Annotated in this window: 88 protein-coding genes and 1 other annotated feature (2 of these 89 cut by a window edge); of the genes, 31 read left to right on the forward strand and 57 right to left on the reverse strand. The window is 33.4% G+C overall.

The window, feature by feature from the left end; genetic code table 11:
• Both J5E45_RS04510 and J5E45_RS04515 read right to left on the reverse strand, forming a co-directional pair.
• Nucleotides 1-42: the beginning of a Bug family tripartite tricarboxylate transporter substrate binding protein gene (locus tag J5E45_RS04510; RefSeq protein ID WP_069792958.1), read on the reverse strand. It extends 957 nt beyond the left edge of the window; 42 of the gene's 999 nt are visible here — the first part of the coding sequence; the start codon lies at nt 40-42; its stop codon lies beyond the left edge, outside the window.
• 4 nt (nt 43-46) lie between these two features.
• Nucleotides 47-1,201: a PrpF domain-containing protein gene (locus J5E45_RS04515; protein ID WP_069792959.1), complete on the reverse strand. Its 1,155-nt coding sequence runs from the start codon at nt 1,199-1,201 to the stop codon at nt 47-49.
• 145 nt (nt 1,202-1,346) lie between these two features.
• On the opposite strand from J5E45_RS04515, the gene J5E45_RS04520 reads away from it, so the two are divergent.
• Entirely contained in the window at nt 1,347-2,213 is an 867-nt protein-coding gene (locus J5E45_RS04520) for a LysR family transcriptional regulator (protein ID WP_069792960.1), read from the forward strand.
• A gap of 260 nt (nt 2,214-2,473) precedes the next feature.
• Nucleotides 2,474-2,986: a hypothetical protein gene (locus J5E45_RS04525; protein ID WP_141714635.1), complete on the forward strand. Its 513-nt coding sequence runs from the start codon at nt 2,474-2,476 to the stop codon at nt 2,984-2,986.
• Nucleotides 2,987-3,062: 76 nt separating this feature from the next.
• On the opposite strand, the gene J5E45_RS04530 is transcribed toward J5E45_RS04525, so the two are convergent.
• The 5 genes from J5E45_RS04530 to J5E45_RS04550 all read right to left on the reverse strand — a co-directional run bounded on the left by J5E45_RS04530 (nt 3,063) and on the right by J5E45_RS04550 (nt 6,879).
• Nucleotides 3,063-4,370 (reverse strand): peptidoglycan recognition protein family protein, encoded by a 1,308-nt coding sequence (locus J5E45_RS04530; RefSeq protein WP_039069226.1) that lies wholly within the window; start codon nt 4,368-4,370, stop codon nt 3,063-3,065.
• A gap of 307 nt (nt 4,371-4,677) precedes the next feature.
• Complete coding sequence (locus J5E45_RS04535) at nt 4,678-4,866, reverse strand: hypothetical protein (protein ID WP_039069225.1); 189 nt, start codon at nt 4,864-4,866, stop codon at nt 4,678-4,680.
• Nucleotides 4,867-5,170: 304 nt separating this feature from the next.
• A complete protein-coding gene (locus J5E45_RS04540) occupies nt 5,171-5,413 on the reverse strand; it encodes a hypothetical protein (RefSeq protein WP_017723381.1) in 243 nt (80 codons plus the stop codon).
• Between the two features lie 470 nt (nt 5,414-5,883).
• Nucleotides 5,884-6,294, reverse strand: coding sequence for a GNAT family N-acetyltransferase (locus J5E45_RS04545; RefSeq protein WP_107548669.1), 411 nt, complete (start codon nt 6,292-6,294; stop codon nt 5,884-5,886).
• Nucleotides 6,295-6,348: 54 nt separating this feature from the next.
• Nucleotides 6,349-6,879 carry a hypothetical protein gene (locus J5E45_RS04550; protein ID WP_208181673.1) on the reverse strand — a complete coding sequence of 177 codons (531 nt, stop codon included), beginning with the start codon at nt 6,877-6,879 and terminating at the stop codon, nt 6,349-6,351.
• 323 nt (nt 6,880-7,202) lie between these two features.
• Here J5E45_RS04550 and J5E45_RS04555 point away from each other — a divergent pair, with 323 nt between their 5' ends.
• Nucleotides 7,203-7,643: a hypothetical protein gene (locus J5E45_RS04555; protein ID WP_208181674.1), complete on the forward strand. Its 441-nt coding sequence runs from the start codon at nt 7,203-7,205 to the stop codon at nt 7,641-7,643.
• Nucleotides 7,644-7,762: 119 nt separating this feature from the next.
• On the opposite strand, the gene rpsR is transcribed toward J5E45_RS04555, so the two are convergent.
• The 6 genes from rpsR to rpsF all read right to left on the reverse strand — a co-directional run bounded on the left by rpsR (nt 7,763) and on the right by rpsF (nt 27,806).
• Entirely contained in the window at nt 7,763-8,005 is a 243-nt protein-coding gene (rpsR, locus tag J5E45_RS04560; protein ID WP_002484306.1) for a 30S ribosomal protein S18, read from the reverse strand.
• Between the two features lie 241 nt (nt 8,006-8,246).
• Nucleotides 8,247-8,942 carry a thioesterase II family protein gene (locus tag J5E45_RS04565; protein WP_039069221.1) on the reverse strand — a complete coding sequence of 232 codons (696 nt, stop codon included), beginning with the start codon at nt 8,940-8,942 and terminating at the stop codon, nt 8,247-8,249.
• An 11-nt stretch (nt 8,943-8,953) separates the two neighbouring features.
• Nucleotides 8,954-9,586 (reverse strand): 4'-phosphopantetheinyl transferase family protein, encoded by a 633-nt coding sequence (locus J5E45_RS14480; RefSeq protein ID WP_069792965.1) that lies wholly within the window; start codon nt 9,584-9,586, stop codon nt 8,954-8,956.
• Between the two features lie 77 nt (nt 9,587-9,663).
• Nucleotides 9,664-26,460: a non-ribosomal peptide synthase/polyketide synthase gene (locus J5E45_RS04575; RefSeq protein WP_208181675.1), complete on the reverse strand. Its 16,797-nt coding sequence runs from the start codon at nt 26,458-26,460 to the stop codon at nt 9,664-9,666.
• Between the two features lie 506 nt (nt 26,461-26,966).
• Complete coding sequence (ssb, locus tag J5E45_RS04580) at nt 26,967-27,482, reverse strand: single-stranded DNA-binding protein (RefSeq protein ID WP_039069219.1); 516 nt, start codon at nt 27,480-27,482, stop codon at nt 26,967-26,969.
• A gap of 18 nt (nt 27,483-27,500) precedes the next feature.
• Nucleotides 27,501-27,806, reverse strand: a complete 306-nt coding sequence (gene rpsF, locus J5E45_RS04585; protein WP_017723387.1) for a 30S ribosomal protein S6 — start codon at nt 27,804-27,806, stop codon at nt 27,501-27,503.
• Between the two features lie 402 nt (nt 27,807-28,208).
• Between rpsF and J5E45_RS04590 the strand changes: the two genes are divergently transcribed.
• A complete protein-coding gene (locus J5E45_RS04590) occupies nt 28,209-29,015 on the forward strand; it encodes a GH25 family lysozyme (protein ID WP_039069217.1) in 807 nt (268 codons plus the stop codon).
• Nucleotides 29,016-29,163: 148 nt separating this feature from the next.
• Here J5E45_RS04590 and ychF read toward each other — a convergent pair whose 3' ends face one another.
• The 6 genes from ychF to J5E45_RS04620 all read right to left on the reverse strand — a co-directional run bounded on the left by ychF (nt 29,164) and on the right by J5E45_RS04620 (nt 37,195).
• Complete coding sequence (gene ychF / locus J5E45_RS04595) at nt 29,164-30,261, reverse strand: redox-regulated ATPase YchF (RefSeq protein WP_208181679.1); 1,098 nt, start codon at nt 30,259-30,261, stop codon at nt 29,164-29,166.
• Complete coding sequence (locus J5E45_RS04600; protein WP_017723390.1) at nt 30,261-30,476, reverse strand: DUF951 domain-containing protein; 216 nt, start codon at nt 30,474-30,476, stop codon at nt 30,261-30,263. The genes ychF and J5E45_RS04600 overlap by 1 nt, the downstream gene beginning before the upstream one ends.
• 21 nt (nt 30,477-30,497) lie before the next feature.
• On the reverse strand, nt 30,498-31,382 hold the full coding sequence (locus J5E45_RS04605; RefSeq protein ID WP_039069215.1) for a mechanosensitive ion channel family protein: 885 nt from the start codon (nt 31,380-31,382) through the stop codon (nt 30,498-30,500).
• Between the two features lie 1,090 nt (nt 31,383-32,472).
• Complete coding sequence (locus J5E45_RS04610; RefSeq protein WP_039069214.1) at nt 32,473-32,841, reverse strand: Na-translocating system protein MpsC family protein; 369 nt, start codon at nt 32,839-32,841, stop codon at nt 32,473-32,475.
• 174 nt (nt 32,842-33,015) lie between these two features.
• Nucleotides 33,016-35,664, reverse strand: a complete 2,649-nt coding sequence (locus J5E45_RS04615) for a DUF2309 domain-containing protein (RefSeq protein WP_208181681.1) — start codon at nt 35,662-35,664, stop codon at nt 33,016-33,018.
• Between the two features lies 1 nt (nt 35,665).
• The gene (locus J5E45_RS04620) at nt 35,666-37,195 is read right to left on the reverse strand and encodes an NADH dehydrogenase subunit 5 (RefSeq protein ID WP_069792970.1); all 1,530 of its coding nucleotides are present in this window, start codon (nt 37,193-37,195) and stop codon (nt 35,666-35,668) included.
• Between the two features lie 520 nt (nt 37,196-37,715).
• Between J5E45_RS04620 and J5E45_RS04625 the strand changes: the two genes are divergently transcribed.
• The 3 genes from J5E45_RS04625 to melB all read left to right on the forward strand — a co-directional run bounded on the left by J5E45_RS04625 (nt 37,716) and on the right by melB (nt 41,595).
• Nucleotides 37,716-38,600, forward strand: coding sequence for an AraC family transcriptional regulator (locus J5E45_RS04625; protein ID WP_237282793.1), 885 nt, complete (start codon nt 37,716-37,718; stop codon nt 38,598-38,600).
• Between the two features lie 172 nt (nt 38,601-38,772).
• Complete coding sequence (gene melA / locus J5E45_RS04630) at nt 38,773-40,071, forward strand: alpha-glucosidase/alpha-galactosidase (RefSeq protein WP_069792972.1); 1,299 nt, start codon at nt 38,773-38,775, stop codon at nt 40,069-40,071.
• A gap of 153 nt (nt 40,072-40,224) precedes the next feature.
• Entirely contained in the window at nt 40,225-41,595 is a 1,371-nt protein-coding gene (gene melB / locus J5E45_RS04635) for a melibiose:sodium transporter MelB (RefSeq protein WP_039069441.1), read from the forward strand.
• Nucleotides 41,596-42,077: 482 nt separating this feature from the next.
• Here melB and J5E45_RS04640 read toward each other — a convergent pair whose 3' ends face one another.
• The 4 genes from J5E45_RS04640 to J5E45_RS04655 form a co-directional block, all read right to left on the reverse strand.
• On the reverse strand, nt 42,078-43,118 hold the full coding sequence (locus J5E45_RS04640) for an NAD(P)-dependent alcohol dehydrogenase (protein WP_107549982.1): 1,041 nt from the start codon (nt 43,116-43,118) through the stop codon (nt 42,078-42,080).
• A 372-nt stretch (nt 43,119-43,490) separates the two neighbouring features.
• The gene (locus J5E45_RS04645; protein WP_039069443.1) at nt 43,491-44,984 is read right to left on the reverse strand and encodes a tripartite tricarboxylate transporter permease; all 1,494 of its coding nucleotides are present in this window, start codon (nt 44,982-44,984) and stop codon (nt 43,491-43,493) included.
• Between the two features lie 14 nt (nt 44,985-44,998).
• Complete coding sequence (locus J5E45_RS04650) at nt 44,999-45,442, reverse strand: tripartite tricarboxylate transporter TctB family protein (protein ID WP_039069444.1); 444 nt, start codon at nt 45,440-45,442, stop codon at nt 44,999-45,001.
• Nucleotides 45,443-45,454: 12 nt separating this feature from the next.
• The gene (locus tag J5E45_RS04655; protein WP_107550155.1) at nt 45,455-46,435 is read right to left on the reverse strand and encodes a tripartite tricarboxylate transporter substrate binding protein; all 981 of its coding nucleotides are present in this window, start codon (nt 46,433-46,435) and stop codon (nt 45,455-45,457) included.
• Between the two features lie 336 nt (nt 46,436-46,771).
• Here J5E45_RS04655 and J5E45_RS04660 point away from each other — a divergent pair, with 336 nt between their 5' ends.
• Nucleotides 46,772-47,827 carry a DUF418 domain-containing protein gene (locus J5E45_RS04660; protein WP_052253468.1) on the forward strand — a complete coding sequence of 352 codons (1,056 nt, stop codon included), beginning with the start codon at nt 46,772-46,774 and terminating at the stop codon, nt 47,825-47,827.
• A gap of 311 nt (nt 47,828-48,138) precedes the next feature.
• On the opposite strand, the gene J5E45_RS04665 is transcribed toward J5E45_RS04660, so the two are convergent.
• Nucleotides 48,139-48,879 (reverse strand): SDR family NAD(P)-dependent oxidoreductase, encoded by a 741-nt coding sequence (locus tag J5E45_RS04665; RefSeq protein WP_039069452.1) that lies wholly within the window; start codon nt 48,877-48,879, stop codon nt 48,139-48,141.
• Nucleotides 48,880-49,227: 348 nt separating this feature from the next.
• Here J5E45_RS04665 and isaB point away from each other — a divergent pair, with 348 nt between their 5' ends.
• Nucleotides 49,228-49,737, forward strand: coding sequence for an immunodominant staphylococcal antigen IsaB family protein (gene isaB / locus J5E45_RS04670; protein WP_208181684.1), 510 nt, complete (start codon nt 49,228-49,230; stop codon nt 49,735-49,737).
• A gap of 194 nt (nt 49,738-49,931) precedes the next feature.
• Here the strand turns inward: isaB and J5E45_RS04675 are convergent, their stop codons facing one another.
• From J5E45_RS04675 to J5E45_RS04690, 4 genes are all read right to left on the reverse strand, one after another.
• Nucleotides 49,932-50,027 carry a type I toxin-antitoxin system Fst family toxin gene (locus tag J5E45_RS04675; protein ID WP_107549122.1) on the reverse strand — a complete coding sequence of 32 codons (96 nt, stop codon included), beginning with the start codon at nt 50,025-50,027 and terminating at the stop codon, nt 49,932-49,934.
• Between the two features lie 262 nt (nt 50,028-50,289).
• Nucleotides 50,290-51,465, reverse strand: coding sequence for an ABC transporter permease (locus tag J5E45_RS04680; RefSeq protein ID WP_039069454.1), 1,176 nt, complete (start codon nt 51,463-51,465; stop codon nt 50,290-50,292).
• Nucleotides 51,462-52,142 (reverse strand): ABC transporter ATP-binding protein, encoded by a 681-nt coding sequence (locus tag J5E45_RS04685; protein WP_107549124.1) that lies wholly within the window; start codon nt 52,140-52,142, stop codon nt 51,462-51,464. Before J5E45_RS04685 ends, J5E45_RS04680 begins: the two co-directional genes overlap by 4 nt.
• Complete coding sequence (locus tag J5E45_RS04690) at nt 52,139-53,245, reverse strand: efflux RND transporter periplasmic adaptor subunit (RefSeq protein ID WP_039069456.1); 1,107 nt, start codon at nt 53,243-53,245, stop codon at nt 52,139-52,141. Before J5E45_RS04690 ends, J5E45_RS04685 begins: the two co-directional genes overlap by 4 nt.
• A gap of 374 nt (nt 53,246-53,619) precedes the next feature.
• Between J5E45_RS04690 and J5E45_RS04695 the strand changes: the two genes are divergently transcribed.
• Nucleotides 53,620-55,050, forward strand: a complete 1,431-nt coding sequence (locus J5E45_RS04695) for a YfcC family protein (RefSeq protein ID WP_039069457.1) — start codon at nt 53,620-53,622, stop codon at nt 55,048-55,050.
• 284 nt (nt 55,051-55,334) lie between these two features.
• Here the strand turns inward: J5E45_RS04695 and bioB are convergent, their stop codons facing one another.
• The gene (gene bioB, locus J5E45_RS04700; RefSeq protein WP_107549105.1) at nt 55,335-56,303 is read right to left on the reverse strand and encodes a biotin synthase BioB; all 969 of its coding nucleotides are present in this window, start codon (nt 56,301-56,303) and stop codon (nt 55,335-55,337) included.
• A 259-nt stretch (nt 56,304-56,562) separates the two neighbouring features.
• On the opposite strand from bioB, the gene J5E45_RS04705 reads away from it, so the two are divergent.
• Together J5E45_RS04705 and J5E45_RS04710 are read left to right on the forward strand one after the other, a co-directional pair.
• A complete protein-coding gene (locus J5E45_RS04705; protein WP_039069460.1) occupies nt 56,563-57,384 on the forward strand; it encodes a MerR family transcriptional regulator in 822 nt (273 codons plus the stop codon).
• A 95-nt stretch (nt 57,385-57,479) separates the two neighbouring features.
• The gene (locus J5E45_RS04710; RefSeq protein ID WP_208181686.1) at nt 57,480-58,967 is read left to right on the forward strand and encodes an MFS transporter; all 1,488 of its coding nucleotides are present in this window, start codon (nt 57,480-57,482) and stop codon (nt 58,965-58,967) included.
• Nucleotides 58,968-59,128: 161 nt separating this feature from the next.
• On the opposite strand, the gene J5E45_RS04715 is transcribed toward J5E45_RS04710, so the two are convergent.
• A complete protein-coding gene (locus tag J5E45_RS04715; protein ID WP_208181688.1) occupies nt 59,129-60,622 on the reverse strand; it encodes a CoA transferase in 1,494 nt (497 codons plus the stop codon).
• 115 nt (nt 60,623-60,737) lie between these two features.
• Here J5E45_RS04715 and J5E45_RS14485 point away from each other — a divergent pair, with 115 nt between their 5' ends.
• On the forward strand, nt 60,738-61,322 hold the full coding sequence (locus J5E45_RS14485; RefSeq protein WP_338061894.1) for a TetR/AcrR family transcriptional regulator: 585 nt from the start codon (nt 60,738-60,740) through the stop codon (nt 61,320-61,322).
• Between the two features lie 165 nt (nt 61,323-61,487).
• A complete protein-coding gene (locus tag J5E45_RS04725) occupies nt 61,488-62,915 on the forward strand; it encodes an aldehyde dehydrogenase family protein (RefSeq protein ID WP_039069466.1) in 1,428 nt (475 codons plus the stop codon).
• Nucleotides 62,916-63,333: 418 nt separating this feature from the next.
• On the opposite strand, the gene J5E45_RS04730 is transcribed toward J5E45_RS04725, so the two are convergent.
• Nucleotides 63,334-63,807: a DUF805 domain-containing protein gene (locus tag J5E45_RS04730; RefSeq protein WP_069792620.1), complete on the reverse strand. Its 474-nt coding sequence runs from the start codon at nt 63,805-63,807 to the stop codon at nt 63,334-63,336.
• 243 nt (nt 63,808-64,050) lie between these two features.
• On the opposite strand from J5E45_RS04730, the gene J5E45_RS04735 reads away from it, so the two are divergent.
• The gene (locus J5E45_RS04735; protein ID WP_208181689.1) at nt 64,051-64,662 is read left to right on the forward strand and encodes a YIP1 family protein; all 612 of its coding nucleotides are present in this window, start codon (nt 64,051-64,053) and stop codon (nt 64,660-64,662) included.
• A gap of 548 nt (nt 64,663-65,210) precedes the next feature.
• Here J5E45_RS04735 and mbcS read toward each other — a convergent pair.
• Nucleotides 65,211-66,782, reverse strand: coding sequence for an acyl-CoA synthetase MbcS (gene mbcS, locus J5E45_RS04740; protein ID WP_101051062.1), 1,572 nt, complete (start codon nt 66,780-66,782; stop codon nt 65,211-65,213).
• 523 nt (nt 66,783-67,305) lie between these two features.
• Between mbcS and J5E45_RS04745 the strand changes: the two genes are divergently transcribed.
• Complete coding sequence (locus J5E45_RS04745; RefSeq protein WP_080750315.1) at nt 67,306-68,727, forward strand: MDR family MFS transporter; 1,422 nt, start codon at nt 67,306-67,308, stop codon at nt 68,725-68,727.
• Nucleotides 68,728-68,893: 166 nt separating this feature from the next.
• On the opposite strand, the gene J5E45_RS04750 is transcribed toward J5E45_RS04745, so the two are convergent.
• On the reverse strand, nt 68,894-70,090 hold the full coding sequence (locus tag J5E45_RS04750; RefSeq protein ID WP_069792624.1) for an amidohydrolase: 1,197 nt from the start codon (nt 70,088-70,090) through the stop codon (nt 68,894-68,896).
• 189 nt (nt 70,091-70,279) lie between these two features.
• Nucleotides 70,280-71,461, reverse strand: coding sequence for an MFS transporter (locus J5E45_RS04755; RefSeq protein WP_039067129.1), 1,182 nt, complete (start codon nt 71,459-71,461; stop codon nt 70,280-70,282).
• A 120-nt stretch (nt 71,462-71,581) separates the two neighbouring features.
• On the opposite strand from J5E45_RS04755, the gene J5E45_RS04760 reads away from it, so the two are divergent.
• The 3 genes from J5E45_RS04760 to J5E45_RS04770 all read left to right on the forward strand — a co-directional run bounded on the left by J5E45_RS04760 (nt 71,582) and on the right by J5E45_RS04770 (nt 73,110).
• Entirely contained in the window at nt 71,582-71,959 is a 378-nt protein-coding gene (locus J5E45_RS04760) for a winged helix-turn-helix transcriptional regulator (protein WP_039067130.1), read from the forward strand.
• A 115-nt stretch (nt 71,960-72,074) separates the two neighbouring features.
• Nucleotides 72,075-72,500, forward strand: a complete 426-nt coding sequence (locus tag J5E45_RS04765) for a MaoC family dehydratase (RefSeq protein ID WP_039067131.1) — start codon at nt 72,075-72,077, stop codon at nt 72,498-72,500.
• A gap of 250 nt (nt 72,501-72,750) precedes the next feature.
• Nucleotides 72,751-73,110, forward strand: a complete 360-nt coding sequence (locus J5E45_RS04770) for a DUF1304 domain-containing protein (RefSeq protein ID WP_039067133.1) — start codon at nt 72,751-72,753, stop codon at nt 73,108-73,110.
• Between the two features lie 254 nt (nt 73,111-73,364).
• On the opposite strand, the gene J5E45_RS04775 is transcribed toward J5E45_RS04770, so the two are convergent.
• From J5E45_RS04775 to glcP, 3 genes are all read right to left on the reverse strand, one after another.
• Entirely contained in the window at nt 73,365-74,954 is a 1,590-nt protein-coding gene (locus J5E45_RS04775; protein WP_039067136.1) for an ABC transporter permease, read from the reverse strand.
• A gap of 2 nt (nt 74,955-74,956) precedes the next feature.
• Entirely contained in the window at nt 74,957-75,853 is an 897-nt protein-coding gene (locus tag J5E45_RS04780; RefSeq protein ID WP_039067138.1) for an ABC transporter ATP-binding protein, read from the reverse strand.
• A gap of 110 nt (nt 75,854-75,963) precedes the next feature.
• The gene (gene glcP, locus J5E45_RS04785) at nt 75,964-77,322 is read right to left on the reverse strand and encodes a glucose transporter GlcP (RefSeq protein ID WP_208181691.1); all 1,359 of its coding nucleotides are present in this window, start codon (nt 77,320-77,322) and stop codon (nt 75,964-75,966) included.
• A gap of 191 nt (nt 77,323-77,513) precedes the next feature.
• Here glcP and J5E45_RS04790 point away from each other — a divergent pair, with 191 nt between their 5' ends.
• On the forward strand, nt 77,514-78,299 hold the full coding sequence (locus tag J5E45_RS04790) for a VLRF1 family aeRF1-type release factor (protein ID WP_039067140.1): 786 nt from the start codon (nt 77,514-77,516) through the stop codon (nt 78,297-78,299).
• A 146-nt stretch (nt 78,300-78,445) separates the two neighbouring features.
• On the opposite strand, the gene J5E45_RS04795 is transcribed toward J5E45_RS04790, so the two are convergent.
• The gene (locus tag J5E45_RS04795) at nt 78,446-79,027 is read right to left on the reverse strand and encodes a phosphatase PAP2 family protein (RefSeq protein WP_039067142.1); all 582 of its coding nucleotides are present in this window, start codon (nt 79,025-79,027) and stop codon (nt 78,446-78,448) included.
• Nucleotides 79,028-79,049: 22 nt separating this feature from the next.
• Nucleotides 79,050-80,219, reverse strand: coding sequence for an FtsW/RodA/SpoVE family cell cycle protein (locus tag J5E45_RS04800; protein ID WP_208181692.1), 1,170 nt, complete (start codon nt 80,217-80,219; stop codon nt 79,050-79,052).
• Nucleotides 80,220-80,541: 322 nt separating this feature from the next.
• Between J5E45_RS04800 and J5E45_RS04805 the strand changes: the two genes are divergently transcribed.
• Complete coding sequence (locus J5E45_RS04805) at nt 80,542-81,150, forward strand: class I SAM-dependent methyltransferase (protein ID WP_069792630.1); 609 nt, start codon at nt 80,542-80,544, stop codon at nt 81,148-81,150.
• A gap of 145 nt (nt 81,151-81,295) precedes the next feature.
• Here the strand turns inward: J5E45_RS04805 and add are convergent, their stop codons facing one another.
• From add to J5E45_RS04870, 13 genes are all read right to left on the reverse strand, one after another.
• Nucleotides 81,296-82,276, reverse strand: a complete 981-nt coding sequence (gene add / locus J5E45_RS04810; RefSeq protein ID WP_119585269.1) for an adenosine deaminase — start codon at nt 82,274-82,276, stop codon at nt 81,296-81,298.
• 326 nt (nt 82,277-82,602) lie between these two features.
• On the reverse strand, nt 82,603-82,803 hold the full coding sequence (locus J5E45_RS04815; protein ID WP_069792632.1) for a hypothetical protein: 201 nt from the start codon (nt 82,801-82,803) through the stop codon (nt 82,603-82,605).
• A gap of 127 nt (nt 82,804-82,930) precedes the next feature.
• Nucleotides 82,931-83,530 carry an adenylyl-sulfate kinase gene (cysC, locus tag J5E45_RS04820; RefSeq protein WP_039067149.1) on the reverse strand — a complete coding sequence of 200 codons (600 nt, stop codon included), beginning with the start codon at nt 83,528-83,530 and terminating at the stop codon, nt 82,931-82,933.
• Nucleotides 83,531-83,548: 18 nt separating this feature from the next.
• Nucleotides 83,549-84,727, reverse strand: a complete 1,179-nt coding sequence (gene sat, locus J5E45_RS04825; protein WP_208181694.1) for a sulfate adenylyltransferase — start codon at nt 84,725-84,727, stop codon at nt 83,549-83,551.
• A 16-nt stretch (nt 84,728-84,743) separates the two neighbouring features.
• On the reverse strand, nt 84,744-85,655 hold the full coding sequence (locus tag J5E45_RS04830) for a sulfite exporter TauE/SafE family protein (protein ID WP_208181695.1): 912 nt from the start codon (nt 85,653-85,655) through the stop codon (nt 84,744-84,746).
• 20 nt (nt 85,656-85,675) lie between these two features.
• Nucleotides 85,676-86,287 carry an NAD(P)-binding protein gene (locus J5E45_RS04835; RefSeq protein WP_039067153.1) on the reverse strand — a complete coding sequence of 204 codons (612 nt, stop codon included), beginning with the start codon at nt 86,285-86,287 and terminating at the stop codon, nt 85,676-85,678.
• Between the two features lie 25 nt (nt 86,288-86,312).
• Nucleotides 86,313-87,053, reverse strand: a complete 741-nt coding sequence (locus J5E45_RS04840; RefSeq protein ID WP_107548618.1) for a sirohydrochlorin chelatase — start codon at nt 87,051-87,053, stop codon at nt 86,313-86,315.
• A gap of 45 nt (nt 87,054-87,098) precedes the next feature.
• Nucleotides 87,099-87,872 (reverse strand): uroporphyrinogen-III C-methyltransferase, encoded by a 774-nt coding sequence (gene cobA / locus J5E45_RS04845; RefSeq protein WP_039067156.1) that lies wholly within the window; start codon nt 87,870-87,872, stop codon nt 87,099-87,101.
• A 22-nt stretch (nt 87,873-87,894) separates the two neighbouring features.
• The gene (locus J5E45_RS04850; protein ID WP_208181697.1) at nt 87,895-89,604 is read right to left on the reverse strand and encodes an NADPH-dependent assimilatory sulfite reductase hemoprotein subunit; all 1,710 of its coding nucleotides are present in this window, start codon (nt 89,602-89,604) and stop codon (nt 87,895-87,897) included.
• Between the two features lie 15 nt (nt 89,605-89,619).
• Nucleotides 89,620-91,446, reverse strand: a complete 1,827-nt coding sequence (locus J5E45_RS04855; protein WP_208181699.1) for an assimilatory sulfite reductase (NADPH) flavoprotein subunit — start codon at nt 91,444-91,446, stop codon at nt 89,620-89,622.
• Nucleotides 91,447-91,638: 192 nt separating this feature from the next.
• Nucleotides 91,639-92,367 carry a phosphoadenylyl-sulfate reductase gene (locus J5E45_RS04860; protein ID WP_039067160.1) on the reverse strand — a complete coding sequence of 243 codons (729 nt, stop codon included), beginning with the start codon at nt 92,365-92,367 and terminating at the stop codon, nt 91,639-91,641.
• Nucleotides 92,368-92,768: 401 nt separating this feature from the next.
• Nucleotides 92,769-93,914: a globin domain-containing protein gene (locus tag J5E45_RS04865; protein WP_208181701.1), complete on the reverse strand. Its 1,146-nt coding sequence runs from the start codon at nt 93,912-93,914 to the stop codon at nt 92,769-92,771.
• A gap of 420 nt (nt 93,915-94,334) precedes the next feature.
• Complete coding sequence (locus tag J5E45_RS04870) at nt 94,335-95,216, reverse strand: ParB/RepB/Spo0J family partition protein (RefSeq protein ID WP_052253401.1); 882 nt, start codon at nt 95,214-95,216, stop codon at nt 94,335-94,337.
• Between the two features lie 145 nt (nt 95,217-95,361).
• Nucleotides 95,362-95,738, forward strand: a binding site (T-box leader).
• A 61-nt stretch (nt 95,739-95,799) separates the two neighbouring features.
• Here J5E45_RS04870 and J5E45_RS04875 point away from each other — a divergent pair.
• The 10 genes from J5E45_RS04875 (at nt 95,800) to J5E45_RS04920 (ending at nt 107,969) form a co-directional block, all read left to right on the forward strand.
• On the forward strand, nt 95,800-96,903 hold the full coding sequence (locus tag J5E45_RS04875; RefSeq protein WP_039067163.1) for a PLP-dependent transferase: 1,104 nt from the start codon (nt 95,800-95,802) through the stop codon (nt 96,901-96,903).
• Nucleotides 96,900-98,075, forward strand: a complete 1,176-nt coding sequence (gene metC / locus J5E45_RS04880; RefSeq protein WP_039067164.1) for a cystathionine beta-lyase MetC — start codon at nt 96,900-96,902, stop codon at nt 98,073-98,075. Before J5E45_RS04875 ends, metC begins: the two co-directional genes overlap by 4 nt.
• On the forward strand, nt 98,029-99,870 hold the full coding sequence (locus tag J5E45_RS04885; RefSeq protein ID WP_208181702.1) for a bifunctional homocysteine S-methyltransferase/methylenetetrahydrofolate reductase: 1,842 nt from the start codon (nt 98,029-98,031) through the stop codon (nt 99,868-99,870). Before metC ends, J5E45_RS04885 begins: the two co-directional genes overlap by 47 nt.
• Nucleotides 99,864-102,110, forward strand: coding sequence for a 5-methyltetrahydropteroyltriglutamate--homocysteine S-methyltransferase (gene metE / locus J5E45_RS04890; protein WP_155278099.1), 2,247 nt, complete (start codon nt 99,864-99,866; stop codon nt 102,108-102,110). Before J5E45_RS04885 ends, metE begins: the two co-directional genes overlap by 7 nt.
• A gap of 24 nt (nt 102,111-102,134) precedes the next feature.
• On the forward strand, nt 102,135-102,875 hold the full coding sequence (locus J5E45_RS04895) for a cyclase family protein (protein WP_119585253.1): 741 nt from the start codon (nt 102,135-102,137) through the stop codon (nt 102,873-102,875).
• A gap of 506 nt (nt 102,876-103,381) precedes the next feature.
• Nucleotides 103,382-105,238, forward strand: coding sequence for an assimilatory sulfite reductase (NADPH) flavoprotein subunit (locus J5E45_RS04900; protein WP_208181704.1), 1,857 nt, complete (start codon nt 103,382-103,384; stop codon nt 105,236-105,238).
• A 123-nt stretch (nt 105,239-105,361) separates the two neighbouring features.
• A complete protein-coding gene (locus J5E45_RS14545; RefSeq protein ID WP_208181706.1) occupies nt 105,362-106,429 on the forward strand; it encodes a WD40/YVTN/BNR-like repeat-containing protein in 1,068 nt (355 codons plus the stop codon).
• A gap of 187 nt (nt 106,430-106,616) precedes the next feature.
• Nucleotides 106,617-107,057 (forward strand): LytTR family DNA-binding domain-containing protein, encoded by a 441-nt coding sequence (locus J5E45_RS04910; RefSeq protein WP_039067172.1) that lies wholly within the window; start codon nt 106,617-106,619, stop codon nt 107,055-107,057.
• Entirely contained in the window at nt 107,054-107,524 is a 471-nt protein-coding gene (locus J5E45_RS04915; RefSeq protein ID WP_039067174.1) for a DUF3021 domain-containing protein, read from the forward strand. Before J5E45_RS04910 ends, J5E45_RS04915 begins: the two co-directional genes overlap by 4 nt.
• Nucleotides 107,517-107,969 (forward strand): DUF4188 domain-containing protein, encoded by a 453-nt coding sequence (locus tag J5E45_RS04920; RefSeq protein WP_208181707.1) that lies wholly within the window; start codon nt 107,517-107,519, stop codon nt 107,967-107,969. The genes J5E45_RS04915 and J5E45_RS04920 overlap by 8 nt, the downstream gene beginning before the upstream one ends.
• Before the next feature lie 92 nt (nt 107,970-108,061).
• On the opposite strand, the gene J5E45_RS04925 is transcribed toward J5E45_RS04920, so the two are convergent.
• The 5 genes in view from J5E45_RS04925 to fadX are tightly spaced (at most 58 nt apart) and all read right to left on the reverse strand, a layout consistent with a single transcriptional unit that may run on beyond the window.
• A complete protein-coding gene (locus tag J5E45_RS04925) occupies nt 108,062-109,246 on the reverse strand; it encodes a thiolase family protein (RefSeq protein ID WP_069792646.1) in 1,185 nt (394 codons plus the stop codon).
• 32 nt (nt 109,247-109,278) lie between these two features.
• Nucleotides 109,279-111,537 (reverse strand): 3-hydroxyacyl-CoA dehydrogenase/crotonase FadB, encoded by a 2,259-nt coding sequence (gene fadB / locus J5E45_RS04930; protein ID WP_069792647.1) that lies wholly within the window; start codon nt 111,535-111,537, stop codon nt 109,279-109,281.
• A 42-nt stretch (nt 111,538-111,579) separates the two neighbouring features.
• Nucleotides 111,580-112,788, reverse strand: a complete 1,209-nt coding sequence (gene fadE / locus J5E45_RS04935) for an acyl-CoA dehydrogenase FadE (RefSeq protein WP_107548610.1) — start codon at nt 112,786-112,788, stop codon at nt 111,580-111,582.
• 58 nt (nt 112,789-112,846) lie between these two features.
• Entirely contained in the window at nt 112,847-114,373 is a 1,527-nt protein-coding gene (gene fadD / locus J5E45_RS04940; protein WP_039067180.1) for a long-chain-fatty-acid--CoA ligase FadD, read from the reverse strand.
• 17 nt (nt 114,374-114,390) lie between these two features.
• A protein-coding gene (fadX, locus tag J5E45_RS04945; protein WP_039067182.1) for a fatty acid degradation protein FadX crosses the window boundary here: on the reverse strand, nt 114,391-115,343 show its 3' portion. 622 nt of this gene lie beyond the right edge of the window; 953 of the gene's 1,575 nt are visible here — the last part of the coding sequence; its start codon lies beyond the right edge, outside the window; its stop codon occupies nt 114,391-114,393.

Here is a 115,343-nt window from a genome sequence, read left to right on the forward strand (position 1 = left end):
TATTGATAATGTAATGATGAGTAACCCCTTTTTTTTACTCATATTTTCACTTCCTATCCATTAAAGATATTGGAATAACTGCATTTCCTTCCATGATTCTTCTAGCGGTACGACCAGTACCTCCTTTAATTAATTTGTAAGCACTTTCATTTTTTTGTATAAAAACTTCAGACGAAATGGTACCACTAGGATGTCCTATCTCTATTGTGTTTAGCATGTCTTTTTGGCAAACTGTAGCGGGGACTGTCCCAGGAATTTTACAAGCGGTTGCCAAGCATATAGAGCCACTCACAGCAAAAGCTGGATGCAATTTGCCCATAGAAATATATCTACCTATTATATTAATATTTTCCTTTTTAATTAAACTGCCTTGTTCTGTTATATAGTCTTTTGGTTCACTGACTAATGCTATTTTAGGTAATGCTTCTAATTCATTATTTACATTGTCTTCATCGCTAAATAACCCCAATAAAACGCCTACTTTAACTCGTAACTTCTCAATTGCTTTTGAAGTCTGTCTCTCATTGATATCCTTTGACAATTCAAATCCTTCAAGAGAAAAATCGCTAGCTTTGACAAAAGCAACAATATTGCCAGTATCTAATATACTTACTTTATACGTAATTTCATCCATTTTAATATAGTCAACTAAATTTCCAGTCGGCAATAATTTTCCAGTAAATGCGCCGGATGAGTCAATAAAACTTACTGTAATCTTTGCTCCTGTACCTTCAACACCTGAAATCGAAAAGTCACCTACACTTTTTATCTCTCCTTGATATACAGGGACACGTACTTCCATAATTTTATTTGTATTTGTATTTAAAATTCTAACAGTTGTTTCACCATCTTCTCTCTTTACGAGTCCTTCCTCAACTGCGTATAAACCGACAGCCGACGCCATATTGCCACAAGTCACGTTGTAATCGATGCTTTTTTGATTGATTCCAACTTGCCCAAAATTATAGTAAATATCACTATCGTTTGTATCTGTCATGCCCACAATTGCTACTTTACTAGTAACAGAAGTACCTCCGCCAATACCATCAATCTGTCCGTTAGCAGAGCTTCCATAAATCTTCAAAATTACTTCCTCTCTCATTTTTTTCTCTATGGGCAAGTCTGTATCTTTAAAAATTAATCCTCTGCTAGTTCCTCCCCTCATTAAAACGCATGGGATTTTCAAACTTGTAGTATCCATAATATGCCCCCTATTAATTATTGAAATATTCAGTTAACTTATATAAAGTATATAAGTATATATTCGATAAATAAAATATTACTTTTTTATGTTTGGTCATCAAAATCTTTTATGATATATATATAAAATTTTAGGGGGATTATATATGGATAGTATGGATTGGGAAATTTTAAGAGAATTATTTAAATGCAAAAATATCACACAAACAAGCAAAACATTGAGAACATCACAACCGGCAGTAACATATAGAATTAATAAGCTTGAACAAGAATTTAATGTGAAGATTATCTACAGAAATAAAAAAGGTGTCGTGTTCACTTCGCAAGGAGAAATGATTGTAAATTATGCAATTTCCATGTTAAAAGATAATCAAAAGCTTAAAGAAGAACTTATAAGTCAAGAAAATACTGTGCAAGGGATATTAAGATTAAGTGCTTCTAGTATATTTTCAAGATATCAACTTCCTAAAATTTTGTCGGAGTTTAGCCAAAAATACCCAGCAGTAGAATTTGATGTTAATACTGGTTGGAGCGAAGAAGTTTTCAAATATGTCCATAATGACTATTCTCAAGTAGGCATACTAAGAGGAGATTATAGCTTTTCGTCAGAGAAGATTCGTTTAATGAAAGAAAAGATTTACATCGTTTCAAAACATCCAATTGATATAACTGAGTTACCTCATTTACCCAGAATATATTATAACACCGATACTTCTCTCAATAAGTTAATAGATGATTGGTGGATTGGAAAATTTATAGAGCCATCTTCCATTACAATAAATGTCGACAATATGGAGACATGTAAAGAATTTGTCCAACATGGTTTAGGTTTTTCTATTTTGCCTGGCATTTTATTACGAGATGATGATAATTTGTCTAAAATCCCATGCTTAGATCAACAAGGTGATTATATTATTAGAAATACAGACATGATTTTAAAAGAACAATATCTAAATAATACCGTAGTCAGAGCGTTTTATAATTTCATGAAGGATGTTAATTTAGAATTTTAAAATAATATATGATACCAATGCATTTCACCTAAATATTATACTTTAATCCAATTATATATCGTCACTCACTACTACCTAATTTACTCAAAGATACAGTATTCTTACACATAAAAATATAAAGTTACACCTACAACTAAAATGTAGTACAATATATTTAATATTTTATATTTTAGTGTTCAATAAAATGTGAATTAAAATTAAGGGAGAATGAGATGAACGATAATAAAAAGAATGGATGTATCGGTTGTTTAGGCTGTTTAGTGGTAATTTTATTCATCATATTGTTGGTTGGTGGATGTAGTGCTTTCTTCTATACAGAAAATAATAGCGATAGTACCAAAAAAGAAACTCAAAATAATTCTGATGCTAAAAAGAAAAATAAAGAGAATAAAAATTCCGACACTAATAATAGCAAAAATGAAGAGATTAATACTCAAGAAAATGGCTCTCAAGAATCAAATGATAATAATTACGAAGAGTCAAGTAATGTTTCTGATAATAGCGAAAATAGTAATGATAATGGCAATACTTATAATAATAATCAAAGCCAATCATCTAACAACTATAATAACAGTACCAATCAACAAAACAACTCAAGCACAGATATCGATACACCTGATACTAATGCACCAGACATTGATGCACCTGAAAAGAATGATTTACCAAAAACGCCAGATGTCGATGTGCCTAAGCCAGGTGAAATAACAAAAGATATGCCAGGTTATGATTCATCCAAAGATAGAGATAACGATGGTATAATAAACGAAAAATAAGCAAAAACGACACTTCACAATTGCTGATATCAACAAATGGTGGAGTGTCGTTTTATTTACTAATGTGCTTCATCAATTATTTAATTTTTAGTATTTGTCCTACTTTAATACTATTGGAATCCAACTTATTGTCGGACTTAATTTTGTCGACTGTTGTCTTTTGATTTTTAGCTATACTATATAAAGTATCTCCTTTCTTCACAGTATATGTCTTCACTAAATATAGTGTTTGTCCCTTACTAATATTATCATTTTTTAAGTTATTCCATTTTTTGATATTTTCAACGCTTACATTACTTCTTTTAGAAATATTATACAGCGTATCGCCAGCGACTACTTTATGTGTATCTCCGGTTATCGTACCACTATTACTTGGCGCTTTTAATTTTAATGTTTGCCCTACTGATAATGTGTTATTGCTTAAATTATTCCATTTCTTAATGTCATCAATAGCTACGCCGCTTCGTCTTGAAATACTATATAAAGTATCGCCTTTAGCCACTTTGTAAGTTGATCCAGTTATTGCGTCATCATTACCGCCACCGTTTAGTGCTTTATAATGTTTTTGAACTAAACTATAAAATTGATCCATGTTATATCCCCATTGGTTAAAATAACCAACTGGGTCTGTGTGGTCCGTGCCACCCCAATATTGACTAATAGCGTTGTGACTAATAATTGTACCTGTACCTTGATTATTATCTGCCAATGATGGTGCCAGTCCATTTTGTTTCAGCATTTTAGCGGCTAAGTAAGCTTGGTTATTTACAGATTTAGCAAAACCATCAAATGTATTTGATCTCGTCAACTCTATTTGATAGAAATATGGATTTGCATTCGCGCCTGCACCCCAGGCTAAATAATTACTTGGTGCTGTTTGGATAATTTTATCACTACTTGCATAAGCATGTACAAAAGCACTCTGATAATTGTTATACATATAATTTACTTCGCCTTCAATCGTACTATTTGGGTTAGCAGTTTCGTGTATAACAACGCCTATAAACTTTCCTGATTTATAATTATATTTGGGTAAATTATTAATACGTGAATCTTGAACGATTTGCGCCGGTTTAATATTATTATTTGCAATATATGTATTTACGTCTTGGTAAGATCTATTTGCAAAAGTACGCATTTCTACTGAATTAGAATTATGTTCTGCAACCTTATTATGTAATCGTAAATCTTCAGGTGTTAGTTGGTCTTTTAAAGCTTGAGGGCTCATCTTTTGTGCTTTATCAAAATCGATTGGTTTACTTGTATTCTCTGCCTTATCTTTTTCCGTCGTTTGCTTTGTAGTATCTTCTTGGGCATATGCCACGGTACTACTTAGTATCAAGCTCGTTGCTACTATTAATGATAAACTCAACCTATACTTCATTTAAAAACTCCTTTTTTATAGAACACTATTTTATCGCAATGCCTATATTAATTAATTCATCTTATTCTTACAGTTTATAATATTATTCAAATGTTTACAAAAAACTTTATTATTTCGTACTATTTTTTGAACATTCTATATATTAAGTGTTTTAAATATAATAAAAAAATGAGTAAGATAATGAAACCACAAATATTTCCATTATCTTACTCTTATTAATCTTACATTTGTTTATCAATAAGTTTATTGTCCATAAACCCTCCATTGATAGGAGTTGAAAGTTACAATTTAGCGTCACATTGAACAATTATAAATCGATAATTACACTTGATAATATCGCAATTAATGCAACTATAAGTACAAACACAAGTAAGGTATCAATTTTTCTTTGATTACGTTCTTTATACGGTTTTCTAAATTCTTTTAATGCCACAAAACCTGCAATTAACACTAATAATAGACACACTAAATGTAAAACCAATGCTAATACGGCCATCTTCATCACCTCACACACTTTTATTAAATTATGATTGTGCTTATTTGTTTAAAACCGCTTCATGAACAATTAATTAGAAATCGTTACTCAATAAACTGATAATTAGAGGAATGGTGATTTGCGTAGTCTTTATAATACGCTACCCTTTTTATTGTCTCAAAAAACGCACAGTAAATTTCATTACTTTCTAGATACATTGAGTTTTTAGACATAAAAAAACAAACCAAACGCTAAAATTAGCAAATGGTTTGTCTCTCATTTATTATCCATATTTATCTGTGAAAATTCATATATTGTAAAACCGTCAGTTATTTTCAAAGAAATCTTTTGAATATGTTCTTAATCTACCGCAATTTTCACACAAAACATTTATTAACGTAATGGGTTCATTACCGTAAGTAGCAGATAATAATGGTAAATAGTATTGGCCATCCAATACTCTCATGTTAGGATTATCGCAATTGCAAATACCTTTATTTGTAGCCTTTGACTCAATAATGCTTATGATCCGTTCTTTTTGTATATCAGTGAATTTTTGCATTGTCATAAACTTTACCTCCCAACATATTATATTGTATCCATTATAATATGTTGACTACGTTAAATAAAGCTTAATTTAAAAAAGGCCCTCAATTAAGAGGACCACAGGATTAAAGGAGTTGCGTTCTCCTACACGTCATAGGACGCATAAGAGATTGACCCATTAATCACACACGTCCTAAGACGTGCAAAATTATTATAAATTAATTACTTGTATAAGTAAAATATAAATTATCCAGAAAACGTAATATTTATTAAAGGAAATTTAAACGCTGGTATTAATGGTTTTCTTTAGTAAGCAAGACACAAGGAAAGACGTCAAACTACATAAATACCTAAACCGTAATCCAAAAATAAACCGCCCCGAAAGGCGGTTTATCACGGATGAAGCACTGGAGGTACTTCATATATATAGCGTAACATATAAAAATTAGTATTGCCACGCCTATATTGTTCGATCTATTTTATATTCAAGTATTATGTATTATTTAATATCATGAAACCATTACAATTATAGTTTTCTAGCTTATTCATATTTAAAGATCGATAAAAATTGTTTGTCTTTTCACTATTATCTGTTATTAAAATAATTTGCCTTACATGCTTATACCTGTGTAATGTCATAGTTATTAATTTTCTTCCAATACCTTGTCTTTGATATTTCGGTTTGATTAAAATATCTTGGACAAATACAACTGAGCAGTCGTCACTAAGTGTTCTAATTAAACCAATTAATTCTGAATCCTCCCACACAGTGACAACATAATCCATATTCTTTATCAGTGCTTGGAAATCATAATCGGTACTCAAATAATTCCACCAACCTACACTCGCATATAACTTCTTCAAATTTTCTGTATCAGGTATTGTATGTTCCGAATAGCTCATTGAAAGAACTCATTTATAAATATAGTAAATATATAGAGTAAGCATTTTTAAAATTTATAGATACTCTATTAACCAATTACTAATTAAAACCACAAAGATAATATCCGCTAACATCAACAAATTATTCATTGGTATTGTAAAATTTAAAACTTCTAAGCAAATGTAAAAGATACCTATTGCCACAAATAGCTGGAGTATTAAACTCAATACTTTATTTATTTTAACCTTCATTAAAAATATAGCCATGATTATACCAAAAAGTAAAACTACGTAGAACGACATACCTGCCAATCCAATCAACTCATCGGATTTAGAACTATAATCAAAAAACGGAAGTTTGCTTAATACCCTATTAACAAATAAAAGACCTCCAGTAAAGACAATAATTCCAATAAAATGTATCCCTAAACCTTTGATAAATACAATTATCCTAGACTCTCCTTTTTTCAAAACAAACGACAAAACTATATCAATTAATGCTGCAAAAATTACAATTAAAGCAAAGTTCAATAAATAGTGTGACCCATATTCACCTGTAAAAAGATTTATAAAAAATATTAAAGCATCATATAATCCATTTAACATAAGCGGCTCCTTCTAATTAACTTGTTATATAACCATTCAACTCAAATATCTTACTTTTTCATGACATAAATCTTTGATTATATTGAACGATACATAAGTATATTTTATAAGAAGTACCACAAATTTTAAATGATAATTTTCTAATATCACACAATTAAATGTGTTAATATCAATATAAGAATTCAAAAATACCACATATCAGTATTTTGAAAAAGAGACCATTCAGTACTATATACTTTCAATCTCTATGCCCTATTTCAAAACGGTTCGATAATAATATACTTTTATAATTTAAACAGTACTTACTAAAAGGAATGATTAGTATGCAATATACAAAATACTTACCTGGAAAATGGCACATCATAGCTTCTACATTTAAAATTTGGACTTCAGGCAAAAAAACAAATCCTTCTATTACTTATTCAATAATACAATCTCATCCTTTGAGAATTCTTGATAAAGTAACATACCAAACGAGAAATAAATCAAAATCCATTGTCGGTTACGATACACTAGATAACGATCAATTCAATTGGAGAGGTAAAGGCATTTTAAAACCAATTTCGAGCAAATGGAAAATTATTTATATAGACAAAGACGTGTTAATTATTAAGTTTTCTTCTACTTTAGTAACACAGCCTGGAATGGATATTCTTTTACGTAATAAGCAAAATGCTAATTCATATAAAATACAATTATTAAATCACCCAGAAAAATTTAACTTAAACGCCAAAACTATACAGAAATTTAAATGGTTATTTTAATTTTAGACTAAAAACAATTACCTATAGATTAAAATACTAATCTTCATGTTTATTAAAATCAATAAAACAAAAATAACCCCGTAGGTATATGCCTACGGGGTTTTCAGATACAATATCTATTATTGTTCTTCTTTAACATATGGTAATAATGCCATATGACGAGAACGTTTAATAGCTAATGTCAACATACGTTGATATTTAGCTGAAGTACCTGTTACACGACGTGGTAAAATTTTACCGCGTTCTGAGATAAAACGTTTTAATAATTCTGTGTCTTTATAGTCGATGTGTGTAATACCGTTTGCTGTGAAATAACAAACTTTTTTACGACGACGTCCGCCTCTTCTTGGTCCACCTGCCATGGTAACTGCCTCCCTTTAAGTTATTTTTTTAAATACCGTCTAGTTTTAATGTTTATTAATCATTTTATTATGATTCATGTGTTTTTATTTTCTATTAGTAAAAGATTTATAATGCGTGTGAAACATTGTATTAAATCTTTGCGTGTGTGTGCATGTGTAATATTAATCTTATAAAATTATAGACTATTTGTCAACACGTTAAGAATAAATAAACATGCTGAACTCGAAATAATTTGAACATCTAACCATTAAGTACTAATTTTACTTCTTCACTTAAGTCTTTATAATGATTATTTATAAAGAAATGATCGCCTTCAAAGAATCGATAATCTACTTTACCTTTTGTCAGGTCTGACCATTTATACAAAGTATGAGCAGAAATGGAATCTTGTTTCCCTACAAATACTGATAAATTGATATCTACTTGTCTTTCCTTGGGTTTATCGCAATAATAATCGATTGCTAGAAAGTCGTTTTTCAATGCTGGTTTCACAAGTTGCCATAACTCTTCATGATTTAATACTTCTTCAGATGTGCCGCCCTTATCTCTTATAAACTGTTTGAATTCTTCATCATTCATGGCTTCTATATCATTATATTTATCCAAATAGCCAATCGGTTCACTCGCACAAAGGAACATATGCTTTGGTCGATAACCTAATTGATCCAATTTATAATAAAGTTCGTATGCTAATATTGTCCCTAAACTGTAACCTAATAGAATAAACTCTTCAGGTTTTTCATTAATAATTTGCTTAACTAAGTCATCTACCATGTCATCAATACTATCTAGCGCCTCTTCGATTAACCTTTCACCACGTCCTGGTAATTCTAATGGCTTAAATTGAATATAACTTGGTAAATTGTTCTTCATTGGATAATATAACGCTTTATTTCCACCTGCAAATGGTATACAAAATAATGTTGTTTTAGCCATATACTCGCCCCTTAAAGTATAAATTCTGTATTAAAATTCTTTGTTATATCTAATAACTCTGCTTCTAAATCTTGGTTAGCTACATCTAAAATCACTGACAATGCATAAATCCCATACACAATATCATGAAAAAATGAACACGGCTGCATCATTTCATCTTCAGTTTCAATAAGTTGATAACGACCTTGAACTGGTGTAATAGAAAAAGAATCTAATGCTTTATACATGCCCATACCAAGTAATTTTAAATAGCACTCTTTCATCGTCCACACTTCAAAAAAACGATTAAATCGAGAGATAGTACTTTGTGTATCAGTAATGTATCGATACTCTAATAATGAAAAGTATTTTTTGGCAATATCTAAATCTATATTTTCAATTTTTTCCACATCTACGCCCACATTCGCGTCACTCACAACACATATTGAACAACCATCTGTATGAGACACATTGATGTGTTTATCTTTAGGTAATTTTAATACTGGTTTACCATGTGTATTTTCACCAAATTGAATATGCTCAAATTGTATTCCTGTATGCGCTCGTACACAATAATACTTAAACCATTTAGAGTATTGAGGGTGCCTCTTGAGGTTCTGATAATCAAAATCCTGCGTATTTAATACATATATCGTTATTTTCACGGTCACACTTCCACATCACTTAATCAATCAAAACAAATGAAGTAGCAAGTTGTTATTTTGCTACTTCATAGTTGTAATTAGAAATTATTTTTTGGATGGCTAATCATTTTAGATAATGTTGCATCTTCAGTAGGTTGCCACTTGAAGTTTAACTTTTCGAGTATGAAATTAGTTTTAAAATCTAATACTTCAAAATGAGATTTGTTGAAAATATTGTTATCTAGTACGCCTGTATGCAATAGGAAATCATTGATTTGATCGCTCATAACATCTTCTTTAATACAATGCATTAAGTAATCGACAAATTCATTCCACTGTACATCTTTAATATGATAATTGTTTTGATTATACACATGCATCAATTGTTTAAGTGAAAGGTGATGGTTATTATATATATGATGAATCTCGTTATTTAGTTGATTATTTTTAATCAATTGGCTACACGCTTTAGCTGCCTGATCCACAGGAGTGAATTCTAAATCATCATTTTCTAAATCTGGGAATATTTCTAGGTTTCTAAATGATTTTATAATACTATAGAAAGCATTGTTTTCTTCATTTTTCTGGAATACTCCTGTACGAGAATCACATTGTAAATTACCCAATCTATAAATATTTGTTTCTACACCTTGCTCTCTACTAGCAATCAATACTTTTTCAGCTTCTATCTTAGTATCTAAGTAAACATTATTCATTACCTGACCTAAATCTAAGTCATGTTCTGAAAATGTTAACTGTGCTTTGTCGTCTACCTTACCTGAAGCAATAGAAATTGTAGACATGTGGTGAATCTCTTTAGATTGATTGTATTTAGCAAATTGAATTAGTTGTTCAATACCGCCAACGTTTGCGCCGTATGAAGCATCTGTCGTCGCAAAGTGACTAACATTCGCCGCAGCGTTAACAATCATATCGATATTTTGAGATAAAGACTCGTAAGTTTCTGAAGCCATGCCTAGTTTTTCTAACTCGATATTACCTTCAATGATATGGATTCTTTCTGCATACTCAGGATCAATTTGAGATTCAAAGTAATAAATCCAGTTACGATATAATTTCGTTTCTCCTGTAACTTCTTTATTACTTCTTACCATGACATAAATATTAAAGTCCGTATCTTCTAATAAATTGTTCAACATGTATATACCAAAGAATCCAGTAGCTCCTGTGAGCAATACATTTTTACCTTGTTTAACCGCTCCAGAACTAATAACTTCATAATTCTCTACACTTTCTTCTTTATATTCATTAATTTCTTGAATAAATTCACTACTGAATTGATGTGCTTGTGCAGTATCTATATTTTTAAGTGTTTCTAACTTAGTTAGAATATTTGTTTGATCTTTTGCAGCTATAGACTCACTGATACGGTCAATCGTTTGTAGTTCGAAAATGTCTTTAATTGAAATGTTATATGATTTTGATAATAACGATGTCAGTTTAATCGCTATGATAGAATCTCCACCAATTTCAAAGAAGTTGTCATAAACACTTATGCTATCTGTATTTAATACTTCTTCCATTGCTTTAACAACATCCGCTTCGATTTCATTTCTAGGTTCAACAAACTCCTGTCTTTCAACTTCAATTTCAGGTAATGCACGTTTATTTAATTTACCATTAGATGTAACTGGCAATTGTTCTATTTGTGTCATATAAGCTGGCACCATGTAGTCTGGTACTTTACGTGCAAGTTCAGTCTTAATATCTGTAAATGAAATTGGTTGATCAGCAACCAGATACGCACAAATCGCTAGTTCTTCTCCAGCCATTGGTTTAGCAATGACACCTGCATCAGAAATGTTTTCAATACGTAGTAAGTGGCTAGAAATTTCACCAAGTTCAATACGATAACCACGAATCTTAACTTGTTCGTCTATACGACCTAAATATTCTATTTCTCCATCTGTTGTCCATTTTGCTAAGTCACCTGTGCGGTAAACTTTTCCTTCACCAAACGGATTATCAATAAATTGTTGTTGTGTTAATTCTGGACGATTGAGATAACCATTTGTTACAGCAACGCCTGCAATACAAAGCTCTCCTGGAACGCCGATACCTGTATGCTGATTATTACTATTTAGAACATACATTTGTACATTAGCAATTGGTCGACCGATTGTTATAATATCGTACTCCTGAATTGGCGGTAATGGATTATAAGTTACCTCAATTGAAGCTTCTGTCGGACCATATAAATCAATAAGCAATGTATCATTTGGCTGACCGATGATTGAGTTAAAGCGATTTGCTTGTTCAGATTTTAGTGCTTCACCAGTTGCAAGGACTATATTAAGTGATGCTATTTCAGCTACTTCATTTGTCGATTTAATATAATCAACAAACACACCTAACATCGAAGGTACAAAATGAATCATAGTGATTGAATGTTGTTGGATTAGCGATGTAATCTTACTTGGGTTTCCTTCTTCTCCAGATGGTAGTAACACGGCTTGCGCACCTACCATAGCGAATCCGAAAATTTCCCACACTGATACATCAAATGTATATGGTGTTTTAAACATGATGATATCTTCTTCATTAAAGTCATACTCATCAATCATCCAATTCAGACGGTTCAGCACACCTTCGTACGGAACAACCACCCCTTTAGGTTTACCAGTCGTACCTGACGTATATATTACATACATTAAATCAGAAACATCTGTAATGTGGTTTAAATTATCCGTTGATAGATTAGCAAGCGCATCTTTCTTAGTTATGTCAATTACCTTTCTATCAAACTCAATATTTGTATCTAATGCGCGATCTGTAATTATCAATGTTGGCTGACTATCATTCAAAATATAGTTGATACGGTCACTAGGTTGACTAGGATCCATTGGTACATAAGCACCACCAGCTTTTAATATTCCGTATATACTTACCATCATTTCTATACTACGATTCGTCATTAAACCTACAAGTGAATTAGCTTCTACTCCTTCTGCACGTAATTTATGGGCTAGTTGGTTCACACGTATATTAAGTTCTTTGTATGTTAAACTTTCACCTTCATATGTGATAGCTGTTTGATCTGGCGTTTTCGCAACTTGCTTTTCAAAACGCTCAACAAAAGTTTGCTTATTAGGTAATTCTGCATACGTATCGTTAAACGTACCGAGAATTTGTGCTCTCTCTTCTTCTGTTGTCATATCAATCTCACTGATATTTTGGGCTGGATGTTGTACCACTTCGCTTAATATTTTCAGATAGTGATTCAACATACGTTCAACCGTTTGTGGTTCAAATAATTCTGCAGCGTATTCTAGTGATACTTTGTATGCTTCGTCATCCTCAATCATCATATTTAAATCAAACTTAGCTTTTGTATTTGTTGCTTGTTTTTCTTTAATATCCCAATCTTCAATTTGAAGATCTTGGGTTTCGTTATTTTGTAACGTGAAGAGCACGTCAAAGAGTGGGTTGCGTGTTAAGTCACGTCTTTCTACAACCTCGTCCACTAATTCTTCTAGTGGATACTCTTGGTTATCATATGCTTTTAGTGCAGTATCTCTCACTTCATCTAAGAATTGCTCAAATGCTTTGTTATTTTCCGGATAAGCACGCATTGGCAACGTATTAACAAACATACCTAACAAGTTATCTGTATCTTGATGAGTACGCCCTGAGATTGGACTACCTATAACCACATCTTCTTGTCTACTATATTTATGCAATAAAATCATAAATGAAGACAGTAGAATCATATAGTCTGTACTATTAGTTCTTTGAGCCAATTCATGTAATGCGTCCCTTGTCTCTTTAGGCATTTCAGCTGATACTGTTTTACCTGTAAAGCTTTGTTGTTTAGGTCTTGAATGATCATAAGGTAAATCTAATACTGGTGCTTCATCTTCGAATTGAGATAACCAGAACGCACGTTGATTACTTAAATCACGGTTGTGCATCCATTCACTATAATCTTTGTACTGTACTTTCAAGTTATCTAAAGTTCTTTCGTGATATAGCGCGATAAATTCTTTAATGATTAGGTTAATAGAGAAACCATCTGAAATAATATGGTGAATATCAAAGAGTAAGATATGACGTTGATCAGCCAATTTAACGATTTTCACTCTTAACAGTGGTGATTGATTTAAATTGAATGGTCTTACAAAGTCATTTAACAACGTTTCATAATCATCTATATCTGTTTCTTCATAATCTACAGTTATATTTGCCTGTTCATCTATAATTTGTACAGGCTCACCGTCTATCGTTTCAAAATGCGTTCTTAATGCTTCGTGACGTTCCACTAAGCTTTGGAATACATCTTCAACACGCGCTACATCAACGACACCATTAATTTCTAGCATACTTGGCATATTGTAAGCCGTTTGACCTTGCACCATTTCATTCAACACATATAAACGTTTTTGTGGAGAAGATGCAAGATAGTATGACTTCGATTCAGCTATAGGAATATTTTGTCCATCTAAGCTACTTTCCTGGTCATTTAATACTTTTCCAAGTTGTGCGACTGTAGGACTTTCAAATATTACTTTTAATGGTAAACGTATACCAGTTTCACCTTCGATTTTATTAATCACATTAATGGCTTTTAGTGAGTGCCCTCCTACTTCAAAGAAATTATCATATATACTTACTCGTTCAATATTTAATACTTCACCAAAAATATTTGTGAGCATTTCTTCTATATCATTTGTAGGAGCAACATAATTTTCACTTTCAACCTGGATTTCAGGCAATTGTTTTTTGTCTAATTTACCATTTGATGTTACTGGTAAAATATCGATTTGAGTCATGTATGTTGGTACCATATAATCTGGTAAGTTTTGATTAAGTTGTGATTTAATTTCATCGAAGTCAATGCTTTCATCTGAAACTAAATAAGCACAAATCGCCAATTCTTCGCCAGCCATTGGTTTAGCAACAACTGCTACGTCTGAAATTAGATTAATCTGACGTAATAAACTTTCAATTTCACCTAACTCAATACGATAACCACGAATCTTAACTTGCTCATCAATACGGCCAAGATATTCAACATTACCTGTCGTACTCCATTTTGCCAAGTCACCCGTACGATATAATTTACCTTCTCCAAATGGATTATCAATAAATTTCTCGTCCGTCAAATCAGGTCGATTTAAGTAACCTTTCGTAACACCTACGCCACCGATACATAATTCTCCTGGAACGCCGATACCCATCAAACTTTCATCTTCATTCATAATATAAGCTTGAATGTTTGCGATTGGGCGACCAATTGGAATCTTGTCATACGTTTCGCCTGGTGTACATGGATAATAAATCACTTCGATTGACGCTTCGGTTGGGCCATATAAATCAATCAATAATGCATTGTTTGGTTCACCAATTAAAGCATTAAATTGATTTACTTGTTCTGCTTTTAACGCTTCACCACTAGCAAGTACATAGTTAACTGTAGCAATATCTGCTACTCTATTAGTTGATTTAATAAAGTCGATAAACACACCTAACATAGATGGCACAAAGTGAACCATTGTGATGTTGTGATGATCAATAAGTGCTGTTATTTTTTCAGGGTTACTTTCTTCACCTGAAGGTAAGAGTATTGCTTGGGCACCAACCATAGTTGGTCCGAATATCTCCCAAACAGAAACATCAAACGTAAATGGTGTTTTAAATAAAATCGTATCTTCATTGTTGATGTAATATTTATCAATCATCCAATGCAGACGGTTCATTACACCTTTGTATGGCACCATAACGCCTTTTGGCTTACCTGTTGTACCAGATGTGTAAATAACGTACATCAAGTCTGTGACATCTGTAACCTTGGTTAAATTATCTGTTGATTGTGTCTCTACTACCGAATCATCTGTTAAGTTCAATACAGCTTTATTAAAGTCGATTGTTCCATCTAACGTTTGGTCAGTTAACAGTACGTTTGGTTGACTATCTCCTAAAATGTAGTTGATACGATCGCTTGGATAGTTTGGATCAATAGGAACATAGGCACCACCTGCTTTGAGAATACCGTAGATACCAATCATCATTTCTAATCGACGATTTGTCATCAAGCCGACGAGCGTATTAGGTTTAACACCTTCAATGCGTAAATAGTTCGCAAGTTGGTTCGCCTTAGCATTTAACATTGCGTAAGTTAGACTTTCACCTTCGTAAGTAATAGCTATTTCGTTAGGACTCTTAGCTACTTGTGCTTCAAAGATTTCCACAAAAGTTTTGTTGTTGTTGAACGGAACTTCCGTATTATTAAAGTCATTAAATATTGTAGCTTCTTCTTGTTTGGTAATCATTTGAAGATTACTGATTTTTTGTTCAGGTTGTTGCACACTATGCTTCAATATTTCTAAGTAATGATCTAGCATACGCGCGACTGTATCTTGATTAAACAGTTCTTCTGCAAACTCCAATGAAATTTTATATCCATCGTCATCAAAAATCGTCATGCTTAAATCAAATTTGGCATTAGTCGTTGATGGTTCTTTCTGTTCGATAGACCAATCTTCTATTTGAAGACTTTCTGTTTCATTGTTTTGTAATGTGAATAGCACATCAAATAATGGATTACGCGTTAAATCACGTGTTTCAACTATTTCATCTACAAGAGCTTCTAACGGATACTCTTGGTTATCATACGCTTTCAATGCAGTATCTTTTACTTCAGAGAGTAATTGGTTAAACGTTTTACTTCTCTCTGGGTACGCACGCATAGCTAACGTATTTACAAACATACCTAGCATATTTTCTGTATCCTTGTGCGTTCTTCCTGAAATAGGACTGCCGACAACAATATCTTCCTGTCGACTATACTTATGCAATAGTACATTAAATGAAGCCAATAGAATCATAAAGTCCGTACTACCTGTCGTCTGCGATAACGCTTGTATCTCTTGACGTAATTCTTCCGGTACTTCCACGCTTACAGATTTCCCAGTGTAACTTTGTTGAATAGAGCGCGCATGATCATAAGGTAAATCTAGAACCGGTGCGTCTTCTTCAAATTGTGATAACCAGAAGGCACGTTGATCACTTAAATCACGTGTGTGCATCCATTCACTATAATCTTTATATTGCGCAGTCAAAGTTTCTAACGCTTGTCCATGATATAAAGCAGTAAATTCTTTAATGATTAGATTAATTGAAAAACCATCAGAGATAATATGATGCATGTCGAATAGCAATACGTAACGTTGCTCGGCACATTTAACCACTTTTACTCGAAGTAATGGCGCATGTGCTAAATTGAAAGGTCTTATAAAGCTGTCTAAGAGCTGTTCATAGTCTTCAGTTGATACTTCTTCGTAATCAACCGTAATGTTTGCCTGCTCATCTATGATTTGAACTGGTTCGCTATCTACTGTATCAAAATGTGTTCTCAATGCTTCATGACGATTCACTAAGCTTTGGAATACATTTTGTACGCGTTCCACATCTACTTCACCACGAACTTCTAACATACTTGGCATATTATAAGCTGTTTGACCGTCCATCATTTCATTTAAAACATAAAGACGTTTTTGTGGTGAAGATGCCAAATAGTGTGCTTTTGGTTCTGCTAATGGAATAGTTTGGCTACTTAATTCACCAGCATGATTACCAATTGCTTTAGCCAATTGAGATACTGTTGGATTTTCGAAAATAGCTTTCAATGGTATACGTACAGACATCTTGCTTTCAATTTCATTAATTACGCTAATCGCTCTCAATGAATGTCCACCTATTTCAAAGAAATTATCCAAAGCACTAACATTATCAAGATTTAATATGTCACCGTATACTTCTGCAATCGTCGCTTCTGTTGCATCTCTTGGTTCCACGTAGGTTTTATTCTCAAGCTTAATTTTTGGCAATCCTTTTTTATCTAATTTACCATTCGCTGTCACTGGTAAACTGTCAATTTGCATCATCAACGTAGGAATCATATAGTCAGGCAATTGTTTACCAAGCGTAGTTTTAATGGAATCAAAATCTACTACATCTTCTGAAACTACATATGCAGCAATCATTAAATCTGCATTATTTTCATCTGATTGCGTAACTACTGCTACTTCTGAAATGTTATCAATTTGGGCTATTGAACTTTCGATTTCGCCAAGTTCAATACGGTAGCCACGGATTTTAACTTGCTCATCAATACGTCCGATATAATCAAGAAGGCCATCTTTCGTCCATTTCACTAAATCTCCAGTACGATACATTTTCCCTTCACCGAACGGGTTATCTACAAATTTTTCAGCGGTCAACTCTGGTCTATTTAAGTAACCATCTGTTACAGCCATGCCACCTATGCAAAGTTCTCCTGGTACGCCAATGCCTAATAAATTATTATCTTCATTCATAATATATGCATGAGAATTGGCTATAGGTCTACCAATAGGTACTTCTGTGTATGATTGGCCTGCAAAGACAGGATAGTAAGTTACCTCAACTGTCGTTTCCGTAGGTCCATATAAATTGTAAAGCAATGTATGATTTCTTGAGCCAACTAAGTCATTAAATTGGTTAACATGATCTGCTTTTAATGCCTCACCACTCGTAAATACATGATTTAATGATGCAATTTCAGTTGCTTTATGACTTGTTTTGATGAAATCGATAAAGACGCTTAACATTGATGGGACAAAATGAGTCATCGTGATATCATGTTGATCAATTACAGAAGCAATCTTCTCTGGGTTACTTTCCTCCCCTGAGCGTAGCATGATAATTTCGCCACCCATGACTGCCCAACCAAAGACTTCCCAAATAGATACGTCAAAAGTAAATGGTGTTTTAAATAATATTTTATCTTCTGTACCTAAACCGAAATAATCAACCATCCAGTTCAAGCGATTCATAACACTATTGTAAGGTACCATAACACCCTTAGGTTTACCTGTCGTGCCTGATGTATAGATAATATACATTAAGTTTGTTTCATCTGTTACAAGAGGTAGATTCTCTGTTGGTAAATTATTAAGGAATGTATTATTCGTTAATTTAATAATTTCATTTTCAAATTTAATGCCATAGTCTATTTTTTCATCTGTTAGCAATACACGCGGATTACTATCTTTCAAGATGAAGTTCGTACGTTCGTGTGGATGGTTTGGATCTAATGGTACATAGGCACCGCCAGCTTTTAAGATACCATATATACCAATCATCATTTCTAAACGACGTTGAGACATAATACCGACTAAATCATTTGGTTTCACGCCTTCGTTGCGCAATTGATATGCTACTTGGTTCGCACGTTCATTTAATGTTTGATAAGTTAAGTGTTCACCTTCAAATGTGATTGCCGTTTTATTTGGTGTTTGTTCGACTTGTTTTTCAAAACGTTCTACAAACGTCACAGAATTATTTAATTCTAATTCTGTATCATTAAATTGATTTAAAATTATTTCTTTTTCAGCATCAGTGATAATTTCAATATCACTAATATTCTGTTCAGGACGACGCACAACACTAGAGATTATTTCTACAAAATGTGCTAGCATACGCTCTACTGTATCTTCACTGAATAACTCTTGTGCATATTCTAGTGAGACTTTATAATCTTCGTTTTCGTGAATTGTCATACTCAAATCAAATTTTGCATTTGTATTTGAAGTTTCTTTTTTCTGTATTAACCAATCTTCTATTTGTAAGCTTTGCTTTTCGTTATTTTGTAACGTGAACAACACATCAAATAAAGGATTACGTGTTAAATCACGTTTTTCTACAACTTCATCTAATAACGCTTCTAAAGGATATTCTTGATTGTCATAAGCTTTTAAAGCTAGCTCTTTAACTTCATCTAATAATTGGCTAAATGTTTTATTTCTTTCTGGATACGAACGCATTGCTAAAGTGTTAACGAACATGCCTAGCATATCCTCAGTATCTCTGTGTGTACGGCCCGAAATTGGACTACCTACAACAACGTCCTCTTGTCTACTATATTTATGCAATAGCACCATGAACGATGACAATAGAATCATATAATCTGTACTGCCTGTTGTTTGAGACAATTGATGGATAGCCTTTTGAACGTCCTCAGGCATTTCCACGCTCACTGTTTTTCCAGTAAAGCTTTGTTGATTTGGTCTAGCGTAATCATAAGGTAAATCTAAGACTGGCGCTTCATCTTCAAATTGAGATAACCAAAATTCACGTTGGTCGTTTAAGTCACGTGCTTGCATCCACTCACTATAATCTTTGTATTGTACGCTTAATGGCTCTAACGTTTGTTCATGATATAAAGCAGAGAATTCTTTCATGATGATGTTGATTGAGAAACCATCAGAAATAATATGATGCATATCATAAAGTAGTACATAGCGTTGTTCAGCTGTTTTGGCTATTTTAACTCTTAATAACGGAGCTTGACCTAAATCAAACGGTTGGACAAATTCATTTAGTAAAGCAAATTCGTCTTCTTCATTAATTTCTTGGTAATCTACAACGATAGTTGCTGAGTCATTAATTACTTGAACCGGCTCGCCTTTTATCGTTTCAAAATGTGTTCTCAACGCTTCGTGACGATCTACTAATTTTTGGAATACATCTTCTACACGTGATACATCAACATTTCCTTGAATTTCTAACATGCTCGGCATATTATACGCTGTTTGACCATCTACCATTTCATTTAAAACATATAGACGTTTTTGTGGTGAAGATGCTAAGTAATACGGTTTACTTTCAGCTTGAGGGATACTTTGACTATTGCCATTATCAGTATATGTGTCAACCACTTTTGCAAGTTGTGCAATAGTAGGACTTTCAAACACTAATTTCAATGGTAATCGTTTACCTACTTCACTCTCAATCTTATTAATAATACCGATTGCTTTTAGCGAATGACCACCAATTTCAAAGAAGTTATCATTTGTGCTTACCTTCTCAATATTTAAAACAGACTCAAAAATAGAAGCTAACATAGATTCTGTTTCAGTTTCAGGTGCTACATAAACCTTACCTTCAACTTTAATTTCGGGTAACGCACGTTTGTTTAACTTACCACTTGAAGATACTGGCAGTTCATCTATTTGAGTCATATAAGATGGAACCATATAGTCTGGTAATTTATGGTTTAATTCCATTTTCACTTCGTCAAAATCAATGTCTTGATCCGACACGATATAAACACAAATGGCTAATTCTCCATCAATCATAGGTTTCGTGATAACTGCTACATCTAAAATATCTTTATTTTGGCGTAAGACGCTTTCAATTTCACCTAATTCAATACGGTAACCACGGATTTTAACTTGTTCATCGATACGGCCAGAATAAGAAATATTGCCGTCAGCATTCCATCGAGCTAAATCTCCTGTACGATACAGTTTGCCTTCGCCAAATGGATTGTCGACAAATTTTTCTTGTGTCAATTCAGGGCGGTTTAAATAACCTTCTGTAACATTGACTCCGCCTATTACAAGTTCTCCAGACACACCGATACCCATGACGTGGTTATCTTCATCTAAAATATAAGCTTGTGTATTAGCAATTGGTTTACCGATTGGAATATTCGTATAGTGAACATCACTATATGTTTCAAAACTTGTCACATCGATTGTTGCTTCAGTAGGACCATACAAGTTAATCAATTGCGTATTATTTTTTCCACCTATATATTCATTAAACTCGTTTACTAATTCTGGTTTAAGTGCCTCACCACTTGCTAAAACGTATCTTAAGCTAGAAACTAAGTGTGCTTGTTTTGTACCTTTAATGTAATTAATAAATACATTAAACATAGATGGCACAAAGTGGACCATTGTCGCTTCGGATGTTTGTATTAGAGAAGTAATTTGTTCAGGATTACCTTCTTCTCCTGATGGTAATAGCACAGCTTGTGCACCAACCATTGCAAAACCGAAAATTTCCCAAACTGATACATCAAAAGTAAATGGCGTCTTGAAACAAATAATATCATCACTGGCGATGTCATACTTATCATAAACCCAATTCAGTCTATTCATTACACTTTCTCCAGCAACTAAGACACCTTTCGGACGGCCAGTCGTTCCTGATGTATAGATAACATACATTAAATTAGAGACATCTGTGACATGCTCTAGATTGTTTGTCGGTAATGTTTTAAGTTCTTGGTTCTTAGTAATATCAATCACTGTATTATCATAAACAATATCACTATCTAGCGTTCTATCAGTCAATAATACAGTTGCTTGGCTATCCTCTAAAATATAATTAATACGGTCTTTAGGATAATTTGGATCCACAGGTACATATGCACCACCCGCTTTAAGAATACCGTAAATACCGATAATCATTTCTAAACGACGATTTGTCATTAATGCGACAAGCGAATTTGCTGTCACGCCTTCATTGCGCAATTGATAAGCTAATTGATTCGCACGTTCGTTTAATGCGTGGTAACTTAAGCTCTCGCCTTCATATGAAATTGCCGTCTTGTATGGTGTTTTTGCAACTTGATTTTCAAAGCGCTCAACAAATGTTTGCGTGTTATTAAATGGTATCGTCGTATTATTAAAGTCATTAAATATGACATCTCTTTCATTTTGCGTCACCATTTCAATTTCTTTAATTTTCGCCGTTGGTTGAGCCGCTATATTTGAAAGTAATTCCATAAAGTGCGTTAACATACGCTCAATGGTATCTTGCTCAAATAATTCTTGTGCGTATTCTAAGGCAATTTTATAACCATTATTGTCATAAACCGTCATACTCAAATCAAATTTAGCGTTGGTAAACGAAGCTTCTTTTTGTTCTGTTGACCAATCATCGATTTGGAAACTTTCATTCGCAGTGTTTTGCAATGTAAATAACACATCAAATAATGGATTACGTGTTAAATCACGTTTTTCTACAATTTCATCTACAAGCGCTTCTAATGGGTATTCTTGATTGTCAAAAGCTTGTAATGATGTATCTTTAACTTCTGCTAACAATTGTTCAAATGATTTGTTGCGTTCTGGGTTAGAACGCATTGCTAAAGTATTAACAAACATACCTAACATATTTTCTGTATCTTTGTGTGTACGACCAGAAATCGGGCTACCTACAACAATATCTTCTTGTCTACTATATTTATGCAATAGCACCATAAATGATGACAATAGAATCATATAATCCGTACTACCAGTTGCTTGGGAAAGTTTTGTAATAGCATTTCTTGTTGTTTCTGGCATATCCATACTTACCGTTCTACCTGTAAAACTTTGCTGATTAGGTCTAGCGTAATCATATGGCAAGTCTAGTACTGGTGCTTCCTCTTCAAATTGAGATACCCAAAACTGACGCTGTTCATCTAAATCACGCGAACGCATCCACTCACTATAATCTTTGTATTGTACTGTTAATTCATCTAATGTACGACCTTTATACAGTGCTGTGAATTCTTTGATAATGAGATTAATAGAGAAACCATCAGAAATAATATGATGCATATCAAATAATAAAATATATTGTTTTTCTGCACATTTAACAACTTTAACTCTTAATAAAGGTGCAGTTGTTAAATCAAACGGTTTAACAAAATTACTCAACAACGTATCATAATCTTCCGTTTGTGTTTCTTCATAATCAATCTGAATGCTACCTTCATCATCAACTATTTGAACTGGCTCACCATCGATAGTATCAAAGTGTGTTCTCAATGCTTCATGACGATCTACTAGTGCTTGGAATGTGTTTCTCACACGTTCTACATCAACCTCACCACGAATTTCTAACATACTCGCCATATTGTATGCAGTTTGTCCGTCCACCATTTCGTTTAAAACATATAAACGTTTTTGAGGTGAAGAAGTGAGATAATACGGTTTAGTTTCTGCTAGAGGAATACGGCGTTCAATCGCGTCGCTCACTTCGTTATCAATCACTTTTGAAAGTAAGGCAGCTGTTGGATTATCAAATATTTTTTTCAAAGGTAAACGCTTATTAGTCTTACTTTCAATTTCATTAATCACGCTAATTGCTTTAAGTGAATGTCCACCAATTTCAAAGAAGTTATCAAAGATACTTACGCGTTCTATATTTAGCGTAGCGCTAAATATATCAACAACCATTGCTTCCATATCATTTCTAGGAGCAACGTATTCCAAGTTTCCTACTTTTATTTCTGGTAATGCTTTTTTGTTCAACTTACCACTTGAAGATACAGGTAACTCGTCAACTTGCATCATGTAAGTTGGTACCATATATTCAGGTAATTGTTGGCTTAATTCAGCTTTTAATGCTTCGAAATCTATCTTTTGGTCTGAAACAATATAAGTACAAATTGATAATTCATCATCAATAATAGGCTTAGCAACAACTGCAACATTTAAAATGGCATCGTTCTTACGCAGAATACTCTCAATTTCACCTAATTCAATGCGGTAACCACGAATTTTAACTTGCTCATCTATACGACCTAAATAAGAAATATTACCATCATTATTCCATTGAGCTAAATCACCTGTACGGTACATTTTGCCCTCGCCAAACGGATTGTCAACGAATTTTTCTTGTGTCAATTCAGGGCGATTTAGATAACCTCTTGTAACGTTAATGCCCCCAATGCATAATTCACCTGGCACACCAATACCCATTACATTGTTATCTTCATTTAAAATATAAGCTTGCGTGTTTGCAATCGGCTTACCAATTGGCACAACATCATATTTAACATTGTAGTCAAAGTCAAAGCTCGTAACATCGATTGTCGCTTCTGTTGGGCCATATAAATTAATTAATTGTGTGTTATTTTTACTACCAATAAGCTCGTTAAATTGATTTACGATACTTGGTTTTAAAGCTTCACCACTCGCTAAGACATATCTTAGACTTGAAATCATTTGTGTTTGGTTTGTCGCTTTAATAAAGTTAATAAACACGTTAAACATAGATGGTACGAAGTGCACCATTGTAGGGGTGTCATTTTGTATAACTGATGTAATTTTTTCAGGGTTACCTTCTTCACCTGAAGGTAACAGTACTGCTTGAGCACCAATCATTCCGAATCCAAATACTTCCCATACTGATACGTCAAACGTAAATGGTGTTTTGAAGAAGACTATATCTTCATTACCAATACCATACTTATCTATAAGCCAATTCAAACGGTTCATTAAACTTTCTCCTGAAACAAGAACCCCTTTAGGCTTACCTGTTGTACCTGATGTATAGATGACATACATTAAATTGTTCACGTCTGTAATATGCTCTAAATTGTCAGAAGGAAGTGACGCTAATGTTTCATTATTAGAAATATCAATCACTTTATGATTGTATGAAATTGTTTCTTTCAACTCATTATCCGTTAATAATACTTTTGCTTGGCTATCTTCTAAAATGTAGTTAATACGATCTGCTGGATAATTAGGATCTATCGGAACATAAGCACCGCCTGCTTTAATAATTCCATAGATAGCCACTAACATTTCTAAGCTTCTGTTAGCCATCACTGCTACAAGCGACTCTGCCTCTACGCCTTCAGAACGCAAACGATACGCCATTTGGTTGACCTTAGCATTGAACGCTTTATAGGTCAGACTTTCCCCTTCGTACTTGATTGCTGTTTTGTTCGGATATTTCGATACTTGTTCTTCAAATCGTTCAATAAATGATTGGGAATTATTCAGCGCTAAATTCGTATTGTTAAAGTCATTTAAAATTGTTTTTCTTTCTTCTCCAGAAACAATTTCAATATCTTTAATTTTTCGTTCTGGTGCTTCAATCATGCTATTCAACACATGTAAAATCGTTTCATGTAATTGATAAACGCCTGCTTCATCCAATACATCAATTTGATAATCATAATCTATATCCAAACCATTTTTACTACTTCTATTACTGATGTTAACACTTAATGGCGCATTATTTGTCCCGTTGTCTAACCATTCATCTAGAAAACCATCATTCATAAATTCAGCATCGTATTGGGCATTTTGGAAGGACACAAAGCAGTCTACTAAACCTTTTTTATTCCCACTATTTTCAACAATATACTCATATGGGTATTTTCTATGTTTTAATACATTAAGACTTTCTAGCTTAATCTTGTTTAAATAAGATTTAACAGTTGCTTCTTTATCCATTTCAATGATTATGGGTAATACTCTTGAAAATACTCCTGTAGATGTTTTTTCTTTTCGATTATTCCTATTATGTATCAGTAATCCAACAGAATTAATTTTAGACAATGTTTTTTTATGTTTAATGACATGCATTATTGCTGAAAAAAGGTTACTTATACTCACATCATTTTCTTCACAAAAACGTTTAACATTTTCAGCTTCTTGATCTAATAAATTAATACTTATTCTCTTACCAACTGCGCTGTCCAACGTTGTCTTCTCAAAAAGAATATTATCTTCGAAATTTTCTAATTTTCCTAACCAAAAATCTTTATCTTTCGAGAAACGCTTAGTGTTTTCATAGTCCATTTCAGTAGCAATAGCTTCAAAATAGGCAGCACTTTCTGTTTCTTTATCTTCTTTACCTACCAACTTTTTGGATAGGTTGTCTACAACAATTGTTACACCCCATGCATCGCTAATCAAATGGTGTTGTAACAAGAATATTACATAGTGTCCCTGAGGCGCTTTTGCTATAATCACTCTATAAAGTGGTTCATCTAAATTAAAGATATTCATAGTAGCACTTTCTCGAACCCACTTATCATAGCCAACTTCATCTTGATAAAAGTCTACAAACTCAAAATCTTGATGTTCATAGTCCACTAGATACTGCTTGTATTCTCCTTCTTCTCTAGTAACCCTTATTCTTAAAGTGTCATGTTGCTCTATGATTTTATTGAAGGCTTCATTTACTTCGTTATATCCTAAACCATTATTCATATGAACAATACCAGCAATATTATTAATGCTAGTGTTCTCATAAAATTGTTCTATTTGTAAAATTTCCTTTTGTGCGTACGATAACAATTTTTTATTTGCCAATTAAAGCTGCCCCCCTATAAAAATATAGTACATAACTTATAATAATATTATTTAAAGCATTCTTCAATGATATTATATTTTTTATTTACACTACAGTAAAATAATTTCCCAATTATCAATTCTTTAAACATATATAAATCAATTTACAATCATTTAATTGACTAATTAATTAATTACTTTAATTATTTATAATATCATTTTAAACTTTATTAATACCGAAAGTAATAATACACTCTTTAATTGCGCTAAATTCTATTGTATTATTCTGACTTTTCAGTCAATTTTAAGCATAGCCTTTTAGCAAAGCTAATTTCTATAATACTTTTAGCACTTATTTTCAGTTCAATAACATTGTCTTTTTCAGAACAAAAAATACACCTTCAACAATTGAAGGTGTATTAATTATCATATTATACTTCACACATTTACACACACATATAATATAAATTCACACATTTTAATATACTTCTAAACAGTCTACACAACATTCACACAATGTTTGTAGATTAGAACGGTAAATCGTCATCACTAATATCAATTGGTCCGTTTGCATTTGCAAATGGATTATCTGATTGATTATTATTCGATGTATTATTGTTGTTATTATTGTTATTTTGATATGACGATGTATTTTGTCCTGATTGTTGTCCGCCAAAGTTTTGGAAATTATTATTTCCTTCTTGACCATGACGTTGGTTTTGATTTTTTGGTTCAAGGAATTGAACGCTATCACAAACTACTTCAGTTACAAAAATACGACGTCCTTCTTGGTTTTCATAGCTACGTGATTGAATGCGACCGTCAACGCCAGCTAAACTACCCTTGAATAAGTAGTTATTAACATTATCTGCTTGTTTTCTAAAAACGACACAATTAATGAAGTCTGCTTCGCGTTCCCCTTGCGCATTTGTAAACGTACGGTTTACTGCTAGAGTAAAAGTCGCAACACTCACGCCTGAGGGTGTTGTTCTATATTCTGGATCTTTCGTTAAACGACCGACTAAAACAACTCTATTTATCATTTAAACGACCCCCATCTATTATTTTCTTGTCTTATCTTCGTCTTCACGAATTACGATATAACGGATTACATCGTCTGAAATTTTAGCTAAACGTTGGAATTCGTCAGTAGCTTCGTTATCAGAAGTTTGGATACGTACGATATTGTAGTAACCTTCACTGAAATCATTGATTTCATAAGCTAAACGGCGTTTGCCCCAATCCTTAGCTTCTAAAACTTCTGATCCTTGAGAAGCTAAAATTCCGTTGAAACGTTCAACGACAGCTTTTTTAGCATCTTCTTCAATGTTTGGACGAACGATGTACATAACTTCATATGTTCTCATTTTATAATTGCACCTCCTTGTGGTCTATGCGGCTCGTCATCATATGTGACAAGCAAGGAATAATTTTCATTACTCACAATCAAGAATTATAGCACAAGCCTTTACTTTTTACAATGGTTATCCATCTTTAACAGTTTGCTTAATTTACGTAAATGTTTCATATGAAACATCACCAAGAATTGATTATTGTAATCGCTATTTTTCATATATAGACGTTTTATTAATTGCTTTTATACAAAACTGACACCATCTCATATATTTAATATTATAAGTTACAATTCTTTATTTTAATAAAAAATAAATGTTATTTAAGCTATGGTTGAAAATCTATATTAATTCTATTAGCATAACCCCTATGTTCGTTTTTTATATTTTTTAAATACATAAACAAAGGAGTACGTTATGGTTTCGGCAATAAAAAAAGGATTTATTACAATGTGTGTATTATTTGCATCAACAATAACTATTAACTCTACTTATGCAGCTAGTAATACCTCAAGCCAAAAAGGAACAATGGGATATGGATACCAACAATATTTAAATAAGCATCCGGAAAAGAGTACTAATCACGAAACAACCACTCGTTCTAAAGACATTCAGCCAGAAGCTGGAACTTCACAAGAAGGCGAACGTATCTTAGATATTTCCGAATGGCAAGGTAACTTAACTGATCAAGAAGTAAAGGATTTAAAAGCAAATTACGATTTCATTATTATTAGAGCACAATACGGCTCAGAAAAAATAGACGAGTCCTTAGAACACAATTCTGATTTATTAGACAAACATGACTTAGACTTTGGTGTTTATTCATATAGTATGTATGAAAACCCTGATGACGCACGTTATGAGGCACAAACTTTATATAACCGAGCTCCCAAAGCAAGCTTTTATATAAATGATTTTGAACAAAACTCAGTTACTTCTGGCACTACCGAAGAAAGCACGAATGCTTGGTATGACGAAATGAAAGGTTTAGCCGGAAATAAAAAAGTATTGTTTTATTCATATGAAAATTTCATGCTAGAACACGCTAAACAATCTGTAGAAAATTATGATGGCTACTGGATGGCCAACTATAATCCTGGGCAACCTACCCGTGAACACGTTTTATGGCAGTATACAGATAGCTACGCTTCCCCTGAATTAAATCAAGAAGTCGATGCAAACTATACAGGACCAAATGTTAGTACAGATTGGTTCACCTCTTAACTTTATAAACATAGTAAAGGGAGTTGAGCTTAAGCCACTACCAATATAATGATTAAGGCTGGAACAATTTAAATTGTCCCAGCCTGTTTTATAATATTGAGATATTTATACCCCAGTATTCCAATATATTATTTTAAAGCTAAGTGCCTTACACGTTAAACCTAAAGTGTACAACATCGCCATCTTTCATAATGTATTCTTTACCTTCTAGGCGTTGTTTACCAGCATCTTTTGCGCCATTTTCTCCGTTAAATTCCACATAATCATCATAACTAGTAACCTCTGCTCGAATAAAGCCACGTTCGAAATCCGTGTGAATAATACCCGCACACTGGGGAGCAGTCATACCTTTAATAAATGTCCATGCACGTACTTCTTGTACACCTGCTGTAAAGTAAGTAGCAAGGCCAAGTAAATCATAAGTTGTACGAATCAAACGATCAAGACCAGGTTCTTCAATTCCTAAATCTTCTAAGAACATCTCTCTGTCTCCATCTTCAAGTACAGCAATTTCCTCTTCAATTTTAGCACTGATCACGATAACTTCAGAATCCTCTTTCGCTGCATATTCACGAATGGCTTTTACTTTTTCATTATCTTCATCGCCAATTTCGTCTTCGCCCACGTTAGCGATATATAACATTTCTTTAGATGTTAATAATTGAGCCTGATTCACATATTTTTGATCTTCTTCTGTAAATTCTAAGCTTCTTACAGGGTTCCCTTCTTCTAAAGCTTCTTTAATTCTTGATAAAATACGTGTTTCATTAACTGCATCTTTATCTTTTTGACGTGCCATTTTTTCTAATTTCGGTAAACGTTTGTCTACAGATTCTAAATCTGCTAATACGAGTTCCATATTAATAACTTCAATGTCATCAATCGGATCTACACGACCAGAAACATGTGTAACATTATCATCATCAAAAGCACGAACAACTTGGCAAATCGCATCTACTTCACGAATATGGGATAAGAATTTATTACCTAAACCTTCCCCTTTAGAAGCACCTTTAACAATACCTGCAATATCGGTAAATTCGAATGTAGTTGGGATTGTTTTTTTCGGTTCTACCATTTCTGTTAAAACGTCTAATCTACTATCAGGCACCTCAACGATGCCTACGTTAGGATCGATTGTTGCGAATGGATAGTTTGCTGCAAGTGCCCCTGCTTTTGTAATTGCATTAAAAAGTGTAGACTTTCCTACGTTTGGTAAGCCAACAATACCTGCTGTTAAAGCCATTATTCATTCTCCTTATCGGTAGTATCTTGTTGTGATACCACTATTTTTTTTAGTTTTTTATTAAAAGTTTGTCTAGGAATCATAATACTACGCTGACAGTTTTCACATTTTATTCGGATGTCTGCACCTACACGAATGATTTTAAAACGATTCGTACCACATGCATGTTGCTTTTTCATTTCTACAATATCATTCAAACCGTAATTGGATGTCATTCTGTAACACCTCCGACCGTCTTATGCATTATTTTGTTGGTTTGCTTCGTATTGTACCATCATTGGTTGCGGCATTTTAATTTCTTTAAGTTTGAATAGTTTCAATATTTCTTTTCTTAAAATACGTGCCCCTGTAAAGCCTTCTCCAGGTATCGTCTCTGCAGAAATACGCAATACGATTTCATTATTTGTGATGGAATTCACCCCAACTACCTCTGGTGTAGATATAAATAAATAATATTTCGAACGAATTGCCTCAAAAGAGTCATTTAATTCATCTTCTACTTTATCAATATCTTCCGTTATAGAAACTGGTATTTCTACGATTGCTTCGCCGTTTATCACAGAGTAGTTCGTAATTTCACCAACACTACCATTAGGCAATGTTGTCAGTTCACCAGAAATAGTATTAATGCGCATGGATCTTAATCCTATTGATTTAACAGTACCTTCTGCTACTGGAGCGCCACCATTACTAATTTTAACATAGTCTCCTACATCAAATTGATTCTCAAAAATAATAAAGAAACCTGTAATGATATCTTTAACTACAGTTTGTGCACCAAAACCAACGGCCAAGCCAACAACACCAGCACTTGCTATGATTCCTCCCACACTGATACCGAATTTACTTAAAATCGTAGTCAACACTATAAACCATACCACATATGAGACTACATTTTGCACTAATGATATTAAAGTTTTTGAACGTTTTTTATTACTATTCTTACCTTTATTTTGAATTTTAAAGAACTGTGCAATACCTTTGTTCACAAAATGTAAAATAATCCATGCAGCCACTACATAAACAATAATCATTATTAAATTAGAAAGTAATGATTGGTACGTTTCTGGTTGCAATAATGGTTCTATTATAGAATAGAGAATATTTTTCACTTGATTCAACTATACTTCCTCCTTAACACAATTTCGCTTCACTTTATTATAACCTTTTTAAAGGCGAAACAAATCCAACTTTCGCTCTAAATCCGAATCTTATAAATAATATCTATGCTGCTAATTAATCACATTAAATATTAACCTCATCTAGTTTATTAAAAATATAAACATTAGCAAAGCATTTAAGCATATTTATCACATTATTTTTAACATTTGTAGTTAAAAAATGGCAAAAGAAAAAGAACCATAATTAAAAATTATGATTCTTTAACACCCAATTAGCAATATTACTATAAACTTTCATAATAATTCAAGTATATTTTTAATTTTTATTTTTATAAAATAGCGAGAATTTGAATTATGTAATTTATAAAAATAACCAATTTTAATCAATCTTGTTTTTATGCCAATCATTTAGTAACTATGTTTATAAAATTATATATAATTACTTTTTATATAATTTATATATTTTAACATTTACGCATTATTTTTACACAGTTAGGGAATTTATTCCAAAAATTTATTCAATTATTATAATATTTATGTGTAGGAGGTGAACTCACTTTTAGTAAACTTTGTATATTAATGTGACTGACCACTTTATACAAGCTTTTAAACGAATTCATGTTACTTTAATTAAATAATACTTTTTTCGTCGTTGTTGGGTATTAAATAGCTAAGTTACATATTATTTACAAGCTAGTGGTTAAAGTTGAAATATTAATCCCGTAATACTTAGTTTATGTTCTACACTTTTAACAGTATTAAAACAATGAATCTTTATTTAAGAATCTTAACTAAAGATTATGATACTTTAACACCCAATTATTTATATGATGATAGTTTTTAACGTAAACTTTACTCTTCCGGATTCCTGATTCATAACTAGTAGTGTGCACATACTGTCCCTTACAACAGTATGTGCATTTTTTATGCTATTGTCACGCTTAACTTCATATTAAATAGCTACATTTTAAATATGAGCTTAATTTACTTCTATAACTTTTCAACGTTACACATAGAAATACACTTAATTAATCAATAAACGACATTTATCAATAAATTAAGTGCATTACTTTGAAAAAATAAGTCTTTGTCAGTCAGCAAACTTCTTCTCTAAATCGTTATATAGTTTGAAAATCATAATACGTTCTCCTGTTATAGAACTCAAGTCTGTATGAAAACTTTTAACTTCTTCACCAGAAATTGATAACACAATTTCATTAAGTTCTTCTATCCCTGATTCTACAAGTTTAGAACGCGTTCGTTTAATCGTTAATAAACCTTCATTCGTGCCACAAACTTTGTACTCTGCTTGCGTTAATACACCTTGTAAACTGACTATAATCATATCACGCAATATGTCTGTTTTAACTGAAAGAGAACCACGACCGAGGAAGTCCTTTTCCCACTGTGTAATTGCTTTACTGATTTCAGACTCATAGGTACCTTTGGTTTTTTTCATTAAATATACATCTCCTGTAGAACCAAAATTAGAAATTTATTTTAACAAAGATAACAGTACCATTTTTCAGCAATTTTCTCTATAGCTACACTGTTTTGCCTATGAATTAAGAGCTATATCAAATTGTTTAGTTAAATTCTATAAAGTGGGTTACCTAGCGCATAGCCACCCACTTTATAGGTTAGTTGTCCAATTATGCCATGTCCCTTGTTCATCCACACTAGCCAATCTTACCCAGCCATTAAGTAATTTTTGTTTAAAATTAGAATCATTATCCAATAATTTTTTAATAAATGACTGTGGTGCCTGTATAATAATTAACAATCTTATCGGCGAATGGTACATTTTGTTATCAGCTGCCATCACAGATTGCCACGGCAATCCCGTTAATAAGTCACTGGCGTTTCCTTGCATAACACCGATACCCGCCGTTACTGTCTGCGTTGCTTTACTACCACTGCCATAAAAATGAGGCGCTACTGTCGATGCATAGTACTGCAAATTAATCCATTGTGCAACAAGTGCTGGGCCAGCAATAATATTTGCTAATATACTGCCATCTTTGTCATTATGCCAATCATAATTATGCAAGAAAGCTCTACCTGCTAAATCACTATTTTTAGTTAATTCGCGTCGACCTATAATAAATGCTGCATTTTTCGCTAATCCCCATTCTGGTCTTATCTCGCTCCAATCATTTGTTATACGATGAACTTCATTGACTGGGTTCGGTTTAACTATATTATTATTCGGTAATTGCGCCAATCTTTTTTCATTTGCGGCATAACTTATTTGAGGCATTACCGCTTCGATTTTATCATAAGCTATTTGTGCTTCTTGAGATAATTCAGGTAAATATATCCACTTCAATTCATCTACAGAAGTTTGATGTTCTGCAGCTGCGAAAATAGTTTTTTCTGGGATTTCTATACCTTCCTGTAACAAACTTTCTCTAACCTCTGTCATATTACACAAATGAGCCAATACTTTAGCATTAAAACCACTGGCTGCCCCACCACATGCGCCACAATCTAATGAAGCTGCATAGGGATTATTAGCACTTTGGCTACCATGACCACACATCACAACTAATGGCGCAAAGTTTTTAGTTAAATCCATTAATTTCAATGCTTGTAATGTATAATTTACTTTTTCCGCTTTAGTGAAACCAATTGGTAGCCCATCTTCAAAATGTATATGTTGGTGGTTATGATGTTGGTTACGATCCAATGTCAAAGTAGTATCTTGTGGTTTTTGTAACCAATTACTATAAAACTTACGAATCATCGCACCCACACGTCTCGGCATAAAACTTCTTGTTAACATTTGTAGTGACAACCATGGGCCACTCAATTCCGGTAAGAGTAGACTTGGCAAAACGTTCTGTTTCATTTTTTTGAATGTATAAGTAACAGATTCTAATGCATGTTTACGTTGTTGAAACGCGTTGGGTTCACGTTCATGTGTATATTCTTGAATTTTATGTTGTGGTTGATTCATAACTGGTAATGAGGGATGATTGTATTTGCTACCTAACTCTGATTTCTCTATTGGCAAACCAAAGAAACCTGCAATACCAAGTGTTTCAAACGGGCCAGCCGCTTCAACTTGTCTTCTAAAAGGTTCCGATCTTACATCAATACAAAATGCCATTTGAACTTCTGTCTTTTGTGATGTCATTTGGTAAGGTTTCTTTGAAACAATCATGTCTTTTAATTGTTCGTTATATGTTTCTTCCCATGCCTCTAACCACAATTTTCGGCACAATTGATCATTAAATTCGTTCGCAAACTGCACGTGTTGTTCTTTTTCTTCTATACTTAATGCATGCCAAGTTTCTACCGTAAATCCACCCCACTGCAACCATGAAACAATATTTGTTTCCAAAGCACTTTCATCTTTAGCATCTGGAGGCGTAACGGGTAAATGAGGATCTACAATTGCCCATTCCATCGCAACGCGTATAGCAAGGTAAGTAAATAATAAATCATGAACTTTTTTATGATGATCATCTTGCCACATCATCATTCCAGCCCAACCTGGCAAGGATAATAAATGATTCTCTAAGTATGTTTGAACTTCTATGTCCTTAATACCTAAATTGTTTAATGACACTTTAAGCAATGATTCAGCATCGTTTGGCAATGATTGTAACCGCATGCGTTGTTGTTTAGTTAACGCTGGGTCATATGGTACTAATCTCTGCCAAGCATTAAAAAGGCCTTTATCTCTATTTGGCATCGTCCATCCAGACTGTGCGTCATCAATAAATAACTTACACCATTTGATTACGTGATAATCTAAAGTATCAATCAATTTTTCATTTTTATCATCGAAAACATATGTACTAATTAATGGGACTGATGTAAGTTGTTCAGACGCAGTATTATTTTCCTTCAGACTTTCCCTCAAATCCCTTACGAGTTCGTCTATGATTTCTTGTCCTTCTGAGTATGCATCCAATGACTGTAATTTTAATGCTTGATGACCATATTGAGTTGCGTGTGCTTTCGGGATAGATAACTTTGTCTCTTCTATCCATTGTTGAAAACGACGTTCTATATACTTATCGCTTATTTCGCCTTGTTGTCTTGCTTCTATAATAGTTGTTCTCGCTGGATAAATATCGACTTTGCGTTCTTGTTTTAACCAACTTGCTACCTCATCAAATGTTTTATCTTCTAATCCAGACCAGGGGCTTCTAGCAGCAAATACTGAAATGGGTGATAAAGGAACAATAACCTTGCTCGCATTTTCAACTGTTACGCGAATATCATCAAAATAGCTAGATTGCTCGATAGAATGTATATTGGATTCTCCCATTTTAGTGCCCTCCTTTGAATAAATATTTTTTCAAGTAATTAGGGTGACGTTCCACTGTTTCAATTTTTGCATCACCTAAATGTACAATCCACATATAAATAATTGAAAATGCAACTGATGAACGATGACGTGCTACCCACGTACTCATCAAACTACCGAATAACAATATTAAAGCAACAATTACGACTACGAACATAGGCGGCTGTGCACTATGAAATGCGATGGTATGCAAAGCGTCATTGAAGAAATGGTGCACGATATAATAGACTATGCCGACCACACCAAGTACTAATAACCCCATAATACGACCAAATTTCCCTTCACCAAAGGCTACTAACTGTGTCCAAGATACAGATAACGACCACGCTAAGATAAGACCACTCACTAAACGATAGCCTTGTTCGGGAGCTGATAGCCAAAATCCTAGCCCTATCATAATCGCTAGTCCACGCCCTGCTAGTATCCATAAGTAAGACATTCTTTCATTTGCACGACTTGGTACATTAAAATGACGAACAGCTGAACCAGAACGTAAAAAGAGCGTCGCTTTAAATAAACCATGTAATATTAGATGAATGATCGCTGGTATATATGCGCCTAACGCACATTGAATTAGCATAAAACCCATTTGTCCGATTGTTGAACCCACTAATAAACGCTTATAGTCCACATGTACTAAACTAATACCCGCACCTATAAGTACAGAGGCGCTCGCAAAGCATAATAAAACGATTGTTGCAATGTCACCGTTAAACAGCGGAGAAAAACGCGTTAGCATAATACCACCAGCATTCACAATGCCAGCGTGCATAATTGCAGATACAGGCGTTGGCGCTGCGACCGATTCAATCAACCATCTTTGGAATGGCCATTGTGCCGCTGGAATCATAACCGCCAATATTATTAACATATTAATGCCAAAACGTGTCCATGCATTGATTTGATCAAGGTTAGCATCGGTAAAAATACCTGTATAATGCCATTCTCCTGTTACAATTCCTAACCATATAACAGCTAACAATAATGCGAGCCAACTTAAGAAGAATAATTTCCCTGTAACAATAGCTGCTGCCCTTGTCACTCTCCAAGCACTCGTCAAACTAATAAGTAATGTTAGGCCAACTAATGTAAAACCCCAACTAACTACCATAATACGTAGGTCGCCTGTTAACCATGCAATAGATGCAAAACTTGTCGTTAAGGTAAATAGCGTAAAGTATTTTCTATAGCTTCTATCTCCGGCCAAATAGCGTACACAATAACGTTGAATGATTAAACCGATAATTAATACGAAAAATGCCATCAACCAAGATAAAATATCTGAATACCATAAGCCAATATTGATGTTTTTTGGTGCTAAAATTAAACCGATGAACGCTATCAATGGCGGCAGTGCTACTAAATATATATGTATCCGAACATACGCTAGTGATATGCGCTTATTTAAAAATATAACGCCGCTTATTACTGAAATGAATATCGCGACAAATAATAGAATGAGTAATAATGATAAATTAGGCGATGTAAGCATATCGCATCCTCCTCCGTTAGATATGATGACTGTAATCATAAAGTTAGCTTTCTCTAACACATCGTTGTAATACTCATTAAAAAAGCCGACAATATATAATAAACCTCCGTCGATTTATTATTATTGTCGGCTTCATTACAACGCACGCTAATACTTTATGCAGTGATTTGTTTTGCTACCTATATATGTATGTTGTTTTTAAATTTATAAATTAAGTTAAATTATTTTACATATGTCGTATGATTTTCACTTTCTACTTCAATTTGTTTACTTTTTCAATTTGTCAATATTTCTATTAACATCTTGCTAAAGCCCAAATAACCTAGTTCAAGCATACATCAACAACTATATTTATTTTTATTTAATATTACTAACATATACTTATAGTTCGTCATTGTCAAGAAACAGCATTTTCAAACTAATAAAAAATAATAATCCATTTGAAATTTTATAAATACATATTTAATATTTTTCAACTTAAATAATGATAAAATAATTACCAAACATGGAGGGATGGAAGTTGACGAAAAAAATTGATTACAACACTTATGGTTTTAGATTTAAAGGAGATTATCAATATAATGTTGCTGGTTTAAGTGCAATTGGTTTTGAACTCATACAAAGTTCAAGTTATCGATGGCATGGTTTGCACAGAGGTGAAAAAGATGTGTACATTTTTCAATATACAACTCGAGGTTATGGTGCAATTTCAATAGACGAAAAAAATTATCAACTTGCTAAAGATGATGCTTTTTTTGTTCGTGTACCAAGTAATCATTGTTACTATCTTCCCAATCATTCGAGTGAATGGGAATTTGTCTATTTTACAATTTATGGCGAAGAAGTTAGTAGATTATTTAATAGAATTGTATCTACGCATGGAAATATCCTAAAACTCCCTATTAATTCTGAACCCATCACACATATTATAGAAACATTGCAAAAAATAGACGCTGTGGGCATTAAACATGGGTACGAATCTTCGTCGTGTGCCTATACATTTATGATGAAATGTATAGAGTATCTCGAATATGGTTTGCAGAAATCTAATAATTACCCTCTTCCCACCATAAAAGCAATTAATTTTATAGAAAATCATTATCAACAAGACATTACATTAGACGATATAGTAGCAGTTACTGGGTTATCAAAATATCATTTTAGCCGCCAATTTCACAAAGTCGTGAATGATACGCCTATTAATTTTTTAACTAAAATTAGAATTAAAAATTCATTAATTTTATTAACTAAAAGTTCTCAAAGTATTGAATCTATTGCATATGAAGTAGGTTACGCTTCTAGTAATTATTTTAGTAAAGTTTTCAAGAAAATTGTTGGTATAACTCCTAATAACTATCGAAAAAATACTACGATTATGCCAGTTGATAAATTGTTCATCGATTAATAAAGAGCAATATATTACCCTTTTCAATATTATTTACGCTTGTTTGTCCTCAAAATAATGTCTAACCTATACATAAGCTATAGTGGTACCAGAAAATTTTCGCTTTATATTTTTAAAAATAGACCGTATTAATTATCATTCGGTTTTGAAATAAAACTAGGAGGCATGATTAATGGATAAAATTACATTTCTAGGTGCAGGAAGTACTGTATTTGCCAAAAATGTACTAGGCGATTGTATGACAGTTGAGGCATTACAACATTTTGAATTTGCTTTATATGACATAGATGAGCAACGATTACATGATTCAGAAATGATGTTAAACAACTTAAAGAAAAATTTACATTCGAATATTACTGTGAAAGCATACCATAATCGTAAGGACGCATTATCAGGAGCAAAATATATCATAAATGCAATACAAGTAGGCGGATATGATCCCGCTACAATTACTGATTTTGAAATACCCAAAAAATATAACTTAAGACAAACTATCGCTGATACATTAGGTATTGGAGGTATTTTCCGTAATTTAAGAACAATACCAGTAATGCAAGCATTTGCCGATGATATAAAAGAAGTATGTCCAGATGCTTGGTTTTTAAATTATACAAATCCGATGGCAGTTTTAACTAATATAATGCTAAAAGAAGGTATTAAAACGGTTGGACTTTGCCATAGTGTCCAAGTATGTACGAATGACTTATTGGATTCATTAGATTTGCCAAAAGATAATATACAATCTAAGATTGCTGGAATTAATCACATGGCTTGGTTACTTGAAATCAAACAAAATGGCACAGACTTATATCCAGAAATCAAAAAGCGTGCCAAAGCAAAACAAAAATCAAAACATGACGATATGGTTCGTTTTGAAATTTTAGATAAATTTGGATTTTATGTTACAGAGTCATCTGAACATAACGCAGAATATCATCCTTACTTTATTAAAAATCTGTACCCAGAATTAATTGGCGATTACAATATTCCGTTAGATGAATACCCTCGTCGTTGCATAAATCAAATAGAAGAATGGTCACAAATGCGAGATGATATAGTCAACGATCAAAACCTGACTCATCGACGTTCTAACGAATATGGTTCTTATATTATTGAAGCAATGGAAACAAATAAACCATTTAAAATTGGCGGCAATGTATTAAATACTGGAGGTTTAATAAGCAATCTACCTGAAAATGCAGTTGTCGAAGTTCCATGTTTAGTTGATGCAAGTGGTATAGCCCCCACTTATATAGGTGCCTTACCTGAGCAACTCGCAGCTCTAAATAGAACAAATATAAACACTCAATTATTAACAATAGAAGCTGCATTAACTAATGATAAATCAAAAGTTTATCAAGCTGCTATGTTAGATCCACATACAGCCTCTGAACTATCTATCAACGATATTATCTCACTCTGTGATGATTTATTTGAAGCTCATGGTGATTGGCTTCCACCTTATAAATAAAATCTTACACCAGACCTGTGATTACTTAATCAGATGAGCAGTGTCTGGTTTTTTACAAAAGTTTTCACTATTAAAATTGAAAAGTTATATATATCTAAAAACTTAAGAACTTTGTTTATATAACTACTTAAGTTTTCTTATGAGGTGATTTATTTGGAGCGACAAATAACGCGTAAAGAAAAATATTCATTTGGCATTGGTGCTTTTGGTAAAGATTTAGTTGTTAACCTAATTGGTATATATCTTATGTACTATTTAACAGACATTTTAGGTATTACAGCTGGTTTTGTAGGAACATTATATTTTGTAGCTCGAATCTGGGATGCTATCAATGATCCTATTATGGGTATGATTGTAGATAAAACAAAAACAAAGTGGGGAAAATTCAGACCATGGTTAGTTATTGGCACTATTATCAATTCTATTGTAACCATTATACTATTTACAAATTTTGATTTGTCAGGCACCAGTCTATATGTATTTGTCACAATAATGTATATCCTTTGGGGCATGACGTACACTATGATGGATGTTCCTTATTGGTCATGGTTACCAAATTTAACGAATAATCCAACCGAACGTGAAGAGGTGTCAGTGATTCCAAGGATTTTTGCAAGCCTAGCTAATTTAATTCTGGGTGCTATCGGTTTAAGTATTGTACTATTCTTGGATAATTTATTTGGAAATGGTGATCAATCCATTGGCTTTTTAATACTCACAATCATTATAATTATCTTCTTTATTACAACAATGGGAATCACTGTTCGCAATGTTAAAGAAGCCCCTACAAATATTGACACAGGTATTACATTACGTTTCAAAGACATATGGAGAATATTATTTACCAACAAAGAACTTTTGAATTATATCGGTATCCTAATCACCTTTTTCTTATGTACACAAATCATTGGAAATGTTCTTATTTATTATTTTAGCTATGTAGCTGAATCCAAGTTTTTATTTGCACTCTATAACGGTATGGGATTTGTAGAAATTCTTGCTTTAATTATGTTCCCAAGAGTTGCAAAATGGATTACACGAGAACGTATATTTCCTATTGCAACCTGTAGTGTAATAGTCGGACTATTGATTTTGCTAGCTGCAAGTTACATTTCACCACAAGGCATATTGCCTGTTGTAGTAGGTACTACCTTTATCAAAATTGGCACTGGCTTCATTATGGGAATAATCACCGTTTCAATCGCAGACGTAATTGATTATAGTGAAATGAAGTTCGGACAAAGAAATGAAAGTGTTATCACATCTACTCAGACCTTCTTAATGAAAACGGCTATGGCCATTTCCGGTTTAATTACTGGTTGGAGTTTAACACTTTTAGGTTATCAACCGGGAGTTCAACAAAACGAATTCACAAAAAATGGATTGCGTTTCATTATGGTTATACTCCCAATAATTTGTATAACAGCTAGTTTTATTATTTATAAATGGAGTTATAAATTAAAAGGTGCATATATAAAAGATGTGGTTAATGTATTAAATCTAAGAAAAAGTAAAAAAGAATAATCTGGTTATCCACTGTGAAATTGATAAACCAAAATGACTGGTCTATAGAACCTTAGTCGCTAATATTTAAAAATACACCCCCTTACTATCTCAAATAGCGAGGGGGTTGGTGTTATTTAAGTATACTATTTAAGTGAAATTAAAAAATCTAAGATCTTTTCCAATAAGTCTGATGCAGTATCTGTATCTGGCATGAAAATCACTCCCAACTATTGTAACGTTATGTTAGCGTTTACTTAAACGCTTATTAGTTAGTATAATAGTAAATTTTAACTTATACAAATTTTTTATATAAAAATTACTTAAGTTTTATTATTATATAAGTAATTACACATATTATATCATTATCATTTTTTGCAATATATAAATTATATTTATAATAATAGCCACCTATTTCAGAACTTTGTCTAAAACAAGTGGCTACTATAATATACTTTAAAATTATTTTAAAGCACGTTAGATATTAATTAAATTCAAGTTAATTACATTGTGCTTGTATCGATAACAAAGCGATATTTAACATCAGATGCTAAAACTCTTTCATAAGCTTCATCTATTTGATCAGCTGAAATCATTTCAATTTGAGGTTTGATATTGTGTTCAGCACAGAAGTCTAACATCTCTTGTGTTTCACGTATACCTCCTATAGCTGATCCAGCAAATGATCTACGGTGGCCAATTAAATTTGCAACTCTTAATGAGATTGGTTCCGCTGGCGCCCCAACGTTAACAATTGTACCGTCTAATGTCAGCAATTTAAGATAATCATCTAATTGCAAGTTTGCACTTACTGTATTGATAATTAAGTCAAAAGTTTTTGGTAGTTGCTCAAATGTAGATTCATCACTTGTTGCATAGTAATGTGTTGCACCTAATTTCAAACCATCTTCTTTTTTATTTAACGTTTGTGATAATACAGTAACTTCTGCGCCCATGGCGTTTGCAATTTGAACAGCCATGTGTCCTAAACCGCCCATACCGATGATTGCTACTTTTTTACCTTCACTTGCTTTCCAATGATTTAAAGGTGAATAAGTAGTAATACCCGCACAAAGTAATGGAGCTGCAGCATCTAAACCGATATTATCAGGAATACGTAATACAAAATCTTCATGTACTACAATATGTGTTGAATAACCGCCTTGTGTCGGTTCACCATATCTATCCGTACCTGCGTATGTGCCAACCATTCCTTTTAAACAATATTGTTCTTCGCCGTTTTGACAATTTTCGCATTCGCCACAAGAATCAACCATGCAACCAACACCGACACGATCATCTACTTCATACTTACTCACTTCTGACCCAACTTCTTTAACAATACCTGCAATTTCATGACCTGGCACTAGTGGATAGTGAACTGGCCCCCACTCACCATGTGCAGTATGAATATCGGAATGACATATACCTGCATATTTAATCTCAATTAATACATCATGTGTATCAAGATCACGTCTTTTAATTTCTGTTGCATGAAAATTAGAATCCGGCCCGTTAACCGCTCTAGCTTTAGCATTAACCATAAAATAATTCCTCCAGTACTTATCCTATTTGAAGACTTTTCAACTTCTTCGCTTAACATCATAGCGTTTAGAGTTAACTCTAGTCTAAAAAACAGCCTATATATTGAGAAGTAATTATTCATGGTTTATAACTAAGAAATCCAACTTATTTATATATGAACTGAAATCAGTTCCAAAAAGCATTGCAAAATAATTAAAATTTATTTCTAAACATCTATATCAAAACATATTAAAAAGAGTAGAAAGAAAATCATATTGCTCAAATATGACTTCCTTCCTACTCTCTTATAATTAAATAATTAATTCGCACTTAATAAAGAACGAAAATAATCGCATTTTATATTCATAATTTTAAATATATCTATTTTCACATTATCTTTTTACTTTTTTAAAGCCTTTTATAATTAGTGGATAGAACAATGCTAAAATTGTCATTAATAATAATACAATACTTATCGGTGACCCTATAAATATATCTAATATATTATTATTACTTACTATTAAACTTTTACGAAAGTTTTGTTCCATATCTGACCCAATTATAGCAGCTAAAATTAAAGGCGCGATTGGGAAATCTAATAACTTCATTACTAAACCGATAACACCGAAGATTATTAAAATATAAAAATCAGTTACACTGTACCCTAATGTATATGTACCTATAAATGCAAGCACTAAAATAATTGGATATAAAACTTTAGGTGGTGTACGTAAAATTTTTAATAGTAAGCCGATTAAAGCAATGTTTAATATAACTAAAAAAATATTACCGATAAACATACTGTTAACAAGGGTCCATATTGTTTCAGGTTCATTTGCAAATAATAATGGACCTGGCTGTAAGCCTAACATCACCACAGCTCCTAATATAACAGCTGTGGTTCCAGACCCTGGGACCCCCATTGTTAATAAGGGAATCAAAGCACCGACTGATGCGGCGTTATTAGAAGATTCAGGTGCAGCCACACCTTCTATTTCTCCCTTCCCGAAATTTTTACCGTTTTTAGATATTTGCTTTTCTGTCGAATAACTTAACATTGCCGCAATAGAACCACCTGCTCCAGGTAGAACACCAATTAAGAAACCAATTGGGCTTTGACGAAACATCGCTCCACGTGTTTTTTTCCAATCTTCTCTAGATAATTTCATTGATCCTACGTCGGTATTTGGTGGTTTTAAGGCATGTAGGTTCAAGTAGTTGTACAACACCTCTGCTACTGCATATACCCCTATTATAACCACTAAGAAATCTATACCTTCACTTAAATGTGGAACATCAAACGTAAAACGATAAATGCTTGTCTGCAAGTCCACGCCTACAGTACTAATAATTAGTCCAATACTTGTTGCAATAAATCCTTTGACCATCTTCCCCGATGACAACGTAACAATAGCTGAAAGTGTAAATAAAAATAATAAAAAATATTCTTGCGGACCAAATTTTAAAGCAAAATCAGACAATGGTTTTGCTAGAACTATAAAACCAATAACTGCGATAATGCCACCAATTAATGAAGCTATAGCTGATATTGTAAGTGCTTTACCCGCTTCACCTTTTTTTGTCATTGGATAACCATCAAATGTAGCTGCAATAGCTGACCCATCACCTGGTGTGTTTAATAATATAGAGCTTCTAGAACCTCCGTACATAGCGCCATAATAGATTGAGATCATCAAGATTAATGCACTTACAGGTTCCATACCAAAAGTAACTGGTATAAGTACTGCTACTGCAGTAGCGGGCCCTAATCCAGGCAACATTCCTACAACTGTACCTAGAAAGCCACCGATGAGCACCCATAAAAGATTCATCGGATGAAATGCTGTCGTTAATCCTTCCAAAAAACTACCAGTATCAATCCCCATTCAAATAACCCTCCTTAAGGTAAACTAACATCCAGTAATTGTGAAAAGGTATACCATGCAATACCAGAAAAAATTACTGTTACTAAAATATTTTGTAACCATCTTTTATAGCCATTAATTAAGAACATAATACATCCTAAAAATAGAATGGTTGAAATTAAAAATCCAAAACGTTCGAAAATAAAGGCATATATTATCGCTAAAATGATAGTCACTACAATGCGTATAAATGTACGTTTTTCAAGTAATTGTGAAAAAGCAGTAAATTTTTGGTGACGCTTTTTGAATTCTTGAAAAAAGTAAATAATACTCATTACAACAAGTAATAAACCGATTAGTAACGGAAAATACATAGGGCTGTTAGGATCGCCAATATTTGATTTTGGTATATTTATAGTTAACACTATATAAATCACACCAAATAATATTAATACTAATGGAAAAACAAGTCGTGACATTTATACTCCCCCTTATTTTAGACCTGAGTCATTTACTAGTTTATTATATTTCTTACGTTGTGCTTTCAAGAATTTTTCACTTTCTTCACTACCTTTATAGAAGTTTTCCCAATCATTGTTTTTTCTTATTTCTTGCCATCTTTTTGACTTAACAACTTTTTCCATTGTAGTATCCCAATACTCTCGTTGCTCGGGCGTCATATCTTTAGGGCCCATGACACCACGCCAGTGTGGAAACACTACATTAATGCCTTGATCTTCCCAAGTAGGTACATCTTCAATACCTTCAATTGGTTTATCAGAAGTTACAGCTAGCATTTTTAATTTACCAGTCTGATGCTGTTCTTTAACTTCCGAAACAGCTGTTGAAGCTACATCTACATGTCCCCCTAACAAAGCAGTTTGTAAATCTCCCCCACTTTTATAAACAAGAAAATCAATATTTTCTACATCAACGCCATATTCTTTTGCCGCTTGAACAAATGCTAAATGATCATTATTACCTAAACCTGGTGCAACCCCAATTGTTAAAGATTTAGGATCTTTCTTCAATTTTTCCATAACTTCTTTACCAGAATTTAAATTCGACTTATTAGATGCTGTTAGACTAATCCATTCTGTTGCTAAAATAGCAATAGGTGTAAAATCATCAGTATTTAAGTCACTTAATCCTAATTCATTATTAGACAATAATAAACTTGAATTAATAGAAATAGTGTTAGGTGAACGTGATTTTAAATATTGCCAACCTACTTCGCCACCACCTCCAGGTTTATTAATAACATTAACGTTTTGTTTAGTTAAATTTTCCTCAAGTATGATTTTTTGTATAGCACGCGCTGTGGTATCCCAGCCTCCACCTGGAGAAGCTGGAGCAACAATTTCTACTGTTTCATCTGGAAATTGCTTTTTCGATGCACTTGATTCATTGTTTTTGCCACATGATGCAAGCACAATTGAAAAAACAATGATTAAAGCCAACCATTTTTTCATAATACCCCTCCTATTGTAAACGGTTACAAACTAGCTTTTATATTATCAGAAAATTCTGATTAAGTGAATGTTTTCCGTTGTTTTTATTAAAATATTATATTATTTATTCTTAAAATATTACCAACTAAATCAAAAAACACGCTAAGTTTATAAACTTGGCGTGTTTTTCACTCTAACAAAAAGACGTGTTTCAATTGAGACATGTGTTTTTTAGATACAATTAAATTCTTTAGATAAAATTACTATTCAAGTGACGAAATTGTAAGGAAAAATTAATTTTCAGCACCCAGTTCTACTTGTATAATGTGCGTTATATTAAAAGAAACGAGGGATAAAATGAACGTACAAAAAGGGACAGCTTCACTATCAAGAATTAATCTCATTGATGTTATACGTGGAATAGCAATCATAGGAATTCTATTAATCAATATTCACTTCTTTGAGCCCTCTGATATCAAAAGTATAAAAATTAACACTTTTGATAGTAAAATGGTTAATTATATAGAATTATTCAGCCTAAATAAATTTCATTTTATATTTGCTTTTTTATTTGGTGTTAGCACTTCTATTTTTATAAACAATTTACAAAAAAAGCAGTTAACTATTTGGGTTCATATCCGTCGAATGATCCTACTCTTTATTGCTGGCGCACTCAGTTCCTTTTTATGGGACGGTGATATTCTTAAAATATATGCTGTTATGGGAATAGTTTTACTGTTATTTCAAAAGTTATCTAATATAATAAAGCTAAATAGCGGTATTTTATTAATTGTATTCGGTAACTTATTACCTATATTAATTAAGCTTATGGAAATAAGAGGAATTCATATTCCTCATTTAGTTAATTCTTTTATTTTATTGATGGTTATGCTTTCAACATTAGGACATATGTTATTAGGACAAGCACTTTATCACTTAGGGATTTTTACGAATAGAGATTTATTGCCTAAGTTAAAAATATACTGGCTAGTATTTTTATTAATAACAATGATTTTATGGACTATTTCACTATTTATCCAAAATCAAGGCATGTTGCACACATTTAACCAAAACAGTGGTCCTATTGTTGGCATGTTTTATATCTTATCAATTGTATTAATGTATCAATTTCGATCATTTCAAAAATTATTATCCTTGTTTATCCCTTATGGTAAGATGGCATTTACAAATTATTTAGGTCAAACCATAATAGGTGTTGTTATTTTAACACCTATATTTTCAAACTATACAGTTCATGTTTACGGTATGCTTTTATTATATACATCCGTTATTGTGTTTCAAATTATATTTTCATTTATATGGATGCATTACTTTTTATTTGGTCCTTTAGAGTGGTTGTGGCGTTGCGGCACATATTTAAAAATTCAGCCAATTAAAAGATCTAAAAAATAAGCTCTTCTTAAAGGAAAATATACTAAAAGAGACTCATCTTTGATAAAGTAAACAACGTATACGGCGCTCATTTAGCAAACATTTATAGAATCTTATATTTTCGATTTTTTTGTATAATACAACCAACCTTGGTAAAAAGACATCTATTATATAGTCTTCCCATTTTTGGGCACATCTTTTTATTAAAATTGACCTTATTTATTTAGACGATATTCATTTTTGAAACGACTAAAAGGCTCTTTGTTAAATAAGGAGCCTTTTAATATACCTTCTGAGGTGGTAACTAAAATAATAAGCTAATTTGGATTTAATCAAGCATCTGTTCCTAAAGTCATGCCTCCATCTACGACAAGTTCAGCTCCGGTACAATACAAACTTTCATCAGAAGCAAAAAAAGCAATAGCTTTTGCTATATCGATTGGCTGTCCTATTCTATGAAGAGGTATCGAATTATAATAGGTGTTACTTCCTTTACTTTCTGAAAACATACCTGTATCTACACCTCCAGGATGAACCATATTAACTCGTATGCCATAATCTCCTAATTCTATAGCTGTAGCCTTTGACATAGTTGAAATCGCAGCTTTCGTCGAGGCATATAAAGATGATTGATTAATGGGCGAGAAAGAGGAAATAGATACGGTATTTATAATAGAACCTTTCTTCTGTCTTTTCATGTGTGATGATACAACTTGCATTCCTAAGAAAACGCCAATTTGATTGGTATTTATTAACGTTTGATACTCTTCTAATGAAGTATTAATAAATGGTTTACGTAAATACATACCAGCATTGTTTACGAGTACATCCACACATCCAAAAGATTCTACTAATTTATCTATAGCTGATTCCCAATCGTTTTTATTACTCACATCTAATTTGATAGGTATAGCGCTATTTCCTAATTCGTTAGAGACTTTTATAGCTGATTCTAATTTTCTTGATCCAACGCCAATCTTCGCGCCTAGAGAAGCAAAATACTTGGCAATTTCTTTTCCTTGTCCTCTATTTGCCCCTGTTATCAATACAACTTTATCTGTTAAGTTTGGCAAGTAAACCCCTCCTTTGTACTTAGAATATATCAATAAATATATTTTACAAGTATAGAAGATTATCAAACAGTTAACCCTTAGCGTCACAAAATTCATATCCCCAGTAGTTCTATCTACAGCATCTACTTTTCCTACTTCTTCAAACAATTTTTTTATACTTTTTGCATCGTTAATATCAACTTCTTCTTTATATAAACCTTTACACTATAAGCTTGTTTGTTAATCTTTTTATAAAACAAAATTAGATCAGCCTTGTTCGAAGTGTAAATTTGCACTAACGGTATTAATTTTGCTATATTGGAACTGAATCATAATGTGATTCAATCTGTCTATATGGAGTGATATAGTATGAATAAAATTGTAAAAGTCTTTTTAACAGGTACATTTGTATTTGGAACTGCATTAAGTGTGAATGGTTATAAGGAAGATATATCAGATAATGAAGCACAAGCAGCAACGACTCAATCTTGGTATACTTATAGTGGATACACTTCAAAAGGTGGCGATTTCGTATTAGATCAATCTTTTTATAATGGGCTGAAAGCTGGAAACGTCAAGTTTAATGGAATTAAAGTTAATAGCAAGTATAGTTCCGAAACTGGCAGTAAAGTGATTTACGATCAAACTTTTCATCAGGTAGAGGATAATACAGCAAATAATGTAGAATTTGATATACAAAATAAAGCAGTAAGTTTTCAAGATATACGTGTACAGTACGGCGAAAACTTTAAATATCAGCCCCCATTAAATGGCGATAAGAAAGCAAGCGGGGATGGACTTTATGGATACAAAGTTGGCGATGGTAATATTGTTTTTCATGTTAGTGATGGTTATGTAACAAGTGCTGTGGTTTCTTGATAGATTGTTTTAAAAACTAATGCTAGATGGTTAACATACAACAAACAATGATTATCTGTATATTTAAAGAATTTTGCATTCCTACGCACTATGATGTTATAATATATCTAACGAAGATTATATGCATATATGCACCAATCCCCTCACTACCGCAAATAGTGAGGGGATTTTTTGATGCGGCTTAACGTCGCCTTCTATTTATTGCGTTTACTACTAAGCCAGTAAGTAAAATACGCAACTGCACAATCACTAATGACTGGTGCAATGATGTGAACGAAGATCATAAGCATATTAAGCACCTCCTTCCGTCGAAAATATTGCCGGAAGTTAAGGCGACTTCATTATTATATCATCTGCCAAAATGTAATCCTATGTGATTCCAATAAGTTAAATTATATCAGCTCCACTTTAATATAGTAAAAGCCACACATCTTATTAAAAATGCGTGGCTCCTATTTTTCTATAAAAATTAATCATTATTTTAGAATATAGATTTTGACACTAGCTTAAACATCATAAATATATTTTATAAAAATCATTTGCATTGTTTCACTATTTAATAATATCAATTAACTCTTTCTTAGCTGCTGCTCGAGCTGGAATCCAACCAAAAACAATTCCTATCAACATAGAAACGCCTACCGCAATGACTACAGAACTGATACTAACAACACTCTTAATGTAATCTGGTGTAACCGCATCAACTAGACTAGCGATTAAAATACCTAGAATCAATCCAATAAGACCACCGAGCACACATAGGACAACACTTTCCACTAAGAATTGTAGCTCGATGTCACGACTTTTCGCACCAAATGCGCGTCGAATCGCTATTTCTTCCGTACGTTCAGTAACTGAGATGTACATTACATTCATAACACCAATACCTGCAATAAATAGCGAAATCCCTGCTACTGCTGCCACAAAGTAAGTAATACCATCAAAGACTTTGTTAATTCCTTTCATCATCTCTTCAGTGTCATTATAACTATAGCTTCCGTCAGACATGCCCGAACCATTTTTATTCAATTTATCTGCAACTTTGTTAGCTACTTCTTTTTTATTCGCATTATCGGCAATCGTTAATTGTAATGATGGAAAATCTTGCTGTAAATTCCCCATATATTGATTAAATGTTTGAGATGGCATGCTAACAGCTTTAGGGTTCATCATATCATTAACGATACCTACAACTTCAAAACCTTGGCCATCAATATACAACGTCTTACCTATCGCATCTTTATTAAAGACATCTTTGGCAATTTTATCATCAACAGTTACGACCTTTTTGCGTAATTCATTATCTTCTGAATTAAAGCCTTTTCCTTCTTCAGGATGCATTACTTCATCTTTTTTCAGAATACTGATATCGCCTTTTTTCTGCGGATTTGTCATTTTTGCTGAATAACCTTGATCCTCAGTTTCTTTAATTTTGGCATCTGACACGCCATCGATTTGTTTTACAATTCCTATATCTTGCTGACTAAAAGGATTGTTTTTCGCACTTTCTCCACTGCTTGTCATAAAACTGATCAGCGCTGAATTTTTACCAGCGCCTGAATCTGAGAATTCATCTGCCGCAGTCTTTTTAAAACCATTACCTAACGACATAATCGTTATAACGGCCGCAATACCAATAATAATTCCAATCATAGTAAAGATATTACGTCGTTTGTTTTTTAAAATAGATTTGAACGAGATGGCGATAATATTCGATAAATTCTTCATTCTACCACCTCTTCCCGTTGAACGCGTCCATCTAAAATATGAATAATACGGTCGGCTTTATCGGCAACTTTACGATCGTGTGTAACCATAATCATCGTCGTATTATACTCTTTATTTAACTTCATAAATAATTCCATAATATCCTTTGAAGTCTTCGAATCTAATGCCCCCGTTGGTTCATCGGCAATAATAAATTTAGGTTTATTAATAATGGCACGTGCAATCGCTACACGTTGTTGTTGACCACCTGATAATTTATTAGGGACAAGATGCTCTTTATCATATAGACCCACGTCATGTAATGTTTGTGTCACACGCTCTTTACGCGCTTGTGACCCTAATCCAGCGTATACCAAAGGGATGCTTACATTCTCTAAAATAGTATTATTTTGAATTAGTTTAAAGTTTTGGAATACAAATCCTACCGTCTTATTTCTAATATCTGAGAGTTGATTATCTGAAGTTTTTTTATAATTTTCTCCATTAAAAAGGTAATCTCCTTCATATCCACGGTCAATAAACCCTAATATATTGATTAATGTACTCTTACCAGAACCTGAAGGACCCATAATCGCAATGAATTCACCTTCGTTAATGTTGATATTAATGTCTTTCAAAATATGGTTCTTTTCATCCCCATTTTTGAAGTATCGATTGATATCTACAAGTTCTATCATGATGACACCTCAACTTTGTCTCCATCATTTAATGTACTTTTAGGATTTTTGAGGACTTTATCACCTTTTTTCAGTCCTTCTTTAACAAAAATTTCTCCGTTCACTTTATCAATCTTAAGACCACGTTTTTCAACTTTATTATCTTTATTAACGACAAATACGTTATTATCTTTCGTTAATACTGTTTTAGGTAATTTAATAGAGTCTAGTGGTACTTTTACTTCCATAGAATAACCTGCACGTACTGGAATATCTATATCACTAATAATCACTGTGTATTTAGATGACTCTGAATCATTACCACCGCTTGGTGTTGATTGAACTGGGTTTGATGATGGCATTGTAGCACCTTCTTCATCACCACTTCCTCCGGCACTTGCAGCTCCAGATTCACTCAACTGATCTTCATAGCTTTTAGGCAATTCTGCGATTTTTTTAATTGTCCCTTTACCTGTTTTACCATTACTTGTGATTTTAACGTCTACCTTGTCTCCCTCTTTGATTTTTTCTAAATCAAATTCTGAAACAGTCGTTTTGATTTGTGGTTCATTTGAAACTAATTGTAATATCGTTTGCCCATCCGATACATTTTCCTTATTTTTGATATCTACTTTACCATCAAATGCTGCGTATACACTGTCATTCACTTGTTTGTCATGTTGGTTTAATTGTTGTTGCGCTTCACTTAATGTACTTTGATCTTGTGTCAGTTTCTTTTGTAAATCACTATTGTTGGGCGCTTGATTAATATTTCTATAATCTTCATTAACTGCTTGCTGTGCTTCGTCCACTTTATTTACTAATTGTTGGCGTTTATTGTTGTTAACGTCATAGTTAATGAGTGAGTCTCCTTGCTTAACTGATTGACCATCATCAACTTGTGTACTTACAAATGTACCTAATTGACTATTGTTGTTATATGTTTTTACTGATTGAGGTGACGCTTTCCCTTCTAGATTAAGTGGACTTTCTTTCTCCACTTTATATGTATCGTATCCATTTTCATCCTTTTCATCGCTATTCACTTGTTTTAACACTAAAGCGATAGCTAATAATCCTATAACTGCGACAATCCCTATAAGCCACATCCATTTTTTCTTCAATTAACAAACACTCCTTATATATATTCTCACAGTAAGAATATCACAGTAACACAATTAAAAATATAAAGCATTTCATAATTAATAAATCAATATTCTTTTGAATTTATATATATAACAATATTGACACTTGAATTATTTTTATTTTTCACTGTATCTACTGCCTCCATTGTTTACATTACGGTCAAATATTAACGCTCATTTCAAACATATAATCATTTAATTTTTTATTTATAATTGTAAATTAATATTTCATATGTATATTAAAATGTAAAAATCAACAAAAATATTTCTAAATTTTCAGAATCTAACAAATTATTTTTAATTATTTTATGGTAAATTTAATTTATTTAGCATTTATATAAGGGGGAGGTTATTTGAGTTACTTCAATAAAGAACGCAAGCATGCGCCAAAGCCTAAGAAAAAATTTAAAATGCCACACATCTATGTCATTTTATTTATTTTTGGTGTAATCGCTACGCTTGCTACTTATATTGTTCCATCAGGTGAATTTAAGAGAATTAAAGGGCCTGAAGGCAGAGAAATGGTGGATGCTGATTCATTTCACTACATTACTTCTGCACCCGTAGGCATTGTCGACTTTATATCGATTATTCCTAGAGGACTTATTGAAGCTGGGGAAATCGTATTCTTTACATTAATTATTGGCGGCATGTTCATGGTACTTAGAAGAACGGGTATCATCGAAATTGCTGTTGATAACTTAGCACGTCGCTTTATTTATAAAAGTATATTTATTATCCCTGTGTTAACTACAGTATTTGCCATTGTGGCTACTTTAATTGGTACTGCAGAACTATCACTTGTTTATATTCCTGTCATCATTCCACTCATTATCGCTTTAGGCTATGATTCTATCACTGCCACAGCGATTGCTCTTTGTGGAACAGTTGTTGGCTTTACAGTAGGTGTACTTAACCCTATCAATACAGGATTAGCACAAAAGCTTTCTGGTATTCCAGTATTCTCGGGTATCGGTTTGAGAATCATCTTGTTTATCGTAGTGTTAGCAGTCACAATTATTTTCATTATGCGTTATGCTAGAAAAGTTCAAAAACAACCTACTTTAAGCTCCGTATATGAAGATGACTCAGAAAAAAGAGAGCTGTATCAGCACATTACAGAACATGCACCAACTAAAGCTACAACAAGACAAAAATGGGGCATCGCTGTTATCTTTGTCTTCTTTATTATTCTAGTTTACGGCGTCACTACCCAAGGCTGGTTCATGGTAGAAATGGCCGGTTTATTTATATTTATGGGTGTTATCGTCGGATTCGTTTCAGGTCTATCAACACAAACTATTTGTGAAGCTTTCAATGATGGTTTTAAAGATGTACTCATGGGTGCAATTATCGTTGGCCTTGCACGTTCCATTGCTGTAGTTCTTGAAGATGGCAAGATTATGGACACCATTGTCCATGGATTAGGTTCAGTCATTGATGGTACAACGCCAACAATTGCAGTCGTTGGCATGTATGCAGTACAAGTGCTTATTAACTTCATAATATCTTCTGGTAGTGGGCAAGCGTTGGTTACAATGCCAATTATGGCTCCTTTAGCTGATATGTTAGGTATTACTAGACAAACTGCTGTCCTGGCATTCCAACTTGGCGATGGCTTCACGCACATATTTTATCCTACAAGCGGTTACTTTATGGCAGCATTAGCCATAGGTGGTGTTTCTTATACTAAATGGATCCGCTTTTTCTTCCCACTCTTTATAATATGGGCAATTATTTCTATCATTACATTAATTATTGCTCAACTTAGTGGATGGTCTTAAATAACTTTTTATCACATAGTAGTATTTTAAAAATATAATATGCATGACTAAGTCAAAAATTGCATGTGCTATGATATTTATCGCAAAACAGTACGCTTAAAATAACACCATGCATAGAAGATAGAAGCGATGCTTAACAATCTATATGTCTTTTTGTGACAATGTTTAATTTCGAGGGAGCAAGAGATAAACTTATGACGAGTTTCTCCTGTTCCCTTCACTATTATAGGAGTTAAATCACACTACATTAAAGATTTTTATACCATGAGCTACTTTATTGGTAATCAATAATTACCAAAATCAATTTCAAAACCTAAATCTTCTATCATTTTATAATCTAATTTATTCGGCTGACCACCTGTAATAAGATAATCTCCCACGAATATTGAATTTGCAGCTTTTAAAGCTAGCGGTTGTAGCGAACGTAAATTAACCTCTCTACCTCCTGCAATCCGAATTTCTTTAGACGGATTTATAATTCTAAATAACGCTATGATTCGCAAACATTTCATTGGTGTTAACTCATCCATGTCACCAAATTTTGTCCCTTTAATAGGATGCAGAAAATTGATAGGGATACTATCCGCATCTATTTCTTTCAATGCAAATGCCATATCTATAATGTCTTGATTAGATTCCCCCATACCACAAATCACTCCAGAACATGGCGATATATGATTTTCCTTCATGATTTCTATCGTATCCGTTCTATTTTTGTATGTATGCGTAGTTACAACTTCCTCATGATAATTTTCACTCGTATTAATATTATGATTATATCTATCCACGCCAGCTTGCTTTAGTTTTTTAGCTTGTTCATCATTTGTTAACCCTAGACACGCACATATCTTAAGTTGAGGATGTTTTGCCTTAATTTCTTCTACTGATTTACTTATATGATCTATTTCTTTATTACTAGGTCCTCTGCCACTCATTACAATGCAGTACGTACCTATGTCATGTTTATGTGCCACTTCAGCACCTTTAAGAATTTGTTCTTCGGGAACTAATGCATATCTTTGTTTTTGCTTCATATCTCTAGACTGCCCACAATAACCACAATTTTCTGGGCATATACCACTTTTTGCATTTAAAATCATGTTCAATTTCACTTTTTTTCCATAATAATGTTTTCTCAAAATATATGCTTCATTTAGCAAATCTAATGTATCTACACTTGCGTCTGTATATAAATTCAGTAACATTTCTTTCGTCAACCGCTTTCCTTGTAAAATACTTTGAGCTAATTTCATATATACATCCCCTTTTAAAATATGAATTAAATATTATTTTTAAATTTCTACTTAATTCATCATAAAACTAATCAACACTAAATGTAAACCTTTTATATATTTTAGTTTACATTTAACTTGCATTAATTCAATATACTTCGTAATCCTCTTTATTTTCTATGACAATAGACAATATTTTCCTACTAAATATTTGAATGTTTTTAACTACTGAATGATAATTATATTACTTTACATATTATTAACGCGTAGGAGGTAATTCATGAGTTTAGCAGAAACTTTATTTACGACGGGAGAATTCTCTGAATTATGTAGTGTAAAAAAGCAGACACTTTTCCATTATGATGAAATTGGTATTTTAAAGCCTCAATATAGAAATGACAAAGGCTATCGATTTTACACTTTAAAACAATTAGAAATATATAGTGTGATTGATATATTGAAGGAGCTTGGTTTATCGCTTACTGAAATAAAGAAATTTTTAGATATTCGCTCACTACCTAAAACAATTAATCTGTTAGCTGACAAAGAAAAAGAAATAGATTTGAAAATCCAACAATTAAAACAACAAAAGCTAACCATACAAAATAAAAAGAATTATTTATATGAGTCTTACAAAGCTGACTTTTCATCTATAGATATTGTGACGTTACCAACACAATACTATTTGTTAAGTGATACTATCGGCGATGTAACACTTAAATCTTCATCGCATAAACTCATGTCATTTATCAATTTTGTAAAGTTTAATCATTTAGACTCTGGTTATCCTATTGGTGTAATTATTGCTAAAAATAATATTCAAAATGATAAATACACTGAGTTTACAAATTTTTATATTCAAGTAGAACAAAATATAGAGCAATCACATTTTACTAGAAACAAAGGACAGTATATTATTGCCTATCATGAAGGCCCTGATGAAACATTATACAAAACACATAAAAAAATTAAAGATTATCTAATAAACACTGGATTTAAAATGATTGGTGATAGCTTTGAAGAATATGTTGTTGATGAAATCAGTACTAATGGGCCCGATAAATATGTCACAAAAATTTCTATAGCAGTCGAAAAAATTTAACACTTTCTATTTTTCATAAAAACTTACAAAACCATTCTTGACTATATGGTAACCGTATAGTTTATATTTTTATATATGGAAAGTAGGTGACTGTTATGAATATTAAAAAATGGATAATCTTATGTTTGGTCTCTAGTGCATTATTTTTAATCGTGATTGACATGACAGTTTTATATACTGCTCTGCCATTGCTAACACATGATTTAGAAGCGACAGCTACACAAAAATTATGGATTGTTAATGCCTATGCTTTAGTAGTTGCAGGGTTATTACCTGGTCTAGGCACATTAGGAGATTATGTAGGCTATAAAAAAATGTTTTTACTTGGTTTGGTTATTTTTGGTGGTGCTTCATTACTAGCAGCAAGCGCTACGACACCAACTGTATTAATAATGGCTAGAGTGTTATTAGCTATAGGCGCCGCTACAATGATGCCTTCAACACTATCAATCATTAAATTAACGTTTAAAGATTACCAAGAACGTGCTTTAGCACTAGGCATTTGGTCGGCAATCACTGCAGCTGGTGCAGGTTTAGGCCCAGTAATAGGTGGTCTATTATTAGAGAAATTTTCATGGCCATCTGTATTTATTATCAATATACCTGTTGTGATTATCGTCTTAATTATTTCTTATATTTTAATACCTCAATACCCTACAAACAAAGATGGTAGTTGGGATTTTATAAGCTCATTCCAAATCATGGTAGGACTGATTACAGTTGTATTTGCAATCAAAGAATTAGCTAAACCAGATAATAATTTAGTAATATTATTCGGGGCTTTCGCTATTGGACTCATTGCTATAACTATGTTCATTAGAAGACAAAATAGATTAAAATTCCCATTAATCAATTTAGCAATCTTTAAAAACCCGTATTTTACTGGCGGTACTATTGTTGCTATTACAACTTCCTTTATATTGATGGGACTTGAATATATTCTTTCTCAAAGGCTACAACTTGTTTTAGGCTTAACGCCATTAAATGCTGGGTTAATAATAATGATGATGGCTTTAGCCTCACTGGTAGGCGCAATTTTGATTGGTATCATATTAACTAAATTTGGTACGTTAAAACTACAATGGGTAACATTACTATTGGCCTTCATTGGTATATCAGCGTTTTATTGGGTTTTACATGCACATTTAGCCATACAAATTATTACTTTAATCGTAATTGGTCTTGGTTTAGGCAGCGCAATGACCTTAGCATCTAACGCGATTATGTCAAATACGGATGATAAGAATTCTGGAATGGCCGCTTCTATTGAAGAAGTGTCATTTGAATTTGGTGGCTCATTAGGCATCGCAATTTTAGGCGGATTATTCTCTGTTTTCTACAGTTTATTCTTTAATTTTAATAATAATTCTGTTGATTTATCTAAGGTAAAAGGCAGTTTAGATGAGACATTGATCCAAGCCGAACAACTCCCTTTACCTATCAGCAAAGAACTTATTGATGCTGGCAAAACAGCATATGACGATGCCTTTTCGCTCATTATTGTTATAAGTATTTTATCACTAGCATTTACCATTATCTTATTGATATGGATGGACTTAAAACATAAACGATTGCCTGAATAAATAAGAACATCATAAGATTATAAAAAGCAGATGAAACGTTCAATTTATGAACATTTCATCTGCTTTACTCATGTTTTTATATCATTGTTAAACACAATCGTAGCTATCAAACTAACTAATACGCAATCTAAGCACACTTTAAATAAAGTAACTTCAGAGCCTTACGATAACCATTCTGGTTTACTAGATCCTCTAGGAATTAATGTAGTATGGTAATAACCAGGTGTTTCTGACATCGTAACTTGGTCAGTCACACCGATATAATGCCCGAGTGGTGTCTCAGATTCAAATTGGTCAGGATCGACAATTGCATGGGTATCTGTCGTATTAAAAACATCATTTACATATGCTTTTTCAAAAATACCTAGGGACATTAAATAGAGGGAAACACGACTCAAGTTAACCTGAACTCTATAACTGCCGCCTTCTTTTGCTCTTCTTTCTAACGCTTTAATCGCTCCAGTTTCTAACAACCATGATATGACATAATCATTCACAACCACGATTGGTGGTAGCTTAGGTTGATCTTCGGTACCTTCTAATGCCATAACACCCGTAGCGCTTCCAGCAGTTTGATCGAAACCATTTCTATCTGACCAAGGACCTTGATCACCATAACAATTAACAGAACAATGAATAATTCCGGGTCTTTTTTCGGCAAGTTCATGGGGAGTTAAATGTCTCTCTTGCATGAAACCATATCTTTTATTCATGAAAAATATATCTGCTGATTTTAATAGATCATCAAATTTTTGTTGATGTTCAGTTGAATGATCGATATCTAAATAAGTTGATCTCATGCCGATATGTGAAGTTAATAATAAAGTTTCCTCTTCTAGCTCAGAAGGTCTCCATACATTTAATACATCTGCACCATGTAAAGCTAATCCTCTTCCTAAACCTGCACCAGCAATTACATGACCCATGCCTAACGCACGGACGCCATCTAATGGTTGTTGAGGGTTTACGCTGAAGCTTTCGGGTTCTGATTCACCAATTTTCTCTATCGTAACAAGTGGTTCTTTAGCAATATATCTAAACTGTTCTTCTTCCATAAATTCAGGCAATGTTCTTACCATAGGCATCACGACGCCTTTTTCAGCAGCAGATTCTTCCAAATCTTTGGCATCCCACTGTTTAATCGCATGAGCGACAGACTGCTTGTTTGGTAATGCTTTGATAAGTTCAAGCGTATGTCTATGTGAACTTGGGTAAGGGTTTAATGGCATTACCCATCGATTATCTTTTGTTTGATAAAAGCTAAATCTTGTTGGATTATTTGGAAAATATTGTTGTTTAGCAGGAAATCCATTTAGTGTTTCCCATTTTCTTTCATAAAAAGGAGATAAACGTTTCAAAGCCTTTCTTATATCTACATAAATATCTTGTCCATTACCTCCCCTGTTTTGCCATAAGGATGCAAGCGCAACAGACTTGGCAGCTAAGCCAATACCAGCTAATGAAGCAATTCTTAGTGTACTCGGTTGTATTGGATCCTTACCATAGAATGTAACTTCCCCACCAGCATCCGCAGTTGAATAGCCAATATCATTCAATAATTTTTCTAGCTCAGAATTAATATCAAAATCATCGTCTTTATTTATACGGTTTTGATAATTGTGTAGTAACACTGTTTTTAAGTCTTCATTTAGCATTTCTTTTCCTTCTTTCTCAATAGCTTTATTTCATTATAGTTATTTCGTTATACTCATTAAAGTAAGCGAAAGTTCAAAAATATACACTTCGTTTATAATTGTTTATTTTTAAGGAGTGTTTTTTATTTATACGAATAAGCGAAATAAAACTCAAAAAAGCATTATAGCTTCGGCGTTGTTATTACTAGAAAAACGCGCTTTACCTGATATTACAGTATCTGATATATGCAACGGGGCTAATATCACACGTGCGACATTCTATAAATACTATAAAAATATTGATATATTATACAAAAATATTAAAACACAAACACTCAATGAATTATTTGGTAACCCTTATGTCTTCTTTAATAAGCATCAAAATATTTTAGATGCTCAATTGTACTTAGCAAACCAAGTTTTTCATTATATTATTCATCATCGCTATTTATTCAAAACTTTAATGCTCAATGACCCTATGTTCAATTTAGACATGTATAACTATTTTAAAGAAAACTACATTAACTTTTTAAGCAATACTATTGTTAATAATCACAATTTAGAAATTGATGATCAATTTTTATGTACATATATCGCTTCTGCCTATACTGGTATCATCTATGAGTGGGTGCTTTCTGATTTTGAAATGTCACCTATTGCTTTGACCCATAGCATGATTTTTATTAATTCAAATGGTCCAATAAGTGTTTTAGAAAAGTAAAATTCATTGAAATTTCAAATAATAATAAAGTTAAAATATTTTCTCAGTATTTAAGCAAAAATATTGAAACCCGATTAAAACGGTAGTATTATCACCTAATGTCAGTTTGAAATTCACTTCACAAGAACTGGACTATGAATATAAAAGACTAAGAGGAGTGTAAATATGTTCAATCAAACAAAACAATATATCAACGGAGAATGGGTAGAAAGTCACAGCAATGAAACAATGGATGTTATTAATCCAGCAACAGAAGAAGCTTTCGGTAAAATTGCTAAAGGTAATGCTCAAGACGTTGAAGATGCGGTAAATGCAGCAGATAGCGTTTATTTAGAATTCCGTAATACTTCAATAGAATACCGTCAAAACTTACTTAACGATATCGTCAAAGAATACGAAAATCGTAAAGATGATTTAATCAAAGCGATGACTTTAGAGCTTGGTACACCAATTACAACATCTGAAAATGTTCATTACGAAATGGGATTATCACATTTTAAAGCAGCAAGAGATGCTTTAGATAGCTTTAATTTCAGAGAGCGCAGAGGCGACAATCTAGTAATGAAAGAAGCAATCGGTGTAGCAGGATTAATTACACCTTGGAACTTCCCTACAAATCAAACATCAATAAAATTAGCAGGTGCATTTGCTGCAGGTAGTACTGTCGTGTTAAAACCTTCAGAAGAAACACCATTTGCTGCAATTATCTTAGCAGAAATCTTTGATAAAGTGGGCGTACCTAAAGGCGTCTTCAACTTAGTAAATGGTGATGGTCTTGGTGTTGGTAACCCAATCTCTGAAAATGAAAAAATTAGAATGGTATCTTTCACTGGTTCTGGCAATACTGGTAGTAAAATTATGGAAAAAGCAAGTAAAGACTTTAAAAAAATATCACTTGAATTAGGTGGTAAATCGCCTTATGTCATCTTAGAAGATGCTGATTTAGACAAAGCTGCAGATGCAGCAGTTCATAAAGTAGTTGGTAATTCAGGACAAGTTTGTATTGCCGGCTCAAGAACGCTTGTTCCAGAATCTATCAAAGATGCGTTCATTGAAAAAGTAAAAGAAAAAATGAGTGCAATCAAAGTTGGCGACCCTCAAGATGCAACTGTAGAGATGGGACCAGTTATTAACAGTAAACAATTTAATCAAATCCAAGAATTTATTAAAATTGGTGAACAAGAAGGCGCAACAATTGAATTAGGTGGAGAAGGTAAACCTGAAGGACTTGAAACAGGCTACTTCATTAAACCAACTATTTTCTCAAATGTAGATAATCATATGACTATCGCTCAAGAAGAAATATTTGGACCAGTAATGTCTATTATTACTTACAGCGATGTTGATGAAGCAATCAAAATCGCAAATGATACAAAATATGGTTTAGCTGCGTACGTGTATGGTTCAGATATGGACACTTTACAAAAAGTAGCTACTGCATTTGAAGCAGGCGTTATTGAAATTAATGAACACCCAAGAAGTGCTGATATGCCATTTGGTGGTTATAAACAATCTGGTATCGGTAGAGAATGGGGAGACTATGGAATTGAAGAATTCTTAGAAGTTAAATCAATTTCTGGATTCTTTCAATAAATAATAGTAATTAAAGCAAGATGCCCATCTGTTTTATATTTAAATGAAACACTAATCAAATACACTTCCATTTGAAATGTAATAAACCCCAAAAGCTGAACTTTAGAATTCAACTTTTGGGGTTCTTATATTATATATACTACAAAATTGTTTTTACATCATATTAAGTCAAAATATTTTTAACCACTTTCACTATTCCACCAATTATATTAAGGAATACATCTAATATGATAGTAAAAATACTTTCTTTGCTCTCTTTATTTAACTTTCTTTTTGTTTGATTACACATTACCTTCACATCCTTGTTCAAAGATTCCAAATTGACAATCATTAATAGCTATAAACCTTTATTTCTAGAGAATGAGGAAATGCTTATTTAAAATTTATCATAACTAAAGTTATAAAATACTCTAATTACTTATTTTTTATAATCCTTGCTTTTAGGATTCGGACCATATTGATTATCTTCTTTTTGCCCTTTTGAACAACTAATCACTAATGCAACAATTAAGATAACAAGATAAATAACTCCAGCTATAACAAATACGATATCTAGCCCAGTATTATCTATTTTCATAATATCTAGGTTTATAAAGTTATTTATATCCTCAAAAAAAGTAACTAAAAAAATGATAATTGGTATTAACATAGTCATACCTACATCATGAAATCTTCTAACTGTAACAGTGAACATCGCAATTGTAACTAATATATATATTAACCAACCAATTATTTCTTCTATTATAGTTGGAATTGGTAATATATATAAAAACAAACTTATCACAATATAAAGAAGTATATTCATTAAAATAGGATACCAATATTCTTTTCTTCGTGATCTACCTGTAACATTTAAGGCATTAATCCAAAATAACTTGTAGTAATGTAACATCAATTTGCACCTCTATGTATGTTTTATTAAACCAATAAAATCGAAACACTATCTCGCAACAATAAATATATAAAATATCATAAATTAACAATTAAACTTTAATGATAAAATGTTAATAGCAAACTAACTTTACATCAAAATTAAAGTTTTTATTGTATTTAGTTAATTTTTAATAAGTTGTTTTAATATATTGTAGCACGTGTTATGCTTTTTAAAAAGATACACTTAGGAGGCAATATACATATGGAAACATCTAAATTACCATTAGCTCAACATTTTTCAAATTTACGGGCTAATCCTAAATGGGCATTAAAATTACTTATTGCTGTTATCGTTGTGGTACTATCCACCTTGATTAGCAGTAGTTTAATTGACTATGATACATTGTTTAAAGACACTGGTTTAAGCGGGCAAGAGCTTGAACAAACGAAAGCCATAGGACAAATCACCGGAGTCATTAGTGGCATTGTTGGCGGCATTATCGGCATCAGTATTACATTTGTTATTTTCCTATTAATTTCAAAAATCATGAAATCTGATGCTAGTGCTAAATCTATTTTTTCAGCTACATTAAGCTATACAGTTATCACTAGTGTAATTGGACTTATCGTGATTTTTATTCAATGGATTGCAGGCTTGTCACCAACGGACTATGTCATAACAAGTCTCAATATTTTTGATAAAGGCAATAGCTTTCTTAGTGCATTCAACTTACAAACACTTATAGGCGCTTATGTATTTGGCGTAATGCTCTTAGCTACAAATCGTTTTTCTAAAAAATCAGCAATTATATGGTCTATTGTCTATTTAGTTATCTTAGTAGGCTTTGCATTAATTGGTGCTTCTTTCCAATAATTATGGAATCAGTAACTTTTAAAATTATAAATTTTTAAGTGCTATTTGATCTGCAACGCGTGGATAAGTAACACTAGAGACCTACGTGAACTACTTTTCCATTTCAACTCTATAGTACCTATATGAGTAAAACCCGAGACATAGATAAATGTTTCGGGTTCTTTTTTGTATTATTTAAATTTTAAAATCATAATAAAATACTTGTAATAAATAAGATGCTAGTAATTATAAATAATACTCCTGTCACTTTAGACTTTCTTATATAAGCTATGCCAATAGACATTGTGAATATCGCTTGAAAGATATTCTGGACATTATTTGTAAAATGAACAACTTCAAAAAGACCTAAACAATTAATGACAATAAAAATAATTGCAATAACGATAAATATAATCTCATAAATTTTGAAATCTTTATTTATACTCAAATAAAAATCTCCTTTATAAATTTATATTTTCTACATGATGACGCCAGAAAAAGAAACTTGTAATAATAATAACTACAAAACCTTTAATAAAAGTGACAAACGATTTTGTTTAATAACTGAATTACTTATTCTTTTCTGCTTCTCTTAATTCAATGCGTCTAATCTTACCTGAGTTTGTTTTTGGTAAGTCTTCTACAAACTCTATAGCACGTGGATATTTGTATGGTGCAACGTCTTGTTTTACATAGTCTTGAAGTGTTTTGACTGTATCATCAGTTGCTGGTATATCATCTTGCAAGATAACAAAAGCTTTAACGATATTACCTCTAATTTCATGTGGGCTAGCAACTACAGCACATTCTTTTACATATTCATGTTTTGTAAGTGAGTCTTCTACCTCAAATGGTCCAATTGTATACCCAGAACTGATGATAATGTCATCTTTACGTCCTTCAAACCAGAAATAACCATCTTCATCTAATTTGGCTAAATCACCTGTGATATAATAATCTCCTATTCTGGGTTCAGCAGTACGTTCAGGGTCTTTATAATAACCTTTGAATAATGCCGGTAAGTCTAACGGCACTGCTATATTGCCTACTTCACCAATTTCTGCTAGTTTACCATCATCATTGATAACAGTAACATAACTACCAGGAATTGCTTTGCCCATAGACCCTGGGCGACTTTCTGTATCTTTCAAGAAACCGATTAATAAAGTACTTTCCGTTTGTCCGTATCCATCTCTAACTGTAAGATTAAAATTAGCTTGGAATTTTTCTACAACTTCTCTATTTAAAGGTTCACCTGCAGACACTGCACTATGCAAATGTTCTAAGTTATACTCCGTTAAATTAGGGAGTTTTGCCATCAAACGATATTCAGTAGGTGTACAGCAAAGAACGTTAATTTTATAATCTTGTAGTAATTCTAAATATTTCTCCGCGTTAAATTTACCATTATAAACAAATGCTGTTGCGCCTGATCCCATAATTGAAAGAAACGGACTCCACACCCATTTTTGCCAACCAGGCGCTGCAGTAGCCCATGCAATATCGTCTTCTTTAATACTCAACCAATGTTTAGGCGCCATTTGCATATGTGCATAACCCCAACCATGTGAATGTACCACAGCTTTCGGATTGCCTGTTGTGCCAGATGTATATGATAATAAGGCAATATCATCTTTAGATGTATCAGCAATTTGTAATTGATCTATTTCTCTAACCGATTCTGAATCGACCGTATACCAATCATCGTACTCTCCACCAACGATAAATTTTGTTAACGTGTTATATTCTTTAACTGCTTTAAATTCGTCAATACTATCAGCAGTTACGACGATAGCTTTGACCTCTCCGTGTGAAATTCTATATTGTAAATCTTTTGTACGTAACATTTCAGAGCTTGGAATTACTACAATGCCCAATTTCAAAGCGGCTATGTAAATTTCATACGTTTCAATAGAACGCGGCATCATCACAAGAACTTTGTCACCTTTTTGTAAACCATGTTTTAAAAACATATTGCCGACTTTGTTCGCATTTTTTATCAATTGATCATATGTGATTGATTGTGTTTCGCCCTCAGCATTTTCAAAAATAATAGCTTTTTTATTTTCATCAGCTGTATATTTTTCGATTTCGCTAACGATATTATACGTATCTGGAGCGACTAAATCTTTTTTATTCATTATTAACTCTCCTTTAATTCTAAATCTATAATTAACGTATTTACATATGCAAACACAAACCATTAATCATACTTTCGTTAATACAAAGTAACCCTATTACTTAATAACACCATAATTCTAATCCTTCTCTATATAAAAAGATACAATTATGACTTTAACTATATCAATACCTTCCTATTATAATATGCTACTATATATACTTAAAGTATGATTAAAATTACTATGTACTTGATTTATGAAAATCTGACTAATTTAGAAATAACTTTGACATTTAGGATACATCTCATGTAGTATTTCTAGCATACACTTGTAAAATGTTATCGAAATCGAGGTTAGAACATAAATATATGTCGTAACCTCGAAAATGATGTTTATTTCAGCGCATTATATTTATGTTCACTTCCAAAAATTTTACTTTATTTTTCTATATTCATAGGCTTTATTGATGAAATTTATTTTTCACAGTTCAACATTTAGCTTTAACTTGTGCTTAGTGATATAATATAAAACTGTGTAATTTTTAATGAAAGAAGTGATACGATTGAGTTCAAATGATACTTTCCATGTTGAAAAAAGAATCCCCTTATTTATTGTGCTATTGTCTGGAGCTTTTATTACTATTTTGAACCAAACGTTACTTGGTACGGCATTACCGCCAATTATGAAAGATCTCCAAGTAACTGAAAGTACTGTACAATGGTTACAGTCTATATTTATGCTTATAAATGGAATAATGATTCCAGTAACAGCATTTTTAATCGAAAGATATACATCGAGGCAATTATTTTTAACTGCGATGAGCATCTTTGCCGCTGGTACATTACTTTGTGCAGTAGGTATAGACTTTTCAATGCTACTTATCGGGCGTGTCTTACAAGCAGCAGGTGCCGGTATTATGATGCCATTGATGCAAACAATTCTATTTTTAACTTTCCCTAAAGAAAAACGTGGTACCGCAATGGGCCTCTTTGGCCTCGTTATTGCATTCGCACCTGCTATTGGTCCGACTTTATCAGGTGTGTTAGTAGAACATCTATCATGGAGAAGTGTCTTCTATGTTGTATTCCCTATCGCAGTTATTATTATTATTGCTTCAATTTTCTTATTGAAAAATGTAACAGAAACTTCAAATCCAAAATTAGATACACCGTCAGTAATCTTATCTACATTAGGATTTGGTGGACTATTATATAGTTTCAGTTCTGTAGGTGAAGCAGGATGGAGCAGTGTACAATTCATAGCACCACTAATCGTGGGTATTGTTTCATTGATTGTATTCATCCGTCGTCAATTGAAACTAAAAGAACCTATGCTTGAATTTAGAGTGTTTAGTTACAATGTATATACATTAGGTACAGTATTAAGTATGTTTGTGTTCGGCGTGTTAATTGCTACAAATATTATCTTGCCACTATATATGCAGAATATGTTACAGTTCTCTGCGTTAGAATCTGGTCTTGTATTACTGCCAGGAGCAGTAGTTATGGGTCTTATGAACCCACTTACAGGCTATTTATTCGATAAATTCGGTGGAACTTGGTTAGCGCGTATCGGGTTACTCATATTAGTAGTATCTTCCATACCGTTTACTGTGCTAACAGCGCATACTAGTTTTACTTACCTAGCAATATCTAATGCCTTACGTATGATTTCTATCGCAATGGTTATGATGCCTATGACAACGTTAGCCATTAACCAATTACCAAATCATCTCATTGCACATGGTACTGCAATGAACAATACTTTCAGACAAATGGCAGGCGCTATTGGTACAGCATTATTTATCACATTAATGTCTGTATCAGCCAACCCAAGCGATGGCGTTGAGGGTATCATCCATGGTGTAAACGTAACATTCATGGTTGCAACTGGTATTTCAGTAATTGCGTTGATTTTATCAGCTAAACTTTCTGACGATAGTAGACCAGCTCGTAGAACCTTATAAGATCTGATAATTTAAAACATGAATATAAAATGATAAAAAATAACACTTTCGAAAAGTTCATTGCACATTGAACTTTTTGAAAGTGTTTTATTTTGCAAAATAATAAATTGCAACACAATACATAATCAACATAGCTAATTAGCATGCGCTGGACATATTAACTTTATTAAGCTTTAGCAGATAATCTATTAATCGCAATTTCACCTAATGATTTTGCAGATACTAAAAGTGCATTTTCATTAACTTCAAATTTAGGATGATGATTCATATAAGGGTCTTCCATATGTTCTGGCTTACAACCTACAATGAAAAATGTGCCTGGTATTTCTTTTAAATAATAAGCAAAATCTTCTGAACCTGAAACTGCAGGAATTTCAACTAAATGTTTAAAATAATCTCCCTGGCTTGTTGATAAAATATCTGTTACCGCTTGTGTTTGAGCAGGATGGTTGTATAAGACTGGATAACCAAACTGATAATCTAAGTCATACGTAATATCGAACCCTACTGCGACACTTTTCGCGACCTTCTCAATTTCTTCATACATAAATTGTTCTAAATCATCATTAAGATAACGCGCAGTACCTTTAATTGTCACTTTATCTTGAATGACATTAGCGCCACCTGGTGCATCAAAAGAACCAACGGTAATAACCCCCATCTCTGAAGGATCAATACGTCTAGATACAATTGTTTGAAGCGTATTTACAAAATTTGTTCCCGCTACTAACGCATCGTGTGTCTTATGTGGGCTTGCAGCATGTCCACCTAAACCTTTAATTGTTAATGTGAACGTTGAGCTTCCAGCAAAAGCATTGCCTGTATTATAACCAATTACTTCTGGGCCAGCGACTGGCACAACATGAATACCGTATACCTCGTCTAAATCACTTAACGCACCTGATGTCATAATTTGCTGTGCGCCGCCTGGAGGCATTTCTTCCGCATGTTGATGAATAATTTTAATTGTGCCTGGTAGTTCATCTTTGATATCAATTAGTGCGTCTGCTAAACCTAGTAAATAAGCAGTATGCGCATCATGACCACAAGCATGCATTACACCTTCGTTCGTTGATTTAAAAGGGACGTCCGCTTCTTCATGTATAGGTAAAGCATCAAAATCTGCACGCAAACCTATCGTATTACCAGGGTGTTGCCCTTTGATTTCTACAATAATTGCATTACTCTCAGCAACCGGTTGTGTAACTACAACATCTTTATCCTTATAAAAGGATTTAATGTAATTTGCAGTACCATTTTCTTGAAAAGATAATTCAGGATGTTGGTGCAAATAACGACGATGCTGAATCATTTCAACTTCCTTCTGTTCTAACTTCTCAAATAATTTTTCTTTTACATTCATGAACATTCACTTCTTTCGATTGAATTTTAAAACATATCACTCACTAATAAGTTTAAATTCCAAAGAGTATTAATTCAAATATAAAATAACACTTTATAAAGTTTCTAGTTATTTCCTATCAAATTTAGTGAAATTAATTACCAAAACAAACATATTTTCATTTCGTATCTTATTAACTTAGTTTTAATTTTAAGAAGCTTTAAACTCTGTTGCTGTTTCATTTTTATGAACAATATATATCATAACGCTAGCAATAATCACCATTCCAAAGCCAAAATATGGTGTCATGATAATACCAAAATGATTTAGTACAAACCCACCAATAACAGATCCTAATGTGATACCAATATTAAATGAAGCAATGTTTAAACTTGAGGCGAAGTTCGTCGTCGCTTTGTTTCTACGTTCGGCAAAAAGTACCACAACCAGTTGTAGTCCTGGAACATTCATAAAAGCAAATAAACCCATAAGCAATATGATTAATGTACCTAATACGTGATGCGTTAAGGTTATACCTACAAGTAATAAGACTAGTGCTTGTACCAAAAATATACCTATAAGCACCTTAGTGGGCTGATTATTTGTTAATTTGCCGCCTAGTGTATTCCCTATTGCGACCATCACACCATAGATAACTAATAAAACTACAACGGCGTCATCACTATAATTCAATACATCTGTAAGCATGGTCGTCAAATAAGTATATACAACAAATGTTCCACCATAACCTAATGCTGTAATTAAATAAATCATCATTAAAGCTTTGTTTTTAAATACAGTTAATTGTTCTAATATTGAAACTTGTTCATATTCATTAAGATCTTTAGGCACAGTAAATACATTAACGATTAAACTGATAAAACCAATTAGCGCAATTGTAATAAATGAAGTTTCCCAACCAAATTGTTGCCCAATCCATGTACCTAGAGGCACACCAGTAATAGTTGCAACAGTCAATCCCGTAAACATCATTGCAATAGCGCTTGAACGTTTGTCTGGCGTTACTAAATCACTGGCAATCGCAGTCGCTATAGACATAAACACTCCATGCATTAATGCTGACAGTACACGCATGGCCAACAACATACTTAAAGTTGTAGCAAAAGCAGCGAGTGCATTTGCGATAATAAAGATTAACATAATACCGATGAGTAAATGCTTGCGTTTCATTTTATTAGTTAACGGAGTAAGTAATGGCGCACCAATCGTTACACCTACCGCATATAATGAAACAGTTAAACCAGCTAATGAAATTGTTGTATTAAATGCATCTTTGATTAATGGTAATAAACCAACACTAATAAACTCCGTCATACCAATAGCGAAAGCTGACATCGCTAAAGCTAAAATAGCAAATTTATTTTTCTTCATAATTCATTTTCTCTCCTTAACTATATTGATTGTGTTACTATATATCACACATGTAAGAAGAGGAAGTACGCACTTTAAAGTAATATAGGTACTTTTTAGTACCTATAAGGAGGAAATCATATGACTAAAACATATAATATAGGTGTTGAAGCTACAATTGACGTCATTGGTGGTAAATGGAAGCCTGTCATTCTATGTCACTTACAAAATAATGGCTTAATGCGCACTTCTGCATTAAAACGAGCGATACCAACTATTACTCAAAAAATGTTAACCCAGCAATTACGTGAATTAGAGAAGGATGGGATTATCAATCGTATTGTTTATGATCAAGTTCCACCAAAAGTAGAATATGAACTTTCTGAATATGGTCAAACACTTGGTAATATTTTATCTTCTTTATGTTATTGGGGAGAATATCACGTAGAAAAAATGTATGAACAAGGTGAGCCTGTCACATTGAATCAACAAGACTTTATTAATATCCCAAATGCCTAATCAAACGATTTAAGTTAGATTTCAAGAGATCTAAACAGATTGCCACAGATAATGTTTGAGCGTTTGGCGAACACCTTAATGATGAATTACTATAATAGAGGAGTATTTACAATTTATGAAACTTGATGAATTTGAAATAGACGATGTATTTACTACACCACCTAATAAGATAAGTGAGGAAGATATAATCAACTTTGCCCAAGAATTCGATCCTCAATATATGCATCTGGATAAAGAAAAAGCTACACAAGGTAGATTCAATGGTATTATTGCTTCAGGTATACACACCTTGTCCATTTCGTTCAAATTATGGATTGAAGCAGGTAAATATGGTGAGGACGTAATCGCAGGCACACATATGAATCACATTAAATTTATCAAACCTGTATACCCTGAAGATGAACTTTACACAAAAATTAAAGTATTGAAGAAACAGGCCACAAAGCGTGATCAAGGCTTACTCACGGTTTTATTATCGACGTTTAACCAATACGAAAATAAAGTGTTTGAAGGAGAATTGACAGCATTACTGAGACGGTAAAGAGGGGGTTATTAAGCTCGAGGCATTGATCGCTTACTAGCTATATACTTAGCTACTACAGATTAAAAAAGCTAAAAATAATAATGTCATCTTTTATTTAAATATGATCTATTTAAGACTATGCGTTACTCAAAAATATTTATTTTATTTAAATATAAAAATCAATCATAATTTATATTTATTTTTCACTGCTATTTCTATATAATCATAAAGATGAAAAAATTACTTATTTTCTAAAGGAGATATTTATATGAATATCATATCAATTATTTTAGTTTTATTAGTTGCCGCAGAGTTTTTCTATATCCTGGCCTTACAGACTTTTGCTACAACTTCTGACAAAACGAGCAATTTATTTAAAATGACTAAACAAGCTCTACAACAAGATAATTTAAAAACACTTATGAAAAACCAAGGTGTTTACAATGGCCTTTTAGGCGTATTCTTACTATATGCTTTGTTCTTTTCAAACAATGCCAAAGAGTTAATTGCTTGTATATTAGTGTACATGATTATCGTTGCGGTATATGGCGCCGTAACCAGTCAAAAATCTATTTTATTAAAACAAGGCGGCTTACCAATCCTAGCCTTAATTTCATTATTATTCTAATGTCTAGCATCCATGAACATATCGTTACAACATGTAGCTAAAAATAATAAAAAATACAATCCGAAATCAACAGCAAGACATGTTAAATTGGTTCACACAATACAAAAACTAACATCATAATCCTTGAAACTTCTCAATTCAACTTGCTTCAAATAAACTAGAAGACAAATAAAGGCGAGTATATAACACCAATAATTAATGTTGATGTCATATATTCGCCTTTTAATTTTTTACTGATTATTTACAACTGAGCACTATAAATCTCGTTGCTTAAAACCGATAATGCCTATGATACACATCATTATTGCAATAATAGTTAATATCACCAATGGTAATAATTTAAAGTCATCTACCGGTATATTTGGAATATGATTAAACGGTGTAATATCTTTCATCCATGCTTTTACATTTAATAAAACGCCTAAGTAATTTACTACAAAGGTGTAAGCTAAATAAAGATATACTACATTTGTAAACTTAATACCCCAACCAATAACCAAAGTACCAAGTCCTACAAAAACCAATATTGCTGGGATAAAGACCATTGCTGATTGCATAATTGTTCCAAAATCAATTGCGTTTTCTAACGCATAAACTTGACCTACATATAAACCTAGAGCAGCTAAAAAAATCATAACTATAGCGTTAATAATACTTAAAATCAAGAAACTAGATAAAAAATTGATTCGTGATACTGTGTTTGCTAATACAAGCATCGCATAACCCATATCAATACTCTTTTTAATTTTAAACAGTGACATCAATGATGGTATTGTACTGATTAAGCTCATAACTAACATCAATTGTGGCAAAAATTGTTCAACATAATTATTACCTTTATCGGAAAGCATTGATTGTAATAATGGATTGTCTTTGAAAAAACTATCTAAATCGCCAAAGATAGACCCATAGGAAAGTCCGAGTACGAATAATCCGATAGCAAAATAGCAAAAACCCGCTTTTTGTAATTTTATTTGTAAGCCTAGTGGCGATTTCATGTACCACGTTGCACGCTTTCTACTTGGTAATTGTGGTAGCATCTTAGCATTTATATCTCTAATATGATTTAATGCTAATGCGATAACATACATTAAAACAGTCACAACGAGCATGGTAATAATTGGCCACCAGTTATTTTCTGAAAAAGCATAGACTCTAGATAACCACCCCATAGGTGAGTACATTGATATTTGTTCATTCGCTATATCACCAAAAGCCCTAACTAAATACATCAATAACAAAATGGCAATACTCATACCCGCCGTTTCTCCACCCGATGATACAAGTTGTGCGATAACCATCGTTAACGCACTAAACATTAAACCGAAGACACCCATACTAAAGCCATAAACTAAGGCACCTGAAAAATCTATAGAATTGGTATTTAAACATGTAAGTCCTACCACAAATAAGATAGCTAACAGACCATTGCTAAATATACTCATAAATAAATGACTAATTAATGGTGCATGTTTCCCTATTGGTAATGCTTTTAAAATTTCTGTCCTACCATCCGCTTCATCCCCACGTGTATCTCTAGCTACAATGAGAATATTCATAATAGCTACCATAATGCCCGTAAACAAAGTCATTTCATGCGCAAACAATACACCAATATTAACATCGTTGAAATCTCCTGGCCCTAGCATAACTTCCATTGCAGGGTTCTTCGACATTTCTATTATTGGTCCCATCTTCGATTCATTAGGATACATGCTTTCAAAAGCTGGTGGGATAAGTAATGTTAAAATAGTTAAAAGTGTAAGCCATAGAAAAACTTTGAATTTATTACGCTTTAAATAAAAATAAAAAAGTTTCGGCGTTTGGAATAATAATGCCCCCACAATTATTCCTCCTCTTCACTATGGTTATCATAATGACGTTTGAATAATGCTTCTAAAGTTGGTGGCATAGATTCCAATTTCTTAACATCGTATTTCCCTAAGTATTTAATTACATCTGATACACAATTTGCATCTACTTCAAAGCGATATGTTGAATACGCTTGCTGAATGTTATGAACACCATGCACTTGTGATAAATTTTCTAATTTTTGTTGTGACTCGACGATAAACTGCATGCGTGTTAAATGCCTCATTTCTTCTAATGTTCCCGTCTCCACAACCTCACCATTGCGAATAATACCCACGCGATCACACAATTTTTCTACCTCACTTAAAATATGACTAGAAAGCAATACACTTTTGTTGTTCCTTTTAACAGCTCTTACACATTCTTGGAATATGTCTTCCATAAGTGGATCTAGACCTGAAGTAGGCTCATCTAATATATACAAACTTGCATCTATACTAAAAGCAGTAATCAAGGCTACTTTTTGACGATTGCCCGTTGAATAAGCGCTACATTTTTTGGTAATGTCTAACTCGAAACGTTTAATCAAATCCTTTTTCTTTTCATGGTTAGCATTAGGATGTAAATGTAAAAAGAAATCTATAATTTCACCACCAGTCAAGTTTGGCCACAGATTAACATCTCCTGGTACAAATGCAATATCTTTGTGAACCTCAACAGCTTCAGCCATTGCATCTTTCCCAAACACTTCAATTAAGCCTTGTGTTGGTTTCAACAAGCCTAATATAGACTTGATCGTAGTAGATTTCCCTGCACCATTTGGACCGATAAAGCCGTAAATCTCCCCTGCGTTTAATTCCATATTCACACCATTTAACGCATAGAAATCACCAAATTTTTTTGTTAAATTCTCAATTTTTAGAATAACCATCGTATCACCCATTTTTATCAATTTTCTATTCATCAAATTAAATCTGTTTGAAAGTGATTATTTTATAAAAGTATGGCTTATAACTACGAATAATTGTGTATATGTTTATTCTAACCATTGTATTTTATTGTTTCGTTTCCAGATGTCCGCTCTCTTAAATCATATTCAATTTCTTCTAAACTCCGTCCTCGCGTTTCTGGCAAGTATTTTATTACAAAGTACATCGCAAATACACCAATAACTGCAAAAATCAAGAATACCCATTCTGTACTTAGTGCGTTATTTAACACTGGAAATAATTGCGCAACAAGTAATGTACCGAAATTTAATACAAGCGTTGCTAAACCAGTAGCTGCACCACGCGCACGCATCGGGAACATTTCTGGCAACATAACCCAAAGTATTGGCCCCCAAGTTAAACCAAAGAATACAATAAATAGTGATAAGCACACGATAATAATACCTGCTGATGATGCGATACCAATCGTCCATATTAAAACCGCCATAACAAGTAACGAAATCACCATTCCAATATTCCCTGTTATCAATAATTTCTTACGATCAACTTTATCAGCTATAAATACGGCTATAATTGTTACAAGTACATTAATCGTCCCAATTCCTACCGTTCCTAAAATAGATGTTGCTTCACCTAACCCTGCTTTACTAAAAATAGTGGGTGCATAAAATATAATCGCATTAATACCTATGATTTGTTGGAATAATGCAAAAATACATCCAATTATTAATGTTGGTCTTAACCAAGGAGATTTTAAAATAGTCCAAGTTGATTCTGAAATTGCTGATAGTTCTTTCATCTCTTTAATTTCTGTATTAATTTCATTATTATCATTAAATGTAATGCTCATAACATCTCTTGCTGCTTTTTCATTTCTATGTTCCAATAACCACCTTGGACTTTCAGGCATAAATGCTATACCAACTAATAAGATTACAGACGGAACAACTGCTAAACCTAACATCCAACGCCATCCTTCTATATCTGCAAAAGCATAATTTACAAGATATGCTGCTAATATACCAATTGTAATCATTAATTGATTCAATGAACCAAGCGAACCACGATAAGCCGTTGAAGCCATTTCTGATAAGTATACAGGTACTGTTGCCATCGAACCACCGACAGCTAGACCAATAATAAGGCGTCCAAAGACAAGAGTTGGCATGTTTTGTGCAACCGCTAATATTAATGACCCAATAATATAAATGATGGCAATAATTAATACCAAACGTCTTCTTCCAATTCTATCTGATAAAGGTCCGCTACTACCAGAACCAATAATCGCACCTATAAGCATGGATGAAACTACAAGCCCTTCTGTGAAACTATTTAATGGAATATCATCATTTATAAAGAGCAATGCGCCTGAAATCACACCATTATCATAACCGTATAACAATCCGCCAAGTGCCCCTAAAATAAATATCAAACTCTTATTTGCTTTCAATTTTTATCAACCCCTTTAAAATTATGTTTATTATATTCTTAATATGTAAGCGTTACAAATATTTCCTAATTATTATATTTATAAATTCTATTTTTAAAACGGCTATTATTAGCTTATATAATATCAATAGGTTTAAAACTTATAATTTAGGAAATTAAATAATATATTATGATTTTAAGAGGTGAAGTGTAATGCTTTTAAAAGAAGAAATTAATAACTTAGAAAAATATGATGGTAACGCAGAAAATCAAAAAGTATTTTCAATTTATTTAAATACACATCCTGATCAAGGTACAAAATGGAAAATTGAATTAAAAAATGCGCTAAAAGATTTAGCTTATAGAACTAAACACAGTGATGATCATGAGGAAAAAAACCAAGCAAAAGAAATCATTAAAAAGGTTGAAACAGAAATTCATAATGTAGAACCTGAGTTAAAAAGAGGCCTTATCCTATTTTTAACTGCAGATGAATCATTATTATTTAAAAAATTAACTCATATTTCCTTAGATACTGAGTTTAATTGGGGGGATCAACCTAAATTAGACCAATTGAAATCATTACAAGGAAACTATCCTTATACCGGTATATTAGTTTTACAACAAGACAAAGCACGTTTAATTGAAACAGAAATAGGCACCATCATTAACGAAAAAGACTTTATTTTAGATATAGATACAGATGATTGGCGTGAACATCAAGGCCCACAAGGTGACGACTTTACACAAGGCGGCTCAAAAAGAGATGAGTTTAAAGAAAGGGTCAAAGCAAACCAAGAACGTTGGCTCAAGAATTTAGCTTCTACTGTAGAAATAAATGCTAAAAGAAATGGATGGAAACAAATTTATTTAGCAGGAGAGAAAGAAGAAATAGAAAAACTACGCACTTTATTTAACAGAGATATTGATAAAGTGGTTACTAGTAATATCTTAAATTTAAATGCTACTGAAATTATAAATAAAGTTAATGAAGAATAATAAAAAATGGGGGCAATATAAGAAATCAAAGTGTTAAAATGATTTTTTATATTTGCCCCCATCATGTTCATAATACTTTTTTAATTTAGTTAATCACTATATGATGTGCTGAAGTTTTAAAGGTTTAAACTTTAAAACTTCATTTCTCAATTATTTGCTTTTATAGCTTTAGGTTCTCTACCGATATATATTGATTGAAGCATAATATATAGGACAAGCAAGCTTCCTAATGTATCTGTAAAATAGTGCGCTTGTAGATATATTCTAGAAACCATAATAGAAATAACTAATAATACACTGATTACCGATAAAACTTTGCTGCTTTTTAATAATAAGATGAGACTCACTAATAAACAAACGCTTAAAACATGCATACTTGGAAAACTATAACCATCTATATCTATACTCGGTCTTGGGCGTTGAATAACATACTTTAGAAATGTCCCTATCGCAAATACACTAAAACACCAAAAACCATACCACCAAAATTTAACCCTATTATAGAAAAACAACACAAGTAATATTAATAGCACCATAACCAAACAATTGAAAGGAGAAAATATCGCAGAAATGAAAGACAAATAATGAACTAGTATATCGGCTGTTATCAATTCATGTAACCAGTGATAAACAAAAGCGTCTAAACCATTCGTTAAACCTGTATGTATACATAAAACTAAGAGCATAAAACATATGCTGACTAAAATCATATTCAAATAATTTTTCATTTAATAGCCTTTCCTTTCTTTTTTAATATTTCGAGCTACTGCGAGCTACTGCAAGCAGTGCACCAAACGCAATACTTATACTTAACATCGATGAACCACCATAACTTAATAACGGTAATGTGACGCCTGTTAACGGGATAATTCCTGATACACCCGCAAGGTTGATAAATACTTGCATAAATAAATAACTTACAACACCTACACAAATTAATTTATAAAATTGATTTGTTGTTTTATTCGCATATATTAGTCCTTTAAATAAAATAACTCCATAAACCATTAATGTGCATAATACACCGATTAAACCCAATTCTTCTGCTATTACAGTAAATATAAAATCCGTATGTGGTTCTGGTAAGTATCCTAATTTTGCAATACCATTACCTAAGCCTTTACCAGTTAAACCACCATTTCCTATAGAAGTTAGCGCCCCAGTTAATTGGTAACCATCTCCACTTTCATATTTAAATGGATCTAACATAACCTTGATTCTTTTTAATCTATATAAATTTTTTGAATCAAATATTAGTGTATAAATAATATAAAATACTATTGGAACCGTCGTAATCATCATAATTTGAAGTTTAATTTTATTTTTTATATCTGAGTAGATAAGTATAGAAGCAATTATAGCCACTGTAAGCAGTGTGCCACCTAGGTCCCCTTGCATCAACACAAGTAGTAAACCAATACCTAGTACACCTAACGGAGGAATCATGTGTTTTAAATAATAATCTTGAGAACTCGAAATACGTCGGTTAATTATGTATGATAGATAAAAAATTGAAGCTAACTTTAAAAATTCCGAAGATTGTAAGCTGAATAATCCTAAGTTAATCCAGTTTCTCGAACCGTTAATTTCTTTCCCAATCAATACTGTAATGAGTAGTAAACATAAAGTACCTATAATTATAAGTTTTTGTATGTTGCTTTTTTTTAACACATTAATATTGATAAAAGCGCCGATAAAAATAATGACTAAAAATCCAATTACTACAAAGAGAAATTGCCTTTTCATAAAATGATTACTCTCAATGGGTACGCCACCTGTAAGAGAACCTTTAGAAGCTGGCACCATACTCGCACTGTAGACCATTATTACGCCTAAAATGCCCAGTAACAAAAAACTTATAATTAAAATATAATCTAATTCCTTAATGTGTTTACGTATGTAAGTTAAAAATCGTTTCATGTCTGCACCTCATTATGACTGTCAGAATATAGTAAAACACAAATTTAACATCACCTCAATCATACTTTAGGCTTATCTAATTTGAATTACTAATATTTGAATCTTTAATTTCTATTCATTTATTATATATTTATCTATAATTGATATATTTACACATAAAAGCATCTCACCGATGCTCTTTTAAAAAGTCTTTATACACTAAATAAAAAAATTGAGAAATATGAAATGCTATGCTAAAATCAATTAAAGACTTAAAGTATCTATAATAACCTTATAAGTAGAAAGTATATTCAAATCTACTTATAAACGAAGGAGCTTTTATTTGAACAAAGATCGTTTTGACCAAATTGCACAAAAATACGATGGACCAGAAAGAATACACCTCGCTCACATTATTACCCAAGCAATAACACAACAACTTAAAGATACAAACTATCAAACTCTGTTAGATTATGGTGGCGGAACAGGTCTTATAACTTTAAATATTGCAGATTATTTCGAAGCAGTTACACTCATGGACGCTTCCCCACAAATGGTAGATATTTTTGAACATAAGCTATCCGCTTCAAACCAAAGTTCTATTAAAACATTGGTAGGCGACGTACTTTTAGACGAAACAATACTCAATCACAAAAATTATGATGTTATTGTGCTCTCTTTAGTCTTACTGCACAGTGGTAACTATCAATTATTATTACAAAAGCTTTTTAATCATCTCAATAGCGGAGGTATGATAATACTTGTTGATTTTGATAAAAACGAAAATATTTATCATCCCAAAGTGTATAATGGCTTTAAACATACAGATATCATGAATGTCTTTAATGAATTAGGTCTAATAAGCCCACAGATTAATACTTTTTATAGTGGCGAAAAAATATTTATGAAGCAAGATGCAAGCTTATTTATAGCTACAGGCGTCAAACCATAGAATTTTATATTAACAAAAAGAAATCCCGAGACATAAATTAATGTCACGGGTTTTTAATTATCTAGAGAGTAGATGACCGTTGTCCTTGACTCTGAAATCAGTAATATCAAATAAATTCATAATTGTTTAAGTGTTTGTCATATATTTAAGAATGTAATTTTGCTTTTAGTGACAATTTTTCTATATCTGATAAAAAAGTATAGTTAATCGCGCGTTGATTAATGTATTCAATTTGTTCAAACGTAATCATTTTATTATTCACTAATAATTCATACTCTTCATTCAAGGAAGTTTGAGTAACCGTTCTATTATCAGTATTTATAAGAAATGGAATATCTTGTTCTAACAAATAAGGAATGTTTAATTCTTTTAAATCTGCAATCGCTTTTGTCTGAATATTACTTTTAGGACACATCTCTAATAATACATCCTGTGATCTTACAAACTGTAAGGCTTCTTCTTCTTGATTGATAGCCACGCCATGTCCAATGCGCTTTGCCCCTAATTTGATAGACTCTACCACGTTTTGCATACAACCACATTCACCTGCATGCAACGTGAGGTTGAAGCCTTGATCTAAGGCATATTGAATAGGCGAGGCTATATCATTAGGTGGGAAAGCTGCCTCAGGACCAGCGAAATCAATACCACTGATGACTTTACTATCGTATTTTTGAATAAAATCGAAAAGTGCTTTATTGACTTCGGATGCATGCTGTCGCATTGCACAAACTAATAAGTTAACTTGGATATCCAACGTGTTAATAGCTTCTTTCACACCTAATTCAACTGCTTCTAACACTTCAGTTAATGTTAACCCTAAGTCCATATGAAATCGTGGTGCGAACCTAATTTCAATATATTTCACATTATCCCGTTTCGCCTGTTGCGCAACATCGACAACTGCTCTTGTTAAAGCATCATGTGTCTGTAAAACTTTTAATATTTCATCAAAACATTGCAAATATTCATCTAAACTCTCACAATTACTACTCACAAATAGATGCTCTTCGTTTAAATCGATGCCTTGCTCCATCGCTAATTGTCTAATCAACTCAACACTAGTAGAACCATCTAGATGGCAATGTAATTCAACTTTAGGGATATCCTGTATAGTTTTATTCATATATGCCTTACCTGCCTTACCTCTCAAATGTCACCATTAATTTTTAATACGGAAACAAAAAGATTTTTTAAAAATTTTATCTATACACTATATCACGACGTTAAACACAATACTATAAACGCATATAATAAAAGGGGATTTATTTTGAATAAAATCACACAATATAACATGTATTCTAATTTATGTCATTACATTACTAAACAGCATAATTCAAAATAAAAATACTGCCAACAAGCCTTCAGACTCAGTCGACAGTATTGTAATTGTGTAAAAATAAATAAATTAAAGCAATTTTTATATGTATAACATATAAAGCGTTAGCATTACTACACGCCCCCTAAGTAGCCTATAGTAACTAATGAAATGCCTAAACCTAAAAAGCATATACAAAGTAAGATGACGATGATTTTCAATTCAATCATGAAATATTTTCTACTTTGTCCCTTATTAACAAGCAACACACCTATAACAATAACTATAATAAAGATTATAATTAAAGTATATGCAATAATATTTAATATGGCCATCCCATCTTCCCCTTTTACAGTTATACATAAGTCTTATTTTGAAATCTTTATTGCGTTGTTAAGCTACTAAGCACATAATGCTAAGCCAAGCTTAGCTTGTAAGACTGAAATTTGTACGCTTTACAAATTAAATATATTGATGTGTTTTTAAATAATCGATAATTTGAGCGACTGCCTCTTCCACACTATATTGCTCTGTATCTATTACAATTTCTGGATTTTGTGGTTCTTCATACGGTGCATTTATACCTGTAAATCCTTGAATCTCACCATTACGTGCTTTTTTATATAATCCTTTAGGGTCTCTTGATTCACATTCATCTAGGCTACATGAAGTGTAAACCTCTATAAATTCATCTTCTGCTAATAGTTCACGGACCACTTCTCGATCTGCTTGATAAGGTGAAATAAACGCCGTTACGGTCACTAATCCAGCGTCAACCATAAGTTTACTCACTTCACCGATACGACGAATATTTTCCGTACGATCGTCTGGACTAAATCCGAGATTTTTATTTAGACCATGTCTCACATTATCTCCATCTAAACGATAAGTATGAACTTGTTGATTATATAAAGCTTTTTCCAATGCTACAGAAATTGTCGATTTACCTGACCCTGATAATCCGGTAAACCAAATGACTGCACTTTTATGATTTTTACGTTGTTGTCTTTCTTCTTTAGTTACTTCTGACGCATGCCAAGTAATATTTTTTGAAGTAGTCATGACCAAGCTCCTTTAAAATTATTTTTCTTGTAAACCTTTAATAAGTACTGCTGCTACTTCAGGTCTTGAAAATTCTTTAGGTAACGATTCACCTTTTTTTAATTTTTCACGGACTTTTGTACCACTTAGATGCAAGTGTGATGAAGCATCATGTGGACATGTCTTCGCTGTTGCCATATTTTCACAAGATTTACAGTAGAAAGCGTGCTCAAACTTCAAAATCTGTATTCCTAACTCTGCTTCATATTGTGCAATTAATTCTTGTGCTTCATATGTACCATAATAATCACCCACGCCAGCATGATCACGACCAACAATAAAGTGGGTACAGCCATAATTTTTACGGACTGTCGCATGTAATATCGCTTCTCTTGGTCCCGCATAGCGCATTGCTGCTGGATAGATTACTAAGCGTGTTCTATTTTCTGGGTAATAATTTTCGAGAATAACTTCGTAACTTTCCATTCGTACTTCGGCTGGAATATCATCAGATTTCGTTTCTCCTACTAAAGGATTTAATAGAAGTCCATCTACCGACTCTAATGCGGCTTTCTGAATATATTCATGTGCACGGTGTACTGGATTACGTGTTTGGAAACCAACAATTGTCTTCCAATTTAAATCGTAGAATAGTTGTCTCGTTTCTGCTGGATCTAAATGGTAATCTACAAAATCATCATGTTTAGGTCTATCTAATAAATGAATCGGTCCAGCTAAATTTACACTACCTTTTTCATAAACTTTTGCTACACCTGGATGTTCTACATCTGTTGTTCCATATACAAATTGCGCTTCTTTCTCTTTGTCATAAGTATACTTCTCTTCTAGTTCAAGAACGCCGTATAAATGATTGTCTTCGCCATATAAAGCGATGCGCGAACCTATTTCAAGTTCATTAGCTTTATCCTCAGTCACCGGTAAAGTGATTGGGATACTCCATACTAAACCATTACTCAAATGCAAGTTCTCTACTACTTCAGTATAGTCTACTTCATTCATAAACCCTGTTAACGGACTAAAACCACCGATACCAATAAGTTCTAAATCTGATAAACTCCATGGATTTAATGTAATAGCCGGTAACGAATCTACTACTGTTAGCAACTCCTCTTTTAAACTTGTATCTGCTTCTCTATTGATTAATGTTCCACCATGTGGTTGAATTGTATTTTCTTTAATTTCTTTAGTTAATGGCAATTGAAAAACTCCTTTTTTAATCTACTTCATGCGCGTTGACATTTGTATTATTTTTAGTGAAGATAAATGGTAATTTCTTATTTTGATATAAAGTGAAGAATAATAAACCAATCCAAATAACGATTAACGCTATTTTTACAGACATTGAAACTATGGGACTAGCTTCAAATACACTTAATAAAGAACTACTATTTGTAAAAATTATTAATCCACTGACACAAACAGCTAAAATATTCATAGGTAAAATCTTAACTAAATAAGCTGCAAATGGTGCTGCTATTAAACCACCAACACTTAATGCAATTACTAAGCCCCAGTTAATTTGGCTCCATCCTAAAAAGATAATGAAACTAATAGAAGCTGAAACAGTTACAAAAAATTCACTCGCTGAAACTGTACCTATTGCATATCTTGGTTCTAATTTTTTCTGGGCTAATAGCAATGGCGTATTAACCGGTCCCCAGCCGCCACCACCAACAGAATCTAGAAAACCTGCAACTGCGCCTTGTGGAATCATCGAATATTTCCCAATGGTTGAAGGTTCTTTAATTTCATGTTTATTTCGTTTATATAAAAATTGATATAAAATGTAAAAGCCCATCATTAATAAAAATATCGCGATAAATGGTTTGATAAATTCACTGTGAATATGGCTCAAAAATGCTGCACCTATAAAAGCCGTTACAGCACCTGGAAGTGCCAATTTAATCATCGTTGGCTTGTGTACATTATCAAACTTCCAATGTGATGTACCAGAAGCAGCTGTTGTCGCAATTTCTGAAAAATGTATGGTTGCAGAAACGATAGCTGGCGCTACGCCAAATGTTAATAGTATAGATGAGGAAGAGGCGCCAAAGCCCATTCCAAGTGAGCCATCAATTAATTGTGCAAGAAAACCTGCAAGTGCAAATATAAATAGTTTATTCATGCGTCGTACTCCTTCCGACTCTACTTCATTGATTCAAGCCTTTTTATCATTTCAAGTTGCTTATTTTTCTCTCTATATGGCTGAGTTAAAACCATTTTCAAAAAGTATTCCTTTTGGCTCATAGACAATTGTGTTTGCTTAATCTGTTGTCTACATTCATATAAAAAATCAACATAGTCTTCATAACTACTATCAAAACGTTCTTTAAATTCTGATAAAATTTGTGCTGTTAGCTTAGGGCTAGCACCATTAGTAGAAATACTCAGTGTCAACTTTCCGCGACGCAATATACTTGGAAATACAACATCACCTTTCTCGGCATCGGATGTCATATTAATAAATGCATGCTGAGGTTTTGAAGCTAGAATTTGTTGGTTAACTTCGCTACTATTGGTTGCAACGATGATCAAATCCGCCTGTTTTATATCTTTTGCTTCGAATGATTTTGCATGCCAATGTACGCCGTTTTGATCAACCATGTGACGTAAATGCTCGGAAATCGTAGGGCTAATGATGTGAATGTCTGTCGCATAATGCACTAAAGTACTAACTCTACGTTCAGCAACTTTGCCACCACCAACGACAACAATTTGCTTTTGAGAAATATCTATCATAAGTGGTATAAATGGCATAACATCACTTCCTTCTTAGATTGAATTACTGAGTCACATATTCAAAAGTCTCTTCAACACGTTCTTTTAATGCATCTTGCAAATGTTTATGATTACCTAACCGTTTACAGAGTATAATCTCTTTGGCATTCCCATATTCAACAACTTTCTTAGAAATCTGTTGATCTAGTATGCCTGTAAACCATATATAAGGCACAATATAAATTTGTGAACATTCTGAATGAACAGCATTATGCAAAGCTTCTTCAAAGGAAGGCTTACAAGCAGCTAAATAACATGTTTCGATATCACTAAATCCAGTTTGCTCCTGCAATTGAGACTTAATTGTCTCTACATCTATTTGAGTTTGTGGGTTATAACTACCTCTACCAATGATGAGCACTTTGGCATCGGCTTTTGGCGTAACACCTGATGCTTCAATCCTCTGTTTTAAAATTTCAGTCAATCTTGGTTGCACGCCTAAAGGTTCACCATAAGTAACATGGACGTTGGGATGTTTTTGTTGATTACGTTCAATTTCTGCTGGAATGTCCTTGAAATAGTGACCAGCGCTTAATAACAATACAGGTATCACTGAAATTTCAGTTGCGCCTTTATCAACTAAGCGTTGGAATCCTTGTGATAAGTCTGGGCTTGTTAATTCTAAAAAACAGGTCTCTTGCAGGGCCACATCAACTTGTACTTTTACTAAATCAATAAATGCTTTAGCTTCATTGACAGCATCGGGTACTCTACTACCGTGACTTACATATAAGACGCCTCGCATACTTACCCCTCCGTTTCTAGCGCTCTCAATAACACTGGTTCTACGTTATTGATATGTTAGTTTCGCTACTGCTGATTCAACTGGCATCTCTTCAAACCAGCTAATACGCTCTCTTAATTTGACCACTTCACCGACAACAATCATTGCAGGGTTTTCAATGTCTTTTGCTATTTCCACAATATTTGATAACGTCCCTACCACAGTCTTTTGAAATTCTGAAGTTCCTAAACGTACTAGAGCAACAGGGGTATCAGTAGCGCGGCCATGTTTGATCAACAACTCACTAATTTCAGGTAATTTTTTAACACCCATATAAATACATAGTGTTTCTGGCCCTAGGGCAAGGTGCTTCCAATAACTATCTTTATCTATATTTTTATTAATAACACCTGTAACAAATGCTACGGATGAACTATAGTCACGATGTGTTACTGGAATACCTGCGTATGCTGGTGCCGCTACGCCAGAAGTTATGCCAGGGACAATTTCAAATGGAACATGGTGCTCAGCTAATATTTCCGCTTCTTCTCCACCTCTACCAAAGATAAAAGGATCGCCACCTTTTAACCTTGTTACTACTTGTCCTTTTTTAGCTAAATTCACGAGTAATTTATTCGTGTCTTCTTGTGGCAACGAATGGCGATTAGGATCTTTACCACAGTACATAAATTTTGCTGTGGGTGATGCATGAGTTAACAATTCTTTATTCACCAATCGGTCATACAAGATTACATCTGCTTGTTCAATTGCTTTTAATCCTTTGACTGTAATCAGATCAGGATCTCCAGGCCCTGCGCCTACTAAAAATACTTTGCCCATCCTGTCACCACTTTCTCAAATTTTAACTATGGAACGTCTGTCCATCTCTTACTTCTTCAACAATTCCTGCACGTACAACGAAATCTCCGAAATGCTCTCCTTCAGTTCTTTCTTTTGCATATTGGATTAGTATTGGTTTTAAATTTTCTAATATTTCGGCTTCACCAATATTTTCTTTGTAGATTTTATTTAATCTATCGCCTGTAAATCCTCCACCCAAATACATATTATATTTGCCTGGGCCTTTACCAATAAAAGCAATTTCTGCTAATGCTGGTCTCGCACAACCATTTGGACATCCAGTCATTCTAATCGTAATTTCTTCTTCGTTTAATCCCGCTTCATCAAGTAAGTTTTCAATTTTACTAATGAGAGAAGGTAGGTATCTTTCTGATTCTGCCATGGCTAGACCACATGTTGGGAATGCCACACAAGCCATAGAATTTCGTCTCAGACCTGTATAATTTTCACCATCTGTAATGCCATACTCAGCGATAATTTTTTCGATTTCGGTTTTTTTATCTGCAGACACATTAGCAATGACTAAGTTCTGGTTGGGCGTTAACCTAAAATCACCTGTATGAATTTCTGCTATGTTTCTTAATGCAGTTTTTAATTTATATTCTTCAGTGTCTTTGACGCGCCCATTTTGAACAAATAATGTATAGTGCCATTGGCCACTGCCTTCTGTCCAACCATAGCGGTCGCCATTGTCATCAAAGTGATATGGACGTGACTCTTCTAATTTCCAGCCTAAACGGTTATTGATTTCATTTTTAATCCAATCAACACCAAGTCTATCTACCGTATATTTAAAGCGGGCATTCGTACGTACTTCACGATTACCGTAATCTCTTTGAACGGTTAATATCTTTTCACAGACATCTACGACTTCTTCTTTCGGGAAGTATCCGATAAGACGTCCGACTTGTGGGTATGTGGCCGTATCACCATGTTTCATGCCCATGCCACCACCGACAGTAATATTGAATCCAACAAGTTCATCGTTTTCTAAAATGGCAATCAAGCCGATATCTTGAGAGTACACATCTATATCATTTGATGGAGGCACCGCTATACCAATCTTAAATTTACGTGGAAGATATGTTTTACCATAGATTGGCTCAGGCTCTTCATCACTTGTATCCAAAACTTTTTCACCATCTAACCAAATCTCATGATATGCCTGTGTCTTAGGCGAAAGGTGTCGACTAATATCGCTTGCGATTTGATTAACTTCACTATGCACATCGGATTGGTAGGGGTTAGGGTTGCACATCACGTTACGATTCACGTCTCCACATGCTGCGAGTGTATCTAGTAACGATTGATTGATGTCTTTCATCGTTTGTTTTAAGTTATGTTTTAAAATGCCATGAAATTGAAATGCTTGTCTTGTTGTTAATTTTATTGTGTTATTCGCATAGGTGTTTGCGATATCATCCATCGCAATCCATTGATCTGCTGTCGAAGCACCGCCTGGCGCACGCACTCTAATCATAAAGCTATAAGCAGGCTCTAACTTTTGTTTTCTACGTTCATCACGAATATCTCTATCGTCTTGCATGTAACTACCATGGAATTTTAATAGTTTCGTGTCTTCTTCAGCGATTGCACCTGTCACTCTATCTGCTAAACCTTCGACAATCGAACCACGAAGATAATCACTGTCTGTTTTAATACGTTCCATTTCATCGAGTTTGTCTGAAAAATTCACTTTTGTTTCAGCCATATCATCATCCCTCTCTTAATAAACATCTCTTTGATAACGTTTGTCTTTTTTCATTTGAGTAAGATACGCTTCTGCATCTGTTTCAGACATGCCACCTTCTTGTTCCAAAACATAACGTATGGTTTCATGTACATCTTTTGCCATATTTTTTTCGTCACCACAAACATATAGGGCAGCGCCATCTATCAACCATTTATAAAACGCTTCGCTTTGCTCTGCAATGCGGTGTTGAACATATACTTTTTCATCAGTATCACGTGAAAAAGCCACGTCTAATTTTGATAGTGTTTCGTCTTTCAACCATGCTTGCCATTCCGTTTGATATAAAAAGTCTGTAGTGAAATATTGTTCACCAAAGAATAGCCATGTATTACCAGATAACCCTAACTCTTCACGTTCTTGTAAATATGATCTAAACGGCGCTACGCCTGTACCAGGACCAATCATTATTACAGGTGTTGTTTCGTCAAATGGGAATTTGAAATTTGGATTTTTCTTTAAATATATTGGAATTGTATCTCCCGGTTGTATACGTTCAGCTAATTGTACTGAACACACACCATTACGAGCTCGTTCATGCGCTTCGTATCTAACTGCGCCAACAGTTATATGAACCTCATCAGGCGTTGCTTCGTAACTACTTGCTATAGAATATTCTCTTGGTGGTAATTTTCTTAGGAATTTATATAAGTTTCCAGGACTTAAATTTGTTGCTGGGAATGCATTTAATAGGTCTATAACATCACGGCCATCAATGTATTGTTGTATCCACTCAGCATCTTCTACCTGTGCAAGTAATTCGGTATTTCCAAATAACTCAGCTGCTTTTTGTAATAATGGTTTCGTTAATTTTGTAACTTCAAAGTGTTCTGTTAATGCTTTTTCTAAAGTTAATGTATCACCATCGTCATTAATAGTTACCTCTGTATCTTTGTCCCAGCCTAATGTCTCGGTTAATAATGACACTATCTCTGGATCGTTTTGAGGTAAGACTACGACACAATCTCCAGGTTCAAATGATTCTCCATAGTTGTCTAATAACAACTCAATGTGTCTAACTTCTTTGTTAGATCCTCTGCCATTGAGGTTAATATTTTCTAACACTTCAGCTTGATATGGGTTTGCTTTGGTATAACGTTTTTCTTTTGCTGATTGTACAGTTTCAGTAGATGTCACTGTTGGCTCATTACCAGAAGATTGATTGATTATTTCAATATTGGTATTCATCCATTTTTCTGCTAATTCATCAAAATCTAAATCACAATCTTGTCTTTCAGCTAACTGCTCAGCACCTAACTCTAGTAATCTAGCATCAAAATCCTTACCAGTTTGGCAGAAATATTCATACGATTCGTCACCTAAAGCTAATACTGAGAACCTTACATTTTCTAGTTTCGGTGCCTTACGACTATGTATAAATTCATGGAATGTAAGTGCATTATCTGGAGGATCACCTTCACCATGTGTTGCAGTAATGACAAATAAATCCTCTACTTTTTTCAATTCTTTTGGTTTAAATTCGTCCATCGCTGTTAATTTCACAGTATGGTTTTGTTCGACAAGACGGTCGGCAAATATTTCAGCTAAACTCTGTGCGTTACCTGTTTCGGAGCCATAAACGACGGTGATGTGACGATTATTCACTTCTGTTTCTGATTCAGAATTCAATACATATTCTGCTACTTGTTGTGGCACCTCAGATGCTGATTCTTGCGTGGTTTGTTGTGCCGTAAGATAGCCACTTAGCCAAATTTGTTGTTCTGCTGTTAATGTTTGAAAAATTTGATTTAATTGCGCCGCCTGTTCCGCGTCAAAAGGGCTATTTGATACTGATAAATTCACAATGCGTTCACCTCAATTTTTATTTTTAAAGCCATGGATATTTAAATTTTTTATTTCTTTGCTTTTAACATTAATTTTTAAATACTAATTAATAGGGGAATATTTAAAAATAACATAATATTCGATGTTATGATTCTTTATATACCCGATACGAATACTAGGGTATTGGTACAAAAAAATTTCTAACCTCAGTTATGGTTTATTAGTGGTATGAAGACCACATTCTGTTTTGGTAGAATTACTCCATCTGCCTGCTCTTGAGTCTCCTGAACCTGACACAGCTGCTGTACACGGGATACAACCAATACTCGGATAATTAAAATCATGTAATTCGTTATAATGTAAATCATATTTTTTGATATATGCCCATACATCGTCCCACGTCCAATGGATTAGTGGACACACTTTAACAGACTTAAATCGCTCATCTTTATTAATAAAATTAGTAGATTGACGACTTGGTGATTGCTCTCTTCTTAATCCTGAAACCCAAGCTGTCGCACCAGACAACACTTCTTCTAGTGGTTTAATTTTACGAATGTAACAACATTGATTTGGATCATTCTTCCAGAGTGCTGGATTAAATTGATCCGCCTGTTCTTCTAAAGTAAGATCTGGCTGTTTAAGTTTTATATTCAATTCTGGATAACGTGCTTTAACACGATCTATTAAATCATATGTCTCTTGGAAATGAAGGTTTGTATCTAAGAATACAATTTCAGCATCTTTTTTCACACTGTAAATTAAATCAATTAAAATCATACCTTCAGCACCAAAGCTACATGAATATATAATAGAATCGCCATATGTTTCGTATGCCCATGCGATTACCTCACGAGCGCCTTTCGTTTCATCTGTGATATCTAATGTATCAAAAGCGTTTGGCTTAAAGTTCTCATACGTAATTTTTGCTTCTGACATGAATGGGTCATCCCCTTTTCTTTTAATGTGCGTTGATTAAAAGTTCACGTTACATTTATTTTTAGAATTATTCGAAAATAATTATGTTAAACACTTTACCCACTGAAATTTTTTATGTCAAGTTCATCTTTTAATAATTCAAAATGTTAAAATTCTACTAATTATATTAAATGAAATCGCTTTATAAACCTATTTAAAAACGTTTTTCAATAATTATTTTAAAAAAATAATTATAATAATCTACTGCTTGCAATATCGCTCAAACGTGCGGTTTTATAGTATTTTTATATTTTTTGAAAAATTTTAAAATTTTTATAATAATTCTAATTTAAAACCAAAAATACCAACAAACATTTGAATGCTTGTTGGTATTTAGTAATTTTTTATTTTATACGCACTAATTAAACAGAAAAGCTTAGTCTTGGAATGAATGTTTCAAAATGAACATGATCCATTGAAATATTCAACGATTGTAATTCAGCAATCATCGCTTTCAGGAATGAATTTCCTCCACATACGTACACCTCAGTATTTTCATCTACATACTCGCTCAATTGCTCCGTTTCAATAAATCCGTCACTATCGCGAAAATGCTTAATAAAAGTAGCATATTCTGATTGCTCAGTTATTTGATTTAATTTTTCTTCAAAAGCGACGTTTTCTGCATTTGATGTTGATTGTAAGAATATTGCAGGCGTGCCAGCTTTAATTGCTTCATCATACATTGAAACAAGTGGTGTGACACCTACGCCAGAACCTAAAAACAATTGTTTAGCCAATTTATTTTCCAATTTAAAACCGCCAACGGGTGCAGATAAATTTAATGTGTCACCAACAGAAACTTCATCATGTAAAATCGTTGATACTTCACCTTCATGTGTTTCTGTCACATCTCTTCTGACACCAAAAGTTAAGAAATCCGTGCCGCCATCGACAATAGAATAATGTCTTTTAGCTTGGTATGGTAATTTATCGCTAGAAACGTCTACAGTGATGTACTGACCAGGTACAAATTGACTCAAATCTATTTCGTCGGATTTAACGGTAAATGATTTAATTAATTCTGTTTCCTTCGTAATTTGCGTAACTTCAAACGGTTTAAAACCTTCCCATGCCATGTGGTTATATACTTCTTTCTCTAAACCAATAAACGCATCAGCAATTTCATCATACGCTTTTACCCAAGCTTGAATAATTGGGTCTTCATCTTTCAACCCAGTTACTTCTTCAATGGCCCAAATTAAATTTTCACCGACAATTGGATAATGTTCTGGTTTAACTTGTAATGCGCAATGTTTATACACGACTGGCATAATGGCCGGCACAATCGGTGTTAAATCTTCAATATTTTCTGCTGCAGCAACTACAGCCATTGCTAAAGCAGAAGATTGTAATCCTCTTTTTTGATTCGTTTGATTAAATACATTTTTCAATTCTGGGTGTTCTTCAAATAATCTTTTATAAAAAATCGCAGTAATATCTTGCCCTTTTTCTTTAAGTAATGGTATCGTTTCTCTAATTGTTTGAATCTCTGTCTCGCTTAACATTTGACCCCTCCTACCTAGTTCTATATTCCCATTATTAATCGAGTTAAATTACCTTGCAACATTACATAATTAAATTCACAAAATTATCACATGCTATATTCATAAGTTTGTAACTTATTTATTTTTCACAATTAATTTGCTGTAATAAAAAATTTAACGTCTAATTTATATTTCATTAATGTGTCTCAAATTGTAAAAACTCTTGGAATTAATCAACTATATTTTTTTAAAGTAGCGTAGTTGATGAGATTAATGAAACTAACTAGTAGTGCGTAATCATTATATTGTCTGTAAATATCATGTTTAAAATTGTGTTTCTAAAAATAGAAAAAGACAGAAATCATATTGTTCTAAAATGATTTCTGTCATATTTCTTAAGTATAAATTCTAAATCTATAGTTTGAATCATCAGTATGTTAACTAACCGTTGTTATACTTATTATTCAATTGATGTATCAAGCGTTTAAACTCTACTTCAGATTTAAATTCAAAAGTAATTTGACCTTTAGTCTTGTTTGTAGAAATAGCTACACTAGTACCATATTGCTCTTTTAGTTGTCGCTCTTGTTGCCTAATAAATTTAGGCTTAGTAATTTTTGCGTTTTCAGTTGCATGGCTCTTTTTCTCACTGAAATGCGTTGTTACATATTGCTCTAATTCTCTTACACTCCAAGACTCCCGGTGGGCTTTGTTAGCGATTTGTTGCATTTTTTGTGTATCTTTGACAATCAATAAAGTGCGGCCATGTGCGCCAGATAACGAACCATTTTTCACCATATTGGAGACTGATTGAGGCAAGTGCAATAATCGTAACATATTTGCGATGTAAGGCCTTGATTTACTTAAACGTTGTGCAACGGCTTGTTGTGTTAAGTTTAGATCATCCATCAATTTGCGGTAACTTTCTGCTTCTTCAATTGCATTTAAATCTTCACGTTGTAAATTTTCTATAATAGCTAGTTCCATCATATCTTCGTCTGTTAGTGATTTTACGATTGCAGGAACTTCTTTTAAGCCTGCAATACCAGCTGCTCTGAAACGTCTTTCACCCACTACAATATTATAACCAGCAATTGTTTTTCTTAATACGATAGGTTGAAGGATACCGTGTAATTTAATAGATTCAGCAAGGTCTTTTAAACGTTCTTCATCAAATGTTTTTCGAGGTTGATATGGATTAGCTTTAATGTCTTGAATTTTTATATTTTGAACTTTTGCATCTGCTTCTAAAATTAATCGTTGATCTTGTTCATTTTCGATTTTAAAACACCCACTTCCCTTGTTATCACCAAATTGATACATATACTCATATACTTATTATATCATCACTGCAACACCATAAAATACAGCTAACAAAATTTAGTTTAATCTAAATTTTCAGAAAAGTTATTGACAAATATAATTTTAATGTGTAACCTTGGGTATATCAAATTCGTAATGACATATTTCACACACAGTAACAAGGAAAGTAAAACTTACACTGCTGACACAGAGAGTCTTTGATACGCTGAAAGAAGACACGGAAAGAAAGTTTGAAAATGGCCTTTGAGTGTTGATGCCAATATGAGGTATCAACGGGATCGCCCGTTATAGCGATACAGTATTAACATTTTGTTAAATGGCGTACTGGATTTTCCACACGTCGTATATTTCGTTAATACTCATTTTATTCCAACATAAGATGAGTTTTTATTTTTATTGAAAATACGATTATATGATTCAGATAACGCCAATCACATAACAACTTGGTGTACTGGATAAGGTTACTTTAGTGATAAAGTAACAAACAAAGGTGGTACCGCGAGCTAAGCTTTCGTCCTTTACATCCGAATTATTCGGGTTTAAAGGACGGAAGCTTTTTTATTTTAAAAGGAGGTTAACAATTATGAAAAATACTGAATTCGCACAGATCGCACTTTCTCAAGATCATACAGGTGCAATCGCTAATCCAATATACTTATCTACAGCATATCAACACCCTAAGCTCGGGGCTTCAACAGGATATGACTATACAAGAACTAAAAATCCAACACGTTCTGCATTTGAAGAAGCATTTGCAAAACTTGAAAGAGGTACTGCTTCATTTGCAACGTCTAGCGGTATGTCTGCCATCCAATTAATTTGTAACTTATTTAAATCTGGTGATGAAATTTTAGTTTCTTTCGACTTATACGGTGGTACTTTTAGACTTTTTGATTTTTACGAGCAGCAATACGGTATAAATTTCAAATATGTTGATTTCCTTAATTATGAAGAAGTAGAACAAAGTATTACAGAAAATACAAAAGCACTATTTATCGAACCGATTTCTAATCCGCAAATGATAGAAGTCGATATTGATCCATATTACATTTTAAGTAAAAAGTTCAACCTATTATCTATCATAGATAATACATTTTTAACGCCATATCTTTCAACTCCGCTTGAAGAAGGTGCGGATATCGTTTTACATTCGGCTACAAAATATATCGGAGGTCACAACGATGTCCTCGCAGGTGTTGTGACTGTAAAAGATGAACAACTTGCTGAACAACTAGGACAATTACACAATATGATTGGCGCGACGCTATCGCCTTTCGATAGTTATCTATTACAACGTGGCCTAAAAACATTGCATTTAAGAATGGATCGTTCTGAATATAATGCTAAATTACTTGCCGAACGATGTAGTCAACTAGAAGCCATTGATCAAGTACTTTACAGCGGACGTACTGGTATGTTGAGTTTAAGGCTAAACAAAAATTATAAAGCCGATAAATTCTTAGAACATTTAGAAGTTTGTATTTTCGCTGAAAGCTTAGGTGGCACTGAAACATTTATTACTTTCCCATACACACAAACGCATGTAGATATGCCAGATGAAGAAAAAGATAAACGTGGCATAGACGAATATTTATTAAGGTTATCCATTGGCATTGAGAATTATGAAGATATCGAACAAGATATTATTCAAGCATTAGAAAAATCTAAACAAGGAGTGATTTCATGAGTTTATCAAAAGAAACAGAAGTAATATTCGATGCACATAGAGGGATTGATTATGATTCAGCAAATCCTCCTTTATACGATTCTTCAACATTTCACCAACAAGTTTTAGGCGGTGATGTTCAATATGACTACGCTAGAAGTGGCAATCCAAACCGCGCTCTTTTAGAAGAGAAACTAGCTAAACTTGAAGGTGGCAGTCATGCTTTTGCATACGCATCTGGTATAGCAGCAATCTCATCAGTGTTACTCACGTTAAATGCTGGTGATCATGTCATTCTCCCAGATGATGTATATGGCGGGACATTTAGATTGACCGAACAAATATTAACACGCTTTAACATTGAATTTTCAACTGTAGATACGACTCACTTAAAAGAAATTGAAAATGCGATTCAAGACAACACACAATTAATATATATCGAAACTCCATCGAATCCATTATTTAAAATTACAGATATTCGAGGAGCTGCAGATATAGCCAGAGACAATAACTTGTTACTTGCTGTAGACAATACCTTTATGACCCCACTTGGGCAGTCGCCATTAGCACTCGGCGCAGATGTTGTTGTACATAGCGCCACTAAATTCTTAGGCGGTCACAGTGACATTATCGCCGGCGTAGCTATTACCAACAATCAAACCGTTGCTGATGCGCTTTACCTTTTACAAAATGGCACTGGTAACGCCTTATCTGCACAAGATAGTTGGACGTTAGCTAAACATTTAAAAACTTTACCTGTACGTTTTCAACAATCTGTAGAGAACACCAAACAAATATATGATTTCTTAGCACAATGTGATGAAATCTCTGAAGTCTATTACCCAGGAAATAGCGAGCTACATTTATCTCAATCACATCATGGTGGAGCTGTGTTAGGTTTTAGATTGAAAGATGAGACAAAAGCTCAAGCATTTGTAGATGCCTTATCACTACCTTTAGTTTCAGTAAGTTTAGGAGGCGTCGAAACAATCCTCTCTCATCCAGCTACAATGTCACATGCAGCTGTACCTAAAGCAGTTCGTGAAGAACGTAATATTACATTTGGCTTATTTAGATTGAGTGTCGGATTAGAATCAGCCGACGAATTGATTTCAGATTTAAATTACGCATTTAAGGAGGCTTTCAATGAGTCAACTACTCGACAAACTAAAATCCAACATATTAGTCGCTGATGGTGCTATCGGTACAATCCTTTACTCTGAAGGCCTTGATACTTGCCCAGAAGCGTATAACTTAAACCATCCCGATAAAGTCGAACGTATTCACCGCACCTATATTGAAGCTGGTGCAGATATTATTCAGACCAATACGTATGGCGCAAATTTTGAAAAATTAAAAGCTTTTGGTTTAGAACATAGAGTGAAAGACATTCACCAAGCAGCAGTACAAATTGCCAAAAAAGCAGCAAATGATGATACTTTTATCTTGGGTACTGTCGGTGGTTTTAGAGGCATTAAACAAGAAGACTTAGAGCTCTCATCTATTCAGTATCATACGGAAATCCAAGTAGAAACTTTAGTTAATGCTGGAGTAGATGGTATTCTCTTTGAAACCTATTATGATTTGCAAGAACTTACAAACATTATTGAGGCCACCAAACGTAAATACGATATTCCAATTATTGCTCAACTAACTGCTTTAAATACAAATTACTTAAGAGATGGTACTGAAATTAATCATGCACTACAACAGGTAACTTCAAGTGGTGGAGACATTGTAGGATTAAACTGTCACCATGGTCCACACCATATGCAGCAATCCTTTTCACACATCGAATTACCTGAGGGTGCATATTTATCTTGTTACCCAAATGCAAGTTTGCTAGATATTGAAAATAGCCAATTTAAATATAGTGATAATGCATCTTATTTCGGTAAAGTTGCTAAACAATTGATTAACGAAGGTGTAAGACTGATTGGTGGTTGTTGTGGTACAACTCCGGAACATATCCAATACATCAAATCGTCTGTAGCTGGTTTGAATCCTGTTACTCAAAAAGATGTTATACCGATTACAAAATATATCAATAACACAGAAAAAGAACCAAAAAAACAAAACCTTAAATCAAAAGTTGAAAATCGCCCTACTATTATAGTCGAATTGGATACTCCGAAGCATCTTGATACAGAAACATTTTTCAGAAATATCAAAAAACTAGATGATGCACAAATTGACGCCGTCACTTTAGCTGATAATTCACTAGCAACGGTACGTATTAGCAATGTAGCTGCTGCAAGCATTATTAAACAGCGTTATGATATCGAGCCCTTGGTGCATATCACTTGTCGTGACCGCAATCTCATCGGATTGCAATCACATCTATTAGGATTGTCATTACTAGATATCAATGAAATTTTAACAATCACTGGTGATCCTTCAAAGATTGGTCATTTACCAGGAGCAACCAATGTTTATGATGTGAATTCTAAAGGTCTAACCGAAATAGCCTTACGTTTTAATCAAGGTATTAACACTGATGGTGATGCGCTGAAGACAAAGACAAACTTCAACATCGCAGGTGCTTTTGATCCAAATGTAAGAAAGTTAGACGGTGCAGTTAGACGCTTAGAGAAAAAATTAGAGAGTGGTATGCATTACTTTATAACACAGCCAGTCTATAGCAAAGAAAAAATTAAAGAAGTTTATGAAGCGACAAAACACTTAGACGTCCCTTTCTTTATAGGTATAATGCCCGTTACAAGCTACAACAACGCATTATTCTTACACAATGAAGTACCTGGCATTAAATTATCGGATGAAATATTAGAACAATTTGAAGCAGTTAAGGATGACAAAGCCAAAACAAAGGCTTTAAGTCTAAAACTTTCAAAAGAACTGATTGACACAGTACATGAGTATTTCAATGGTTTGTATTTAATTACACCATTCCAAAAAGTCGATTACACACTAGAACTTGCAAACTATTCAAAAACAATTACTTCAACTAAACAGGAGGCAATATTATGACAATTAAAACATCAAATTTAGGTTTTCCAAGGTTAGGTAGAAAAAGAGAATGGAAAAAAGCAATCGAAGGATATTGGTCAAATAAATATGATTTAGAAACACTTCATCAACAATTAACAGATTTACACAAAGAGAATTTATTACTCCAAAAAAATTACAATTTATCTAGTATTCCGGTTGGAGATTTCTCACTATATGATCATATCCTTGATACATCGCTACTTTTTAATATCATCCCTGAACGTTTTCAAGGTAAAGATGTAGATGATGATTTATTATTCGATATTGCCAGAGGTAATAAAGAACATGTTGCGAGTGCATTAATCAAATGGTTCAACACAAACTATCATTATATCGTTCCAGAATGGGATCATGCTGAACCTAAATTAAACAAAAACGTGTTGCTTGAACGTTTTAACTACGCACAATCTCTTAATGTAACTGCGCATCCAGTTATCGTTGGACCAATTACATTTGTGAAATTATCTAAGGGCGGCACGCAATCATTCGAAGAAAAAGTAAATACACTTTTACCTTTATATAAAGAAGTTCTACAATCATTAGTTGACGCTGGCGCTGAATATATTCAAATCGATGAGCCATCATTAGTTACTGACGATAGTTCAGAATATGAAACTATCACGCAAGCCGCATATGATTATTTTGCTGAGGCTGGTTTAGGTGAACACTTAGTAGTACAAACTTATTTCGAACGAGTTAACTTAAAATTCTTAAACGGTCTCCCTGTTAAAGGATTAGGTTTAGATTTCGTACATGATAATGGATTTAATCTACAACAAATTAAAGCAGGAGATTTAGACAATTCCAAAACACTTTATGCAGGAATCATCGATGGCCGTAACGTTTGGGCTGCCGATATCGAAGCTAAAAAAGAACTAATTGAAACATTACAAACATATTCAAGTAATCTTGTCATCCAACCTTCATCTTCACTATTACACGTTCCTGTATCACTAGATGATGAAACGCTAGATACATCAATCGCTGAAGGTTTAAGCTTCGCTACCGAAAAATTAGATGAATTAGATGCACTTAGACGTTTATTCAATGATAACGATGATACAAAATATAATGAATTAAAAGCACGTTATGAACGTTTCCAAAATCAATCATTTAAAAATCTTGAATACGATTTTGATAGTGTACGTACTTCAAGACAATCAGCTTTTAAAGAACGTAAAAAAGCACAAGACGCGCGCCTAAATTTACCAGATTTACCAACAACGACTATTGGTTCTTTCCCGCAATCACAAGAAGTTCGAAAATATCGCGCAGATTGGAAAAACAATCGTATCACAGATGCAGCATATAAAGACTTCTTAAAAAATGAGATTGCTCGTTGGATTAAAATTCAAGAAGACATTGGTTTAGATGTCCTTGTACATGGTGAATTTGAACGTAACGACATGGTAGAATTCTTTGGTGAAAAACTACAAGGTTTCTTAGTAACGAAGTACGGTTGGGTACAATCATACGGTTCACGTGCGGTTAAACCACCAGTTATTTATGGAGATGTAAAATGGACAGAACCTCTTACTGTCAAAGAAACATTATATGCGCAAAGTTTAACTGATAAACCAGTTAAAGGCATGTTAACTGGCCCTGTCACTATTTTAAACTGGTCATTTGAACGTGTTGATTTACCACGCGAAGAGGTTCAAGATCAAATCGCCTTAGCAATTAACGAAGAAGTGTTAGCCCTTGAAAATGAAGGTATCCAAATCATCCAAGTTGATGAACCTGCATTAAGGGAAGGCTTACCGCTCCGTTCAGAATACCATGCAGACTATTTAGATAAAGCAGTTCGTTCGTTTAAACTGTCCACATCTTCAGTCGCTGATGCAACACAAATTCATACACATATGTGTTATTCTCAGTTTGGGCAAATCATTCATGCAATTTACGACTTAGACGCAGACGTTATTTCTATTGAAACATCACGTAGCCATGGTGATTTAATTCAAGACTTTGAAGATATCACATACGATTTAGGTATCGGCTTAGGGGTATATGATATTCATAGTCCAAGAATTCCAACTGAAGCAGAAATTACAGAAGCGATTAACCGTGCTTTACAAGAAATTGATCGTTCACTTTTCTGGGTAAACCCAGACTGTGGTTTGAAAACACGTAAAGAAGATGAAGTTAAAGAAGCGCTTAGTGTATTAGTAAATTCTGTTGATAAATTACGTAAATCAACAAATACTGCAACTGTCTAATTATCAATTTTATAGGTGATGCCAATGAGTTACCCTTTATGGAAGCAATTAGAACAATTAAAATTATCAACGTGGGTCGACTTGACCCACACGTTTGATGAAACTATTCCTTGTTTCAGTGAATTTGAGCGTGCCAAAGTTTCAACACTTTTTAATGTTCAAAATGATGGCTTCTATGTTCAAAATTGGAATATTGTAAGTCAGTATGGGACACATATCGACGCCCCTATTCACTTTGTAGAAAACACACGTTATTTGCATGAATTAAATTTAAAAGAACTGGCCCTGCCACTTGTTGTTTTAGATTTTTCACAAGATGTAGCAGAAAATGCAGATTTTATTTTAACGCGTAGCCATATTGAACAGTGGGAGACTGAACATGGCTTAATTGAGCCTGAGACATTTGTTGCTTTTCGCAGTGATTGGTCGAAACGTTGGCCAAATATCGAAGCGTTTGAAAATAAAGACTCCGATGGCAATCAACATTTGCCAGGTTGGGGGTTGGATGCTTTAAAATATTTACTTGAAGAACGTAAAGTTAAAGCAATTGGACACGAAACTTTCGATACAGATGCATCAGTAGATATTGCGAAAAATGGCGATATTGTAGGTGAGCGTTACGTGTTAGGTCAAGACACCTATCAAATTGAACTATTGACCAATTTAGATCAGTTACCTAGTCGAGGCGCAATCATTTATGCCATCAGTCCCAAACCGAAAGATGCACCAGGATTTCCTGTACGTGCATTTGCGATAAAGCCTTAAACTTAAAACATAAAATTAGTATCATTTACAGGGTCCGAGATATGTATATATAACTCGGGCCCTGTATAACTATAAAAATAGTCCTAAGCAATCTATAACAACAGATTACTCATGGGTAATCTTAAATATGTTTGTTAATAAACTAACACACAGTTGATGGCATATACATATTGGCGTTAACTCAGTTGTCACGCTTGTTAGTTTAAGTCGTACTTGTGTATATGAGCTTTAGCTTAAGTAATCATTTTCTACCAATTATTTACATCGCTAGTTATCTTCCCCAACTGTGAGTCAGAAATCTTTTTAGCACAAGAAGGTTTCTGATTCTTTTTTATTAATATTATAGTACAAAATACATAGGTCATTAGTTTGATTTTACATAAATGATAATTCATATCATTTAAAAACTTTGAATCAATGTTATAATTCAAGAAAATTCAATATAGTTTATCTTGGGTGCTTTCCACCTATTTTCTATATAAATAACATAAACAGAGGTGACTTTTTTGCAACTTAATCAAACCAACGCTCCTTTTAATAAGGAGCAATTAGCACTTATAAATCAACTACTACCGATGCTTTCAACAGAACAGCAACATTGGTTAAGTGGTTACCTTATCAATCCAAATGCACTAGAGTCTGAAGATGACGCTTCAGTAGCACAAGAACCAAACTCACTAAACAACGCTGAGAACGAAACAAATAATTTAACTTCTACAGTTAATTCATCGGAACCTATAGATATCAATATATTGTATGGCACAGAAACAGGTAACGCTGAAGAAATTGCTGAAACATTTGAAGGTAAGCTAAAAGAACACAATTTTAATGCACATTTATGGGATATGGATGATTTTCCTAAAGAAACATTAGCCGATGTTGAACATCTTTTTATCATTTGTTCAACACAAGGCGTGGGTGAGCCTCCTATTAACGCTTTAGATTTATATGAATATCTTCATAGCGATGAAGCGCCACAGCTAGACACTGTCAACTTTGCAGTATTAGCGCTTGGGGACCAAGACTTTCCAGATTTTTGCCAGGCAGGCAAAGACTTTGATCATGTTTTAGGTGAACTAGGTGCAAATAGAGTAGCTGACCGCGTAGATTGTGATTTTGACTTTGAAGAAACTGCCGAGCAATGGATTACAAATATGCTTGAATTACTTTCTCAAACATCATCGAATATGGATACGATTGACGAAGAAGATGAAACTGTCACTATAGATGAACCAGAAGCGCCATTTTCTCGATCAAACCCTTTTCAAGCAGAAGTTTTAACAAATACCGTACTAACACAACCAGAAGCTTCTCGTGAAGTACGACACTTAGAACTATCACTTGAAGGTTACTCTGAAGCATACGAACCCGGAGACAGTTTGGTTGTTATACCGCACAATGACTCATCATTAGTTGCAAGTCTAATCTCAGCATTAGGTTGGGAAGCTGACACTAATATTAAACTAAGCGACAACGAAGAAGCACGCTCACTTAACGATGCGTTAAAATATGATTTTGAAATTTCTAAATTAACGCCAGGCCTCTTACACAATGCGGCCGAATTATTTGGTAATCCAATGTTAAATGCAAATGTCCAAAAATCAGAATGGATTCAGGATTATATATATGGGAGAGATGTGATTGATTTAATCCAAGACTTTACGCCCGTATCGTTAGAGCCCCATATGCTACCGCAGCTATTAAGAAAATTGCCACCAAGAGAATATTCTATAGCGAGCAGTAATCAAGTCAATCCTTATAGTGTGGATATCACAGTACGCGTTGTGAAATACGAGTCACATCGTCGTGAACGCCAAGGCGTTTGCTCTGGACAACTTGCCGACCGCACACAAATAGGTGATAAAATCCCTGTTTATCTTAAAAAGAACCCTAATTTCAAGTTCCCATATAACAACCATACCCCAGTCATTATGATTGGCGCTGGGACAGGCATAGCGCCTTACAGAGCATTCCTTCAAGAAAGAGAACATTTACAACTTAAAGGAAATCAATGGTTAATATTTGGAAATCAAAATTATGACGCCGATTTCTTGTATCGTAGTGATTTAGAATCATGGCTTGAAAAAGGCGTCATTAGCAAATTAGACTTAGCATTTTCACGAGACACAGAAAACAAAATCTATGTCCAACACCGTATTGAAGAGAATGGCGCAGATTTCTATAAATGGTTAAGAAATGGTGCGACCGTTTACCTTTGTGGTGACAAAGATGAAATGGCTAAAGGCGTACACCAATCACTTGTAAATGTATTAGTGCAACATGGTGACTTTACTCAAGCACAAGCGGAAGATTATTTAACAGAACTCATTAAAAATCAAAGATATCAACGAGATGTGTATTAATTTAGGGTATAAATATCCTAAATTTAATAATCACTATCTTAATAAATACAAAATAGTTATGGATAAAACAATGTAGTCTGGATTCATTTTATTCGTACTCAATTTTTAAAAGGTGGCTATAATATGACACAATTCGCAATCACTTATGATAATGCATTAGTATTAATAGATAAGGAACATGATCATATCCAACTTGAAAGAAAATTAGAAGGGATGAATACCATTTCAATCGCTCAAGACCCCAACAATAAAGACGTTCTTTATTGTGGCACATTCGATCGAGGTTTATGGAAAAGTATAGACAAAGGTCAGACATGGTCCCCTATCGGCACACGTTTCACTTATAATAGTCCATTCAACAAAGATGACATTCACATGACAGCTGTCACTGCAGTTACAGTTATAGATATAGGTAATAATCACAGTGCTGTATTTGTAGGTACTGAACCTAGTGCTTTGTTCATATCATATGACCAAGGTAATTCATTCGAATTGCTTACCGATTTTAGTCATATTACTGGTAAAGATCAATGGTTCTTTCCTCCTAGACCGCATACGCATCATGTAAAATGGTTTGACACAAGTATTAAATCACCAAACATGATTAACCTTACAATTGAAGCAGGTGGCTTTATTCAATCTACCGATGTGGGCCAACATTGGACAGCGCCACAAACCGAAGATACGCCTATTGATATTCACGTCTTAAAGAGCCATCCAGACTACCCAAATAAATTATACGGCGTTTTAGGCGATGCTTTCTTAAATGGTGGACGTGATACATTTATTGAAAGTGATGATTATGGTAAGTCTTGGACAACGTTTATTGAAGGAATTGAACATAGATATGGCTACGGTTTAGCGATTAATACTCAAAACCCAGAGAATATTGTTATTGCTACTTCGAATTCTCCATATAACGCACATAACTATGGAGATAACACCTTTTCAACCATTTACGCTATTAATAAATCACAAGAGAACAAGTGGGTTGAAGTAACTACAGGACTACCCTCTCCAAATGGCACATTAGTTTCATCCATCACTGAGCAAGATGGCACCTTTTATATTGCTAATAACAAAGGCGTCTATTATTCAGATGACGGCGGTGTCAGTTGGACAGCGTTTGATATAACATGGCCAGATTCACTCACATCTCAACACGCACACCAATTTATTACTTTAAATTAGAAAATGTTAGACGAATAACCTTAAAGTTTGGACAATAACCAAGCTTTAAGGTTATTTTTTCGCTCAATCACACCGTTTTTCAGAGTGAATAAATACCACTTAACCACAAATACATACCACTTGTATAATTTATGTAGTATTTTTAGTTAAAATTTGTTTTACTTATGGCAATAGGAGGTGTGCCTGTATGGATTTAGAAATAATTCACGATAATGATTTATCCAAAGGAAAGGTTGTCATTCAGAGTCATAAACATACTGAACAACTACCAGAAATTATTGCTTATATAAAACAACTGTCACAAAATAAATTATTCCCTGGAAAATATGATGATGATGTTTACTATATCAAACTCCAAGATATTATTAGCTTTCGCATAGAGAATAAAATTTTAACGATTATCACGCCAGACCGTCAATATACCAGTGCTCAGCGTTTATATGAAGTGAAATCACAAATCAGTCCTCAATTTCTACAAATTTCAAAATCTGAAATTATTAATATTAACTATATCGATCATTTAAAACTTAATAAAAATGGCACTATCGAGATTCGTTTTACGAACAATGATTTCACCTACTCTTCGCGGAGATATTTGCCATTAATCAAGGAGGCTTTAAAACTATGAAACGTTTATTTTGCGGAGCAACCATTGGTATTGCTATTGGCATAATTATTGCTTTAATATTTTCAACTATTTTTGCAAGAACGGCTTTTCACCCTGTATCGCCTATATCAACCATGGGGCATCTTTATTTTCAACATTTAAACGAATTACAAATTATGTTTATCTCAGTTATTATCTGGGCCTTAATAGGTATTAGCTTTAGTTTTGGTGAACTTATATTTTCAAATTCTAGGAAATCACTTTTATTTAAAACATCACTTCATTTTAGCCTTATGTTTATCATTATGTTGCCTTTAGCTATACTAGCAGGATGGTTTCCGCTTAAATTATCAGCAGTTTTGTTTTTCATCATTATCTATACAGTTATCTATTTTATTATTTGGACCATAGAAACGAAAAGGAATCAAAACGATATCAATGAGATTAACGCTATGCTATCCAGCAGAAAGAAGGATAAAAATGAATAAAGGTAGATATACTGTGTTACCTGATGAACCTATTACAATATTCTTGATTGGTCTTCGTGTGAACAAATGGTACAAAATTCATAAATGGTTACCTGTACTTTTGGCTATGCCACCTATGCTCAATGAATTATCGAAAAACAAGTCACTCGGTTGCCTCTCTTATGAAATGTTATTTAAATATCGTGGCGTGATGGTAGTACAATATTGGCAATCAAATGAACAACTTTTAACTTATTCAAAAATGCCAACACATTTAAAAGCTTGGCGCAGATTTGCAAAATCATTAAAGCAAAATGAGGCTGTCGGGTTTTATCATGAGACTTATAACTCAGATACAAGTCAGTATGAAAACATCTATATCAACATGCCTGACTTCGGTCTAGGTAAAGCACGTGATAACCAAGCAGTAAACAAAGCAACACAAAGACTACGCTCTCAAAGATGATTTTAAATTATTTGTTAAAAATAGATTATTACAAAACATAATGGCCGAGACATATTAACTGATGCCCCGGCCATTATGATATTGCTTATATATTATCTTATATATTCAAAGATGCCTGCAGCGCCCATGCCGACACCGATACACATTGTTACCATACCATATTTTGTATCTGGTCTTTTTTTCATTTCTGATAATAATCTACCTACTAACATTGCACCAGTAGCGCCTAGTGGATGTCCTAATGCAATTGCTCCACCATTAACATTCGTCTTCTCAGTATCCAATCCAACTTCTCTCATTGACGCTAAAGTTTGAGATGCAAAAGCTTCATTTAATTCTACTAAATCTATATCGCTAACATCTAAGTCCGCTTGTTTTAACACTTCAGGAATTGCGTAAGCTGGTCCAATCCCCATTAATTTAGGATCTACACCAACAGCTTTGAACCCTACAAAGCGTGCAATTGGTTTAACACCTAATTTCTTAACTTTTTCTCCAGACATGACAACTACAAATCCAGAACCATCTGTTAATGGTGCAGATTGCCCTGCAGTCACTGTGCCGTCAGCCTTAAACACCGTGCGTAGCTTAGCAAGTGCTTCTTTATTTGTGTCGGGTCTAATTAATTCATCATCTTTAAACACTTCTTTGCTAATAACCGGACCATTTTGATTATAAGTCACTTTATTAACTTCTATAGGTATAATTTCATCCTCAAATTTACCTGATTGTTGTGCTTCTGCAGCACGTTGATGGCTTTGCACAGCATATGCATCTTGGTCCTCTCTTGAAACATTATATGTTTCAGCAACCATTTCTGCAGTCAATCCCATAGGATAAGAAACACCAGAATCTTCATCTTGAAGTATTGGATTATTCGTCGGTTCATTACCACCCATTGGCACTGCACTCATCAGCTCAATACCTCCAGCGACAAGGACATCTGCTTGGTCAGCAATAATTTGATTTGCCGCATGTGCAATCGTTTGAAGTCCTGAAGAACAATAGCGATTCACCGTTTGCCCTGGCACTTCATTAGGCATACCTGCAAGTAATGCAATCGTTCTTGCAATATTCTGACCTTGCAAGCCTTCTGGGAATGAATTGCCGACAATCACATCTTCTACCATGCTTGGCTCAAATGAACCTCCAACTCTTTCTAATACACCTTTTAATACTTTAGCGGCAACCTCATCTGGTCTTTCATGAGCCATTGCACCATTTTTTGCTTTACCAGCTGCTGAACGTCCATAAGCAACAATATATGCATCTCGCATTTAAGTTCACCCTTTCTTATTCTGATTAATGATTAGTTACGTAGTGGTTTACCTTTTTCTAACATGTGTGAAATTCTGTCATACGTTTTTTTATTTTGTAAAAGTTCTAAAAATCTTTCTTTTTCAAGTTTTTGCAAATATCTTTGATTAACGTAAGTGTTACGCGGAACATCTCCGCCTGACAATACCTCTGCCACTTTCAACGTAATTTCATAATCATAGTCACTAATAAAATGACCTATACGTTGTGCATCTAACTGACCTTCAGCCAATGCTTTAAAGTCTTTTCCTAATGCTATATATTGTGTTTTTGGTGTTGGCACATAATTTGTTTCCGCTTCATAACGGGCTCTGTTTAAGGCTACCTCTACACGTCTTTCGGTATTTAGAATTACTGTATCTGTATTTCTTAAATAACCAAATCTGATAGCTTCATAGGCATTAGTTGAAACTTTTGCAAAACCGATTTGCATCAGTATATCTGTAATTGATTTTTGTTTATCATCATTTTTATGATTCGTACGTAGCACTCTATCTGTTAATTCAGCAAGACCACCTCCAGCAGGTAACAAGCCAACTCCTGTTTCAACAAGACCTATATAAGACTCGCTTGCAGCAACTACAATTGGTGAATGTAAAACTAATTCACAACCGCCTCCTAAAGCTCTACCGTGGACTGCTGTCACTACTGGTTTCAACGAATATTTCAATCTAGAGAAAACGTGGTGCAATTGCTCAACTGCTGCGCCAACTTCTTCTACTACGCGACCTTCTTCATGCGCTCTTTTCATTTGGAATAAGTTCGCACCAACACTGAAGTTGTTTCCACCGCCATAAATGACCATACTCGTATAGTCTTCACTTTCTAATTTATTAATTGCATCTAATAAATCATCAAGGAAGCCGTTAGAAATAACATTGTTTTTACTTTGTAGTTTTAATAGAAGTTGATCTTTATTAGCTACTGATAAATTTGAATCCTCTTTATCCCAGATTTCTTCATCAATATATTCTGCTACTGGTGTAATTCGTTCAATAGATTCACCTTCACTATAGAATGGTGTAGTACGTTGTTCTATCCAATCTGGTAGCTGACCTAACTCTTCTTTCATACGTGATTTCACACGTTCGAATCCCATTAAATCCCATAGCTGGAATGCACCTAGTTTCCAATTGAATCCCCATACTAATGCACGGTCAATATCTTTAAAGGATTCTGCAGCTTTAGGTACATTAACCGCTGAATAATAGAAATTGTTTCTTAACGTTTCCCATAAGAACACGCCTGCATCATCTTGTGCATTAAAGATAACATCCAAATTATTGGCTAAGTCTTTACTGAATTTAGCTAAAATTTCTAATTGTGGTTGTTCAGGCGCTACATAATCATTTTGTTCTGGATTAAACACGTAACGTTTTTTATCTACTTTTTTATAAAAGCCTTGTTTGGTTTTATTACCTAATGCACCGTTTTCTACTAATTTTTCAGATAGTTTAATATCGTGGAAGAAAGGTTGCTCTTCGGGTATACTTTGTAATCCTTTGATAACCGCTAAAGCAATATCTAACCCAACTAAATCAGACAAACCATACGTTCCCATCTTAGGTCTGCCAATACTTCGACCCGTTAAGGCATCTACTTCTGTAATAGAAAACCCTTGCTTTTCAGCTCTATACATAATGTCATTCATCGTTTGAGTACCTACGCGGTTAGCAACAAATCCTGGCACATCATTTGCTACAATGACACCTTTACCAAGTACGTCTTCAGCAAATGCTTGCACACGTGCAACCACTTTTTCAGAAGTGTTGCTATTTGGGATAATCTCCACTAATTTCATAATGCGTGGTGGATTAAAGAAATGCATTCCAAAGAATCTTTCTTTATCTTGTGTATCAAATACATTTGCTATTGACTCAATTGGAATCCCTGACGTATTCGTTGCAAATATAGCTTCTTTTTTGGCAACGTCTTTGACTTTATTCCAAACCTGATGTTTAATATCTACTTCTTCTTTAACTGCTTCTATATAAATATCTGCATCATCTTGCCCTACTAAATCTTCATTAAAATTACCGTAAGATAAATTAGATGCAAACGCTAAATCAAATAATTGTGGACGTTTAGGATTTGTTATTATCTCATATGCTTTTTTTGAAATTTTATTAGGATCATTTTCATCTATCACAATGTCTAGCAGTTTTACTTTTAGTCCTGCGTTAACAAGCAGCGCTGCGATTTGACTGCCCATCGTACCCGCGCCTAATACTGTTGCTTTTCTTATCGTCATACTAAACCCTCCAAATTTTTTCTTGAACTACATATATGTGTATTAAATAAATGCTGAGTCACCTGTAATTGCTCTTCCAATTACCAAGGCGTTAACTTCATGTGTACCTTCATAAGTGTAAATAGCTTCAGCATCTGCAAAGAATCTAGCGATATCGTACTCACCAGCTAAAATACCGTTACCACCATGTACACCGCGGCCCATAGCTACTGATTCTCTTAATCTTAATGAGTTCATCATTTTCGCAGTTGAAGTCGCTACTTCGTCATATTCTCCATTGGCTTGCATGCGCGCAAGTTGTGCACATGTAGCCATTGCTTGGGCTAAGTTACCTTGCATCATGGCTAACTTTTCTTGAATTAACTGGAACTTACTAATTTCTTTACCAAACTGTTTACGTTTTGTTACATAATCCGTGGTTGCTTTTAAGGCACCAGCCATAGCACCTGTAGCCATATACGCCACACCTGCACGTGTAGAATACAATACTTTCGCAATATCTTTAAAAGTATTAATATTTTGCAGACGATTTTCCTCTTTGACGACTACATTTTTTAAACGAATTTTTGCATTAGGAACAATTCTAAGTGCAATTTTATGTTCTAATAATTCTATTTCCACGCCTTCTTGACTTGGTTCAATGATGAAACCTTTTGGCTTACCTGTATCGACATCAACCGCATATACGGGCATAACATCTGCTACATTTGCACCGCCAATCCATTTTTTCTCACCATTGATAATCCATTCATCGCCTTCTTTTTTAGCCGTAGTTTCTAATCCACCTGCAACATCAGATCCATGCTCTGGTTCAGTTAGTGCGAAACATGTACGCAATTCATGAGATTGTAATTTTGGTAGATAGTAAGCTTGTTGTTCTTTACTGCCTCCAAACCAAAATGAATTATGTCCTAAACCTTGATGTACACCTAATAGTGTCGCTAAAGATACATCAAATCTTGCTATTGTATACGACATGAAAAATTGGAACATTTGACTCGGTGTTTGTGCACCTTCACGACCTTCAAAGAGTAATGGATTTCTGAAATAATTTAATTTGCCTAACTCTTCAAAATAGTCCTCTGGCTCAGTAGCATTTAGCCAATGCTCATTTACTGAGTCTCGATATTTTTCTTCTAACATATCATTCAACTGTTTTAGTAATTTAACTTCACCTTCCGTTAAATCTTTCGCAATGCTTAAGATATCTTCTGGGTACAGTGCTTTAATTGTTTCTTCCTTTGTTGGCATAATTAAAACCTCCATTATAATGTTTGCGCTTACATTTATATTAAAAATTTTTTGCTTATTAATTTAATTCATCTTTACCTTGAACTAACTTCTGAGCTTTTTCATTCATATATTTCTGAAGTTCTAACTTGTCTGCTTTTGATGTAGAGTTCAATGGCATATGTGTTAATTTTAGATATAATCTCGGTATTTTATAACCAGCAATATTTTCTCTCATATATTCATCTAATTTCTGTTCAAAGTCTGGATCATTCTCAGTAAGTACGACCGCTGCAGAAACTGACTCACCATATTTTGGACTATCATATCCTACGACAACACTTTGAGCTACGAGTGGGTGTTCTGATAATATCGCTTCAACTTCAGAAGGTAATACATTCTCACCACCAGTAATAATCATCTCTTTGCGGCGATCAACGATATAGACATCACCATCTTCATCTACTTTTGCTAAATCACCAGTTAAGAAATACTCGCCATGAAACGTTTTTGCAGTTTCTTCTGGTTTGTTCCAATAACCTGGCGTTACATTATTCCCACGCACCCCAAGCTCACCAATTTCTCCAACTTCTACTTCTTCAAAGTTATTATCAAATATGCATATATCCATGAACATTACTGGTTGCCCAATACTGCCCGGTTTCTGCGCGCCATTTTCTGGTGTATTAACCATGACGAGCGGTGCTTCAGTTAAGCCATAACCATTAATAATAGAATAACCCATGCTATTAAATTTCTTTTGCACCATTGGTAACGGTGATGAACCGCCTTGAATTAAGAAATCAATACTTTCAAAATTTTTCAAATCAAAGTTATCGGCTACTAACATGGCATAATACATCGTTGGAATCTGAATTAAATAATTTGGTTGATATTGAGCCATTAAATCATTTAACGATTCTCCATTGAAGTAACGTTGCAGTATAAGTGTGCCACCAGCCATTAATAAAGGTAGCGTCAAATCGTTAAATCCTAACACATGGAACATAGGCGTTGAAATAATTGTTGTGTAAGTTGAATTAATTTTATAAGTCAGCGCTACATTAATTGGATTATTTACAAAAGAGTCGTATGAGAACATAACTCCTTTAGGTAATCCTGTAGTACCACTTGTGTACATTAGAGAGGCTAAATCGCTTCCTTCAACACTTACAGTATTGAAAGGGCGATGTTGCGTTGGGTCTACGATATCATCATATACTTTTGAATCTATATCCATGTGTAGTAATTCATCTGCAACGCCCTCTAAACTTGAAACATGTTTCTCAGCGTAGAAAATCAGTTTTACATTTGAATCAGTTATAACACTTTCAATCTCTTGCGTTTTAAGACGCCAATTAATTGGTAAGTATACGGCGCCTAATTTAAATGACGCAAACATTAAATCCAATAGTGCTACATCATTGGGCGTGAATATACCGACGACATCACCACGTTTAATACCTTGATCTTGTAAATAATTAGCTAAGTTTTCTGCACGAATATTCAAATCTTTATAGGACCATTCAGTTCCTTTAAATGGATCAATCACTGCGGCTTTATTATCATCAAACGTTGCTCTTGTTTTAATCCAGTCGTAGTTCATATTTTTCTCCCCCTTATTTAAATACGATGTACCGACTTAATTGCTTGAGACAATCCTCCCCATTCATCTTGATAAATATCACTATTAGTCACTTTGATATCATCAGCAATGATAGGTTTAAATGCCATCTGTGCCAAAATGTCTTGTTCTAGATCCAATCCAGGTGCAATCTCAAGAAGTTTCAATCCCTTGGACGTTAATTCAAAAACTGCTCGTTCCGTTACAAAGTAAACTTCTTGTTTAAGTTCCAATGCGTTATGGGCGTTAAAATCCGTATTACCGATATTATTTACAAATTTTGAAGTATGACCTTCTTGCTCAACAGTCACTTTGTTGTTCTTGTAAGATAGTTGACCCCCGACAACCATCGAACCTGAAAAAACAATGGTATGCACCGTTTGGCTGATATCTATAAAGCCTCCACAGCCATTCATTTTATCTCCAAATTTTGAAACATTCACATTTCCAAATTGATCAATTTCGGCAAAACTGAGATAAGCTACATCTAAACCACCGTTATAAATGAAGTCCCATGTCATGTCGTGTCTCATACGGGCACTCAAATTATAGTTCATGCCAAATCGTGATCCACTACTGATTAAGCCACCGAAAACCCCTGTGTCAATATTCGGTTGTACTAGATGATTCACTTGTTCTTCGCTTAACACATTAGATAATTCATTATTTATGCCAAAACCAATACTGATTACGTCTCCCTCGAGTAGAAATTGAGCTGCGCGCCTCAATATTACTTTACGGGTACCTAAAGATATATATGGTTCTCGCATCTTAGCGATTTGATAATGGCCAGAGAGTGCAGGATCATATTGTGTTTGTATGACTTGTCTATGAAGTTTTGGATTTGTATTAATAACTACATAGTCTACGAGCTTTCCTGGAATAAACACATCGCTCGGGTTAAAGCTACCTTTTTCCACAACATCTTTAACTTGAACAATTACTTTTCCTT

Source organism: Staphylococcus shinii (genome assembly GCF_017583065.1).
In the GTDB taxonomy this organism is placed as follows: Bacteria; Bacillota; Bacilli; order Staphylococcales; family Staphylococcaceae; genus Staphylococcus; species Staphylococcus shinii.

Excerpts from the sequence above, each read along its gene's own strand:
- J5E45_RS04745 (WP_080750315.1), top strand. The coding sequence starts at position 67,306 with ATGAAAGAAGTGATACGATTGAGTTCAAATGATACTTTCCATGTTGAA.
- J5E45_RS04730 (WP_069792620.1), bottom strand. The coding sequence starts at position 63,807 with ATGTTACATTACTACAAGTTATTTTGGATTAATGCCTTAAATGTTACA.
- J5E45_RS04620 (WP_069792970.1), bottom strand. The coding sequence starts at position 37,195 with ATGCTTACATCGCCTAATTTATCATTATTACTCATTCTATTATTTGTC.
- J5E45_RS04515 (WP_069792959.1), bottom strand. The coding sequence starts at position 1,201 with ATGGATACTACAAGTTTGAAAATCCCATGCGTTTTAATGAGGGGAGGA.
- J5E45_RS04915 (WP_039067174.1), top strand. The coding sequence starts at position 107,054 with ATGAAACGTTTATTTTGCGGAGCAACCATTGGTATTGCTATTGGCATA.
- J5E45_RS04875 (WP_039067163.1), top strand. The coding sequence starts at position 95,800 with ATGAAAAATACTGAATTCGCACAGATCGCACTTTCTCAAGATCATACA.
- J5E45_RS04645 (WP_039069443.1), bottom strand. The coding sequence starts at position 44,984 with ATGGGGATTGATACTGGTAGTTTTTTGGAAGGATTAACGACAGCATTT.
- J5E45_RS04725 (WP_039069466.1), top strand. The coding sequence starts at position 61,488 with ATGTTCAATCAAACAAAACAATATATCAACGGAGAATGGGTAGAAAGT.
- J5E45_RS04735 (WP_208181689.1), top strand. The coding sequence starts at position 64,051 with ATGGAAACATCTAAATTACCATTAGCTCAACATTTTTCAAATTTACGG.
- fadB (WP_069792647.1), bottom strand. The coding sequence starts at position 111,537 with ATGACGATAAGAAAAGCAACAGTATTAGGCGCGGGTACGATGGGCAGT.
- J5E45_RS04615 (WP_208181681.1), bottom strand. The coding sequence starts at position 35,664 with ATGGGAGAATCCAATATACATTCTATCGAGCAATCTAGCTATTTTGAT.
- J5E45_RS04895 (WP_119585253.1), top strand. The coding sequence starts at position 102,135 with ATGAGTTACCCTTTATGGAAGCAATTAGAACAATTAAAATTATCAACG.
- metC (WP_039067164.1), top strand. The coding sequence starts at position 96,900 with ATGAGTTTATCAAAAGAAACAGAAGTAATATTCGATGCACATAGAGGG.
- J5E45_RS04835 (WP_039067153.1), bottom strand. The coding sequence starts at position 86,287 with ATGCCATTTATACCACTTATGATAGATATTTCTCAAAAGCAAATTGTT.
- J5E45_RS04830 (WP_208181695.1), bottom strand. The coding sequence starts at position 85,655 with ATGAATAAACTATTTATATTTGCACTTGCAGGTTTTCTTGCACAATTA.
- ssb (WP_039069219.1), bottom strand. The coding sequence starts at position 27,482 with ATGATAAATAGAGTTGTTTTAGTCGGTCGTTTAACGAAAGATCCAGAA.
- J5E45_RS04865 (WP_208181701.1), bottom strand. The coding sequence starts at position 93,914 with ATGTTAAGCGAGACAGAGATTCAAACAATTAGAGAAACGATACCATTA.
- J5E45_RS04715 (WP_208181688.1), bottom strand. The coding sequence starts at position 60,622 with ATGCTAAATGAAGACTTAAAAACAGTGTTACTACACAATTATCAAAAC.
- J5E45_RS04860 (WP_039067160.1), bottom strand. The coding sequence starts at position 92,367 with ATGTCAGAAGCAAAAATTACGTATGAGAACTTTAAGCCAAACGCTTTT.
- J5E45_RS14545 (WP_208181706.1), top strand. The coding sequence starts at position 105,362 with ATGACACAATTCGCAATCACTTATGATAATGCATTAGTATTAATAGAT.
- fadE (WP_107548610.1), bottom strand. The coding sequence starts at position 112,788 with ATGCCAACAAAGGAAGAAACAATTAAAGCACTGTACCCAGAAGATATC.
- J5E45_RS04765 (WP_039067131.1), top strand. The coding sequence starts at position 72,075 with ATGAAACTTGATGAATTTGAAATAGACGATGTATTTACTACACCACCT.
- isaB (WP_208181684.1), top strand. The coding sequence starts at position 49,228 with ATGAATAAAATTGTAAAAGTCTTTTTAACAGGTACATTTGTATTTGGA.
- J5E45_RS04540 (WP_017723381.1), bottom strand. The coding sequence starts at position 5,413 with ATGACAATGCAAAAATTCACTGATATACAAAAAGAACGGATCATAAGC.
- J5E45_RS04650 (WP_039069444.1), bottom strand. The coding sequence starts at position 45,442 with ATGTCACGACTTGTTTTTCCATTAGTATTAATATTATTTGGTGTGATT.
- cobA (WP_039067156.1), bottom strand. The coding sequence starts at position 87,872 with ATGGGCAAAGTATTTTTAGTAGGCGCAGGGCCTGGAGATCCTGATCTG.
- J5E45_RS04840 (WP_107548618.1), bottom strand. The coding sequence starts at position 87,053 with ATGCGAGGCGTCTTATATGTAAGTCACGGTAGTAGAGTACCCGATGCT.
- J5E45_RS04590 (WP_039069217.1), top strand. The coding sequence starts at position 28,209 with ATGGTTTCGGCAATAAAAAAAGGATTTATTACAATGTGTGTATTATTT.
- J5E45_RS04770 (WP_039067133.1), top strand. The coding sequence starts at position 72,751 with ATGAATATCATATCAATTATTTTAGTTTTATTAGTTGCCGCAGAGTTT.
- J5E45_RS04685 (WP_107549124.1), bottom strand. The coding sequence starts at position 52,142 with ATGATAGAACTTGTAGATATCAATCGATACTTCAAAAATGGGGATGAA.
- cysC (WP_039067149.1), bottom strand. The coding sequence starts at position 83,530 with ATGACTACTTCAAAAAATATTACTTGGCATGCGTCAGAAGTAACTAAA.
- J5E45_RS04755 (WP_039067129.1), bottom strand. The coding sequence starts at position 71,461 with ATGAAGAAAAATAAATTTGCTATTTTAGCTTTAGCGATGTCAGCTTTC.
- J5E45_RS04920 (WP_208181707.1), top strand. The coding sequence starts at position 107,517 with ATGAATAAAGGTAGATATACTGTGTTACCTGATGAACCTATTACAATA.
- J5E45_RS04795 (WP_039067142.1), bottom strand. The coding sequence starts at position 79,027 with ATGAAAAATTATTTGAATATGATTTTAGTCAGCATATGTTTTATGCTC.
- J5E45_RS04655 (WP_107550155.1), bottom strand. The coding sequence starts at position 46,435 with ATGAAAAAATGGTTGGCTTTAATCATTGTTTTTTCAATTGTGCTTGCA.
- J5E45_RS04710 (WP_208181686.1), top strand. The coding sequence starts at position 57,480 with ATGAATATTAAAAAATGGATAATCTTATGTTTGGTCTCTAGTGCATTA.
- J5E45_RS04750 (WP_069792624.1), bottom strand. The coding sequence starts at position 70,090 with ATGAATGTAAAAGAAAAATTATTTGAGAAGTTAGAACAGAAGGAAGTT.
- add (WP_119585269.1), bottom strand. The coding sequence starts at position 82,276 with ATGAATAAAACTATACAGGATATCCCTAAAGTTGAATTACATTGCCAT.
- J5E45_RS04780 (WP_039067138.1), bottom strand. The coding sequence starts at position 75,853 with ATGGTTATTCTAAAAATTGAGAATTTAACAAAAAAATTTGGTGATTTC.
- J5E45_RS04640 (WP_107549982.1), bottom strand. The coding sequence starts at position 43,118 with ATGGTTAATGCTAAAGCTAGAGCGGTTAACGGGCCGGATTCTAATTTT.
- J5E45_RS04520 (WP_069792960.1), top strand. The coding sequence starts at position 1,347 with ATGGATAGTATGGATTGGGAAATTTTAAGAGAATTATTTAAATGCAAA.
- rpsF (WP_017723387.1), bottom strand. The coding sequence starts at position 27,806 with ATGAGAACATATGAAGTTATGTACATCGTTCGTCCAAACATTGAAGAA.
- J5E45_RS04680 (WP_039069454.1), bottom strand. The coding sequence starts at position 51,465 with ATGAAGAATTTATCGAATATTATCGCCATCTCGTTCAAATCTATTTTA.
- J5E45_RS04530 (WP_039069226.1), bottom strand. The coding sequence starts at position 4,370 with ATGAAGTATAGGTTGAGTTTATCATTAATAGTAGCAACGAGCTTGATA.
- J5E45_RS04760 (WP_039067130.1), top strand. The coding sequence starts at position 71,582 with ATGACTAAAACATATAATATAGGTGTTGAAGCTACAATTGACGTCATT.
- J5E45_RS04555 (WP_208181674.1), top strand. The coding sequence starts at position 7,203 with ATGCAATATACAAAATACTTACCTGGAAAATGGCACATCATAGCTTCT.
- J5E45_RS04675 (WP_107549122.1), bottom strand. The coding sequence starts at position 50,027 with ATGCTTATGATCTTCGTTCACATCATTGCACCAGTCATTAGTGATTGT.
- J5E45_RS04535 (WP_039069225.1), bottom strand. The coding sequence starts at position 4,866 with ATGGCCGTATTAGCATTGGTTTTACATTTAGTGTGTCTATTATTAGTG.
- fadD (WP_039067180.1), bottom strand. The coding sequence starts at position 114,373 with ATGAACTACGACTGGATTAAAACAAGAGCAACGTTTGATGATAATAAA.
- ychF (WP_208181679.1), bottom strand. The coding sequence starts at position 30,261 with ATGGCTTTAACAGCAGGTATTGTTGGCTTACCAAACGTAGGAAAGTCT.
- J5E45_RS04885 (WP_208181702.1), top strand. The coding sequence starts at position 98,029 with ATGAGTCAACTACTCGACAAACTAAAATCCAACATATTAGTCGCTGAT.
- J5E45_RS04870 (WP_052253401.1), bottom strand. The coding sequence starts at position 95,216 with ATGTATCAATTTGGTGATAACAAGGGAAGTGGGTGTTTTAAAATCGAA.
- J5E45_RS04660 (WP_052253468.1), top strand. The coding sequence starts at position 46,772 with ATGAACGTACAAAAAGGGACAGCTTCACTATCAAGAATTAATCTCATT.
- rpsR (WP_002484306.1), bottom strand. The coding sequence starts at position 8,005 with ATGGCAGGTGGACCAAGAAGAGGCGGACGTCGTCGTAAAAAAGTTTGT.
- J5E45_RS04565 (WP_039069221.1), bottom strand. The coding sequence starts at position 8,942 with ATGGCTAAAACAACATTATTTTGTATACCATTTGCAGGTGGAAATAAA.
- bioB (WP_107549105.1), bottom strand. The coding sequence starts at position 56,303 with ATGAAATTAGCTCAAAGTATTTTACAAGGAAAGCGGTTGACGAAAGAA.
- J5E45_RS04550 (WP_208181673.1), bottom strand. The coding sequence starts at position 6,879 with ATGTTAAATGGATTATATGATGCTTTAATATTTTTTATAAATCTTTTT.
- mbcS (WP_101051062.1), bottom strand. The coding sequence starts at position 66,782 with ATGAATAAAAAAGATTTAGTCGCTCCAGATACGTATAATATCGTTAGC.
- J5E45_RS04705 (WP_039069460.1), top strand. The coding sequence starts at position 56,563 with ATGAGTTTAGCAGAAACTTTATTTACGACGGGAGAATTCTCTGAATTA.
- J5E45_RS04790 (WP_039067140.1), top strand. The coding sequence starts at position 77,514 with ATGCTTTTAAAAGAAGAAATTAATAACTTAGAAAAATATGATGGTAAC.
- melA (WP_069792972.1), top strand. The coding sequence starts at position 38,773 with ATGGATAAAATTACATTTCTAGGTGCAGGAAGTACTGTATTTGCCAAA.
- J5E45_RS04815 (WP_069792632.1), bottom strand. The coding sequence starts at position 82,803 with ATGGCCATATTAAATATTATTGCATATACTTTAATTATAATCTTTATT.
- J5E45_RS04800 (WP_208181692.1), bottom strand. The coding sequence starts at position 80,219 with ATGAAACGATTTTTAACTTACATACGTAAACACATTAAGGAATTAGAT.
- J5E45_RS04925 (WP_069792646.1), bottom strand. The coding sequence starts at position 109,246 with ATGCGAGATGCATATATTGTTGCTTATGGACGTTCAGCAGCTGGTAAA.
- J5E45_RS04910 (WP_039067172.1), top strand. The coding sequence starts at position 106,617 with ATGGATTTAGAAATAATTCACGATAATGATTTATCCAAAGGAAAGGTT.
- J5E45_RS04850 (WP_208181697.1), bottom strand. The coding sequence starts at position 89,604 with ATGGCTGAAACAAAAGTGAATTTTTCAGACAAACTCGATGAAATGGAA.
- J5E45_RS04610 (WP_039069214.1), bottom strand. The coding sequence starts at position 32,841 with ATGAAAAAAACCAAAGGTACCTATGAGTCTGAAATCAGTAAAGCAATT.
- J5E45_RS04545 (WP_107548669.1), bottom strand. The coding sequence starts at position 6,294 with ATGAGCTATTCGGAACATACAATACCTGATACAGAAAATTTGAAGAAG.
- J5E45_RS04600 (WP_017723390.1), bottom strand. The coding sequence starts at position 30,476 with ATGACATCCAATTACGGTTTGAATGATATTGTAGAAATGAAAAAGCAA.